The organism is Pseudoalteromonas sp. CNAT2-18.1 (assembly GCF_022347865.1).
GTDB lineage: Bacteria > Pseudomonadota > Gammaproteobacteria > Enterobacterales > Alteromonadaceae > Pseudoalteromonas > Pseudoalteromonas ruthenica.
This window is the reverse complement of record NZ_JAKRFR010000003.1, coordinates 115,344-230,686: the sequence shown is the minus strand read 5'-3', so window position 1 is coordinate 230,686 and position 115,343 is coordinate 115,344. Positions and strand designations below refer to the sequence as shown.

The 115,343-nt window shown below is 45.5% G+C and carries 108 protein-coding genes, 2 tRNA genes and 2 pseudogenes (2 of these 112 cut by a window edge); 65 read left to right on the top strand and 47 right to left on the bottom strand.

Going from position 1 to position 115,343, the window contains the following annotated elements:
- The 15 genes from MHM94_RS07905 to MHM94_RS07835 all read left to right on the top strand — a co-directional run.
- Positions 1-1,295: the 3' portion of a 2Fe-2S iron-sulfur cluster-binding protein gene (locus tag MHM94_RS07905; RefSeq protein ID WP_045979604.1), read on the top strand. The gene continues 538 nt to the left of window position 1, outside the view; the window shows 1,295 of its 1,833 coding nt (coding positions 539-1,833); its start codon lies beyond the left edge, outside the window; it ends in the stop codon at positions 1,293-1,295.
- Between the two features lie 24 nt (positions 1,296-1,319).
- Complete coding sequence (locus MHM94_RS07900; protein WP_016708251.1) at positions 1,320-1,667, top strand: copper resistance CopC family protein; 348 nt, start codon at positions 1,320-1,322, stop codon at positions 1,665-1,667.
- 18 nt (positions 1,668-1,685) lie between these two features.
- Positions 1,686-2,573 carry a CopD family protein gene (locus MHM94_RS07895; protein ID WP_045979603.1) on the top strand — a complete coding sequence of 296 codons (888 nt, stop codon included), beginning with the start codon at positions 1,686-1,688 and terminating at the stop codon, positions 2,571-2,573.
- A 15-nt stretch (positions 2,574-2,588) separates the two neighbouring features.
- Entirely contained in the window at positions 2,589-3,059 is a 471-nt protein-coding gene (locus tag MHM94_RS07890) for a nuclear transport factor 2 family protein (protein WP_008467847.1), read from the top strand.
- A gap of 27 nt (positions 3,060-3,086) precedes the next feature.
- Positions 3,087-4,910, top strand: coding sequence for a copper resistance system multicopper oxidase (locus tag MHM94_RS07885; RefSeq protein ID WP_045979602.1), 1,824 nt, complete (start codon positions 3,087-3,089; stop codon positions 4,908-4,910).
- Complete coding sequence (locus MHM94_RS07880) at positions 4,907-5,767, top strand: copper resistance protein B (protein WP_235419341.1); 861 nt, start codon at positions 4,907-4,909, stop codon at positions 5,765-5,767. The genes MHM94_RS07885 and MHM94_RS07880 overlap by 4 nt, the downstream gene beginning before the upstream one ends.
- A gap of 609 nt (positions 5,768-6,376) precedes the next feature.
- Positions 6,377-6,799, top strand: coding sequence for a hypothetical protein (locus MHM94_RS07875; RefSeq protein WP_045979600.1), 423 nt, complete (start codon positions 6,377-6,379; stop codon positions 6,797-6,799).
- 297 nt (positions 6,800-7,096) lie between these two features.
- Positions 7,097-7,510: a MerR family transcriptional regulator gene (locus MHM94_RS07870; RefSeq protein ID WP_045979599.1), complete on the top strand. Its 414-nt coding sequence runs from the start codon at positions 7,097-7,099 to the stop codon at positions 7,508-7,510.
- 101 nt (positions 7,511-7,611) lie between these two features.
- Positions 7,612-9,855 (top strand): heavy metal translocating P-type ATPase, encoded by a 2,244-nt coding sequence (locus MHM94_RS07865; RefSeq protein WP_045979598.1) that lies wholly within the window; start codon positions 7,612-7,614, stop codon positions 9,853-9,855.
- An 11-nt stretch (positions 9,856-9,866) separates the two neighbouring features.
- Positions 9,867-10,220: a cupredoxin domain-containing protein gene (locus MHM94_RS07860; RefSeq protein ID WP_045979597.1), complete on the top strand. Its 354-nt coding sequence runs from the start codon at positions 9,867-9,869 to the stop codon at positions 10,218-10,220.
- A 9-nt stretch (positions 10,221-10,229) separates the two neighbouring features.
- Entirely contained in the window at positions 10,230-10,565 is a 336-nt protein-coding gene (locus MHM94_RS07855) for a DUF2933 domain-containing protein (protein WP_016708242.1), read from the top strand.
- The gene (locus tag MHM94_RS07850) at positions 10,558-11,223 is read left to right on the top strand and encodes an isoprenylcysteine carboxylmethyltransferase family protein (protein WP_016708241.1); all 666 of its coding nucleotides are present in this window, start codon (positions 10,558-10,560) and stop codon (positions 11,221-11,223) included. Before MHM94_RS07855 ends, MHM94_RS07850 begins: the two co-directional genes overlap by 8 nt.
- Entirely contained in the window at positions 11,207-11,629 is a 423-nt protein-coding gene (locus MHM94_RS07845) for a hypothetical protein (RefSeq protein WP_062566152.1), read from the top strand. Before MHM94_RS07850 ends, MHM94_RS07845 begins: the two co-directional genes overlap by 17 nt.
- Positions 11,630-11,639: 10 nt before the next feature.
- A complete protein-coding gene (locus MHM94_RS07840; RefSeq protein ID WP_019677951.1) occupies positions 11,640-12,011 on the top strand; it encodes a hypothetical protein in 372 nt (123 codons plus the stop codon).
- A gap of 50 nt (positions 12,012-12,061) precedes the next feature.
- Positions 12,062-12,412 carry a hypothetical protein gene (locus MHM94_RS07835; RefSeq protein WP_062566151.1) on the top strand — a complete coding sequence of 117 codons (351 nt, stop codon included), beginning with the start codon at positions 12,062-12,064 and terminating at the stop codon, positions 12,410-12,412.
- A 216-nt stretch (positions 12,413-12,628) separates the two neighbouring features.
- On the opposite strand, the gene MHM94_RS07830 is transcribed toward MHM94_RS07835, so the two are convergent.
- Both MHM94_RS07830 and MHM94_RS07825 read right to left on the bottom strand, forming a co-directional pair.
- The gene (locus MHM94_RS07830; protein WP_016708238.1) at positions 12,629-13,360 is read right to left on the bottom strand and encodes a glutaredoxin; all 732 of its coding nucleotides are present in this window, start codon (positions 13,358-13,360) and stop codon (positions 12,629-12,631) included.
- Between the two features lies 1 nt (position 13,361).
- Positions 13,362-13,883, bottom strand: a complete 522-nt coding sequence (locus MHM94_RS07825) for a DUF305 domain-containing protein (protein WP_008109672.1) — start codon at positions 13,881-13,883, stop codon at positions 13,362-13,364.
- A gap of 823 nt (positions 13,884-14,706) precedes the next feature.
- On the opposite strand from MHM94_RS07825, the gene MHM94_RS07820 reads away from it, so the two are divergent.
- Positions 14,707-14,898, top strand: a complete 192-nt coding sequence (locus MHM94_RS07820; protein WP_227006812.1) for a cupredoxin domain-containing protein — start codon at positions 14,707-14,709, stop codon at positions 14,896-14,898.
- Between the two features lie 91 nt (positions 14,899-14,989).
- Here the strand turns inward: MHM94_RS07820 and MHM94_RS07815 are convergent, their stop codons facing one another.
- From MHM94_RS07815 to MHM94_RS07785, 7 genes are all read right to left on the bottom strand, one after another.
- The gene (locus MHM94_RS07815; RefSeq protein ID WP_016708236.1) at positions 14,990-18,100 is read right to left on the bottom strand and encodes a CusA/CzcA family heavy metal efflux RND transporter; all 3,111 of its coding nucleotides are present in this window, start codon (positions 18,098-18,100) and stop codon (positions 14,990-14,992) included.
- Positions 18,101-18,154: 54 nt separating this feature from the next.
- A complete protein-coding gene (locus MHM94_RS07810) occupies positions 18,155-19,069 on the bottom strand; it encodes an efflux RND transporter periplasmic adaptor subunit (protein ID WP_016708235.1) in 915 nt (304 codons plus the stop codon).
- A 2-nt stretch (positions 19,070-19,071) separates the two neighbouring features.
- The gene (locus MHM94_RS07805) at positions 19,072-20,400 is read right to left on the bottom strand and encodes a TolC family protein (RefSeq protein ID WP_029216105.1); all 1,329 of its coding nucleotides are present in this window, start codon (positions 20,398-20,400) and stop codon (positions 19,072-19,074) included.
- A gap of 69 nt (positions 20,401-20,469) precedes the next feature.
- Positions 20,470-20,832 (bottom strand): hypothetical protein, encoded by a 363-nt coding sequence (locus tag MHM94_RS07800; protein WP_016708233.1) that lies wholly within the window; start codon positions 20,830-20,832, stop codon positions 20,470-20,472.
- A 45-nt stretch (positions 20,833-20,877) separates the two neighbouring features.
- Positions 20,878-21,777 (bottom strand): cation diffusion facilitator family transporter, encoded by a 900-nt coding sequence (locus MHM94_RS07795; RefSeq protein WP_016708232.1) that lies wholly within the window; start codon positions 21,775-21,777, stop codon positions 20,878-20,880.
- Positions 21,770-22,498 (bottom strand): transglutaminase family protein, encoded by a 729-nt coding sequence (locus MHM94_RS07790; protein ID WP_235419342.1) that lies wholly within the window; start codon positions 22,496-22,498, stop codon positions 21,770-21,772. Before MHM94_RS07790 ends, MHM94_RS07795 begins: the two co-directional genes overlap by 8 nt.
- Positions 22,499-22,510: 12 nt before the next feature.
- On the bottom strand, positions 22,511-23,164 hold the full coding sequence (locus MHM94_RS07785; protein WP_016708230.1) for a cation transporter: 654 nt from the start codon (positions 23,162-23,164) through the stop codon (positions 22,511-22,513).
- 82 nt (positions 23,165-23,246) lie between these two features.
- On the opposite strand from MHM94_RS07785, the gene cadR reads away from it, so the two are divergent.
- The 7 genes and pseudogenes from cadR (at position 23,247) to MHM94_RS07750 (ending at position 29,672) form a co-directional block, all read left to right on the top strand.
- Entirely contained in the window at positions 23,247-23,636 is a 390-nt protein-coding gene (gene cadR / locus MHM94_RS07780) for a Cd(II)/Pb(II)-responsive transcriptional regulator (protein ID WP_016708229.1), read from the top strand.
- A gap of 131 nt (positions 23,637-23,767) precedes the next feature.
- Complete coding sequence (locus MHM94_RS07775) at positions 23,768-24,343, top strand: recombinase family protein (RefSeq protein ID WP_062566150.1); 576 nt, start codon at positions 23,768-23,770, stop codon at positions 24,341-24,343.
- Positions 24,344-24,354: 11 nt separating this feature from the next.
- Positions 24,355-26,115, top strand: a complete 1,761-nt coding sequence (locus MHM94_RS07770) for a P-loop NTPase fold protein (protein ID WP_082079326.1) — start codon at positions 24,355-24,357, stop codon at positions 26,113-26,115.
- A 1-nt stretch (position 26,116) separates the two neighbouring features.
- Positions 26,117-27,004: a hypothetical protein gene (locus MHM94_RS07765; protein WP_016708226.1), complete on the top strand. Its 888-nt coding sequence runs from the start codon at positions 26,117-26,119 to the stop codon at positions 27,002-27,004.
- Entirely contained in the window at positions 26,997-28,331 is a 1,335-nt protein-coding gene (gene qatC, locus MHM94_RS07760; RefSeq protein WP_063702034.1) for a Qat anti-phage system QueC-like protein QatC, read from the top strand. The genes MHM94_RS07765 and qatC overlap by 8 nt, the downstream gene beginning before the upstream one ends.
- Positions 28,328-29,059: a Qat anti-phage system TatD family nuclease QatD gene (qatD, locus tag MHM94_RS07755; RefSeq protein ID WP_062566148.1), complete on the top strand. Its 732-nt coding sequence runs from the start codon at positions 28,328-28,330 to the stop codon at positions 29,057-29,059. Before qatC ends, qatD begins: the two co-directional genes overlap by 4 nt.
- A 51-nt stretch (positions 29,060-29,110) precedes the next feature.
- A pseudogene (locus MHM94_RS07750) lies at positions 29,111-29,672 on the top strand (manganese efflux pump MntP family protein).
- A 1-nt stretch (position 29,673) separates the two neighbouring features.
- On the opposite strand, the gene MHM94_RS07745 reads toward MHM94_RS07750, so the two are convergent.
- The 7 genes from MHM94_RS07745 to MHM94_RS07715 all read right to left on the bottom strand — a co-directional run bounded on the left by MHM94_RS07745 (position 29,674) and on the right by MHM94_RS07715 (position 37,717).
- A complete protein-coding gene (locus MHM94_RS07745) occupies positions 29,674-29,892 on the bottom strand; it encodes a GDCCVxC domain-containing (seleno)protein (protein ID WP_062566147.1) in 219 nt (72 codons plus the stop codon).
- Positions 29,880-30,269, bottom strand: a complete 390-nt coding sequence (gene merC / locus MHM94_RS07740; RefSeq protein ID WP_016708222.1) for an organomercurial transporter MerC — start codon at positions 30,267-30,269, stop codon at positions 29,880-29,882. The genes MHM94_RS07745 and merC overlap by 13 nt, the downstream gene beginning before the upstream one ends.
- 60 nt (positions 30,270-30,329) lie before the next feature.
- Positions 30,330-30,707 carry a MerR family transcriptional regulator gene (locus MHM94_RS07735; protein ID WP_016708221.1) on the bottom strand — a complete coding sequence of 126 codons (378 nt, stop codon included), beginning with the start codon at positions 30,705-30,707 and terminating at the stop codon, positions 30,330-30,332.
- Positions 30,708-30,929: 222 nt separating this feature from the next.
- Positions 30,930-31,394: a hypothetical protein gene (locus MHM94_RS07730; RefSeq protein ID WP_016708220.1), complete on the bottom strand. Its 465-nt coding sequence runs from the start codon at positions 31,392-31,394 to the stop codon at positions 30,930-30,932.
- Positions 31,391-33,475 carry a hypothetical protein gene (locus MHM94_RS07725; protein WP_045979590.1) on the bottom strand — a complete coding sequence of 695 codons (2,085 nt, stop codon included), beginning with the start codon at positions 33,473-33,475 and terminating at the stop codon, positions 31,391-31,393. Before MHM94_RS07725 ends, MHM94_RS07730 begins: the two co-directional genes overlap by 4 nt.
- Positions 33,472-36,243: a hypothetical protein gene (locus MHM94_RS07720; RefSeq protein ID WP_062566146.1), complete on the bottom strand. Its 2,772-nt coding sequence runs from the start codon at positions 36,241-36,243 to the stop codon at positions 33,472-33,474. The genes MHM94_RS07725 and MHM94_RS07720 overlap by 4 nt, the downstream gene beginning before the upstream one ends.
- Entirely contained in the window at positions 36,227-37,717 is a 1,491-nt protein-coding gene (locus MHM94_RS07715; RefSeq protein WP_045979589.1) for a site-specific integrase, read from the bottom strand. The genes MHM94_RS07720 and MHM94_RS07715 overlap by 17 nt, the downstream gene beginning before the upstream one ends.
- A gap of 85 nt (positions 37,718-37,802) precedes the next feature.
- Between MHM94_RS07715 and MHM94_RS07710 the strand changes: the two are divergent.
- Both MHM94_RS07710 and MHM94_RS07705 read left to right on the top strand, forming a co-directional pair.
- Positions 37,803-38,060 (top strand): annotated as a pseudogene (locus MHM94_RS07710) (PhoH family protein); the annotation flags it as partial.
- A gap of 170 nt (positions 38,061-38,230) precedes the next feature.
- Entirely contained in the window at positions 38,231-39,133 is a 903-nt protein-coding gene (locus tag MHM94_RS07705; RefSeq protein ID WP_152440317.1) for a diguanylate cyclase, read from the top strand.
- Between the two features lie 28 nt (positions 39,134-39,161).
- Here the strand turns inward: MHM94_RS07705 and MHM94_RS07700 are convergent, their stop codons facing one another.
- Positions 39,162-39,539, bottom strand: a complete 378-nt coding sequence (locus MHM94_RS07700; RefSeq protein WP_235419343.1) for a DUF3192 domain-containing protein — start codon at positions 39,537-39,539, stop codon at positions 39,162-39,164.
- A gap of 139 nt (positions 39,540-39,678) precedes the next feature.
- Positions 39,679-40,623: a D-2-hydroxyacid dehydrogenase gene (locus tag MHM94_RS07695; protein ID WP_235419344.1), complete on the bottom strand. Its 945-nt coding sequence runs from the start codon at positions 40,621-40,623 to the stop codon at positions 39,679-39,681.
- 163 nt (positions 40,624-40,786) lie between these two features.
- Between MHM94_RS07695 and zntR the strand changes: the two genes are divergently transcribed.
- From zntR to MHM94_RS07675, 4 genes are all read left to right on the top strand, one after another.
- Entirely contained in the window at positions 40,787-41,200 is a 414-nt protein-coding gene (zntR, locus tag MHM94_RS07690) for a Zn(2+)-responsive transcriptional regulator (protein ID WP_045979585.1), read from the top strand.
- Complete coding sequence (locus MHM94_RS07685) at positions 41,184-42,350, top strand: SO_0444 family Cu/Zn efflux transporter (protein WP_235419345.1); 1,167 nt, start codon at positions 41,184-41,186, stop codon at positions 42,348-42,350. Before zntR ends, MHM94_RS07685 begins: the two co-directional genes overlap by 17 nt.
- Positions 42,351-42,453: 103 nt before the next feature.
- A complete protein-coding gene (locus MHM94_RS07680) occupies positions 42,454-43,566 on the top strand; it encodes a 1-acyl-sn-glycerol-3-phosphate acyltransferase (RefSeq protein WP_022946335.1) in 1,113 nt (370 codons plus the stop codon).
- Positions 43,567-43,720: 154 nt separating this feature from the next.
- Positions 43,721-43,969 carry a DUF1289 domain-containing protein gene (locus tag MHM94_RS07675; protein WP_138590315.1) on the top strand — a complete coding sequence of 83 codons (249 nt, stop codon included), beginning with the start codon at positions 43,721-43,723 and terminating at the stop codon, positions 43,967-43,969.
- On the opposite strand, the gene MHM94_RS07670 is transcribed toward MHM94_RS07675, so the two are convergent.
- A complete protein-coding gene (locus MHM94_RS07670; protein ID WP_162197075.1) occupies positions 43,964-44,671 on the bottom strand; it encodes a transporter substrate-binding domain-containing protein in 708 nt (235 codons plus the stop codon). The two genes, MHM94_RS07675 and MHM94_RS07670, sit on opposite strands and share 6 nt — an antisense overlap.
- A gap of 218 nt (positions 44,672-44,889) precedes the next feature.
- Here MHM94_RS07670 and MHM94_RS07665 point away from each other — a divergent pair, with 218 nt between their 5' ends.
- From MHM94_RS07665 to MHM94_RS18505, 3 genes are read left to right on the top strand one after another with little or no spacing between them, the layout of a single operon-like run.
- Positions 44,890-45,099: a DUF3283 family protein gene (locus MHM94_RS07665; RefSeq protein WP_026111308.1), complete on the top strand. Its 210-nt coding sequence runs from the start codon at positions 44,890-44,892 to the stop codon at positions 45,097-45,099.
- Entirely contained in the window at positions 45,096-45,524 is a 429-nt protein-coding gene (locus MHM94_RS07660; protein ID WP_045979581.1) for a GNAT family N-acetyltransferase, read from the top strand. Before MHM94_RS07665 ends, MHM94_RS07660 begins: the two co-directional genes overlap by 4 nt.
- A gap of 37 nt (positions 45,525-45,561) precedes the next feature.
- The gene (locus MHM94_RS18505; protein WP_235419346.1) at positions 45,562-49,974 is read left to right on the top strand and encodes an EAL domain-containing protein; all 4,413 of its coding nucleotides are present in this window, start codon (positions 45,562-45,564) and stop codon (positions 49,972-49,974) included.
- 6 nt (positions 49,975-49,980) lie between these two features.
- On the opposite strand, the gene MHM94_RS07650 is transcribed toward MHM94_RS18505, so the two are convergent.
- Both MHM94_RS07650 and MHM94_RS07645 read right to left on the bottom strand, forming a co-directional pair.
- Positions 49,981-50,928: an ion transporter gene (locus tag MHM94_RS07650; RefSeq protein ID WP_045979579.1), complete on the bottom strand. Its 948-nt coding sequence runs from the start codon at positions 50,926-50,928 to the stop codon at positions 49,981-49,983.
- A 6-nt stretch (positions 50,929-50,934) separates the two neighbouring features.
- Positions 50,935-53,610, bottom strand: coding sequence for a bifunctional acetate--CoA ligase family protein/GNAT family N-acetyltransferase (locus tag MHM94_RS07645; RefSeq protein WP_235419347.1), 2,676 nt, complete (start codon positions 53,608-53,610; stop codon positions 50,935-50,937).
- Positions 53,611-53,678: 68 nt separating this feature from the next.
- Here MHM94_RS07645 and MHM94_RS07640 point away from each other — a divergent pair, with 68 nt between their 5' ends.
- Positions 53,679-54,395 (top strand): SIMPL domain-containing protein, encoded by a 717-nt coding sequence (locus tag MHM94_RS07640; protein WP_235419348.1) that lies wholly within the window; start codon positions 53,679-53,681, stop codon positions 54,393-54,395.
- 80 nt (positions 54,396-54,475) lie between these two features.
- Here MHM94_RS07640 and MHM94_RS07635 read toward each other — a convergent pair whose 3' ends face one another.
- The 8 genes from MHM94_RS07635 to MHM94_RS07600 all read right to left on the bottom strand — a co-directional run bounded on the left by MHM94_RS07635 (position 54,476) and on the right by MHM94_RS07600 (position 61,372).
- A complete protein-coding gene (locus MHM94_RS07635) occupies positions 54,476-56,314 on the bottom strand; it encodes a DUF885 domain-containing protein (protein ID WP_138547971.1) in 1,839 nt (612 codons plus the stop codon).
- Positions 56,315-56,415: 101 nt separating this feature from the next.
- Entirely contained in the window at positions 56,416-56,934 is a 519-nt protein-coding gene (locus MHM94_RS07630; RefSeq protein ID WP_235419349.1) for a DsrE family protein, read from the bottom strand.
- A gap of 44 nt (positions 56,935-56,978) precedes the next feature.
- Positions 56,979-58,124 (bottom strand): radical SAM family heme chaperone HemW, encoded by a 1,146-nt coding sequence (gene hemW, locus MHM94_RS07625; RefSeq protein ID WP_045979574.1) that lies wholly within the window; start codon positions 58,122-58,124, stop codon positions 56,979-56,981.
- Between the two features lie 3 nt (positions 58,125-58,127).
- Complete coding sequence (locus MHM94_RS07620; RefSeq protein ID WP_235419350.1) at positions 58,128-58,712, bottom strand: XTP/dITP diphosphatase; 585 nt, start codon at positions 58,710-58,712, stop codon at positions 58,128-58,130.
- 10 nt (positions 58,713-58,722) lie between these two features.
- Positions 58,723-59,160, bottom strand: coding sequence for a DUF4426 domain-containing protein (locus MHM94_RS07615; protein ID WP_053910609.1), 438 nt, complete (start codon positions 59,158-59,160; stop codon positions 58,723-58,725).
- A gap of 104 nt (positions 59,161-59,264) precedes the next feature.
- Positions 59,265-59,798, bottom strand: coding sequence for a YggT family protein (locus MHM94_RS07610; protein WP_022946320.1), 534 nt, complete (start codon positions 59,796-59,798; stop codon positions 59,265-59,267).
- A 20-nt stretch (positions 59,799-59,818) separates the two neighbouring features.
- Positions 59,819-60,640 carry a pyrroline-5-carboxylate reductase gene (proC, locus tag MHM94_RS07605; protein WP_022946319.1) on the bottom strand — a complete coding sequence of 274 codons (822 nt, stop codon included), beginning with the start codon at positions 60,638-60,640 and terminating at the stop codon, positions 59,819-59,821.
- Between the two features lie 45 nt (positions 60,641-60,685).
- Positions 60,686-61,372 carry a YggS family pyridoxal phosphate-dependent enzyme gene (locus tag MHM94_RS07600; protein WP_138588410.1) on the bottom strand — a complete coding sequence of 229 codons (687 nt, stop codon included), beginning with the start codon at positions 61,370-61,372 and terminating at the stop codon, positions 60,686-60,688.
- A 30-nt stretch (positions 61,373-61,402) separates the two neighbouring features.
- Between MHM94_RS07600 and MHM94_RS07595 the strand changes: the two genes are divergently transcribed.
- Genes MHM94_RS07595 through MHM94_RS07585 form a run of 3 tightly spaced genes read left to right on the top strand, consistent with a single transcriptional unit; the run spans position 61,403 to position 64,500 of the window.
- On the top strand, positions 61,403-62,452 hold the full coding sequence (locus tag MHM94_RS07595; RefSeq protein WP_022946317.1) for a type IV pilus twitching motility protein PilT: 1,050 nt from the start codon (positions 61,403-61,405) through the stop codon (positions 62,450-62,452).
- A 13-nt stretch (positions 62,453-62,465) separates the two neighbouring features.
- Complete coding sequence (locus tag MHM94_RS07590) at positions 62,466-63,599, top strand: PilT/PilU family type 4a pilus ATPase (protein ID WP_022946316.1); 1,134 nt, start codon at positions 62,466-62,468, stop codon at positions 63,597-63,599.
- Complete coding sequence (locus MHM94_RS07585; RefSeq protein WP_235419351.1) at positions 63,577-64,500, top strand: hypothetical protein; 924 nt, start codon at positions 63,577-63,579, stop codon at positions 64,498-64,500. Before MHM94_RS07590 ends, MHM94_RS07585 begins: the two co-directional genes overlap by 23 nt.
- Here the strand turns inward: MHM94_RS07585 and ruvX are convergent.
- Genes ruvX through MHM94_RS07555 form a run of 6 tightly spaced genes read right to left on the bottom strand, consistent with a single transcriptional unit; the run spans position 64,460 to position 68,595 of the window.
- Complete coding sequence (gene ruvX / locus MHM94_RS07580; RefSeq protein WP_022946314.1) at positions 64,460-64,909, bottom strand: Holliday junction resolvase RuvX; 450 nt, start codon at positions 64,907-64,909, stop codon at positions 64,460-64,462. The two genes, MHM94_RS07585 and ruvX, sit on opposite strands and share 41 nt — an antisense overlap.
- Positions 64,906-65,463: a YqgE/AlgH family protein gene (locus MHM94_RS07575; RefSeq protein ID WP_022946313.1), complete on the bottom strand. Its 558-nt coding sequence runs from the start codon at positions 65,461-65,463 to the stop codon at positions 64,906-64,908. Before MHM94_RS07575 ends, ruvX begins: the two co-directional genes overlap by 4 nt.
- Positions 65,464-65,477: 14 nt before the next feature.
- Positions 65,478-66,431, bottom strand: coding sequence for a glutathione synthase (gene gshB / locus MHM94_RS07570; RefSeq protein ID WP_045979570.1), 954 nt, complete (start codon positions 66,429-66,431; stop codon positions 65,478-65,480).
- Positions 66,432-66,485: 54 nt separating this feature from the next.
- Positions 66,486-67,220 carry a 16S rRNA (uracil(1498)-N(3))-methyltransferase gene (gene rsmE, locus MHM94_RS07565; RefSeq protein WP_026111304.1) on the bottom strand — a complete coding sequence of 245 codons (735 nt, stop codon included), beginning with the start codon at positions 67,218-67,220 and terminating at the stop codon, positions 66,486-66,488.
- 37 nt (positions 67,221-67,257) lie between these two features.
- On the bottom strand, positions 67,258-67,686 hold the full coding sequence (locus MHM94_RS07560) for a hypothetical protein (RefSeq protein ID WP_053910604.1): 429 nt from the start codon (positions 67,684-67,686) through the stop codon (positions 67,258-67,260).
- A gap of 18 nt (positions 67,687-67,704) precedes the next feature.
- On the bottom strand, positions 67,705-68,595 hold the full coding sequence (locus MHM94_RS07555; protein WP_022946309.1) for a hypothetical protein: 891 nt from the start codon (positions 68,593-68,595) through the stop codon (positions 67,705-67,707).
- A 71-nt stretch (positions 68,596-68,666) separates the two neighbouring features.
- On the opposite strand from MHM94_RS07555, the gene glnE reads away from it, so the two are divergent.
- Positions 68,667-71,480 carry a bifunctional [glutamate--ammonia ligase]-adenylyl-L-tyrosine phosphorylase/[glutamate--ammonia-ligase] adenylyltransferase gene (gene glnE, locus MHM94_RS07550; protein WP_235419352.1) on the top strand — a complete coding sequence of 938 codons (2,814 nt, stop codon included), beginning with the start codon at positions 68,667-68,669 and terminating at the stop codon, positions 71,478-71,480.
- A gap of 6 nt (positions 71,481-71,486) precedes the next feature.
- Here the strand turns inward: glnE and MHM94_RS07545 are convergent, their stop codons facing one another.
- The 3 genes from MHM94_RS07545 to tolC all read right to left on the bottom strand — a co-directional run bounded on the left by MHM94_RS07545 (position 71,487) and on the right by tolC (position 74,503).
- A complete protein-coding gene (locus MHM94_RS07545) occupies positions 71,487-72,062 on the bottom strand; it encodes a TcpQ domain-containing protein (protein ID WP_022946307.1) in 576 nt (191 codons plus the stop codon).
- 56 nt (positions 72,063-72,118) lie between these two features.
- On the bottom strand, positions 72,119-73,045 hold the full coding sequence (gene lpxL, locus MHM94_RS07540; protein ID WP_151173142.1) for an LpxL/LpxP family Kdo(2)-lipid IV(A) lauroyl/palmitoleoyl acyltransferase: 927 nt from the start codon (positions 73,043-73,045) through the stop codon (positions 72,119-72,121).
- Between the two features lie 90 nt (positions 73,046-73,135).
- The gene (gene tolC, locus MHM94_RS07535) at positions 73,136-74,503 is read right to left on the bottom strand and encodes an outer membrane channel protein TolC (protein ID WP_235419353.1); all 1,368 of its coding nucleotides are present in this window, start codon (positions 74,501-74,503) and stop codon (positions 73,136-73,138) included.
- Between the two features lie 182 nt (positions 74,504-74,685).
- On the opposite strand from tolC, the gene MHM94_RS07530 reads away from it, so the two are divergent.
- The 8 genes from MHM94_RS07530 to parC all read left to right on the top strand — a co-directional run bounded on the left by MHM94_RS07530 (position 74,686) and on the right by parC (position 84,383).
- Entirely contained in the window at positions 74,686-75,312 is a 627-nt protein-coding gene (locus MHM94_RS07530; protein WP_151173140.1) for an NUDIX domain-containing protein, read from the top strand.
- A gap of 77 nt (positions 75,313-75,389) precedes the next feature.
- A complete protein-coding gene (locus MHM94_RS07525; protein WP_081604455.1) occupies positions 75,390-75,764 on the top strand; it encodes a DUF1249 domain-containing protein in 375 nt (124 codons plus the stop codon).
- A complete protein-coding gene (locus tag MHM94_RS07520) occupies positions 75,751-76,530 on the top strand; it encodes a metallophosphoesterase (RefSeq protein WP_235419354.1) in 780 nt (259 codons plus the stop codon). Before MHM94_RS07525 ends, MHM94_RS07520 begins: the two co-directional genes overlap by 14 nt.
- Positions 76,515-77,099: a YqiA/YcfP family alpha/beta fold hydrolase gene (locus MHM94_RS07515; RefSeq protein WP_151173138.1), complete on the top strand. Its 585-nt coding sequence runs from the start codon at positions 76,515-76,517 to the stop codon at positions 77,097-77,099. The genes MHM94_RS07520 and MHM94_RS07515 overlap by 16 nt, the downstream gene beginning before the upstream one ends.
- Positions 77,100-77,103: 4 nt before the next feature.
- Entirely contained in the window at positions 77,104-78,999 is a 1,896-nt protein-coding gene (parE, locus tag MHM94_RS07510) for a DNA topoisomerase IV subunit B (protein WP_053910599.1), read from the top strand.
- 108 nt (positions 79,000-79,107) lie between these two features.
- Positions 79,108-80,979 (top strand): GGDEF domain-containing protein, encoded by a 1,872-nt coding sequence (locus MHM94_RS07505; protein ID WP_235419355.1) that lies wholly within the window; start codon positions 79,108-79,110, stop codon positions 80,977-80,979.
- Entirely contained in the window at positions 80,972-82,066 is a 1,095-nt protein-coding gene (locus MHM94_RS07500; RefSeq protein ID WP_235419356.1) for a PQQ-dependent sugar dehydrogenase, read from the top strand. The genes MHM94_RS07505 and MHM94_RS07500 overlap by 8 nt, the downstream gene beginning before the upstream one ends.
- 16 nt (positions 82,067-82,082) lie before the next feature.
- Positions 82,083-84,383: a DNA topoisomerase IV subunit A gene (parC, locus tag MHM94_RS07495; protein WP_235419357.1), complete on the top strand. Its 2,301-nt coding sequence runs from the start codon at positions 82,083-82,085 to the stop codon at positions 84,381-84,383.
- A gap of 45 nt (positions 84,384-84,428) precedes the next feature.
- Here parC and katG read toward each other — a convergent pair whose 3' ends face one another.
- The gene (gene katG / locus MHM94_RS07490; protein WP_235419358.1) at positions 84,429-86,591 is read right to left on the bottom strand and encodes a catalase/peroxidase HPI; all 2,163 of its coding nucleotides are present in this window, start codon (positions 86,589-86,591) and stop codon (positions 84,429-84,431) included.
- 260 nt (positions 86,592-86,851) lie between these two features.
- Here katG and MHM94_RS07485 point away from each other — a divergent pair, with 260 nt between their 5' ends.
- The 3 genes from MHM94_RS07485 (at position 86,852) to MHM94_RS07475 (ending at position 89,220) form a co-directional block, all read left to right on the top strand.
- Positions 86,852-87,556 (top strand): 1-acylglycerol-3-phosphate O-acyltransferase, encoded by a 705-nt coding sequence (locus MHM94_RS07485; RefSeq protein WP_026111301.1) that lies wholly within the window; start codon positions 86,852-86,854, stop codon positions 87,554-87,556.
- Positions 87,556-87,891: a ribonuclease E inhibitor RraB gene (gene rraB / locus MHM94_RS07480; protein ID WP_022946294.1), complete on the top strand. Its 336-nt coding sequence runs from the start codon at positions 87,556-87,558 to the stop codon at positions 87,889-87,891. The genes MHM94_RS07485 and rraB overlap by 1 nt, the downstream gene beginning before the upstream one ends.
- 87 nt (positions 87,892-87,978) lie before the next feature.
- Positions 87,979-89,220, top strand: a complete 1,242-nt coding sequence (locus MHM94_RS07475; RefSeq protein ID WP_235419359.1) for an HD-GYP domain-containing protein — start codon at positions 87,979-87,981, stop codon at positions 89,218-89,220.
- Here MHM94_RS07475 and MHM94_RS07470 read toward each other — a convergent pair.
- Positions 89,180-89,509, bottom strand: a complete 330-nt coding sequence (locus MHM94_RS07470; protein ID WP_235419360.1) for a hypothetical protein — start codon at positions 89,507-89,509, stop codon at positions 89,180-89,182. The two genes, MHM94_RS07475 and MHM94_RS07470, sit on opposite strands and share 41 nt — an antisense overlap.
- Positions 89,510-89,740: 231 nt before the next feature.
- Between MHM94_RS07470 and MHM94_RS07465 the strand changes: the two genes are divergently transcribed.
- The gene (locus MHM94_RS07465; RefSeq protein ID WP_130148491.1) at positions 89,741-91,000 is read left to right on the top strand and encodes an outer membrane protein transport protein; all 1,260 of its coding nucleotides are present in this window, start codon (positions 89,741-89,743) and stop codon (positions 90,998-91,000) included.
- 117 nt (positions 91,001-91,117) lie between these two features.
- On the opposite strand, the gene MHM94_RS07460 is transcribed toward MHM94_RS07465, so the two are convergent.
- The 3 genes from MHM94_RS07460 to pepA form a co-directional block, all read right to left on the bottom strand.
- Positions 91,118-93,964, bottom strand: coding sequence for a valine--tRNA ligase (locus tag MHM94_RS07460; RefSeq protein WP_152440339.1), 2,847 nt, complete (start codon positions 93,962-93,964; stop codon positions 91,118-91,120).
- Positions 93,965-93,980: 16 nt separating this feature from the next.
- Positions 93,981-94,415 carry a DNA polymerase III subunit chi gene (locus tag MHM94_RS07455; protein ID WP_026111300.1) on the bottom strand — a complete coding sequence of 145 codons (435 nt, stop codon included), beginning with the start codon at positions 94,413-94,415 and terminating at the stop codon, positions 93,981-93,983.
- Between the two features lie 105 nt (positions 94,416-94,520).
- The gene (gene pepA, locus MHM94_RS07450; protein WP_045979554.1) at positions 94,521-96,035 is read right to left on the bottom strand and encodes a leucyl aminopeptidase; all 1,515 of its coding nucleotides are present in this window, start codon (positions 96,033-96,035) and stop codon (positions 94,521-94,523) included.
- Positions 96,036-96,278: 243 nt separating this feature from the next.
- Between pepA and lptF the strand changes: the two genes are divergently transcribed.
- Together lptF and lptG are read left to right on the top strand one after the other, a co-directional pair.
- Positions 96,279-97,391 carry an LPS export ABC transporter permease LptF gene (gene lptF, locus MHM94_RS07445; protein ID WP_022946286.1) on the top strand — a complete coding sequence of 371 codons (1,113 nt, stop codon included), beginning with the start codon at positions 96,279-96,281 and terminating at the stop codon, positions 97,389-97,391.
- Positions 97,388-98,452 (top strand): LPS export ABC transporter permease LptG, encoded by a 1,065-nt coding sequence (gene lptG, locus MHM94_RS07440; protein ID WP_022946285.1) that lies wholly within the window; start codon positions 97,388-97,390, stop codon positions 98,450-98,452. The genes lptF and lptG overlap by 4 nt, the downstream gene beginning before the upstream one ends.
- 16 nt (positions 98,453-98,468) lie before the next feature.
- Here the strand turns inward: lptG and MHM94_RS07435 are convergent, their stop codons facing one another.
- Entirely contained in the window at positions 98,469-98,969 is a 501-nt protein-coding gene (locus MHM94_RS07435) for an RDD family protein (protein WP_045979552.1), read from the bottom strand.
- A 144-nt stretch (positions 98,970-99,113) separates the two neighbouring features.
- On the opposite strand from MHM94_RS07435, the gene MHM94_RS07430 reads away from it, so the two are divergent.
- The 4 genes from MHM94_RS07430 to MHM94_RS07415 all read left to right on the top strand — a co-directional run bounded on the left by MHM94_RS07430 (position 99,114) and on the right by MHM94_RS07415 (position 102,191).
- Entirely contained in the window at positions 99,114-100,766 is a 1,653-nt protein-coding gene (locus MHM94_RS07430) for an acyl-CoA dehydrogenase family protein (RefSeq protein WP_235419362.1), read from the top strand.
- 189 nt (positions 100,767-100,955) lie between these two features.
- Positions 100,956-101,040 (top strand) — tRNA-Leu (locus MHM94_RS07425).
- A 353-nt stretch (positions 101,041-101,393) separates the two neighbouring features.
- Complete coding sequence (locus MHM94_RS07420) at positions 101,394-101,927, top strand: hypothetical protein (protein ID WP_235419363.1); 534 nt, start codon at positions 101,394-101,396, stop codon at positions 101,925-101,927.
- Between the two features lie 15 nt (positions 101,928-101,942).
- Positions 101,943-102,191 carry a hypothetical protein gene (locus tag MHM94_RS07415; RefSeq protein WP_022946281.1) on the top strand — a complete coding sequence of 83 codons (249 nt, stop codon included), beginning with the start codon at positions 101,943-101,945 and terminating at the stop codon, positions 102,189-102,191.
- A gap of 35 nt (positions 102,192-102,226) precedes the next feature.
- On the opposite strand, the gene MHM94_RS07410 is transcribed toward MHM94_RS07415, so the two are convergent.
- Entirely contained in the window at positions 102,227-102,547 is a 321-nt protein-coding gene (locus MHM94_RS07410; protein WP_045979544.1) for an Mpo1-like protein, read from the bottom strand.
- 190 nt (positions 102,548-102,737) lie between these two features.
- Between MHM94_RS07410 and cysE the strand changes: the two genes are divergently transcribed.
- Both cysE and MHM94_RS07400 read left to right on the top strand, forming a co-directional pair.
- Positions 102,738-103,553 (top strand): serine O-acetyltransferase, encoded by an 816-nt coding sequence (gene cysE, locus MHM94_RS07405; protein ID WP_045979543.1) that lies wholly within the window; start codon positions 102,738-102,740, stop codon positions 103,551-103,553.
- Positions 103,554-103,573: 20 nt separating this feature from the next.
- Positions 103,574-104,248 (top strand): hypothetical protein, encoded by a 675-nt coding sequence (locus MHM94_RS07400; protein ID WP_235419365.1) that lies wholly within the window; start codon positions 103,574-103,576, stop codon positions 104,246-104,248.
- On the opposite strand, the gene xseA is transcribed toward MHM94_RS07400, so the two are convergent.
- Positions 104,211-105,569 carry an exodeoxyribonuclease VII large subunit gene (xseA, locus tag MHM94_RS07395; RefSeq protein ID WP_235419366.1) on the bottom strand — a complete coding sequence of 453 codons (1,359 nt, stop codon included), beginning with the start codon at positions 105,567-105,569 and terminating at the stop codon, positions 104,211-104,213. The genes MHM94_RS07400 and xseA overlap by 38 nt on opposite strands.
- Positions 105,570-105,704: 135 nt before the next feature.
- Between xseA and guaB the strand changes: the two genes are divergently transcribed.
- The 6 genes from guaB to MHM94_RS07365 all read left to right on the top strand — a co-directional run bounded on the left by guaB (position 105,705) and on the right by MHM94_RS07365 (position 110,265).
- The gene (gene guaB / locus MHM94_RS07390; protein ID WP_022944336.1) at positions 105,705-107,174 is read left to right on the top strand and encodes an IMP dehydrogenase; all 1,470 of its coding nucleotides are present in this window, start codon (positions 105,705-105,707) and stop codon (positions 107,172-107,174) included.
- A gap of 112 nt (positions 107,175-107,286) precedes the next feature.
- Complete coding sequence (gene guaA, locus MHM94_RS07385) at positions 107,287-108,864, top strand: glutamine-hydrolyzing GMP synthase (RefSeq protein ID WP_022944337.1); 1,578 nt, start codon at positions 107,287-107,289, stop codon at positions 108,862-108,864.
- Positions 108,865-109,013: 149 nt separating this feature from the next.
- Positions 109,014-109,090, top strand: a tRNA-Trp gene (locus MHM94_RS07380).
- Between the two features lie 60 nt (positions 109,091-109,150).
- Positions 109,151-109,453, top strand: coding sequence for a hypothetical protein (locus MHM94_RS07375; RefSeq protein ID WP_235419368.1), 303 nt, complete (start codon positions 109,151-109,153; stop codon positions 109,451-109,453).
- A complete protein-coding gene (rimI, locus tag MHM94_RS07370) occupies positions 109,440-109,883 on the top strand; it encodes a ribosomal protein S18-alanine N-acetyltransferase (RefSeq protein ID WP_235419369.1) in 444 nt (147 codons plus the stop codon). The genes MHM94_RS07375 and rimI overlap by 14 nt, the downstream gene beginning before the upstream one ends.
- A gap of 241 nt (positions 109,884-110,124) precedes the next feature.
- Positions 110,125-110,265: a hypothetical protein gene (locus MHM94_RS07365; protein ID WP_157576374.1), complete on the top strand. Its 141-nt coding sequence runs from the start codon at positions 110,125-110,127 to the stop codon at positions 110,263-110,265.
- On the opposite strand, the gene MHM94_RS07360 is transcribed toward MHM94_RS07365, so the two are convergent.
- Positions 110,266-112,932 (bottom strand): ATP-binding protein, encoded by a 2,667-nt coding sequence (locus tag MHM94_RS07360; RefSeq protein ID WP_235419370.1) that lies wholly within the window; start codon positions 112,930-112,932, stop codon positions 110,266-110,268.
- 222 nt (positions 112,933-113,154) lie between these two features.
- Here MHM94_RS07360 and prfC point away from each other — a divergent pair, with 222 nt between their 5' ends.
- Together prfC and argS are read left to right on the top strand one after the other, a co-directional pair.
- Complete coding sequence (prfC, locus tag MHM94_RS07355) at positions 113,155-114,753, top strand: peptide chain release factor 3 (protein ID WP_026111022.1); 1,599 nt, start codon at positions 113,155-113,157, stop codon at positions 114,751-114,753.
- Positions 114,754-114,822: 69 nt separating this feature from the next.
- Positions 114,823-115,343, top strand: the beginning of a protein-coding gene (gene argS, locus MHM94_RS07350) for an arginine--tRNA ligase (RefSeq protein ID WP_235419371.1). The gene runs 1,222 nt beyond the window's last position; 521 of the gene's 1,743 nt are visible here — the first part of the coding sequence; it begins with the start codon at positions 114,823-114,825; its stop codon lies off the right edge, out of view.

Sequence of the window (115,343 nt, the reverse complement as noted above, 5' to 3'; positions counted from 1 at the left end):
ATGATGATTTCAGATTGAAAGATCTGATGATGAAGCTTCACTTTATGGACTATGGCAATTCTGGAGGATTTAACCATTGGTTGATCATTGCATTTGCTTTTGCAACGCTATTCCTTTCAATTACTGGTGTTACTTGGCTGATACAACAGTATAGAAGTGGTTTACTGAAGCTAGGTTGGGGCACTAACAGGCAAAAAGTGGCAGTGACGTTTTCCAATGAAAATACTATTACTGACATCTCAGCAGTTGGTCGCTCAACTGTATTAGAAGGGCTAGCTAGTTCACATGTATACCTTCCTTCAGGTTGCGGTGGTGGCGGTACTTGTGGCAAATGCGTGTTCTTAAGTTCAACTAAATTACCTATCACACTATCTGAACAGGAACATTTATCTCAGGAGCAACTTAAGGAAGGTTATCGGCTTGGATGTCAGCATAGGTTCTCTGAAATTAGTTCGATTGAAGTTAATACTGATCGCAATATTGAAAATCATGAGCTAGTTGTGGTTGCGACTAATTTCATTACTCCTTTTATCAAGGAAGTGAAATTTAAGCTGAAATCAGGCAAACAGTTGGCATTTAAAGCTGGTGCATATATGCAATTTGATGTGCCAGCAGGGATGAATAGCTTACGTCCAGATGATATGCCAGAGTGCTATGAAAAATACTGGGATAGCTACTATCATGGAAAATTTTCTCATAACGGTGTAACTCGCCACTACTCATTAGTTAACTTTGACGAGGAGTCTGATGAGTTAATGTTTAATATCCGTTGGCAGACCGCAAAGAATGGTTTTAAAGCAGGAATAGGTTCAAGTTATTTAGGTTCACTCCAAGTAGGTGAAACGATAACTGCAAGAGGCCCTTTTTCTGATTTTTATGCCACTTCAAATAAAAAAGTTAGTCGCGTGTTTATAGGTGCGGGTTCAGGACTTGCACCACTGAGGTCTATTATTTTTGAACAGTTGAAAAAGCATAAAGATAAAAGTGGTTTGACTCTTATCTATGGTGCGCGAACTGAAGATGACTTGCTATACCATAATGAATTGAAGTCACTGAGTGAGAAGCATAAAAACTTCTCTTATATTCCTACTCTTTCTAATCCTTCAGAAGAATGGCAAGGGCACTCAGGCTATGTTCAAAAAGTACTTCTGCCGTATATGAACCAAAAAGCAGAACTGCATTTGGCTGAGTTTTACTTGTGCGGTCCAGAAGCAATGATGAGTGAAGTGGAAAAAATAATTACAGATGCTGGGATTCCAAGTAATCAAATTTTCAAAGATAAATTTAGTCGTTAATCCATTAAATAAATAGAGGTATATATGAAAACATTAATTAAACTTTTAACCATAATCAGTGTTGTTTTTAGTAGTGCAGTATTTGCACATGTGCATCTTGAAAAAAGCGTGCCTGCTGATAATGCAATGCTAATGAATACTCCAGAAAAATTGACATTGGGATTTAGCAAAGAGGTACGTGTAGTTAAAGTTACGTTGAAAAATAAAAAAGGTGAAAATATTAAATTTGACTTTAAACCATCAAAAGAAGCTTCCAGAGAGTTTTCATGGGAACTACCTAAATTAGCTCCAACAAACTATATCGTTGATGTGACCTATTTAGGTAAAGATGGACATAAAATGAAAGATAGCTTCGGCTTTATGGTTCATTAGTAAGGCTGTGTGATTGATATGGAAATGTATATCTGGAATACAGTCATTGTACTGTCAAAAATTGTATTTTACGTCGGCTTTGCCTGTATTGCCGGCTATACATTTTTCAGACAAATTTTTGAGCATAATGAATCTCATAGTAATGCTGTAATAGCGAATTTAACGTGGACAAGAACTTATATAGTTATGGCTTTGATCGCTAATATTACTTGGTTCTTTGCCAGTACTGGTGCAATGGCAGAAGAGGGAATTCAGGGGGCGATAGACGCTGATATATTGGCTATTATGTGGGACTCCTCTGTCGGCACTGGAGCTTTGCTTCGAGCGCTTGGGCTAGTTACCGCAATAATCGCTTTAGCTTTAAGGTTCAAACTCGCTGTGAACTCGTACTTAAAACAAAGCGCTTTAATGTTGAGTTTATTAATCCTTGCATACTCATTCACGTTACTGGGTCATATTTCTGAGTTAGGCACAATTGAAAAAGGCTTGCTTATTTTGCATGTGCTCGTTATGGCATGGTGGTTTGGGGCGTTATTGCCACTAAAACAGGCTTGCCATCAGCTAAGTTATGCAGAACTTCATTTGCTGATGGAAAGCTTTGGCAAACAAGCAAGTTTTACATTGAGCCTATTGTTGGTAGCAGGCCTCTGGCTCGTGATTCAATTGGTCGGAAGTCTTGATGCACTAATAAGCTCAAGTTACGGACAAACACTGTTGTTTAAATTGGCCCTTGTAGTGTCTATTTTGGCACTTGCTGCTAAACATAAACTAATACTCGTTCCACAACTTAAAAATAGTCAAGGCAGAGAGGCTTTATCTAAATCTATCTCGATAGAAATGGTAGTAGCTTTTGCCATTTTATCTGTAACGGCTGGGCTTACTAGTGTTGTTGGCCCTGCAAATTAAAACCTAAAAGAGAGAATGAAAATGAAAACAATAAATATATTACTCGTTTTATTAATGACGTTTAGTTTCGCAGCAAACGCTCATGGTGATAAGAACAAAGACAAAGGTTTGTTTAAAGGTATAGATACCCCAGCCGCAAAAGTTGTTTTGGCATTTCATCAAGCACTTGAAACTGGCAATCAAAAACAGGCTAGAGCGCAGTTAGCGGATGATGTCACCATTTTCGAGGGAGGCCGCGTTGAAAGGAGCGCTGATGAATATGCTCATCATCATATGTTGTCGGATATGAAGTATTTAGCAGCGATGAAGAGCGACACACTTGAACATCAAGTGACGATACTTGGAAATACCGCTATCTCTGCGTCGCGCAGTCAAACTACAGGTACTCATAAAGGTGTTGAACGCGATTATCAAGGCATGGAAACGATGGTGCTGGAAAAACAAAATGGTGAATGGAAGATTAAGCACATTCATTGGTCACATTAATTTATTGTTCAAACAACGGAGAGTAAAATGAGAAATAACAATCCATTACATCAAGTTTCTACGCCACGTAGACGCTTTGTACAAGGATTAGCTGCTGGCGGTGTATTAGCTGCTTTTCCAAGTGTTCTTCATGCAGCTTCATCTTTGCTTGCTGGAACTTCAACAGGTACTGCGCCCGAACTAAGTGGGGAAGTCATAGATCTGGTGATAGATGAGTCACCAGTAAACTTCACAGGTGTTGTAAGAATGGCTACAACAATCAATGGCTCAATACCAGCTCCTACCTTGCGCCTCAGAGAAGGTGATGACGTTACTATCAGGGTAACGAATAAATTATCAGTGCCGAGTTCAATTCATTGGCATGGGATCATTCTTCCGTATCAAATGGATGGCGTACCGGGTATTAGCTTTAAAGGTATAATGCCGGGTGAAACCTTTGTTTATAAATTTAAGCTGCAACAAAGCGGCACATATTGGTATCACTCACACAGTGGTTTTCAAGAAATGACAGGTATGTACGGCGCATTAATTATTGAGCCAAGAGAAAAGGATATTATTAGTGCTGACAATGAGCATGTCATCCAATTGTCTGATTGGACTGATGATGACCCAATGGATTTGTTTCGCAAGTTAAAAGTACAGAGCGATGTATTTAACTTTAATCAACCTACTGTTCCAGAGTTTTTTGATGACATTTCAAATAGCAGCGTTTCAAATGCGCTACAACGCCGGGAAATGTGGAATAAAATGAGAATGAACCCTACAGATCTTGCAGACTTATCAGCATCTGCAATGACTTTTTTAATGAATGGTTGTGCGCCTTTGACAAATTGGCGTGGAATGTTTAAAGCTGGCGAAAAGGTTAGGCTTAGATTTATTAACGGTTCTAGCAATACGTTTTTTGATGTAAGAATACCTGAGCTGAAGTTAACAGTTGTACAAGCTGATGGACAAAATGTTGAACCTGTGACAGTAGATGAATTTAGATTTGGTCCCGGTGAAACTTATGATGTACTTGTCGAGCCAAAAAATGACGCATATACGATTTTTGCACAAAGCATGGATCGCTCAGGTTATGCTAAAGGTACTTTATCAATGGCACCTAACGTTGATGCACCAGTACCTTCTTTAGACCCCGTTGAGTGGTTAACGATGACAGATATGATGGGCAATATGACCCATGATAGTGTGCATTCTACAATGGCTGATACGGCAGGTATGTCGGGCATGAATTCTAATAAAATGGATCATAGTGCAATGGGTCATGGAGCGATGGCAATGGATCATAGTAAACATGGAATGACTAAAAACCCATTAGCTGTTGCTAGCACTAAAGTGCGTCATGCAAAAACAGAGTATGGAGCTTCTGTTGATATGCGTGTTGATATGCCTAGAACAAACCTTGATGATCCCGGTATAGGTTTACGTAAAAATGGACGCCGTGTTTTAACACTTGCAGATTTACATTCTCTTGAGGGAATTACAAGCCAGCAAGAGCCTGAGGCTGAAATTGAATTACATTTAACTGGAAACATGGAGCGTTATAGCTGGTCATTTGATGGCTTGGAATTTGGAAAAAGCACGCCAGTTCACATGAAGCATAATCAACGTTTAAGAGTTATTTTACAAAACGATACAATGATGACACATCCAATGCACCTGCATGGTATGTGGAGCGATTTGGAGAATGAAAAAGGTGATGTACAGGTTCGTCGCCATACTATCCCTGTACAACCAGCGCAAAGAATTAGTTTTTTAACAACACCTCATGACGTAGGTCGCTGGGCATGGCATTGCCATTTATTATTCCACATGGATGCAGGTATGTTTAGAGAGGTAGTTGTATCATGAGAAAATTAATACTAACCAATACGTTAAAACTATTATTAATAGGTTTGCCCCTTATAAGTGTATCTGTATCTGCAAAAGATGAGATGACTGAGGTGGGTGATTCTAAAATGCAAGCACAAGGTGGAGATGCACCTAAAGATGCTAGAGACCCTCATGCTTATGCCGCAGGTACAACATTGACTGAAGGTCCTTATGCACTCAATAGCGACAAACGACTGACTTTGGCAGATGAGCATTCATTTTACGCGCTACTAGGGGATCGTCTTGAATATAATGAGCAAACAAACGCAGGTGTTTTTGACTTTCAGGCATGGTATGGCACTACTTTTGATAGATTAGTCATCAAAACTGAGGGAGATTTTAGCGAAGGTAATTTAGAGGAGAACCAAACAGATTTTCTATGGGGCCACGCAATATCTGCTTATTGGGATACACAAGTCGGTATTCGACTTGATTACAATAACGAAGGTGAAAACCGCAAATGGCTAGCTTTTGGTTTACAAGGTCTAGCCCCTTACTGGTTTGAAATTGATATGACTGCGTATTTAGGAGAGCAAGGTAATAGTGCATTTTCGATCGAAGCTGAGTATGAGCTATTACTTACTCAAAAGTTAATTGTTCAACCACGAGCAGAGTTGACGCTTTACGGTAAGGATGACGTCCAAAATAACCTTGGTAGTGGCTTATCTAGCAGTGCTATTGGTTTTCGGGTTCGTTATGAGTTTACCCGCCAGTTTGCTCCCTATGTTGGCGTTGAGTGGACAAATAAATTTGGTAATACAGCCGAATTTGCGAAGTTAAATGGGCAAAGTACTCGTGATACTGCTTTTGTTGCAGGTATCAAGTTCTGGCTCTGATGTGAAGAAATACTATATTGACTTGATGAGAGCTACCGCAACTATATTGATGGTAGCTTTTGTTTTTTGGGATTTAAACCATTTTAGTTATGTTAGGAAAGGCCTAGCTAATAGTTTTTTTGGAAAGAACTAAGAGCAGTAATAGTAAGCTACTTCTTGTTTTCAGTCTGTGCCAGTCTGGTGTATACCTATCAAGGTGGAATATCAGCTAAGAAGTAAAGTTGGCGAATGGTAAAGGTTAAAGAGTCAAGCCAAAAAACATCGCCATTGAAAGACGTACAATAGACTATTTTATCACTTTTGATGAACGGGAATTGGGTGTGCTCGGGATAGAACCGATTGTTGCAAAGTACTGCGCTTAAAGCTGAACAATTGGAAAAATGATCCCTTACTCAATACCTAGTTATGAGCGTAGGGTTTTTATTTTTTTTATGGTGCTCATGCTTGGCTTCAATCTCATGAGTATAAATCAGACACCCCTTTTATACTTGTTAAGTTTAAGCTGTTTAAAAAAGTAAAAAGTTTAGGTTTTAGTTCAAAGGTTGATCAAGATCATAAAATTATTTTTATAAAGTGGCTAATATTGTAGGAGCTAAAGAAGGAATGATAATGTTTGGACTTTTCAGGTGGTTTAAAATAGTGATAATAACTGTGTTGCTTACGCAGCATAGTTTTGCTACAGCTAAGCCAATGAATTGTGAAGAACATCAAAATGGATCTTCCGACACGCATATTATGCAACGAAGCAAAAATATTCACCATCAATCAATGAATGACAATAGTCACTATCACACTGTAAACTCGCAAGACTCTAAACACCGTCATGGTGATGAAGTCTGTGAAAAATGTAAAGCTAGTGATTGTGTTTGTTGTGAGGGGGGATTTTGTTCAAGCTTTCATTTAAATCCCTATCTTGTGCAAGCGCAAGAGGAAGGTATTTGCAATATTTACTCTGAGCTATTTCTACAGCGTACACCTCTACCAAAATCTGGTATCCATCTCTTACTTTATCGTCCACCAATTATTGGCTAATCACGGGATCAGTGCGTCTTTTTTTCGCCACTCCCATCAAAAATAGAATGACTTATTCATTGATTTAAATAATCAATTGTTTTGAACGATTAGTACGATATTTTGAAGGCACTATGAAAATTCTCAAACTATTGCCATTTACAGTACTTAATGCTGTCGATTTTGGCCGAGATTTCTCTTTTACCAAAAAATTATTTTTTAGCTTATTCACTAGAATTAGTACTTGACCTGTGTCTTAGACACAGGTCTAAGCTGTAGGTGAGAGTACAAACTTAGGTGAAAAACTAAGGAGTAAATATGAAAGTAGCAGAACTGTCAAAAAGCCTTGGAACGACTGCTGATACGGTGCGCTATTACACGCGATTGGGACTGTTAAAACCTGCTAAGTCAGTGAACGGCTACAAGTCATACTCGAATAAAGAAGTATCGAGACTTAAGTTCATTTTAAGTGCCAGAAATCTTGGTTTTTCCGTTGCTGATATCAAGCAAATTCTTAATGAATCTGAAGATGGTACAAGTGCGTGCCCATTAGTCAGAAGCCTCATCAAAGAGCGGCTTGAAGAAACAGAAAAACAGTTTCAAGCAATGTTGGCACTTCGAGGGAAAATGTCTTCAGCGCTTTCTCAATGGGAAGAAATGGAAGACAAAGCGCCGACTGCAAACATGGTTTGTCATCTCATCGAAAACTTTGAACAAATTAAAAAGGCATAGGAGGAAAAATGGTAACTACTAATACAAATATAGAAACCGAATCAGGCTGTTGCTGTCAGGCAAAAACTCAATCCTCTTCGTGTAAAAGTAAGGAGAATACGTTGGAAAAAACATCACAAAGCCAACAGCTCATCATTGAAGGCGCTGGGTGTGCTAGCTGTGTAGGCAAAATTGAAGGGGCGTTAAAGGCAACTCATGGAGTCGTCAGTGCAGAAATGAATTTTGCTGATAGGACTGTAACAGTTTCTGGGACAGCTAAGACAGAAGAATTGATCAAAGCTGTTGAGTCAGTGGGGTATAACGCGAAGCCAATTGATGATAGCTCAGCAACAGATGCGCTTGACGAGAAAGAGGCGGCGGATTGGGCATATTACAAAAAGCTAATGCGCGATACGTTTATTGCCCTTTCACTCGGCGTTCCTTTGATGATCTACAGCATTGTAGTTGGAGAAATGACAGTTGAAACAAACCTTGAACGCATGTCTTGGCTGGTTGTCGGTATTTTAACTTTTGGTGTTATGTATTTTTCAGGTAAGCATTTTTATGTTGGCGCTTGGAAAAGCTTTAAAAACCACTCCGCTAATATGGACACACTAATAGCTTTGGGAACAGGTACAGCTTGGGTGTACTCAATGGTTGTTGTGTTTGCACCTGACGCCGTTCCATTGATGGCACGACATGTCTATTTTGAAGCTACCGCCATGATCATTGGCTTAATTGATTTAGGTCTAGCATTAGAAATAAAAGCCAGAGGTAAAACCTCTGAGGCCATTAAACGTCTTATCGGCTTGCAGGCCAAAACGGCAACTGTAGTTCGTGATAATAAAGAGGTTCAGATAGGTATCGAACAGGTTTTGCTTCATGATGTTGTGAAAGTAAAGCCGGGTGAAAAAATTCCCGTAGATGGCGTTGTATTGGAAGGACACACCTCTATTGATGAGTCCATGCTGACAGGCGAACCTATGCCTGTTGAAAAAGCCGAAGAAGATGAGGTTGTCGCTGGTACTTTGAACAAATCAGGCATGATTTTATTTAGAGCGACACGCGTTGGTAAAGACACGGCGCTTGCACAGATCATCAATATGGTGAAACGAGCGCAAAATTCAAAACCGCCGATTGGCCGCTTGGCCGATGTTATTTCCGCCTATTTCGTTCCTGTAGTCATGATCATCTCGGTGTTAAGTGCGTTAGCATGGCTTAACTTTGGCCCTGAGCCAGCAATTGCTTTTGCTATCGTATCAGCAACTACTGTGCTTATTATTGCCTGCCCGTGTGCTTTAGGCTTGGCAACGCCTATGTCTGTCATGGTGGGAGTAGGAAAAGCAGCAGAAGCCGGAGTACTTATTCGCAACGGTGAGGCACTGCAAACCGCCTCTAAAATCACTGCCATGATTTTAGATAAAACGGGCACTATTACTGAAGGGGCACCTAAGGTAACCGATATTGTTTTAGCAAAAGCTACTGACGAAAAAGACGTACTACAGCTTGCAGCAAGTTTAGAAAGCGGCTCAGAGCACCCTTTAGCGCAAGCGATTGTTGAAAGTGCTTTAGATAAGGATATTGAGTTACTAAAAATTGAATCGTTTAATGCTATTACGGGTTTTGGTGTAGAAGCAAACTGTAACAATAAAGTCCTGCTTTTTGGTAACGATAAACTAATGAAGTTAAAAGGCATAGACCTCACAGGCTTTGTTGGAAAAGCCCAGTCTTTAGCCAAAGAAGCCAAAACACCTATGTACTTTGCTGTAGATGGTGAACTTGCCGCAATCATTGCTGTCGCAGATCCCATTAAGTCAGACTCAATCTCTGCTATCAAACGGCTTCAGGCTAATGGTATACGCGTCATCATGTTAACAGGTGATAACAAGGAAACCGCTGCCGCTGTTGCCAAAAAAGCAGGTATTAGCGAATTTCTTGCTGAGGTGCTGCCAGAAGATAAAGCCAACAAGGTGAAAGAGCTACAAGGCAGTGGCGAAATTGTTGGTATGACAGGAGATGGCATCAACGATGCTCCTGCGCTAGCGTTAGCCGATGTTGGCTTCGCCATAGGCACAGGGACTGATGTAGCTATCGAAAGTGCTGACATTACCCTAATGCGTGGTTCACTTCATGGCCTTGCCGATGCCATAGCGGTAAGCAAAGCTACTTTACGAAATATCAAACAAAACTTGTTTGGCGCGTTTGTCTATAACGTAGCTGGGATTCCTTTTGCTGCGGGGGTTCTATATCCCTTCTTTGGCATTCTGCTTAGCCCTGTAATTGCAGGTGCTGCAATGGCGTTTTCGTCATTGACTGTGGTGTCAAATGCAAATCGACTTCGCTTTTTTAAAGCAAAAGAGCATTAAGGAGAAGAGCGATGATGTTAATTAACTTATTAGGCTTAATGTTAATCGCGCTGATTGTTTGGTGGTTTTGGCTATATAAACCCAATAAAACAATCGTTCAAGGTAATGAAGTACTCATTGAAGTGAGGGATGGCGTGTATTCCCCATCCTCAATTCAGGTGTCTGCTAGCCAACCTGTTACCTTGAAGTTTATACGCAAAGATCAATCCCCCTGCGCTGAAACAATGCTTATTCCTTCATTGGATATAAGCGAACAGCTTAAGTTAAATGAAATTACTCAAATTACCTTATTAAACTTGTCACCGGGAGAGCATGAGTTTCACTGTCAGATGCAAATGTATCGCGGTGTCTTAAAAGTCGTTTAGGAGGGCAATATGAAAAATCAACACCCTAATTTTTGGTCAACACCTACAGGCTGGGCTGCACTGGCACTTATTGCCGCAGTGACCTACTTCTTAGTGCTTGAGCATGGTCAACATACGCTGCAATTTCTTCCCTACTTGATTTTATTGCTATGCCCCTTGATGCACGTATTTATGCATGGCAGTCATGGTAAACATGGTCACGATCATTCACATGCGCCTGATGAAAAAAAGGAAGAGAGCTTTCAAGAACTCACGGATAAAAATGCAGCCTATCGCGATGGCTACATACAAGGCTTAGAAAAGGCACGTAAGGAATCACATAAAAAGGAGAGCAGTGATGAATGAAACATATGATTATGGCTTATGGTCAATGGTGATACTGAACTCAGCAATTTTTATCTTTTTTGCCTTTAGTTTTGTCAAACCAAAAACATCAACTGATTGGAGAAGTCTAAGCGCGTTCTCTGCCTTTATTGTTGCCCTATTTACTGAAATGTATGGCTTTCCTTTAACTATCTATTTTCTGTCGGGGTGGCTGACGGAGACCTATCCAGAAGTAAATTTCTTTGCGCATGAAAATGGGCATTTATTACATACTTTCTTTGGATTTCAAGGTGATGCCCATTGGGACCCATTTCATATAGTGAGTATGGTGTTTATTGTTGCAGGTTTCTTTATGTTGTCTTCAGCATGGAATGTATTGCATCACGCGCAAAAACATCATCAATTGGCTACAACTGGATGGTATGCAAGATGTCGCCACCCACAGTATGTAGCTTTCATTCTAATCATGTTCGGCTTTTTATTGCAGTGGCCGACAATCCCAACACTTGCGATGTTTCCGATCTTAGTCGTTGTTTACGTCAAGCTAGCGAAACGCGAAGAAGCACAGGCGATTGCTGAATTTGGTTCGGAGTACCACAGGTATATGGAATCGACACCAAGTTGGATCCCAAGTTTTAATAAAAGTGTAGAAGGTAAAAATCATGAAAACGTTAACTAAATCAATTTTATTTATTAGTTCACTACTGATAACCACTAGCTCATTTGCCCAAAACAATGAGCATAAACATGAAGGTGCGAACAAAGCTGATATGCATCAAGGCATGACAATACCACATGAGAACATGGGAGAAATGCATAAAAAAATGATGGAAATGAAAAAGGAAGTCCATGCCATTAAAACTGAAAAAGATCCTGACAAGCAACAGCAGATGATGGTTGAACATCACCGTTCAATGATGAAGATGATGCAATCCATGCACAAAAATATGGAAGAAATGCCAATGCATCAACAAATCAAGATGACTGAACATCATTTAGAAATGATGGAGAACATGATGCCGCAGATGAACCGGAAAATGGAAGAAATGAAAGATAGCAATCAACAGCATTCACACAAACATTAGGAGAAAAATTATGAGCGATTTAGATCATAGAGTTGGCGTTAGAGAGCAAAATTTAGTTGTTCGAAATCTAAAGCTTAGCAATGTCACAGAAGAAAGCTGTGACGAGTTAGTAAAAGAAATAGATCAGCTTTTTGGTATAGATGAAGTTAGTTACAACATCAAAGAAGGTGAAATACACCTTGCCTATGATGCCGCAAACGTAAGCCTTGATGGGATTGAGGAGGTAATCCGTAAGTATGGCGCAGATGTTCATGATGATTGGTGGACACATACTAAAGAAAGTTACTATAAATTTGTTGATCAGAACATCAAAGATAACTCTGTTCATAAGCCTTGGAGTTGTCATCAAGCACCTTCGGGGGCTGGCCGGAAAAACAAATGAATTCATAAAAAAGTGTATAGATAATTAGTTAGTCAAATGAGGTAACAGTGATGAAAACACCCTATATAAAAGCTCTTTTATTGCTTACATTCGGTTTATATTTAGTGGGTTGTTCTAATACCACTTTTTATCATAAATACATGATGAGAGGTCAGGTAGTAGAAAGTTCTGATAATCGAACTCTAATCTGTATTGGTGCTAAGCATGGCGCAGAGGTTGGGCAAAAATACAGTGTTATTAGATTCCATGAAAGAATAGTATTGAGTGAAGGTGACGATCCCTACACTATCGAAAAGGTAGGAACGGTACAAATTACTAAAATTGTGAATGATCATTTCGCAACTGTAAAGCTAGTGTCTGGTGACATTGCAGCGAAAGATATGGTGGAACTTGAAAACTAATAAAGTGGTGGCGAAAGCCACCACAAGAGCATAACAATAAAACTTAATGAAAAAGCTTTAGTGTTATTTTGTACAACCTTTGAGATTGTTTGCTCAGTTCTGGTTATCTTGATGCCAGTACGACAGAAAAAATGTTACATATGGATTAGAAAGGTGTGGGCTGGCATCCTAGGTCTAATCTTAACAGTTAAGGAGCCGCCGAATAGAGCTATACCTTTACATCAGCAGCATAATCAATGCTCCCGCGATCATAAATAAGTTTTCAGATAGCGATACAAATCCAAGTGGCACACTACTATCGCCGCCTACACAGGCACACTTTAACTGGCGTTTGTCAATGTAAACGGCTTTGAAAACTGAAATTGCTCCAACTGTGCCGATAAACAATGAAAATGGTGCCACTGCGAGAGGCTGTAGTTGGGCAACCATACCAATACCTGCATATGCTTCAATGAAGGGATAAATATAACCATATCTTATCCATCTCATCGCTAGTAAATCATAAGTAATAAACGAATTTGTGAAACTGTATAGGTCTTTCAGTTTTTGCACCGCTAAGAGCGTCATTGAAAAAGCTATAAATAGCATCAGTGTTCTGATGGAGATAAATGAGCCGGAAGCAAAATGTTGAGATGCGACAGCAAGAAGTGCAGCTATCGAGAAAATGGCTACAACTGGCGTGTAGGTTGTGCCAGTTTGACCTGCTTCATCTTTACCAAAATACTCTCTTAAGTCATCGTATCCTCCGACACGCTTTCCTTCAATAAAGGTTTGTGGCGTAGTTTTGACATCATGCTTATCTTTGAAGTCATCAGCTTGTTGTCTTGACGTGAGCTTATGATCTTCTACATCATACCCTTGCCTCTCCAGCAAATCTTTCGACCTTAAACCATAGGGGCAGATATGTTCGTCAGTGACCATTCTGTACAGGGTAGCTGTCTTAGTCATCTTAGTCTCCTTTGTTCAGTGTGCCTTCAAACTTTGGGAGCGGTCGTTGCTCAGCCTGAGCTTGTGAGCTGACCTTTCCATTTTCAGAAATATCCTTAATCAGCCATTCCATTTCTTTTATTTCTTTTCGTTGGGCTTTAATAATACCATTTGCCAATTCACGCACGCGTACATCCTCCAAAGTTGAATGCTCACTAGTAAGAATAGCAATGGAGTGATGAGGAATCATCGCTTTCATGTAGGCAGTGTCAGAAATTGTGCTTTGAGAGCGAACAAGATAAAGACATATGGCGAACAGTATTGTCGCCAATAGAAAAATAGCCATGTTGAGCTTCTTGTTACTGTACATGCCAAGCATAAAGGCCAGCATGATCATTGCCATACCTGCTCCCATATACAACGCCATATAGATACGCGTTTCACTAAACCATATATGTGATACTGCGTAAGTGTTGAGATACATCATGACAAACATAGCAATGGTTGAGGTGATGATCATTGCAGCAAATCTTGAGTATTTCATAAGTAATCCTTACATTGATAGTGTAAATATTTCCCACTGTTAGCCTATTATTCTCTACATGTGGTCATGTTCTCGAAAAATTGCAAGTAATGAGCCAGTATCAATAAGAGTATTTGTAATACGATTGACTCAATTTCAGCGCAATTATTGTGAATCAGTACTAATCTACACATTTCGGTGTAAGAGTTTATGGGCAAAAAATCTTCTTTGAAGGAGATCAAATCAGCTTATATTTAGAGTTTGAGTTTTGAACTTGTGATAGACACAGGCGGAATTGGCTTTAGTTAACAATCTAATGTGGGAACTCAAAGTACTACAAGCTGAGCTTCAACAAATGTAAGCTCGTGTACAAGTGAAGACACAGTTAAAGCATGTGGAAGAATTAATCTTGATAGTTAGAGTTGTCATTTATTTCACTTTTTAAATGAACGAATATTGATCTTTTATCTCGTTCATGTCCGAAAGCTAAAAGTTTCCTACACATGAAAGTGGTTTTGCAAGAGTATCTACTAGAGAACAAGATTTGAATGCTCAACTGTTCAGTTGGGCTATTATGGTTGTAAAAAAATATTATAAGGCAATGTGTCTGGTACTTCGGTTAGAAATGAAAAAAGTTAAAGAAGCTAATCGATTTCATCAGGTAGGGTGATGAGGTAATAGTTACTCGCCTTGATCGGCTAGGCCGATCATTAAAGTCTATTCTTGAGGACATTGAAAGTACTCACAAACGGGGCGATTGTTCAAAGATTATTAATGGTTCTGTCAGTACAAAAAATGATAATCCGTTTACCAGTTTCATTCATAATCTGCGCAATTAGCAATAATGACGTGCGTTCATAACGGTCATAAAGAGCAATCCCCCTGCGCTGAAATAATGCTTATTCCTTCATTGGATATAAGCGAACAGCTTAAGTTAAATGAAATTACTCAAATTACCTTATTAAACTTGTCACAGGGAGAGCATGAGTTTCATTGTCAGATACAAATGTATCGCGGCGTCTTAAAAGTAATTTAGTTTTAAATAGGTCTTTTTACACACCTGAACGAGCAAAAGTAACTTAACAAAAGGCTTCTCGAAAACATTACGAGAAGCCTCTAAATTAAAGTTAAGATTTGTATTTACTGTAAACAATTCTATATAGAACAGGCAAAACAACTAAAGTAAGTAAAGTAGAGGAAATAATCCCTCCAATTACCACCGTTGCTAATGGCCTCTGAACTTCAGCCCCAGTTCCGACGTTTAATGCCATAGGAATGAAACCTAAGCTAGCAACCAAAGCGGTCATTAATACAGGGCGAAGCCTGATAGTTGCACCTTCGATAATTGAGTTTATTAGCTCTCCTGTTTCAAGTAATCGCTGTTTAATGAATGACAGCATCACCAGTCCATTTAATACAGCTATCCCTGAAAGAGCGATAAATCCAACAGCAGCAGAAATTGAAAGAGGCATGTCTCTTAACCACAAAGCCAATACGCCGCCTGTAAGTGCTAAAGGCACACCACTAAATATGATCAGGGCATCTTTTATTGAACTAAATGCTATGACAAGCAGTGTCAAAATTACAAACAATGTGGCAGGTACTACGATGGATAATCTTTGCGTTGCACTCTCAAGTTGCTCAAATGTTCCGCCGTACTCAAGCCAATAACCAGCAGGCAATTCAACATTTTGTTGAATTTTTTGCTGTGCCTCTTGTACGAATGAGCCTAGATCTCGGTTTCTAACATTTGCTGTAATTACAATTCGTCGCTTACCATTTTCTCGGCTTATTTGACTTGGAACTGTCGTATAATTTAACTCTGCAACTTCGCTTACAGGTACAAACTCACCACTTTCTGTCGCGATTGGCAAATTACCTAGCTGATCAAGGTTGGCTCTCAACAGCTCAGGATATCTAACTACAATTTCAAATCGACGATCACCTTCGAATATTAACCCTGCGCCTTCACCTGACACGACTGTTTTTAACCAAGACTGTAAGTCGCTTGCATCCAACCCGTATAGCGCTAATGCTTCAGGCTTGGGGTTAACGGTAAAGATAGGCACGTCATCAACTTGTTCGAGCCGCGCATCAGCAACACCTGAAATTGTATTGAGTGTAGCCAAAACTTCTTGTGCAGAAATGACAAGTTGGGATAGATCATCACCGTAGAGCTTAATCCCTAAATCAGCTCTTACTCCGCTAATTAATTCGTTAAATCGCATCTGAATTGGTTGAGTAAACTCATAATTATTGCCGGGAATAGAGCTGAGATCTTTTTCCAGCCTTTCAACAAAATCCTCTTTCGTTAAATTAGGGTCGGGCCATTGCTCTCTCGGCTTTAATATCAGAAAAGTATCAGTCACATTTGGCGGCATCGCGTCTGTCGCAACTTCTGCTGTGCCCGTTTTTGAAAACACCGTAACAACTTCATCATATTTCATAATTTGTTGTTCAAGTACCTTCTGCATTTCTACAGCTTGGTCAATACCCGTGCCCGGAATACGCATCGCGTGCAGTGCAATGTCACCTTCATTAAGTTGAGGAACAAATTCAGATCCTAATTTACTACCAAGTAATATGCTAAATGTCACAAGTAAAGCAGCGCCGCAAACAACTAGCCAACGTAGTTTTAAAGCCCACTTCAAAACAGGACTATAAACTGACTTAGCGCCGACAATTACTGGACTTTCTTTTTCGCTGATTTTGCCTTTCAAGAATAAAGCAACCGCAGCGGGGACTAGCGTGAAGGTAAATACCATTGCAGACAATAGAGCGATTATCACCGTTGCGGCCATCGGATGAAACATTTTGCCCTCGACACCCGATAAGGTAAACAAAGGTAAATAGACAATCGTTATGATCAATACGCCAAAAACACTAGGTCGTATAACCTCATTGGTAGCAGAATAAACAATGTCTAGGCGTTCTTTCAGGGAAATGACAGAACTATTTCGTTTTTGGCTTTCTGCTAACCGCCTAATGCAGTTCTCAACGATTATTACCGCGCCATCGACAATCAATCCAAAATCTAAGGCTCCCAGACTCATTAAATTCGCAGAGACTTTGCTTTGAACCATGCCCGTGATTGTTGCCAACATTGCCAAAGGAATTACTGCGGCGGTAATCAAAGCGGCGCGTATGTTACCCAGTAATAGGAACAATACGAAGATAACCAGTAATGCACCTTCAATAAGATTTTTCTGTACGGTGCTAATTGCTTTATCAACCAGAGTTGTCCTGTCATATAAGGGAACTATGGACACGCCTTGAGGTAAACTGTTTTGGATTTCACTAAGCTTGTCACCAACAGCCAATGCCACCGAGCGTGAATTTTCTCCTACCAGCATCATTGCGGTGCCAATCACACTTTCCTTGCCTTCCAGTGATGCAGCTCCTGTCCTTAGCTCTTTTCCTATCGCAACTTCGGCGACATCTTTAACTTTTACAAGTGTGCCGTCGTCGCTTTTTATAATGACGTTTTGGATGTCTTGAATAGATTGCAACTGAGCTTGTGAACGAACAAGAATTTGCTGTCCGCTTCTTTCGATGAATCCAGCCCCTTGATTTGCATTATTTCGCATTATTGCATTTGATAGTGCTTCACTGGTAATACCGAAGTGCAACATCCTTAACGGATCGGGATTGATATGGTATTGCTTTTTATAGCCACCAATTGCATTGATTTCCGTAATCCCTTTAACCAATGCAAGTTGTGGTTTCACTACCCAGTCATGGATCTCCCTTAACGCCATCGCATCATAGGGTAAGCCATTATTCTGCTTTGCACTTTCGTCGGCAGTTATACTGTACATGTATATTTCACCGAGGCCCGTAGCAATTGGTCCCATTTCTGGTTCAATGCCAAACGGTAGTTGCTCCTTAATTGCGCTAAGTCGCTCATTGATTAGGTTTCTGGCAAAATACAAATCTGTGCCTTCTTCAAACACAACAGTCACTTGCGACAGGCCATATCGAGAAAGTGAACGGGTATAATCCAGCTTAGGTAAACCTGCCAAGCCCGTTTCGACGATAAACGTAATCCGTTGCTCTGTTTCCAAAGGTGAATAACCTTGAGCCTGCGTGTTTATTTGTACCTGTACATTGGTTATATCTGGCACAGCGTCAATAGGTAGCTTCTGATAGTTCCATATTCCTAAAGCGATGATAAACAAGGCCATAAGCAACATAGTACCACGTCTACGGATAGATAATTCTAGTATCCAAGCGATCATATTTTCACCTCGATAATACTGAAGCCAATATGTAGAGGACAAAAAGGTCGGAGATTAGTGTTCATGTCCAGCCTCCGATTTTTTTAGATCAGCAACTAGCAGATAACTGTTCTTTACAACCACACTTTCGCCGACGTTCAAACCGTCGATGATAGCAATATTGATAGCGTCTGAAGCGCCAGTTTTTACGGCGCTAGGGTGGTATTCATTGCCTTCTTTAATAAAAACAACATCTTTGCCTTCAAACTCTTGAATGGCTCCTTTTGGCACAACAACTGGAGCAGAGTGTTGACTGGTCGTAACCGCACCTTTAATTACAGTGCCAAGCGGCCACTTGTTGGTTTTGTTATCCAATTTTACAAATGCCAATGAGTATGGCTTGTCGTTTAGTGATGGTGTTAAATAGCTAATTTGCGCACTTTGATTAAATTCAGTGCTATGAATTAGCACCTGCTGGTTAGCGTTAACCTTACTTAGCTGAGTAGGAAACACTGATAGTTGTGCCCAAACCACGTCAAAATTGGCTATTGTCAGCAAGTTTTCACCATTTGTAAGCTCGCCAATATTGGCTTGCCTAGCGACTATACGCCCAGACATTGGTGCTTTTATCGAATATTGATTTAAGCTCTCATTGGATTCAATCACTACCAACGTTTCACCTTTTTTGACCTCTTCGCCGAGATTGACTTTTACTTCCTTAATAACACCATCGAATCTAGCGTTAACGTGCGCAAGTGAGGCAGGATCGGCAACGATTTTTCCATATACAACTTCTTCGTTATGAATAACACCGCTAGTTGCTGCTACTGTTTCAATGCTGTTTTGTTTAGCCATCTCAACAGACATAGAGACTATTTCATCTTTGTGTTCTTCACTGGCTGAGGTCGTGATGGAGGTGAAACCAATTACAGCAACAAGCATTAATTTGAAAAGGCTGATTGGTGAATTTAATATATTTTTCTTTTTCATGATTAATTCTCAATAAAGCTTGAAAGTTGGCTTTCTGTATTGCCGGAAGAAATTAATGGAATGCCTGATAAGGACTCAATGGAGGCGCTTTGTTTGTGAACCTCACTTGCGGCAAAAATAAGCGCATATTGCATCTCAATAAGCTCTTTTTGAACTGAAACTAGCTCTAAATAACTAAAGCGCCCGTCCGAATAGGCTTTTTGCACTAATGACAAAGCACTTTCTTGAGGCGGAATAATACTGGTTTGTAAGGTTTCAACCGTAAGGCGAGCCTCTTCCTGAGCCGCATAAAATGTCGCTAATTGGCTGTAAATTGCTCGCTCACTGGCTTTCCGTTGCTGCTCAACTTCATCGAGTTTTGCTTTTTGAGATTGATAGCTGCCTCTATTTCTATCACTCGTAAACAGAGGGACGCTAATTCCTGCAACCAACGCAGTCTCATTGCTACCTTCAAGTCTTTTCACACCTGCGCTCCACGTTATATTAGCGTGGCTTTGTGCGTTGATTGATTGTAATTGAGCTTGCTGAATTCTCGATTGCTCTGCATAAGCTAATATATGAGGACTTTGAGAAAGTTGAGCCATGATGTATTCGAGTGATATTGTTTTGGGAAGTGCAAATAAATCGCCTGATACACGAGAGAATTGCGGTGATTGTTCTCCCCACATAATAGCTAACTTACGAACACTGGCCTCTAACTGCTTGGAAATGGTTAGCGTCTTTAGTCGAGCTGTTGCTAAAGCTGCATCAGCTCGTTTTTGCTCTGATGACGGTGCCGAACCAACACGAACTTTTTTGGAGACAGTTTGATAGGTTTCTCGTGCTAGCTTTTCTGCATTTTCATTGACGAGCATGATTTGCTGTAACGTCAAAACATCGATATAGCGAGCTGCTACTTCACCCAAAATATCGAGTGTTTGTATTCTTTTTTCAACAGCTATTGCTTGCTGTTGGGCATTAACATAAAGCTTTCTGCTATTTACCTTATCTCCCAATTCCACCACGGAAGATATTGATAAGGTAAGTTCAGCGTCGCTGAATCCAGATACATCACCTGTACCTGCAAAGTTTTCCAATTCAGCGCTGACGTTATATTCAGGTTTTAACCCTGCGGTAGCTAACTCGCCGTCTAAACGCTTTTGTTTGTATTTAAAAGCTGTTAGCTGTGGGTTGTTTGCAAGTGTTCGTTGTATTGCCTCTGACAATGAAACTGAATCAACAGTTAAGTCATTTGCAAATACATTATTAGTTGTCACTAAAAACGACAACAGAAGCAACCGTTTTACTTTCTTCCAAGCAAGTACGGGGGCCTTAAAATAAGACATATTCATATTTTGTCCTGTTTATTTTATGAAACGAGCGTTGGCTTCACCGCCTAACGCGCCAATTAAATAAAAGGACTAACTTTTGGGAGGTCGAAGTAATCTGGAAGGGGGAGCTTCAATGACTACTTTTAAATAATCAAATACCTGACTTGATTTGAAATCAATGTCTCTACTGATGTAAACATGCGTAGCAAACTGTACATGCGAGCCATTGCAGTGTCCGCAATGATGACAATCAGCGGGGTTGTGTTGGTCATTATCTGCTGATGATTGTATTAATTTTTCAGAAGAAATGTGGTCATCTAAAGCATGAACATGCTCGGTTTTTATATGCTCGGAATCAACAATATGAACATCAGCAACTTTTGCCACAGCAGAAAATGACTGAAGTAATATCAGCACTATCATGATGTATGCAGGGAATTGTTTAATATTCATTTCGTTTCAACTATCTCTTAGTTATGCCAATGTTAACACTATCGTTTAGCTTGCGTCACGACATTGCTCGTCTATGAACTCTATTTCAATTGTTGTATGAGCAAAATCAAACTCTTTAAGCTCCTGTCGCAACTCTAGCTTGTACGATTTCAGCTCTTCGTTAGATATTTCAGTGTTTAAAACAATATGGGCGGTTAAAACGTTGTGTTCACCATCAAGTGACCAGATGTGTAAGTGATGTACTTCACCCACAATGGCTTTAGAAACTATTTTCGATTTAATATTTTCAATAAGATCAATATCTGGTGTCGCTTGCAAGAAGAGCATAAGTGTCGTTTTCAGTGTTCTTACAACATTAAATAAAATAAAAAGGGTAAACCCAATTGATAAAATAGGATCGAGTATGGGCCATTCAACAAACATCAATACGATTGATACAATAAATATAGCTATCCAACCTAAAACGTCTTCAAGCAAGTGCCAGTTTAAAACTCGTTCATTTAAGGTCTTTCCATGACTTAGCTTATAGGCAGCGTAACCGTTTACCACCATGCCAAAAATAGCTAATAAAAGCATTCCTTCGACTTGAGGCATTTCGGGGTTAGCTAATCTTGGTATGGCCTCAATTAGTATAAAAACAGAACCAACAGTTAATACCAAACCGTTAATCAATGCGCCAAGCAATGAAAAGCGCTTGTAACCATATGAAAACTGGCTAGAGGCAGGCTTGTTACTGAGCTTATTTAATCCCCATGCGGTGCCTATGGAGATGCTATCTCCTAAATCATGGATAGCATCTGCCATGATTGCCGTACTATTGGTTAACCAACCTCCGATAAATTCGATGATGGTAAACGTGAGGTTTAGAAAAAAAGCCCAGCCAATGCGTCTCGAAGCGTCCTCATCATTGTGAGGGTGATCATGACCGTGAGAGTGGTTATGCATGTTGAGCCTCGGCGGTTACATTTTTTCTTCTAAGCCTTTGTACATTCCAATTAATGATATGACGGATAAAGTTTTGGTACGCCCAACGTTTAATACCCGTTAGATTGGTTCCCTGCTCAGCATAGAATTCATCGGGTGAGTCATAAAAGCCAAAGTCGTCGTGTATGCCTTCTTTTTGAATATAAGTATCTTTACCAACCCAGTTCGTCTCTGGGTTACTTATGCAGGTAGTAGCTATTCCATAACCACAAAAATTATCTTTAGCTTGACTGAATTTGGATTGAATTGAACTTAGGTAAGCTTCGTCGAGAATGAAGCTTTCTAAATTGATCCACTTACCTTCATAGAGCACTTCTACCCAGCTATGGATAATGGATTTTGGGGCAAGCCAAAATACATAAGAAGGAATAGCGCCTTTCTGAAGCTGTTGGTCAATCGTGAAACCATGAAATCGGCACTGAATACCAAGCGCTCGGAATAGAGCCATTAACAAGTTTCCCTTGGTATTGCACTGTCCATAGCCATCCGCTAAAACTTCACTCGCAGATATATCATCGCTGCGGTTGTAACCAAACTGAATCTCATCTTTAACAAAGGTGTAAGCAGCTCCTATTGTGTTGTATTCATCCATTGTATTCCAATTCCGATCTGCTATTAGAGATTGGATGCTGTGATCATCTAAGTCTAATATTTGTGTTTTCTCTAAATAATTAGCACTCATTATCCATCTCCTTTAAGAACATGATTTTGATTTACTTCCACTACAGCTATTGTTTTCGCTTGTTAACTCTGCGTTGCTCAGCTCTTTCTTCGCATCAGTAATAATCAGGTAAGCCCCTCTTAAAATTAGGGTTGCAATCACACTACCAATCACAATGTCAGGCCAGCGAGAATCAAGTAGCATCACTAAAACACCAGCAGCAATGACCCCCAAGTTTGCGATCACATCGTTGGCTGAAAATATCCAGCTTGCACGCATATGGACTTCACCATTGCTTTGCATTCTGATTAAAACTAAACAAATGACGTTTGCTATTAATGCTACAAAACCAAAGCCGATCATGAACCAAGAGTGAGGCTCACCTTCTCCGAGTCTTCTTACTATGTCAAAGATTACCAGTATTCCGAGTGTCAGCTGAAAGTAACCGCTGATAAGGGCTGCATTGGCTTTATGCTTTAAAGATCGGCTCACGGCATATAGAGCAATACCATAGACAATTGCGTCAGCCAGCATATCCATTGAATCTGCTATCAAAGCCGTTGAGTTTGCATATAGGCCCACAGTAATCTCAACGCAGAACATAACCGCATTAATACCTAGCAACCAATACAGCACATGTTTTTGTTTCGCATCTTTTAGTTCGACTTCGCAACCACAACCACTCATTGCACGGCCTTAGTTATTTGCTTGATAACTTAACTATAAAGTCTATAGTGACTATAGAGTCAAGATTTAGGACTAAAGTTTTATGAAGATAGGTGAACTTTCAAAAACGACAGGGTGTTCGATACAAACAATTCGGTATTACGAGAAAGAAGGGTTGCTTTCAACTCCTGAACGTACTGAAGGGAATTACAGGTTATACGGTGAACGGGCTTTAAAAGAATTAGAGTTTATAAAGCATTGCCGAAGTTTGGATATCCCTCTAACAGATGTTAAACGCCTTATGGAACTGAAAAATAAGCCAGAAGAAAGCTGTGCAAGTGTTAATAAGCTCATTGCTCAACAATTGGCCTTAGTTAACAATCGAATGAGAGAACTCAAAGCACTAAAAGCTGAGCTTCAACAAATGGCAAGTTTGTGTACAACTGAAAACACCATTGAAGCGTGTGGAATAATTAAGTCACTTGATAGTTAGAATTGTCATTCATTTTCTATCCGTGTTGTGTACGAATAACTATATTTTATTACGTTCATGTACGAAATTTATTTAATGTACTTTCGTTCACTTGATTGTTAAGATGTACGAAAGTTACAGGTTTCGTACATATGAAAGTTGGTTTTGCAAGAGTCTCAACTAAAGAGCAAGATTTAAATATTCAACTGTCCAAGTTGGACGCTCATGGCTGTGAAAAAATATTTCAAGGAAAACAGTCAGGTGCTTCCATTAGAAATGAAGAAAAGCTAAAGGAACTCATCGATTTTATCAGGGAGGGTGATGAGGTAATTGTTACTCGCCTTGATCGGCTAGGCCGATCATTAAAGTCTATTCTTGAGGCTATTGAAAGTATCCACAAAAAGGGGGCTTGTTTAAATATTATCGACGGCTCTCTCAATACTAAAAATGATAATCCGTTTGCCACCGCCATGATCAACCTATGTGGAGTATTCGCTCAACTTGAGCGGGATCTTATAAAAGCCAGAACCGCAGAAGGTCGCGAAGAAGCGAAGGCTAAAGGCAAACATATGGGTAGGTTGCCTGCTTTATCAGACAAACAAGCGAAAGAATTATATAAAGATAAATTAAATGGTGAATCGATCTCTGCATTAGCGAAGAAATATTCTGTTAGCCGCCCGACGGTTCATCGAACTATTGAAAGAATGGAACAAAAAAATAATAAATAAAAGGAGATGTTATGTGGTCTGATAAAGAGTCAAAAATTGACTTCTTAAACTTTAATGAAACGGCTGAGTCGATTAAAGATCTTATCACTGAAAAGGAATTAATGCCTATTAGTATAGGTGTCTTTGGTGATTGGGGCGCTGGAAAATCCACGATTCTTGAACTTACCAAAGCATCTTTGGAAACTGATGAACAAGAATATATACAAGTGCATTTCGATGCATGGACTTTCCAAGGATACGATGACGCTAAAGCAGCGCTATTAGAAACAATTGCATCTACTTTAGTAAAAAAAGCAGCAGACGATAAAAATCTAAGTGCAAAAGCAATAGAGTTTGCTGGACGAATAGATAAGATCAGACTGATGGGACTGCTAATGGATGGTGGTGCAGCATTAGCTGGTATACCGACTATGGGTGGTATACAGAAGATCATGGGACTATTCAGTGGTGGTGACGATGGTGAACTTGATGTTGATGATGTAAAAGGTGCTGTCGATGGCGCTAAGGATGTTGCGAAGAAAAACAAAGGTTTGATCAAAGATAAGAAATCATTCTCACCTCCTAAAGAAATTAAAGAATTCCGAAAAGCATATTCTGATCTGTTAAAGGAGTTTGATAAGCCACTTATTGTCTATGTCGATAATTTAGATCGCTGCTCTCCATTTAATGCCATTTCAACACTTGAGGCGATCAGATTATTTCTATTTTTACCAAATACCGCATTTGTCATTGCCGCCGATGAAGACATGATCCGTTTGGCAGTACCTGAATATCACAAAGGTGCATCTCAACGACATCAAACTGATTATTTAGACAAGCTTATTCAAATTCCTGTGCATGTACCAAGGCCCGGTGTTCTTGAGATAAGGGCATATTTAATGATGCTCACCGCTCAAGACCACGGAGTGACAGATGCTCAGTTAGAAGCGATAAGATGTGCCCTTGAAGAATCATTAAGGCTTTCTTGGAAACAACCACAAATTACCGTTGATGAGCTTCTTCAGGATCACGATATCGAAAAGCATTCAGGACTCAGAAGCAAATTTGTAGTTGCTGAACAGTTAGCTCCACTATTAGCTGAATCCACAAACATTAACGGTAACCCTCGCATAGTTAAGCGATTACTCAATCAAGTTAAGATGAGAAAGAAAACGGCTCACCGTCGAGGAATGCAGCTTGACGAGAAAACTATCACTAAGCTGGTAATTTTTGAGAGGTGCTTAGGCACTCAGGCTACTAACAAGCTTTATGAATTAATTGATAAGGAAAACGGATATCCAAAAGTTTTAGCGGATCTCGAAAATTCAGAAGTTGAATTTGATGAAATAAAGTTACCTGAAGAGTGGAAACTCGACCTAGCTTTTATTGATAAATGGTCAAAATTACCTCCAATGTTTACTGAGATGGATTTGACCCCAGCGGCATACCTTAGCCGAGAAAGCATTCCAATGGGTGCTGTTAATGCGGTAATGTCGGGAGCTGCTCAAAAACTTGTAGAAGAATTAATGAAGCAAAAGGTAAGGGTCAGTGGCGTTAACTCTACTGCGATTACCACAACTCCGAAGGAAGAGTACATGTCAGTCATGGATGGTTTGATTGAAAACTTTAAGTTGATTGGTGATTGGACCGAAAAACCAACAGGCATCTATGGAGCCGTGTTACTTGCCAAGCAGGATGATAAATGTTGCTTAAGTCTTCTTACATTCTTAAAAAGCTTGCCTCGTCAAAGGTGGCTCAATCCAATCTTAAAAGAACTAGAGGGAATTAAGTAATATGGGTACGTCCGCATCGTCTACAGGACCGAATAACAAGAGTCCGCTAATTCCATCTTGGGCAGAGCAAGGAGATCCCGTCACAATAGAGCCTGCATCAGGTACTGATGGGGATGATCAAACTGGTTCTGATAACAATCAATCTGATGATCAGAATGACCATACCAACGATATTGACAATGACAAGGTTCAACAAGAAATCGGTGGTTCGCCAACAGCAACGCCACCTCCAAATAGGTTTGCCAGCGCCAGAAGAGCATTTGGTAAATATGCACAAACAGGTGGCTCAACCTCAGATCTAAGGCGTTCATTAAAAAGTTACTCTAGAAAAGGCTCTGGCGGAGGTAAAAGCACAAGCCGGAGACTAGCAAGCGGTATAACGGCTGGTTCTGGATTGCTTGGTGTCATGCGTGGCGACACCGTAACGGTTAATAATCAAAGCTTATCATTAGGTGATCTAACTGGGTTATCGACTGACCAAGCAATTGACAAAATTGCTAGTCATTTGGCACCTGATAATGCCGATTCGGATGCTGTAAGAGTTGCGTTGGATTACGCACTAGAGGAAGCATTACCCGATACAGAAGAATTTGACCCAAACAGTTTTACTGACGAAGTTATTCAAGAAGCCATAGGCTGTTATTTAACAGATCTTATTTTTCAGGATGTGGTTGAAGGCATGGGCAGAGCTTGGTTTCATGTTGAGCCTGCAAGTAAGCATCATCAAATGGAAGTAGAATTAAGGGAATTAATAAAAGTGATCACACAAGAGCAGTTAGACAAAGTAACTAATGGCAACCCTAGTACTATTAGCAAGGAAAATATTACTAAAATTCAAGCTGATGCAATTGCAATGACAGTGGATGAATGGGAGAGTTTTGATGACTAATTTTTATTTTAACCATGACCCAGCTAACTTGCCTGATTTTTCTGAAGACTGTCATCCTGTCCAAATGTTTCACACGCATCAAAATGACATCACTAAGCACAGCTTAGTGTCAAAACAACTACTACAAACAGTTCGTGATTTAGGATTGCATGTAGATGCTGATGCAATAGATCTGATAACAATTGCAACCGCCGTTACCGCCGCTGATACATTTGAATTGAGGGATAATGCAGAAAATGCATGGGCTAGAAAAATGCACTTGCATGTTCCTGTTACCGATGAGGATATGTGGAATACTGTTGAGCCTGAACTAAGTTCTTTGCTCAACTTTCTAACGGGCGATCAATGGCAGTTTACTTTTGAAAAAACAACTATGCCGATGCCGACTCCTAAAACAAGTGAGCAAGCGAAAGCAAAAGCAAAATCATTAATTGGACTCAACTCAGTCTGCCTTTTTTCAGGAGGTCTTGATAGCGCAGTTGGTGCAATTGACATTTTAAACGGAGAGTCAGCCTTAAAACCGCTTTTGGTTAGTCACGCTTATCGTGGTGATGGCGCAAAACAGGAAGATATTAAGCAATTATTGTCCCCGCCATTCGGCGAATTGTCCTATTCAATGTCTCCTCATATTATCAAGCAGTTAGAAGGTAAAACTGACATTAGCATGAGGGGAAGAAGCTTCAACTTCCTAGCTATGGCGGTACTTGGTATATCAGCCTTAAGAAATGCTAATTGCGATAGCAGTATTGAAACTATTGTCGTCCCTGAGAATGGCTATATTTCTATAAATCCACCGCTTACCAGAAGACGGATTGGTAGCCATAGTACTAGAACTACTCATCCTAATTTTCTAAGCAGGCTTGAATCTTTGCTTAGAGACACTGGGTTTCATGTCAAATTTGTAAACCCCTATCAATTCAAAACTAAAGGTGAAATGTTAGCGGAATGTGTTGATCAAGACGCAATTAGAAAAGCAGTTCCTCTGAGTGTTTCTTGTAGTCATTGGCACAGAGAGCATAAACAGTGTGGGCATTGTGTACCTTGCCTTATTCGAAGAGCGTCAGTTTTTCATGCTGGTTTTACACAAGATGCGCCATACAAGACAAAGCGGTTGAGAGGTCTTATTAAAGAAAAAGATACTCGCGATGATCTCCAAGCGGTTCAAACTGCCATTATTAGATTGAAACAATCCGATAACTATCGTTCTTGGCTTCGAAAGTCAGGACCAATACCACAAGAAAAAGATATACGAGAAAAATTAGAATCAACTATTAAGCGAGGATTGGCAGAGGTTGAATTATTTCTCCAAGCGGATAAATCATCATGATGGATCTTCATTGCCATGTTGATTTATATCCAGATTATCAAGAGGTATTGAACGACATAAAAAGCAGTAATTATTACGTGCTATCAGTAACTACGGTGCCGTCAGCTTTTGAAGGTACTGTCCAGTTAACAAGTGACATAAAACACTGTAAAACGGCTTTGGGTCTGCACCCTCAACTTGCTCATTTAAGGAAAAATGAACTACCTCTATTCGATAAGCTAGTTGATAGAACTAGATATATTGGAGAAATTGGGCTGGATGGCTCAAAAGGTTATGCTGATTACTTTGATGATCAATTAGAGGTTTTTACGCATATTTTGAAAAAATGTGAAGGCTTTGATAACAAAATATTAACTATCCATAGTCTTAATGCGACAGGTGAAGTACTTGAACAACTTAAGTTATACCCCGATGCTGGTACTTCTATTCTTCATTGGTTTTTAGGTACTAAGAAGCAAGTTCTAGAAGCCGTCGAGCTAGGCTGTTTCTTTTCTATTGGGCCAGCCATGCTTACTTCAGCCAGAGCTAAAAAAGTAATATCGTGGATACCTCAAGATAGGATTTTACTCGAAACTGATGGCCCTTTCGCCAAAGTGGCGGGGAATATTCTGTTTCCTTCAAGTGTTGGCACTGTTACTGAATATCTGGCTGAAATTTGGTGTAAAAATAAGGCTTCGATAATTGAGCAACTGTCAGCAAACCTTAGGTGTTTAACATCAGTCAAGTAACTAATTATACGTCACGTAATCTTATAACAATTTTATTCAGGTTTAATCGATTTGTTTGAAGTATTTGTATTAGCTATAGCACTCAGTATGGACGTGTTTGCAGTATCCATAGGCTTAGGTTCTAAAAAAGTAGCAAATGCTGAAAAACTCTTTATTAAAGCCGTTGCTTATTTTGGATTTTTCCAAGGCTTTATACCTCTTTTAGGCTATTACAGCGGTAAAGGATGATCATCTTGGATTGAAGATTATGCACCTTGGATAGCTTTTATTTTGCTATTATTTATCGGTGGCAAAAATGATTTATGAGTCCCAATCTGAAGGAATTGAAGAAGATATTGCTAATGTTACTCATCGTGTGCTATTTGTTCTTGCTATTGCCGCCAGTATTGATGCAATGGCGGCAGGTTATGCAATCACATTGCTTGAGGTAGACATAGCCGTAGCTTGCTTGATAATAGGCGTCACGACGTTTGCCTTTAGCTAGATTGGTGTGAATATCGGCGAAAGAAGTGGCGTATGGCTGGAGTCTAAAGCTGAACTATTTGGTGGTTTAGTGTTAATCGCAATCGCATTTAAGATATTACTTGGTTGGCACAGAACCACCGAATACTAGGCTACTTACCTGAGCAACATGCATTGCCTTCTTGAATAGGAGGACACTTAACTGTTCCATAAGAGCAGTAAACGCAACAATCACCTTTGAACGGTTTAAGTAGTGCTTTACAGCTTTCGCATTCGTAATACCATTGGCAAGCGTTTGTAGGCATGGTTTCAACTTTGCTAAATCCACATTCAGGGCAAGTTATCTTAGATTTTAATTCTATACCTTGCATACTGGTTCCTTAATGGGCTTAACAATATCTAAAATAGACATTACGACCATCCAAATGATCCCAAAGTAAAATAAGTAAGTGCTCCAGTCGTATTGCCATAAAGGATAAAGGGTCAGCAATACTGCAATTGGGCCAATGACACTTAAAATGCCTCTTAATGACTCTCGATGTTGATACCAATTATAGAAATTAACTAACAACGCTAGTGAAGCAAATAATGGCAATAAGGTGTTCACCGCTATCCCTTCAAAATGTGAAAGAAAACCTAACCCAAGCGCAGATGCCAATGAGCCGAGCGCAGGAAAACATGCTGTGCAACTAAGGGCGGCTAGCCAAACGCCACCAGAACCTACTTTATCTAGAATTTTATTGATCATAACTATCTACCTCAATTTTTAAGGTAGTATAAACTCCGTACATAAGTACGGGGTCAATAGCTATTTAAGTGAATTTATTACCGGGCAGGATTGAGGGTCTTGATTGGCCTTGCAAGAATCTGTCATATCTTGAATTACTTTCTCTAACCGCTGTAAATCAGCAATTTTATTACGGATGAGATTAAGTTTTTGCAATCCCATCGATTCTATATCAGCGCAACTGCTACTTAGTGACATCAGTGATTCAATTTCTTTCAGCGTAAACCCTAATGCTTTAGCTTTCAGAATAAATTTGAGTTGATTAGCGTGTGTCTCGTCATACTTTCGATAACCTGATTCGGGTTTTGGAGGCTGCTCTATTAAACCTTGGCGCTCATAAAAGCGGATCGTTTCAACATTGATATCTAAATCTTTTGCCAGTTTTCCAATGGTTCTCATAAACATACTCTTTAGAAGCAGAGACATCATTATACAATTAATGCGGATTGCCTAAACTCAATTTTATTGCATGAACGGGGTCGCTAAGCGTCCGCTTTGTAGAATTAAGTTCACATATCCAGATCACTCTGACCGTCTCTTGTTCGCTCTTGCTGCCTGTCAGGTGAAGTCTAAACCTAATCAACAAAACTGTAAGATGAGATATGAGCTACTACATCTAATCTATTGTTTCGTTGAAACTAATTCAATAATTTCACCAGTAGACGTATCCACTCTTATTTCTGTATGTTGCCCTGAGTGCTGAAGTTGATTTTTTAAATCAGCATTAATCAGTTTGAGCTTATCTATTTCAGCGTACATTTCTTGTAATCGCACCAGTAGCTTTTCAAAATCCTTATCGATTTCCTTAGGGTCAATCTCGTTTTTTTGCTTTTCTTTAGCAAGCTTGCTTTTTAGTTCGGCTACCTTTGTTCTGAGTTGTTTTATTAAATTATCTTTATTTTTTTCTTCCCAAGTTAATTGAGCTTTTTCAATATTTTCTCGTAACTTTACCCATTTTTCTTCTTCTTTAGATAGATTTGCAATATTTCTTTTAGCTCTCGTTGCTACTGCATTTTTGGTTATCTTGCTGCCATCAGATTTCATCTCTTCAAAAGCACGTTTTATATCATCGTATGCGCTACTCATGCTTGTTCTCCTTGGTTTGTATGCGCTTTGCCTTCATCTAATACATAGTCAGCTGCTGCTATATTATTTTTCCAGTGAATAGCAAATAGCTCGTAATCTTCTTGCTCTTCTTTGGTTAATGCCGCATATGCCTCTAGTTTCTGCGTTGCTTCTTTTTTTATTATTTGCCAATTGACCTTGTGGCGTTTGGTAATGATTTTACTACCACAATACACACAGCCACTAGGGATTCCTGCTCCTTTTATCTTGCAAGCTTCTCCCGCAGTGCAGTACCCCGTAGGTAAGCCACGTATGTTTTTAATATTTTTGACGAGAAATTTTTTCAGTTCTTCAATTGAACTGAAATGGATCTGCTTAATCACAGTCGAATCTTTACTTTGACTATCAGTAATACCTATTATCAGATCTTTAGATGTTTTATTAATTTGCTCACCAGCACCACCTTTAAGTGATTGTGACTCGGCTTCATCTATTAACTCTTCTGCAACACGGTCAATTAAAATCTCATTAAACTCTTCAGTAGTTTTAATTAAAGTTGTTGAGGCCAAAAATGCTCTTCGAGTATAAACAAACGTCATTAGGCTAGTTAAATGTTTAAATTGATATCTAATATCATCAAGCTCACCTAATTTATTGGCAATGACAAAGTAGGCCAACGTATGTCGAAACATGTGAGCGGTTAATCTAAACGTATCGCCTTCTTCGTATGGGACACCTCTATTCTCTCCTCTAACTTCTTTGTAGTTAGATTCAAGGCGTTCAAGCTCTGCTATATCATCATCGTCTAGAGTTAAGTCAAAAAGCTCAATGTTTTCACTGTTTTTAACCTCAAATTTTGTGAATCGCCCAGCATCGCTAAAACTAACACTACAGCTACTATGTGAAACCCCGAAAAGACGGTTTCTTTCTAACCCTTCTTTCAAATTGTGTGCTTGACTACTTGTTATATTGGCTCTGCATGAAGAAAGTACAGCTTTTGCCCTTTCTTGCATACCGATCACATATTTTTCGTAAATACCAACACACTCATGTACTTCAGCGTTTGAAAACCATTCCATCTCAACCTTACTGTTGTCGGTTTTGGTCATAATTGCCGTAATGTAATAAATATCATCTTTGTAATTGGCACAGCCAACCTTGCATGTAAGTACTTCGTTATATCTCATACCTGTATAGGCCAAGATATTAATGTATGTGGCTAATTTTAAATCTTCTAATTCTTCGGATAATTGAATGAATTCCTCTTCATTGGGTAAGTTTCTTACATGTTTTGCTATTAGCTCACCTGTATTCATTTTGGGCGGTGGTTCAATGGAGCCTTCATGTAAACTATCTATTAAGCGTGCATTTAATTCTAGCCATCGTTCTATCTTATCCTTAGAGTTTTCAACTATTTTTTCTGCAAACTTCAGAATTTTTTTCATTACTTTAGTAGGAATGACAGGGTGCGAATAAGTGACTGGTCTCGGATGGTGTAACTCGTTTAGTTGGTTAAGCACATTAATAAAAACACTACACACCTTAGGGCCAAAAAGACGAAAGCTTCGTTGCACGTCAAATAGTTTAGTAAATGAGTGTGATTGTCTGTAAATAGCTATTTTCCCGACTTCATATAAATAGTCTTTTATGAGATTCCTAATAACTAAGTCAGATTTGAACTCCAACTCATGAAATGAGTGATAACCTCTTTGTCTTAAGAAGGCTGCAATTAAATTTAGATACGTTACATCATTTTGAAGTGTAGAGATTTTTAGAGGTTTACCGCCTACAACATCACCATGTGTGAGTTTAATTAGTGAATAAATTCGAATTTGATATGCTAATTCATCAACACCTTTAAAATTCACATTTCTTTGCGTTTCTTCATAGCTTATCCAAGTGTCATCGCCAAAGTGAATAGTGCCATGTTTAGCAATATTCAATGCTCTGTTTTCCCACAAAGCAATCGAATTAAAAGCGCTAGTATCATCAACTTTAAAATCTTCTAACACCTGAACCAAAGGTTTTATAGTGATTTGACCTGTATGTGTTTTTACAACAGCGATATCAAGTAGTTTTGTTTTAGTTATCTCTTTGGTCATAGCAAACCTGTGTTTTTCCAATGAGGATGAATACCCTCTGTTCTCAATAATTCTTTTCCATCAATCACAGCTTGAGCATTAAGCTTGGCAATATCAGTTAATATTTCGTTAACTCTATTTTTCAACTGCTCTATGTTTTCCAGTTGCTCTGTTACAGAGTCAAATGTTGCGGCTGAGTTTTCCATATCAGCAACAACAAAATCCCGGTATGACAAAAGTTTCCAAACATGCAATGCGTCAGCAACACAGCGATAGAACGGACACCACAAGCATGCGTTAAAGTCGGCACATGCATGCTCGTTTGTATCTCGCTGGTCTAATAATTTCCTGTTTTGAGATTCGAATGCCACTACTGCGGATTTATCTTTTGAGTTAATGCATGTGCCATTCGGGACTTTTTTACCGTCTTCTGGTGGAGTCTGCAAAATGATTACTTTGTCGGTAACATCGCGAACAAAATAGTCTGCCATTGTTTTTGTCGCTCTGTTGATTGTCATTGCAACATCTTTGTTATCTTGCATTAAATAATGACGCAAGAACGTTTCATAAGAGTGCTTGCCAGCTTTTTGATACCACTTAAATTCTTTGGCAACTTTTCGGTAAATGTAGTTAAGCCCTGATTTTCTGATCTTTTGCGAATTAAATACGATATCACACCCAAGCTCAGTCAATATCCTATCTATAGTGGTCTTGAAACGTGATGCTGTTAATAATTGAATCTTTACTTCTCCAATACTATTTACTTTGGGAAAAACAAAAATTCTTTTTGATAGGTTCTCAATAGAAGGGCGGTAAATAGACGTAAGTCTAGTCGCAGCCTTAATATCAAATATTACTGGTTCGACAACGTCGCCGTATAAGACGCCTTCTTTTTCTAGATCTTCGGCTTTAATTTCAAATTTATGCCATTGAGTTTGATAATTAGCTCGGCGTTTAAATAAACGAAGAGCAGGAGTTTTACTTGAATGTAATGGCGTGTTAAAGAAAAATAAGTCGTCAGTATCAAGCTCTAGCGTAGGAGTTGAATTCCAACCAGTTTTCAATATGACTTTTGCTGCATAAAGTGTAACTTTGTCTTTAATTGTGAGTAAGGTCTCAGAAAGCCCTTTTTCTATGTAATATGCTAATTCTACTACTTCTCTATATGAGTAGAGTTTATCTTGATTCTGAGATAGTTGCTCTTGATGTTGTGCAGTTAATTCGGTGTTGACCGGAAAGCTTTTAATAGTATCTAGACCATAAAACGATAGTAATTTGTCGATAGCGCTCTGATATTGATTACCAACAAAAACCGACAAATCGCCTTGTTTTGATTTTAGTTGAATTGCCTCTCTTATAGCCTTTAGTATCTCACAGTTATTTTCAACAAAAGCATGAACCCCATGACTGGCAATAAGCTTCATTTGTTCATCTGTTAATGATGATGCATTTTCTTTCAATGCTCTAGCCATACTACCTATGTAACCTTTGAGAGTGACGATACCTATGCTCTCGCCATCAATTCGCTTTGTAAAAACTTTATGGTATTCGACTAGGTTTTGATAAAATTTATAGGCATTGTCATATACCCACTCATGCTTCTGCCATTCGGTAGTGTCACTTTCTTTAAGGTAATAGCCCAATGAGTAGGGTAATAAACTTTCCTTTGCGATTTTTTCACCCGTAACAAAGTGGTAAAGGTCCAATGCAGCGTTTAGTAGCAGTAAAAACTGCTGGTTATTTTGAGTTTCTTCTTGGTAATGCTTATAAAGGTATTTAAATCCCTGAAGGCCATTTTCTGCAAACCCTTGAATTCCACGCTCACTAAGCAGCTTAATTATTGGTGATGCTACGCTACCAGCACTATTCAACCACCTTGGAAATGATAAAGTTGAGGATCTAACTCTTGTTGTATTAGCTTCCGAAGCGCTTGCTATCTGATTTTTCAAAAAAGCATCAACTTCATTGCCAAATTTGGATGATATGCTTTGTGCATACCCTATTACTTCGGCTTCAGTTTTAAATTGATTGACTCTAGCTTTACCCCACACATCGGGTAGTATAAATTTTAAAAAAGTACGGAAGTTGTGATTGCATATAAATGATGAAACGAATTCCCTATCCTGTAATGTTGCCAATAATGGCAGTTTGACGCGTTCAGTATTCTTAAAAGTATCATGTAGACAAAGATTTATAATAGCTGTCGCAGTTTTGAGGATATTGTCCCCAATAGAAGAATCTTTGAGGCTTAATTCTGGAAGGACGAGATAGTCCAGATATTTATTTAGTAATTTACGAATCTCTTTTACTTGATGGAATTCAAGTTCGAATAATTTAGTTATGTCGATTGAAGTAGCCCCATTTACTAGCCTAAAAGGAGCGTTGATAGCGTTATCATAAAAATGAAACTTAGCTAAGTTTTCTAAGGCTTCTTCTATACGAGTAGCATAACTAGGTAGCTTGACATCATTTATTTCATTAATGCAAAAGTATTCCAGTTCTTGCCAAATTTCAAAGTCTGATAGAGCATTTAATCCCGAAGTTTGAATTGATGTCGCAGTATCTGTACTAACCTTATTAAGGGCTAGAGGAAGAGTGTGTTGTAAACTGACACAAGCATTCCGCAAGCGACTCATTGAAATAGCAGTGTCGTCATCTGCGCTAATATTGTTTTCTTTGTCATATGCCCTGTTAAATAAAACGTCTAACTGTTTGGCTAGAACAATTGAATGAGGTTTAAATCTAGCAGGAATACGATTGGACTTCCGCGTTTTAACTTGCTGCTGCATCTTCAGCCTCACGCATCAGTAATTCGTCAACATCACCGTAGATATCTTTCACCCACTCTGACATTGCTCCGTATGCATCCACTGCTACACTTTTGGCAAAGTCGATGTAACGTTTGGTTGTTTTAAAACTTTCGTGACTCATCAAGGTCATTAGTGTCTGTCTGATGGAACTCTCCGATTCACCTTTGTCAATTAGGTATTTAGCGACATAAGTAGCAAAGGTAGCGCGTAAGTCATGGAATGTGCGTAATAGTATTTCTAATCCCTGCTTCCTTTGTTCTTTTCTAACTATGGAAATAGTATTCCCCGGTGTATCTTCGCTTATCCGCGATCCTGAACTATTCATAAACAAAGGAAGCGGATGTTCACTATTGTCCATACCATGATTAGTCTCATGTTTGGTACGTCGCTTCATATTTTGAATTGTCAAAGTGTGATTGTACAAAAGCTTCATTAGAACTCGCGCTATTGTTAATCTCACTGGCTTATGTCCTTTTCGTACAATGTTCAATTTTGGAATACGTTTCTCGTTTTCTTTTTCATCAGGATCAAAAAGGTCTTTCTGGTCGATGGCTGAAATCTCAAAAGAACGAAGTCCACCTAGCAAAGCACATTGCAAATAAAGCTTATAAGTCTCTTTTTGAGCCGTATCCGTCTCCAGCAACTGTTTAAGTTCTTTTGGAGAATATGGTTGTAGATCTTTTTCGGGTGAGTCTTCCTTTTGTTTCAATGTATTTGGAATGCTCAAATTACTAACCCACTTCCATAAGCCTCCAGAACGTGTGTTGCTAGTAGGTAATTGAAACAATGAACTTACACTTGATTTAGCTTTCGATTTAATACGTACCTGTTTGTATTCAAGTGAGAAGGGGAGGCTATCTATAGCCCCGCGCTTATGGCTCCATATATAGAATGCTTTAACAGCTCTAATTCGTTCTTGAGCGCTGTTAAAGCTTATGCGTTTAGACTTATCTTTGGTTTCGACTCTTTCACATAAATGTTTGTGATATCTCCACACAGGTAACCTAGAAATATCATCATCTACAGATTGTTTTGAAAGTGGTGCAGTTATTACTTCAAAATAGGATGCATCATCTTTATCCAACCAATCTAAGAAAGCTTTTAAGTGCTTAGCTATACTGCAAACAGACTTAACATCTAATGGCTTTCCCGGTTGGCTGGCATGATAAGCGTCACTAAAAGCCTCATTGTCTATTTGATTCTTTTTGAGACTGAAATGACCTTCAAAGCGGTGCATTAAAAATAAGTTCATTTCTTGGCATTCGGTGAAGCGAGTCGGGTGATATAGCACTGGAAAATTAGGTTCTATTTTATCGTGCCTATATGAGTGAGTTCTGATGCCTTTTTCAGTCTTAATAGGTTGCCCTGATTTATCGAGGTGAAAAGACATTCCTTTTCCAAAGTTGACTGATGCTTTAATTATTTTAGTTTTTGTTGTATTTCGAAGTATCATTTTCGTTCACCTTTGATTCTTAGCTAGAGTATGTGTGTAAAAACTTTTTTGTTCAAGTTTATTAAGGGTATGATAGTATTATATCAATTCGGGGGTGTTGCTTGATGAGAGTCAGAATTTAACAGCCTCACAGTTGAAAACGATCATCACGCGCTGCGGGGCGGGCACTAAATTGATTTGTTCGGGGAATCTGGCGCAAATAGACAGTAACTATCTGACCCCAGTGACATCGGGTTTGACCTATATCGTTGAGCGCTTTAAGCATTTTGAGGGCAGTGCCACGGTAAATCTAAACGGTGTGGTGCGCAGTCGCCTTGCTTCATTTGCTGAAGAAAACCTCTAAGCATACAAGCTAATTCACTGTGTATGTGGCTAATTTCTGCCATATATTCAGTGAATTGTTAGGTATTTATGTCTAAACTGGGTAAATACGTTAAATAGCGGGTAAATTGCAGCCTAATTCATTCTTTTGTATTGGTTCTGCAAGCAGTTAAGACAAACTAGGGCAAATAAATGAGGTCAGCACGTATTCTTGTTGTCGATGATGACGAGTTAAATCGGGTGGTTTTGGAGAAAACGCTGAGCCCCAAGCACAAAGTGTTTGGTGTCGAAAGTGCTGAGGCCATGTTTGAGTGGTTAGCGACTAACAGTGTTGATCTGATCTTGCTGGACATCGTCATGCCCGGTATGGATGGTTACGAAGCGCTGCGTAAGCTTAAGCATGATGAGCGCACACAGCCTATTCCTGTCATTATCATTTCCGCCAATGATTCTCTCGTTGATGAAGCCAAAGGCCTTGAGCTCGGAGCCATGGACTACATAACCAAACCCTTTGGTAGTGCCATAGTGCGCGCGCGCGTTAAAAATCAGCTGACTATCAAGCAAAAGAACGACCTGTTAGAGATGCTGGCCAGTATCGATGGCTTAACCGAAATCCCCAACCGCCGCTATTTTGATGAACAGCTTTCGCGGGAGTGGCGGCGTAGTGTCCGCGCTGGGCTGCCGTTGTCTGTGGTGCTCATTGATATTGACTTTTTTAAACGCTACAACGATCACTATGGCCACCAACGCGGTGATGAGTGTTTGAAGAAAGTGGCTTCAACCTTGGTGGCCAATTGTCAACGTGGTAGTGACTTCGTCGCTCGCTATGGCGGTGAAGAATTTGCTGCTGTGCTGCCAGGGAGTGAAGAGGGGACAGCCATGGCGTTGGCACAAAAGCTAAAACGCGTTATAGAAGAGCTTAACGTGGCACATATAGACTCACCTGTTGCTGACCATGTCACTATCAGTATGGGGGTATCCACCTATCCTGGTTTTGGTGATGCGCAATCGGAATCACAGCTTATTGAGCGCGCTGACAGGGGTCTTTACAAAGCGAAGCAACAAGGGCGTAACACCATTGTATTTTTCGCATAAAAAAGCCACCCTGTGGGTGGCTGAACGTTTATAGCTTATTGATAAGCGCTTGGTAGGCGCTGTCACCTACACTGACTAAGGCGCCGTCAGCAAAAACCAAAGGAGTGCATTCGTCCTTTGAGATTTTGCCATCAGACTTTTTACTTTGCGTGGCGTAAAATAACACTTGGTAGTTGTCTTGTTGATGACGGAACGATTCACTGAAATCTGGCGTTCCCAAAGAATTTTTCACCTGCGCAAACCCCGTACCTAGCTGTAAGTCAGCAATATATATGCGGTTGTCTTTTTGTTGCTGCTGCCAATCACTGCCAGCCCTACGAGCATCAGCATCGCCATCATTCACTGAAACAACACAGCCTCCCAGTAAAGGAAGGGCGACTAAAGCGGCAATAAGTGTTTTTTTCATTGTTATATCCGTTATTAAGTATTGTTAACACCTGGGTAAGATAACAAATTTAATGCCAATATTTATTTGTCTTTATTATCATTAGGTTATTAAATTATCAAGGTGTCTCTTAGGCCTAGAAACCCATAGTTTAGTGAATCTAACTAACCTGATTGCGGATTTCACCATTGGCAAACCCAATAATATTCTTCGCCAATTGTTCAATGAGGCGGTCGCGGGCTTGGCGAGAGGCCCAAGCAATGTGTGGCGTTAACAATAAGTTATGGCCTTGATATGCAATTAATGGATTATCTGCGGTGGCAGGCTCACGTGTAAGCACATCTAACGCCGCACCGGCTATATCACCTTGCTCTAGGGCCGCAACGAGCGCTTGTTCATCAATAATAGGGCCACGAGCTGTATTGATGAGCACTGCACTTGGTTTCATTAAAGCGAATGCGTCGGCGTTAAATAGTTGCTGAGTCTGTGGCGTTAAAGGGCTATGAATAGAGACCACATCAGCGTTTTGCAGTGCTTGTTCAAAGCTAACCCGTCCTTCTCGTACTGGCTGTCCTTTACGCTCCGCAACAATGACCTTCATAGCGAAGGCTTCTGCAACGCGCGCCACCGCCTGACCTAACTCGCCATAGCCGATGATAGCAAGGGTTTTATCGGCAAGCTCCTCAATGGCATAATCCAAGCGACAAAACATATCACTTTGTTGCCACGCACCGTGATGGCAGTCATTAATGTAGCGATGAATGTTACCTAATAAGGCGTTGAGTAGGGCGAAGGTGTGTTGCACCACTGAGGCGGTAGAGTAGCCAGCAACATTACATACTGTGATGCCTTGCTTGGCAGCGGCTTGTAAGTCGATATTGTTGGTGCCGGTGGCAGCAACGCAAATCAGTTTAAGCTTGGGTAGCGATTGCATGTGCTCAGCATTTATCACTACTTTGTTGCTAACAATAACCTCGGCATCTTGGCAACGAGTAACAACGGACTGTGGCTCAGTTAGCTCATAAGAATGGAAGTCTCCGAGTTGCTCCAGTGGGGCTAAGCTATTGTCACCTAAAGTTTTTGCATCAAGTAGTACTATGTTCATAACTCTCTTCTCTCGTTTCGCCAGTGAGACAAAGTAGGCGTTAAAATAAGGTGGTTTAGCACTAGTCTTTCATGGTGACTTAGCGGACGCAAAAAAATATTGACCTTGGAGTTAACACTAAGGTCTACAATCAGTGACAGTTAAATAACTGCGAGAAAAACTAATGCGAATTTCAGAGTTAGCAAAAAAGGTGGACATGAGTCCCGATACGCTTCGTTACTACGAACAGCAAGGGCTATTACAGCCGCCTAATCGCACTGCAGCAGGATACCGGGATTATACGCACGCCCATTTAGCGCAATTAAACTTTATTCGTCGTGCTAAAGACGTCGGCTTTAGTTTGCAAGAAATCTCTGAGTTATTGAAGATTAACTTTGAGAAACAGCAGCATAGCTGTCATGAAGTGAAGCAACTTACGCTGCGAAAAAAGGCACTTGTGGCAGAGCGTATCGCTGAGTTGCAACGCTTTTATGCCTCTCTTTCACAATTGGCGGAGCAGTGTTGTGGCACAGAGTTACCGGCAGAGCATTGTTCAATTTTGACCGCATTGGAGGACGTTGATGGACTTACTAACTAATTTTTGGCAATTGTTTGTGCTATCTGCACCTTGGCTGATGCTGGGGCTGTTTTTAGCTGGGCTCATCAATGTATACCTTCCAGCTAACTTTTTGCAACGCCACCTTGGTAAAGAAGGCTTTTGGACAACTGTGAAAGCGGCTTTTATTGGCGCTCCCATGCCATTATGTTCTTGTGGCGTGATCCCTGCAGCCGTTGGGCTCAGACGGGCAGGCGCTTCGAAAAGTGCGACTACGTCCTTTTTAGTCTCCACGCCTGAAACTGGTGTCGACTCAGTGTCCGTATCCTATGTCTTACTGGGCCCTTTTATGGCTATTATTCGTCCTATTGCCGCAATTACCAGTGCCATTACCGCAGGTGTGCTAGTAGGTAAAGAGTCTAAGCCCGAGGCAACCCCAACACAGACATCGTCGCCGAGTTGCTGCGCCGAAAGAACGCCACAGCCGAGCACTTCATGTTGCACCAATAAGCAACAAGCGCCAGCACCCCAAGCTCCCACGCAGGCACAACAGGCTGATAATACAGCGCCGGCCTCATGCTGCAGTAGCCGCTCTAAAGCTACAAAAGAGTCCAGTTTCATGGCTAAGTTTAAGCAAGCGGTGCACTTTAGTACCACGAAACTGTTAAATGATACCGCCATGTGGTTAATGATTGGTCTGTTTTTCGCGGCGTTAGTGCAAACTTATGTGCCCGCTTCTTACTTAAGCCAGTGGGGCAGCGGATTATTGGCGATGACGGTGATGGTGCTTATCAGTATTCCAATGTACATTTGTGCCACGGCATCTACGCCAGTTGCCGCTGGACTGCTCATTGCTGGAGTATCGCCAGGCGCGGTATTGGTATTTATGCTAGCAGGACCTGCGACTAACATTGCCACACTCGGTGTTGTTGGTAAGGAGTTAGGCAAGCGCGCGATTGTTGCCTATCTCAGTGCTGTCATTGGTGTAGCCTTAGCATTTGGGTATTTAACGGATTGGCTGGTGGTACGGTTCGGCTTTGCAGTGAGCCCTTTAGTTGGGCATCAGCACGAGCTTATGGCACCGTGGTTATCGCAAAGCTTAGCCGTGATTTTACTGCTGTTGTTATTACGCTTGGTATGGCTTAAGTTGCGCGCCTGGCAAGCACCTGCGCAGCACCATGATAATACATAAAGGGTTGTATCCCTTACTGGTAAGAGTTGATAAACTTAGCGAATACGTAAATGGCGCGATACAATAAGCGCCGTTTTTTTGCCTGTGGTAATAAGGTGTAATCGTGGATAAGTATGCAGATATAAGACCCTATAATGACGACGAAGTAGCAGATGCTGTTGCCCGGTTGGTAGCAGATAATGACTTTGTTGATTTGATAGCGAAGCATAATTTGCCCGGTTGGCTTGCCGGTATGCGCTTTCTATCTCGCCCGCTGGTGCGTGCGAGCCTGAAACGTAAATGGGGCCAAGTAAACTCAGTGCGCCAGGTCCAGCTTGAAGTTGTGCATTATCTCGAGCGCATCATCCACAACACCACCTCAGAGGTCACCTATTCAGGGTTAGACAAGCTCGATAAAAACCAAGCATATCTGTTTATCTCCAATCACCGTGATATCGTGCTTGATCCCGCGTTGGTGAATTTTGGCTTGCACCAACATGATATGAATACCGTGCGTATTGCCATTGGAGATAATCTGTTACAGATCCCATACATCACTGAGCTGATGCGCTTAAACAAAAGTTTTATTGTAAAACGCTCGGCAAAAGCACCCAAAGAAATGCTTAAAGCGTTATCACAGCTCTCAGCCTATATTTATGACTCGTTGCAGGATGGCCACAGTATTTGGATAGCCCAGCGCGAAGGGCGTACCAAAGACGGTTTTGATCAAACCGATCCGGCGTTATTAAAAATGTTGCAATTGAATGGGCGCAAGCAAAAGAAAGAGTTTGCTGAGTATGTACGCGAGCTAAAAATTGTGCCGGTGTCCATTTCTTATCAATATGAACCGTGTGCGATATCCAAAGCGAAGGAGCTCTATCATAAAAAGCACCACGGCGAGTATATAAAATCTGCCGGTGAGGATATCAGCAGTATAGTAGAGGGCTTTACGACCAATAAAGGCCATGTCCACCTCGCTTTTGGTCAACCGGTGCAAAGTGGCTGTGATACCCCAGAGGATCTTGCAAAAACCATCGATAAGCAGATTGTTGAATCTTTTTATTTGCACCCAGGCAATTACATTGCCGCTAAGCACGGTGATGCGGTTGTTGATTCCGAGTCCGTTGATGTGAAGGAGTTTGATGAGCGTATGCGTGCGATTCCCGAAGAGCTACGCGATCTCGTTACGGCCCTGTATGCGCGCCCAGTACTGCGCAAGGAAGAAATGGATACCTAGGCTGGTAATTCAGAGTCTTTGGCATTAACGTTATACCTAGGGTTGGTTTTTAATACACACCAAGGGTAACAAAGGTTAGGGTAGTCAATGCGCTCGGCGTTATGCGCTGCAAGCAGCATTGAACCTTGGCCTAATCACACTGGGTAGAGCGTACATGCAGCAGCTGGAAATCTTTTCTATTGATAGCCCCTGCAAAGGGGTATGTCAGGTCAATAACCGTGGTTATTGCCTAGGCTGCTTTCGTTCTCGTGATGAGCGTTTTATGTGGAACCAACTCAGTGATGAGCAAAAACGTCACGTTAACCTACTTTGTCATCAGCGCTATAAGCGAGCAATGCAGCGCAAGCAAAAACAGGGTGACATCAACACACCTGATGCGGGGCAGGGAGAGCTTGATTTATAAGCCGTGCTTTTGTTTTAGGTAGTCAACAACGCCATTCTGTTTAAGGGTGTTTAACACCTCAAGTAACTCAGGGATCAACGCCTCATGGCGTTTATGCACGTAGTGGTAGCTGTAGTAATCATTAAGATGCTGGCGATGATAGCTGGGGTTGCTATGGCTGTCGAAAGCCTGTTTGAGGTGAAAGTCTAAGATGGCAATGCCATCAACTTGTCGCTGAGCTAAGAGATTTAATTGCGCCGACACGCTTTTTAGGCTGAGCCGCCGGCCTTGGTAATTTTGGCTGTCGAGATATTGTTCGGCTACCGGGTAACCGCTGCGCAGCACCACGCTGTTAAGATCGTTCAGTTGGCACTCGGCGCAGCGCGTAAGCATGATTAACTCAAACTTAAACAATGGAAAATCAACACGAACCAAATTAGCGTAACGAGATTCAATTGCAGCAATGCGCCCTAATTGCCCGTCTAAAGTTCCTTCGTCGGCAGCGCGTAATGCTTGTGGCTGGTCAAACTCTATCAACTCAAGCTGATATCCAAGCTGATCATAGGCTAAATCCATAAGTTCAATAACATAACGAGCTTGTGGTGTATCAACAGGCTTGTTAAAGGTCATGTTAGACGATGCATAGGCGCCAACAGACGCACTCAGCAGCCATAGCGAAGTAACATAGAGGATGGTGCGTTGTAACAAGGTTGAGTTAAGCATGCTATACCATAGTTTATGCGTGGCACTTCCTTGTTTCGCAATTGGGCTTACTCCGTTACCCATGTAAAATACGCGTTAAATTTCGCCACCATTCTAGGGAAGTTAGTTAGGTTTTTCTAGCACTTGTCGCAACTAAGCAACAAACTATCTACTTTTGCCCTAGGTCGGATTTGGTATAGTATAGTCAGGATATGAACACCAACCTGAGTGTAACTGCGATGAGTTTCAATTTGTGCCTACTGCCTCGCGAAGAAAAGTACCGTATTCAGCTAGACTACGAGGCCTCATTTTGGGCTTACCAAATAGTGCGCGGTAAAAATGCCCGCGACAAAGTTTATGAGGCGATTAATATTCGTCCTGTCTCTGAGCAAAATTATCTCAAGCAACAGTTTGAACATTATTTGGCATTGATGAGTGCATCGCGATGAGCGACGTTGATGTGCAGCGCCTTGCTGACATCGCCACCCCATTAGTTAACAAGTTTTATCAGGCTTATGGGGCTCGAGGTCGTGCCTCTAAGGCAGACCAGGTTTGGGTAGCCAGAGCCGATAGTGGCATCATTGGTGCAGCACGGTTGCTGCACTTGTCGGAGAACTTGCTACTAGCCGGCGTGTTTATTGCCCCACCGTGGCGGCAACAAGGGGTTGCTCGGGAGTTAATCAGTACTGTGTGCAAACACCAAAAGCAGCCCGTTTTTAGTTTTATTTATGCTCATTTAGCCGCTTTTTACCTCAGCTTAGGGTTTCAGCCCGAGCCCGATTTGCCCGACGAATTACAACAGCGATTTAATGCCTATCAGCGCCAAGGACGCGATATCTTGGCATATTGCCTGAATCGAGGAAACCATGCTTAGGGCTTTGCTAGTGTGTTGCTGCTTCTTAGCGTGTGCAGTGAGTGCCAAAGTACAACGACTGTCGCCGAATGAAGGACTGTCGCAAAGCTATGTCAGTAATATGTTGATCGATAAATACGGCTATTTGTGGTTGGGCACCGAAAGCGGTCTGAATCGCTACGATGGTTATCAGGTCATTGCTGTGGCCGGAGACAACGGCGAGCTTGATGAGGCGATGATCGACGCTCTCTATCAAGACCAACAAGGTCATATTTGGATAGCCTCATTACTCGCTGGCTTACATCGTTTTGACCCTGATACCGGGCGCACCGAGCAAGTGCTGGGGCCGCCACAGAGCGACGACGTTACGTTCGCTAAAGCGGTATTTACTATGCTGGCTATTGGCCCCAATGAGCTTTGGCTTGGTCGTGGTGAGGATGTGGCGAGCCTGAATATAGAGACCGGCGAAGTTACCTCATTGTTCACGCTGGAGAGTAAAGATGAGCGCTCTTTAGTAAGGCAGATGTTTAAATTCGGCGAGCAGGTCTATGTCGGTACTAGCTCGGGTGCCTATATCTACGATTTGCAGGCTAAGAAGGTCCGCTCTTTGGCACACCTTCCCGCAGGCATCAGTGGGATTCACCGTAATAATGTGAAGTCTTTCGCGGTGATAGACGCTGAACATTTGTTGGTTGGCTCGGTAAAAGGTCTGTATCAGCTTGATATTAACGCCGATGGTTCGCTCGCCGCTGATGCACATTCGCCTGCTAGCGAAATGTTAATAGCTGACTTGAACATATGGCAAATGCAGGTGTTAGGCGAAGACACCGTACTGTTGGCCACTGATAAAGGCTTATTTGAATTTAATATTTCCACCCGAGCTCTGCGTAAACGTCGCCAACTTATCGACAGCGAGTACAGTTTGTCAGACGCCAGTATTATCGCTATGCAAGAGACGCCGCAAGGGGATTTGTGGGTGGGAACCAAAAGTGATGGCGCCTTCTTTTTACCGAAAAAGCATTTTCAATTTGATAATCTAACAGCACAGAATTTACGTGGCGAGGGCCTGTCGCACCACAATATTTGGGCATCCACCGTGGTCGATAATACCCTTTATTTGGGGACTCACAATGGCCTTACTATTGTCGATACACAGCACAATAGCAGCCAAATTTTGTACAAAAACTATTTGAGCGATCAGCTTGATAATGCCTTTAGTATTTACAGGCTCATTCCTTTTGCTGATCAGTTACTGTTAAATACTACACGAGGCTTATTCTATTTCGATATTGATAGTACTGAGCTACATCGTGTTATTGCTACCAACAATGATCAGCAACAGTATTTGCAAGGCTGGTTACATGGCCTATACAAAACCCCAGATAACCGCGTATATGGAGTGAACCAAGACCAAGGATTCTTCTATTTCGACTTAGATACGAAAGTGCTCACGCCGCTGCACGGCGACCTTGATGAGTTTGATCCCTTCCTTGCGCTTGGCTTCAACAAACCACTGCCTGATAAGCCGAATCAACCCTTATTTTACAGTGGTGGTCAGTTGTTACGCCTTGATAGCGAGCAGCAAAAATTACAGTTGCTCTACGAAGTACCTCAGTCCCATGAAAACTTGGCGGTGAATCTCAACAGCTATGTCGTCGACCATCAAAATGTTTTGTGGCTATCGTTTTCTAACTTTGGACTAGTGGCGCTGGATGCGCGCACATTCGAGCTGATTAAACGCATCGATTTACAGAAACTAGGGCTGGGGACCTTAATGTATGATTTGGTGCTGGATGAGCATGGCATGATTTGGATGAGTAGCCACAAAGGTGTTTGGCGTTTTAATCCATTGACTGAGCACTTTCAGCAATATACCACCGAAGAAGGGTTGGCCACGAATGAGTTTAATGGCGGCTCTTTTAGCCGTTTTGATGATGGTCGAGTAGTGTATGGTTCCGTTAAAGGCGCAACACTTTTTTACCCACAGCAGAACCAGCCGCAGCGAGCGTTACTTAAGCGCGTCAATATTACTTCCGCGCAGCTCGCCTATCGGGAGTTAGATAAACAACTTAGCCCGTTAGAGCAAGTGCATCTAGAGCATGATGATATCGGCTTAGAGGTGTCTTTTGCGGCAATGATATATAACTATCAAGACCGTATTATTTTTCAATATCAGCTTGGCGACAGTCCCAAAGCACATACCAAAGATAATAACCGGGTGGTATTTTCAAAGCTTAACCCAGGTTTGCATACTCTCAAGGTGTGGGCACAGGACCCATTCACAGGCGAATTTACTGATCCCGCGCAGCTGCAAATCAAGGTCGATTATCCGCCTTGGAGCTCACCTTTTTACCTGACTTTATATGTACTGCTGGGGGCGACCCTGGTGGGCTTATGGCTGTACCGCCGTAATCAGATTCAGCGCATGATTATTGCTGCCCACAATGAGAGTAAAGAATCAGAAGCTCGGCTGAAACTAGCCTTGGACGGCAGTCACTCTGGGGTATGGGATTGGCGACAAGAGGGGAGCCAAATATACCAACCGCGCCTGCGCGAGGAACTGGGTTATGACTACGATAGCTGCCACTTAGATGATTATCTGGCGCTTATTCATCCTGATGAGCGGCAAAAGTTCCGTATTGAGTGGTTAGAGTTCTTGTCCACAGATAAGGGTTACTTCAACTGTGTGTATCGCCTGCGTCACAGCAACGGTTTATGGCGCTGGTATAAGGACTTTGGCAAAGTCATGGCGTGGCAAGACGATTTGCCTATGCAAGTTGCTGGTACCTATACCAATATGACCCGGGAGTTGGTATTTGAAGAAAATGCACGGCTATTTGGTGCAGCGTTTGAGCAAACCAGTGATTGGGTGATTATTCTTGATCATAAATTGCGTATCCGTGCCACTAACCAAGCGTTACGGGAGCATTTTAACTATTCACCAAGTACACGCTCAAGTCGACACCTCACTCTTGGGTTGAGCAAAAATACCCGTATTAACTACTTACGTATCTTGAATGACCTCAATGTGGGTGAGCATTATCAGAGTGAGGAAGTTGTCATTATTAAAAATGGTGAGCAGGTACCGGTACTATTGAAAATGAGTGCGGTGGCAGATGCTGAGCATCACCTCACCAGCTATATCATTATCCTTACCGATATCAGCGCGCCTAAAAACGCTCTCGCCAGTAAGCGTGAGCATGCCCATTACGATAGTTTAACGGGCTTGCCTAATCGGGCTCTTTTTATGGACCGAGTGGAACATGCGCTGGAGCAATCAGCACGGCAACAAAACCAGTGTGCATTAGTGCTGATTAATATTGCCAATCTTAATAAAATCAATAGTGCGCGTGGCTTCGAAAGTGGCGATCAGCTGTTACTTAGCCTCGCTTATAGGCTACAGCGTACGGTGCGTTCGCAAGACAGTCTAGGGCGTGTGAGTGGCGATGAGTTTGCATTGCTGTTGGAGAATATGGACGATGTCGAACATATCGTCACTGTGTGTAAAAAAGTACGCGATGTATTAACTCAGCCGTTCAAGCAGCGGGTAATGGAACCGCTGGTTGAGGTTAGTCTTGGGATCGCGCTTTTCCCACAAGACGCACAACGCAGTGACGAGTTATTAAAGTGTGCTGATTTGGCGATGTATCAGGCAAAGCGTCTAACCGGGAGCCACTGTCAGTTCTTTAAGCCGGAAATGAACGCTTATGTGCAACGGCGTATAGACACCGAAAAAGCAGTGGCATCTGCTTATGAGCAGTGTGAGTTCGTCAATCAGTATCAAGCTATTTTTGCAGCGCAGAGTCAGCAAGTTATCGGCTTTGAGGTGTTATTACGCTGGCAAAAGCAGCAGCAATTACTTGCTCCTGACGAATTTTTAGTTCATGTGCGCAAGCCCGAACTATGGTCTAGGTTATTTTTACAAACCCTAGAGCGAGCGATACTAGAGAGCCAGCTTTGGTTGCGCCAGCGTCACGATTTGACTATAAACATGAACCTGTCCGGGCGCGAGTTTAGCCAACCTGGGTGTACCGGCGATATTACTCACCTGCTGCGCAGTTTTAACTTTCCCCTCGCGCAGCTGATGTTGGAGATACATGTGAATGATTGGCTGCAGTTAGACGAGCAAGCCAAACAAGCATTGCAAATGCTTCAGCAAGAGGGTGTAAAAATAGCTCTGCAGGTCAATCGTGGTGATGACTTTTGTGTCCCTGAACTGTGTGGTGATACGCTCAGCGCAGTGAAGTTAGGTCCGCAGTTAGTTGCTGAAATTTGTATGGATATGTCGGTGCAAGCTAAAGTCACTCGTTTTCTCAAGGTGGTTAACGCCTTGGAGCTGACCGTGATTGCCGTTGGCGTGGAAACTGAGCGCCAAGCACAGCTGATGCGCGACATCGGCTGTGCCGCGATACAAGGATTTCACATGCAGCGCCCAGCCTTGGGCGACAGCATTGCTAGTTTGCTTAAGTAACCGCAGCTAATTTAGGTGATGCCCACAATGTGGGCAAAAGCGCTTTAAAGGATGTTTTTCCCGTACTTGTTGCTCTATTTGCGCGCACTCTTGCTTGCTCAGACCCAGCTCTACTCTTAATTCATCGAGATGTTCACGATCATCAACACAAATCACTCCGTCTTCCATCAGTTGGTAAGCTGTTTCGCTGTATCTATCACGACGTTGGCGCAGTTGGTCGGAGAAGCTAGATGCCAATAAGCCAGTGGGAATGGCCACCATCCCCATACTTAAAATGGTAATGATGCCACCGAATACCTTGCCTAACCCGGTGATCGGCACGACATCGCCATACCCTACGGTCGTCAGGGTGATCAATGCCCACCACATGGCCTTGGGAATAGAGCCAAACTTATCGGGTTGGACATCATGTTCCAGTAAGTAAATGCCACTGGCGGCGACGATTAAAATCACCGCCATAATAGAGAAGGCCGCAAACAAAGAGCCACTTTCTTCTCGAATGGTTTGCAGCAGCAACTGCATGGCCCGCGAGTAGCGTGTGAGTTTGAAGATACGCAGCAGTCGTAAGACCCGCAAAAAGCGCAAGTCGAAGGACACAAAGAACACCAGTAGAGAGGGCAGAATAGCCAACAAATCGATAATCGCCATGGGCGAGCAAAGGTAGCGCAGGCGCCGTTGCGTATCACTCAAAGTGCTGTTCTCAAAGCGCTCCAAATCAACACTGGTCCACAACCGAGCTAAATACTCAAGGGTAAAAATGCTCACCGATATAAGCTCAAAATAAGCGAAAAAGCCAATGTGCTGTTTAGCAACACTGGGCACCGACTCAATAACGATAGCAATGACATTGGCGAGGATCAGTGCCACTAAAATAGCGTCAAAGGCGTAGCCGTAATGGCGCACCCGGCCTCGTGATTCAAATACTTGTGCTAGGGTGTTTCTTATTCTTATCATCGTTTCTCATTCATTATTCAGCGGCAAGATCATCTCTATCGTGCCTTCTTCAAAGTCGCGACGCACGGTAAATCCGAGTTTGCGAGCCAGCTCAATCATCCCGGTGTTCTCCCACAAGGTGGTCCCTTGAACGCTGGCAACTCCTTGCTCTTTGCAGTAATCAATGGCCGCTTGCAGGAGCAGCCGGCCTAGGCCCAAACCTTGATACTGTGAGCCAATGACAATGGCAAATTCCGCTATGGCGTTATCTGGGTCCATAAGTACCCGTGATACACCTAAGGTGCAGTCTTTAGCATGGTGTTTACGGGTAACAATAAACGCCATTTCTCTGTCGTAGTCTATCTGAGTCATTTTCGCTAATTGTTCATGGCTAAAATGGGGCATTTCGCCAAAAAAGCGACGATAGCGATCCTCTTTCGACAAAGATTCATCAAACTCACGGTGTGCTTGCTCATCTTCGGGGCGGATAGGGCGTAGTAAGGCTTGAGAGCCGTCTTTGAGCGTTACCGGGCGCTCCCATTCTTTAGGGTAGGGGCGAATGGCCAAGCGCTTACGATGTGCTAGGCGTTGATAGTGACTGATTTCAATACAAGCATCAAGCACCAAAAACTGGCCTTGGGTGGCAAGCAGTGGGTTTAGCTCCAAGTGATGAATATCCGGTTGATCGATTATCAGTTGTGACACCCGGGTCAGTAGTGCGCAGAGTCGGTACTTATCCACTTTTTCTGGTAGCGTCCGCTCCTTGAGTACGCCCTTATCTTGGGCGCTGGCAATCAGGTATTTGGCCAAATTCATGTTTAACGGCGGCAGGGCGACCGCCGCTTGTGAAAAATCAAGGGCGCTCCCGGCCTCACCCAGCAGGATCACTGGCCCAAATTGGGGATCGGTTTTAATGGCAATGCGCAGCTCATGAGTACCGGCGCGCGGCACCATAGGTTGGATGGAAAAGCCATGAATATTTGCCTGTGGGTAGGTTTGCTTGATACGCAGCAAGATAGCAAACGCGGCTTGCTCTACCTCATGTGCATCATTGAGATTGAGCAATACGCCTCCGACCTCAGATTTGCTAGCAATGTCAGGGCTAATCAGCTTTAACACCACCGGAAAGCCACATTCGCTGGCCACCTCAGCAGCTTCGCTGGGAGTGGTCGCGATATGGGTAGTCACCGTATCAATACCATAATAGGCCAACAAGGGGGCCGCTTGATGAGTACTGAGGTAGGTTTCACCGCGACTTAAATGAGCATCAATAGCACTTTGGGTATCTTGGGCGTTAATTGCTAACTCATCAACGATGGATTCAGGGGTTTGCGTTAAGTGCTTTTGGTTACGGCGATAGTTAATTAGGTGCATATATGCGCCCACTGCGCCCTCTGGTGTGCGGTAGGTGGGAATGCCCCCTTGAGCGCATATCTTGCGCGCTTCATAGGCGGCATTTTCACCCATAAAATTGGTCATCACAAAAGGACGACGACGGCTATCGACTTGGGCCACGGTATCGACAATGATTTTCGCATACTCGGTACTCGGCGCCAGTGCAGAAGGAGTGTGAATAATTAATAAGTTCTCCACTTCTTTGGCTTCGAGCAATATTTTCAAGGCTTGTTGATAGCGTCCCGGGTCGGAGTCGCCGAAAATATCCACCGGGTTAGCGGCTGCTTCTGATTGTGGGATCACCGCATTGAGCGCCGCCAAGGTTTGGTCACTGAGCTCACAGAGTTTACCGGAGCTCTGTAGCAGGCTGTCCACAGCCATCACCGCCGGGCCGCCGCCATTGGTAAGAATACACAGCGGTTCGACTTTAAGCAGTTTAGGGTGCAGCGCCAGAGTTTGCGTGGCGGCAAATAGCTCGCGTAAATCAGCAACTCTGAGCATACCGGCGCGCTGAATAAGAGCATCGTATACCGCATCTGAGCTAGTGTTGCCGCCGGTGTGAGCGAAAGCAGCTTGGGCGCCGGCCTCGGTACGTCCGGTTTTGATAACAATCACCGGTTTACTAAAGGCAGCAGCACGCGCCGCAGAAATAAAGCCACGAATGTCTTTGAGGTTATCAATGTAAAGTAATACCGCTTTAGTGCGCGCGTCGCGACCGAGAAAATCAAGTAGCTCGCCAAAATCGATATCGAGGCAATCCCCGACAGAGACAAAGTAAGAAAAGCCAATATCTTTATGTTCGGCCCAGTCTAAAATGGTTGAGCACACCGCTGCCGATTGGGAGATAAAAGCGAGCTTCCCCGGACGGGTGACAGTGTGTGAAAAGCTGGCGTTAACGCCTAAATGGGGGATCATCAACCCCAAGCAATTGGGCCCCAGTAAATTCATTCCCAGCGCCTTACAATGCTGCGTGAGGCTGTGCTTTTGCTCGCTGCTAAGCCCGGCGGCGATAACAATAACGTTGCGGCATTGGCGCGCGGCTAATTCACTAATTAAGCTCGCAATGGTCTGCTTATTGGTGCAAATCACCGCGAGACTAGGAATCTGCGGCAGACTGGCAATATCGGCATAGGCCAGTACCCCATGTACCGCTTCATATTTCGGTGTGACTGGCATTATGGGGCCATTGAAGCCCCCTTGTAGCAAGTTACGCATCACGATGTAACCAGGGCGCGAAGGGTTATTAGAGGCGCCAATAACGGCAATCGATTGGGGGTTGAAGAACTGACTAATGCGTTTTACGCTCATAGCTCACTCTTTTTGGTACACTGATCACTGAAATATACTCTCACACTTGCTGCAAAAGGAAAGCACCAATGCACAAAAGTATAACGCACATCAATATATTACCGGCATTTTTGTTGGCTTTGGGGCTGGCCTCAATTGGTTTTTTGCTACACAGCGCCATAGTGCAATTTAAAGCCATGGACAGAACGGTCACGGTTAAAGGTTTGGCCGAGCAGCAAGTGCCTGCAGATACCGCCATTTGGCCCATTGCCTTTACCGAGGCGGGGGATAAACTCGATGATGTGATGGCGGCGGTGGAGAAAAAGCAAGCTGCTGTGGTGGCCTTTTTAAAACTGCACGGTTTCAGTGATGAAGAAATGTCCCTCGGCCAGGTTGCGGTGGTAGATAAGAAAGCTCAGCAATATGGTCCAGAGCAAGTGGGGTTAAGGTACCTGGTGACCGCGAATATGTCGGTGTACAGCCAAGACCCCGAAAAAGTTCGTCATGCGAGCAGTCAGATCAGTGAACTGGCGAAGCAAGGAATTGCTGTCAGTGGCGATAGCTACAGCAATCGTATTGAGTATTTATTCACGAGCTTGAATGACTTAAAACCGCAGATGATTGAACAGGCAACTCATAATGCCCGTGAAGTGGCGACTAAATTTGCCCATGATTCGCAATCAACGCTCGGCAAAATTAAGTCGGCGCGCCAAGGCCAATTTAGCATTAGCAGCCGCGATTCCAACTCGCCGCATTTAAAAAAGGTCAGGGTGGTGAGCACCATTGAGTATTACTTGGTGGATTAGCCCCAAGGCAGCGGACTTTAGTGCGAACATAAAAAGCCGTAACAAACATTTTGCTTGTTACGGCTGCTGTTTCTCTTGCCTTATGCCTGCTTGCTAGCGACCCAGTCGGCAACCATTTCTTCAAGTAGGTTCAGTGGTACTGGGCCATTCTTAAGCACGATATTGTGGTATTCACGAATATCGAATTTATCACCTAGCGCCTTTTTAGCTTGCTCGCGCAGCTCAACGATTTTCAGCATACCAATCTTATAAGCGGTGGCTTGTGATGGCATAACGATATGACGCTCAACCATTTTCACTGCGTCCGAAGTTGCATTAGGGGTGTTATTGACGTAGTAGTCGATACCCTGTTGACGCGTCCAACGTTTAGCATGGATACCGGTATCTACAACCAAACGGCATGCGCGCCAAAGTTCCATCGCTAAACGGCCAAAGTCAGAGTAAGGGTCTTGATACAGCCCCATTTCTTTTGGCAGCAGCTCTGAGTACAGTCCCCAGCCTTCGGTGTAAGCGGTAAAACGCCCGTATTTGCGGAAGTTAGGCACGCCTTCGAGCTCTTGGGCAATGGCGATTTGCATGTGGTGGCCTGGGATCCCCTCGTGATAAGCCAAGGCTTCCAATTGATAGGTAGGCATGGCTTCCATGTCATACAAGTTAGCGTAGTAGACACCTGGGCGTGAGCCATCGGGAGCCGGCTGTTGATAGAAGGCTTTACCCGCTGACTTTTCGCGGAATGCTTCAACACGTTTTACTTTTAGTCCGGCTTCAGGTTTTACTAAGAACAGCTCATCGAGGCGTCCCTTCATGTCATCAATCACACGGATAGCTTCATTTAGGTATGCTTCGCGACCGGCTTCGGTATCGGGGTAATAGAATTGCTCATCGGTTTTCATAAACTCCATGAACGCTTTTAAATCGCCCTCGAAACCGACTTTTTCTTTAATAGCGCGCATTTCATCATGAATACGCTGTACTTCCGCAAGACCGATAGCGTGGATTTGTTCCGCGCTTAAATCGGTGGTGGTGGTACGCTCCAGCATAGTGTTATAAAAGGCTTTACCATCAGGGAATTTCCAAGCACCGTCACGGTTATCGGCGCGTTTTTCAAGTTGCTGTAGGTAGCTGATTAAGCCGTTATATGCTGGCTTGACTGAGACTTGTAGCGCTTCGGTGGCTTCGGCAATTAAGGCGCTCTTATCGCCATTGTCGATATCTAGCTTGTCGACTTTGCGTTTAAAGTCGGCCAATAAAGTAGAGTCTTTATCACCACCGAAGGGGGCACCTTTTATGATGTTTTGACTGGCTTCAATGACGTGTGGGAATACAAATTTCGGGGCAATGATGCCTTTGTCTGCGCGAGTTTGTAAATTGGTTTGTAGCTGTGTAAATAGCTTAGGCACCCCATTTAAACGAGCAATATAGGCTTTGGCATCCTCGACAGTGCTGATTTGGTGTTGGTTGATAAGGAACGCCGCCACCATAGAGTGGGTGCCAAACATTTGGTTAACTGGGTAGTTATGGTAGCGCCATTGGTAATCAGCGATGCTTTGCTCTAAGTTTTGTTGCATTAGGTCATAGCTGATCTGGGTATTCGCATCGAGCTTAGCGCGATCTATGGTCGCCAGCGTGGCGAGATCTTTTTTCGCTAACGCTAAATCTTCTTTAGCGCGTGCTTCGCTTTCATCGTCCCATTTGTCATAGTCTTTTTTAATGCCCATGTAGGTTTGGTATACAGGGCTGCGCATCACATTACGGTTAAAGACCTCTTCGAAAAATGCATTGGCCTTTGCTACTTCCGATTGCACCACTTGCTGCTGTACTGGCGCACTGTTAGCAGTGCTGTTATTTGCTGGGGTGCCTTGGCAGCCAGCCAGTAGTGCGGCACTGACAGTGGCCGCGATTAGAGTGAGCTTACGCATAGTTAGATACCTATTTCACTTGTTGTTTTAATATTGCACATAGCGCCAAGTATCACAGTCGTTAGGCTAAATGCAGGACTGCGCTATTGGCTGCTATATCGCTAAAATGGATTCAGTGTATACCCTTGTTGTTGTAATTTTGCATGGGCGGTCATGGCAGAAAGGGCCATGCGGACCCCAGGCAACAACTGCTTAGCATTGATGTTGTTGTGCTTTGCCGATTGGCCGCACACATACACTTGGGTATTATTTGCGAGCAGTTGGCGAATTAACGAAGCGTTGGCATTATCAGCGGCAAATCGCGCTTGGTATTCACTGCTTTTGAGTACATCTTGGGTCGCATCGCCATGAACCACCAGTGCCAATGCTATATTTTTTGGGTTCACGCCATGGGCCACATGCATGTTTATAAATCGGGCTAATGAGTTGATGTGGTTATTTTGCTCACCAACCGGTGCCCCAGAGGCCACGTCAAAGGCAATTTTAAAGCGCACGTCCTGGCCAATAGGGTCACTGTCGGGTACCGGATAAAAGAGCCCAAAGTCTTTAATGACCGGCTCATTAGTGGCGCTGTGCGCCGTACCAGCCAACAGTGTTATTAGCAAAAACACCCACCTCATTGTGCTTATCCTTCTGTGTTTGTGGCTACTCTATAAGCCGAAGTTTAATCGTCAACAAAGAGCGCAAGTAACTCATTAAGGTAACGATGACCCTGAGCTGTGACTGTTAGTTGGGTATTATCTAATGCGATTAACCCTAGTTGCTGCGCTCGTTGCAGCTGCGGCTCAATATGCGATAACGCCAAGCCGGTCAGCTGGGCAAATTCAGCGATAGGGCAAGACTCCATCAACCGCAAGCGATTCATCATAAACTCAAATGGCCGCTCTTGTTCGCTGACTGACCAGTCGCGATACAAATATGGCTTGGTTAAATCCATATAGCCGCGCGGGTGCTTGACCTTCTCGGTGCGCACAATCTGCCCATCGGGCTTAGTTATTTTGCCATGAGCACCACAGCCTATGCCTAAATAATCGCCGAATCGCCAATAATTTAAGTTGTGTTGGCACTGATGTCCCGGCTTTGCGTAGCCAGAAATTTCATACTGCTGGTAGCCCGCTTCGGCCAACAGTGCTTGCCCCCTTTCTTGGATTTGCCATAAGGTGTCATCCTCTGGCAGGGTCGGGGGCTTGGAGTAAAATTGCGTGTTAGGCTCAATAGTAAGCTGATACCAAGAAATATGCGGGGGTTGCAGCGCGATGATTTGTGTTAAGTCTGCCAATGCATCATCAATAGACTGGCCGGGGAGGCCGTGCATCAAATCGAGGTTAAAGCTGCGAAGGCCAACATCATGGGCTTGTTTTGCCGCATTGATGGCTTCTTCTTGGCTATGAATACGGCCCAAGGCTTTCAGCTTATCTTGTTGCATTGATTGCACCCCGATGGAGATGCGATTGACGCCGGCTTGGACATACTCACTGAAACGCCCCGCCTCAACTGTGCCTGGGTTTGCCTCCAAGGTCACTTCGGCATTTTCCTGTAAAGGAATGAGCGCTCTTACACCGTCAAGCAATTGTTGCATAGCCTGACCGGAGAGCAAGCTTGGCGTACCACCGCCAATGAAAATACTGTGAATAGGGCGTCCGCAGGCGAGCGGCGCGTCATTGCGCAGGTCGCCAAGCAGATGCTGGACATATTCTTGCTCAGGGATTTGTTGGCCTTTTTGCGCATGGCTATTAAAGTCGCAATAAGGGCATTTTTGGACACACCATGGGATGTGAATATATAAGCTCAAAGGTGGAAGGTGTTGCACTGCTTAGCCTTTTAACGCGCTGAGTAAGTGGCGTAATGCTTGTCCACGATGGCTCAGACGATTTTTTTCTTCCTTGCTTAGCTCGGCGCTGGTTTTTTCCAAACCATTTACTTTGAATACCGGGTCATAGCCAAAACCTTGGGCACCGCTGCGCGCTGAGGTGATTTCTCCTTCCCAAGTGGCCTGGCAGATTAATGGCAATGGGTCGTGTTGGTGGCGTACCAGCACTAACACACAGCAAAAGCGGGCACTGCGTTGGTTTTTACCTTGCATGGCCGCGAGTAATTTATCTATGTTGTCGTCATCGTTGGCATTGGCCCCAGCATAGCGAGCGCTATACACGCCGGGAGCACCATCAAGGGCATCAACAATCAATCCAGAGTCATCGGCGATTGCAGGGAGACCCGTTTCGGCGCTGGCGTGGCGAGCCTTAATAATGGCGTTTTCAACGAAGGTAGTGCCAGTTTCTGCAACATCGCTTATCTGGAACTCACTTTGTGGTCTTATTTCAATATTTAGCTCGCTTAACAGCGCACTGAGCTCAGCAACTTTGCCTTTGTTACCTGTGGCTAGCACCCAAGTGGTCATGCATTCTCTCTTAGTGTTCGTACAATTTTTGATGGAAACGCAGCACTTCAACTGTGTTTCCTTGCGTTAAGGTTATTTCAAAGCGATAAACTTCTTCGTTATCAAAGCGCATTTGGGCTATGTAATAGATGCTCTCGCCTTCTTTAATTTCTTTAAAGGTTAACTGTTCTGTTTGACCAATGAGGTTTTTGGCGCTGCCTTGAATGTCGACGGCTTGGGCTTGATTATTTTGTAATACCGAAATATTGATTAGGGCTCTATCGCCAGCCCGTTCTAAGTCATAGTTACGCGCAACTTCTGCGGGAACGGATGTTGAGGGAAAGGCAATATAGTGTACTTGCCAGTGACCCAAGTTTTTAAATTGGCCCCCTTGAACTTCGGCTTGCTCGCCATAGCTGGGGGAGATGCTGAGTATGCATAACAGCAATGCAGTGAACAGGGTTTTCATAATATGACTCCTGTGGTTAGGCGTTGGCCTTAGCTCGACCAACGCACTCTTTACCCTTAAGTGTACCAGAGATCAGCAAAGCCGGGGCTTGCTGCGAGTTCAGGTTAGCCGATAAAGTCCATAAACAAAATTTGTAAGAACTGTAAGGCGATAATCAAGACAAGGATAGAAAGATCCAAGCCACCAAGAGGTGGGATCACCTTGCGTATCGGTCTTAGCATGGGTTCAGTAAGTTGATGGAAAATCGCTTCTATGGGATTGTAACCTTGGCTGACCCAGCTCAAAATGGCGCGAATAATGAGTACCCAGAACAGTAAGTTAAGACCTTCTTTAACTACCGTTAGAGCGCCGGAGATAAGCACCGTAGGGGCACTCCAGCCGCCGTGGAACATCATCAGAAGCACACTGACCTTGGCAAAGGCAACAATGAATGCCAGCACCAGTGAAGCGATATCCAAACCGCCAAAACCGGGGATGATTTTACGTAATGGGTTCACTGCAAAACTGGTGGCCTTCACCACAAATTGACTCAGCGGATTATAGAAATCCGCTCGCACAGCCTGCAGCCAAAAGCGCAACAGCACCACCATTAAAAATAGATCGAATACGATCCCAACAAGAAATTGCATGGCATTCATGAGCTTAGTCTCTTCGCAAGTTAAATTTCTTTTTCCATCTCTTGGGCACGGGCAATACAGGCATCCATGGCTCCGGCAACAGTCTGTACTAGGCCTTGATCTTTTAGGTGCTCAACGGCAGCGTGGGTGGTACCGCCTTTAGAGGTGACGTTAGCGCGCAGTTGCGAAATGCTAATATCGTCCTGCGACAAGGCCATCTCCGCTGCACCCAAAGCTGTTTGTTGTACTAGTGCACGAGCTTGTTGCTCATCAAAGCCTAGTGCCTTAGCTTTTTCTTCAATGGCTTCCATAAACAAGAAGAAGTATGCAGGTGAAGAGCCAGTAACGGCAATAATGTTGTTAATTTGTGCTTCTTCATCAACCCATACAGCGATACCGGTGCATTCAAATACACTTTGAATAAAGTCGCGTTCTTGCTCATTGATACCTTCGGCGTACAGGCCTGATACACCACGGCCCAATAATGAAGGTGTGTTCGGCATGCAGCGCACCATTTTCACTGGTTGGCCGAGCATTTCTTGTAAGCGCGCAACAGTAATGCCCGCCGCCACGGAAATAAACACTTTGCCACTAAAATCAACACCAGCATCAATAAAACTTTGTGCTAAATCCGCCATCATTTGTGGCTTAACCGACAACACGATGACATCGGCCTTTTTAATCGCTTCAACGTTATCCGAGGTGGTTTGTACACCAAAGTCAGCGGCGACCTTCGCGAGTTTTTCCTGATTACGGTTGGTAGCAATAATGCGTTCTTTCGCAAAACCGTTTTTCACCATGCCGCCAATAATGGCGTAGCTCATGTTTCCAGTACCAATAAACGCGATGGTTTTTTGTGACATATAAACCTCAACTTGTTGTGTTATTAGAATATACGATTCAACGTCCTAGCTGCGCTCTCCAAATATAGCAGTGCCCACTCGGACCATGGTTGAACCGGCGGCGATGGCCGCATCCACATCAGCACTCATGCCCATGGACAAGGTATCTAGCTGTGGATATTGGGTCTGTAGTTTATCAAAGCAAGCCTTTAATTTCTCGAAAGATTGCAGTTGCGCATCGAAACTGTCGGTTTTTGCTGGGATTGCCATTAATCCACGCAGGTGCAGCTGTCGACTATTGTCAACGAGTTCAGCCAACTGCGGCAATTGTGCTACTGCACAGCCAGACTTATTGTCGTCGTTATCAATATTCACTTGAATGAGAATATTGAGCGGTTTCATATTCGTGGGGCGCTGCTCATTTAAACGCCGAGCAATTTTTTCCCTATCAACGCTTTGCACCCAGTGGAAGTGCTCGGCAATCGCTTTGGTTTTATTACTCTGAATGGGGCCTATAAAATGCCATACTATTGTCTTATGGTCGTTAAGTGCCTGCACCTTCTCAACACCTTCTTGGACATAGGATTCAGCAAATTCTCGGTGACCATGATCAAAAGCCGCTAAAATATCTTCTAAGGGTTTTTTCTTAGAAACGGCGATTAAAGTGATGTCTTTTTCATCGCGATTGCATTTTTTTGCCGCCGTAGCGATTCGGGCGTAGGCGGCATCGAGTCGTTCTGCTATTGTAACCATAAAGTTATCAGTTAGTTGTGGAGTCCTGTTATGGATATTACTGAATTATTGGCCTTTAGTGTGCAACACAAGGCCTCGGATTTACACCTTTCAGCCGGTGTATCGCCGATGATTCGTGTCGACGGCGACGTGCGCCGTATTAACATTCCCGTGCTTGAGGCCAAGGAAGTCAGCGGCCTTGTCTACGACATTATGAACGATAAACAGCGCAAAGAATACGAAGAAAACCTAGAAGTGGATTTCTCGTTCGAGGTTCCTGACTTAGCGCGTTTTCGTGTTAACGCCTTTAATTCTAACCGAGGCCCAGCAGCGGTGTTTCGTACCATCCCCAATGAGGTGCTGACCTTGGATGATTTGGGCGCGCCGGAGATATTTAAAACCATCTCGGAAAACCCACGTGGTCTGGTGTTGGTGACTGGGCCAACAGGTTCGGGTAAATCAACCACCTTGGCGGCGATGATTGATTACATCAATAAATCACGCCACGACCATATCCTCACCATTGAGGACCCGATAGAATTCGTACACCAAAACAAGCTTAGCTTGATTAACCAGCGGGAAGTTCACCGTGATACGCACAGCTTTAACAATGCCTTGCGCAGTGCGTTGCGTGAAGACCCCGACGTTATCTTGGTCGGTGAGCTGCGGGACTTAGAAACCATTCGCCTAGCGATGACCGCAGCAGAAACAGGTCACTTAGTGTTTGGCACCTTGCACACCACCTCAGCACCAAAGACCATTGACCGTATCATCGACGTCTTCCCCGGTGAAGAAAAAGACATGGTGCGTTCGATGCTTTCAGAATCACTGCGCGCGGTTATCTCGCAAACACTGTTGAAGAAAGTGTCGGGCGGGCGAATTGCGGCACACGAGATTATGATAGGTATCCCAGCGATACGAAACCTTATTCGTGAAGATAAAATCGCGCAGATGTACTCGTCGATTCAAACTGGCGCTGCGCATGGTATGCAGACCATGGACCAGTGCTTACAAAACTTGCTAAACCGTGGCCTTATCAGCACACAGGCAGCACAGGCGAAAGCCCATGATAAGACCCAATTCGGCATGTCGGGTCAGTAGTAGGATTAACACCATGATACAACCTTTAGCGCATTATTTGCAGAAGATGATCGCCTTGCAGGCATCGGATTTATTTGTTTCTACGCATTTGCCGGTGAGTGCCAAAGTGAATGGCGAGCTCACCCCCCTTGATGACTATGTGCTCAGTGATGATGAGGCATTGACCTTGGTAGAGTCGGCAATGTCCGATAAACAAATCAATGAGTTTCATAACTCTAAAGAATGTAACTTTGCCATTGCCACCGATGAGGGACGTTTCCGTATTTCGGCATTTTGGCAACGTGATCAGGCGGGGATGGTTATTCGTCGTATCGTTACCACCATACCCGATGTTAATGAACTCGGTCTGCCTTCAGTGCTTACCGATGTGATCATGAAAAAACGTGGTCTAGTGTTATTCGTCGGTGGTACCGGCACTGGTAAGTCGACCTCATTGGCGGCACTACTGGGTTATCGTAACCGCAACCAAAAAGGCCATATCCTTACCATTGAGGATCCAATTGAATTCGTACACGAGCATAACAAAAGTATCATTACCCAACGTGAGGTTGGACTTGATACCGAGAGTTTTGAGGCTGCACTGAAGAGCTCGCTGCGTCAGGCGCCGGATGTAATTCTCATTGGTGAGATCCGCTCGCAAGAAACCATGGAATATGCGTTAAGCTTCGCTGAGACTGGCCACCTGTGTGTTGCTACCTTGCACGCCAACAACGCCAACCAAGCCATTGACCGTATTATGCACTTGGTGCCTAAGGAAAAGCACGACAAGCTCAAATATGATTTGGCCCTTAACTTGCGCGCTATTATTGCTCAGCAGCTGATCCCTACCACAGATGGTAATGGTCGTGTGGCAGCGATTGAGGTGTTACTAAACTCACCGATGATTGCCGAGCTGATCAAAAAAGGCGAAATCGGCTCCATCAAAGAGGTGATGGCCAAGTCCAAAGAAATGGGCATGCAAACCTTCGACCAAGCGCTGTTTGATCTGTACAAGCAAAACCTCATCAACTACGCCGATGCGCTGCACCACGCTGACTCACCGAACGATCTTCGTTTGATGATTAAGCTTCGTAACAACGAACAACAAGGTGCAGGCTTCCTACAAGGGGTAACGGTGGACGGCCTTGGCGACGATAGCGATAGCTAAACGCTCAAGCGTAAGAAGTATCAGGGCGTTCTTTTACGCGCTGATACTCACCGTGCTACTGCCTGCTCAGGGCAGGGAGCAAAGCATTGACATCTATTTGCGTGATGATGTTTATACCGATTATGTGGCCTTTCTGGCTGGGCGCTCGCCCTTAGCCGTTAGCGACTTTAGCGGTAAGCGTGTGCGTCGAGATGTGGTCGATATGATAGTGGCACAGCAAGCGCTGCGTCTAGGCGGCTTCGAGTACACCTTTAACTACCGTGTCGGCAAGATTAATTTTCGTAATACGCGGTTGTTGGAACAAGGTAAATTATTAATTAGCTTTGATACCTATTGGCGTGCTGATGCGCTGATACTCAGTGAGGCGGTTTTTGTCAGCGATGCGGTGATACGTCAAGGTGAGTATTATGCGGGAATTTATAGTCACCCAGATAACACGCGGGTGCAGAGTATAACATCGCTGGCCGATATGACCGCACTCACCGCTGTATCCACGCCGCGCTGGCGCAGTGATTGGCGCACCTTGCAGGCACTGCCGTTGAAACGCATCATTAAAGAAGATGAATGGTTATCGCAAGCGCGCATGGTGTCGATGCAGTGGGTCGACTTTATGTTGATGCCACTGATGCCTCAGTATAATAACCATTACCAACTGGATAACATATCACTGAAGGCGCATCCGCACTTTGTTGTGCAAATAAAAGACAGTCGCCACTTTGTAGTGTCTCGTAATCACCCCCAAGGTCAGCAGGCCTTTAAAGCACTCCAAAAAGGACTGGCCAAACTACGCGAGCAGGGCCGAATTCGATCAGCTTACGAGCAAGCGGGGTTTATTCCTGATTTAACGCAGATGGCCGTGCTTAATAGCCCCCTTGAGCGGCAAAAAAACTCTCCAGAATAAGCACCGCAGAGGCATTATCAATATTGCCTTTACTTAGGTTTCGGTAGCCGCCCTCGGCGAATAGCTGCTCCTTGGCGGCGGCCGTGGTTAGTCGTTCATCTTGGGTTTGTACTGGCAACCCCGTTTGATTGTGCAGGCGATTGGCAAACTTACGTGCCCGGCGCGTGAGCTCTTGCTCGCTGCCATCCATATTCAGTGGTAAGCCTACCACTAACAAGTCTGGCTGCCATTCATCGACCAGGGTACGAACATCATCCCAATTAGGAATACCATCACGAGCCTTGATAGCGCGCAGGCCATTAGCAGTACCTGTTAACTCTTGGCCGATGGCGGCGCCAATACTCTTGGTACCAAAATCAAAGCCCATTACACTGCGCTGGCCCATTTTAGAGCTTGAGGACTCACTCATGCGTGACCCGCCTCCAAACTAAGCTTATTAGCATCAATACCCATAAGTTCTAAGGCTTTATGCCAGCGCTCGTTGATGGGGGTATTGAAAATAACCTCGGGGTCGGCTTCCATAATTAGCCACGAGTTTTCCAACAGCTCTTGCTCTAACTGACCCTCAGACCAACCGGCATAACCTAAGGTGATGATAAATTGCTCCGGCGCATCCTCGGTGGTGAGACTCGCAAGCACGTCTTTGGAGGTGGTGATCATTATCTCGGAGCTTAAACTTTGCGATGACGCGTAGCCCGGCTTGGGCGTGTGCAATACAAAGCCTCGGTCCGTTTTCACCGGCCCACCAGCAAACACCTGGCGCCCAGCGGCTTGTTGGTTTTTATCGTTGTCGATGTCTATTTTGTCTAATAACTCACCCACCGTGACATCAATAGGTTGGTTAATCACCAAACCCATGGCACCTTCGTCGTTATGCTCGCAAATATAGGCCACTGCGTGTTTGAAAAATGGCTCTTGTAACGAGGGCATGGCGACCAAAAAGTGGTTGGTTAATGACTGCATAGACATCTCCACGATTAAGAGGTTGTTAAATTGCGCTCAAGCGCGTCAAAAAACAATGCGGTGACAGAAAAGTTGCTCTCAGCCTCTATTTCTTTAACGCATGTTGGCGCGGTAACGTTCACTTCAGTGAGTTTGTCACCAATAATATCCAGACCCACGAATAATAGTCCCTTGGCCTTTAGCGTTGGCGCCAGTGTCTCAGCGATACGGCGCTCATCATCGGTAAGAGGGCGCACCTCACCGCGACCACCAGCGGCGAGATTGCCTCGCGTTTCGCCTTTTTGAGGAATACGCGCTAAGCAGTAGGGAACTACTTCGCCATCAACGACTAAGACTCGTTTGTCGCCGTCTTTAATGGCAGGAATATAGTTTTGGATCATAGCATAACGCTTGCCATGCTCAGTCAGGGTCTCGATGATCACACCGATATTGGCGTCGTCTTCTTTGACTCGAAAAATAGAGGCGCCGCCCATGCCATCGAGTGGCTTCATAATGATGTCACCATGTTCAGCCAAAAAGGCGCGGATCTGCTTCGCCGAGCGGGTCACTAAGGTGTCTGGGGTAAATTCGCTAAACCAGGCGGTATAAAGCTTTTCGTTGGCATCACGCAGACTTTGCGGTTTATTAACGACTAAGGCGCCGGCCAGCTCTGCGCGCTCTAAGATATAGGTGGCGTAGATGTATTCGGTATCAAAAGGTGGGTCTTTGCGCATTAAAATAATATCGAGATCGCCTAAAGCAATGTCCTGTTGCGGCGCTAAGTCATACCACTTCTCGGCATTATCAAACACATGGGCGCGAGCAGCGTGAGCAAAAGCTTCACCTTGGCGCAGAAACAGATCGTCCATTTCCATATAATACAATTCATAGCCGCGCTTTTCGGCTTCCAGCATCATTGCAAAGCCGGTGTCTTTTTTAATATTAAACCCAGAAATTGGGTCGCTGATAATGCCCAGTTTAATTGCCATTGCTCTACTCGTTTAATCAATCTAATTATTTTATGGGGTTGGCGCGCAGTAAATTCAATTCGCTAAATCACCAAACTGCATCTGTAACGCACTTAAGACCGTTAAAGCCGCCGTTTCTGTGCGCAAGACGCGTGGACCTATGCGAATATCCATAAAGCCATGCTCATGACTGCTGTGGATCTCTGCATCGGTAAAGCCGCCTTCAGGGCCAACTAAAAAGCGCACCCCCGCACTTGGCGCCGGCATAGTTTTAATGCTGTGCTGCGCGCGAGGATGTAACGTAAGCTTAGTGGCGTCGCTCGGCTGGGTTAGCCATTGCTCCAGAGCGATTGGCGGGTGAATGGTGGTAATACGATTACGACCACATTGCTCGGCTGCGGCGATAGCGATTTTCTGCCACTGTTGATGCTTCTTTGCTAAGCGTTCGCCATTGAGCTTAACCCCACAGCGCTCACTAAATAGCGGGGTAATTTCGCTCACCCCGAGCTCCACCGACTTTTGAATGGTAAAGTCCATCTTATCGCCACGGGAGATCACTTGCCCAAGATGGATAGCAAGGGGAGATTCACATTCACTATCGATAAACTCTATACAGCGAACGGTCACGTATTTTTTGCTGCTATCAACGATTTCACAGTGATACTCACCACCGTGGCCGTTAAACAGCCGCAGTTGATCGCCAACTTGCATGCGCAACACACGGCCTACGTGCCCAGCTGCATCATCACTTAAATTAAAGTCTGTACCTAAAGCGCCTATGGTCGGCTCGAAAATATGCGGAATTCTCATTACGCTGTCCATCATCAGGATTTTGCGACAGTCTAAACTAGTCGCCTAAATGCGCAAGTATATCAGGATCCTGATTACAGCTGAGGTGATTTTGGTGATAGGGCGTAGTCAGCGGTGTAAGGTGGTAATCAGCGCCTTGCTTATTAATTAATAACCGGTTTTCATGTAACGAATCAATGACCCATTTAAAGGAATTGCTAGCACTTTCATAGGCGCAAGCAAATACCAGCACGCCAGCAACGCTATGGTGTCGCGAGGCGTAACTTGATAATTCAGCTACACTGATTTCGTTATCAAAGTCACAATAACAATAATCCTTTACCTGCTGGTCAAACATAAGCTTAACCATATGACGGGTGTTCGCTCCAGCAACTATCACTCCGTGCGCATCGGGATTGGCGCAAAAGGCTCGGCTCAACAGCGGATCGCTGTCGATGAGTAAATAGTTGCTAAGATCCTTATCCATTCATTCTCTCCGTTGCCACTAGGCGAAAAACTGAATCAGCAAATAGCCCATGGCACAGTATACAGAAAACACCACTGCAGCAATGCCAACATTGTCTTGGTGATCAACCTCGACCCCGGTGTCGACACGATAAAGTACGATCAACAACACGGCGCGAGCCATGGCATTGACCAATAACCACATCAGACCGCAGTGCACAGCCAATGTAAAGACATTTTCTACCATCTTGCCGCTGTAGTAATTGGCGCTGGCTAGACCTGCGTAAAGGGCCAGAGCCATACCTACAGATTTGCCTGCGTAACGAATACCGATTGAGGTATTTTCCAAGTTAAAGTTACTTTGCAGCGATGCGCCTTGGTTTACCTTAGCAAAGCGAGCTTCGCGCACTTTGCTATCTAGGGCAAATAAGCCCTGCAAAAATAAGAAGTTTACAAACACCACAAGCAAAGAATACATGCTGTTAGTTTGAGACCAACTGACCAAACCTATAACCACAATGCTATTGCCTAATAACATTCCCGAGTCGACTAAGGCAGCGCACACGTTCTGCTTTAAAATAGCCTTCTCTTCATTAAAACGACTGAGAATCCATTTTCGATGAATAGCTTGACCAACTTTTGTAAAAAGTAGCATCAGTATTAGCAAAAGCGGCACTTTCCACGGCTCTTCGCGCATCACCGTCAGTGAAAAGTCATCCACTAGGTAGCCGATAATCAGCACTAACGAGAGCAGGTAACTGGCATAGCTAATTCCCAGCGCAAAGTTATCACGCTGGGCGAGCTCTTCTTTTAAGGCCTGCCGCGCTCTGACTTGGGTGTAAATACGCAGTGCAAACAGCACCGCAGCAATAGCTACGAAGCTAATAGCAAAGGTATATAAGGACTCGTTTGACAAAGAAAAATACGTCATACTGGCAGCCGAAAAGGAACTTTGTTTTCATTCTAGTACGGTTGGCCCTAACTTAAAAGAGAGCGGTATCTATGACTGCACCTTCTGGTTTTAATTCGCAATTACAGCAACTTGGTAAAGATCGCTATGAACAGATATATGGCGACACGGAAATAGATAACGATTTGTTGCAACTGCTAGCGCTTAGCGACTTTGCCTACGATGTACTCAGTACCCATAAACAGTGGGGAGCGTGGCTTGTTGATCCCGAGCAACAGCAGTGTCGTGCGGTGCCGGATCCTTTGCCACAGCAGTTAGGCGATGTGTCAGAAACTCAGGCATTAACCATGTTGCGTCGTTACCGCCAGCAGTATTGGCTAAAGGTTGCTTATCTCGATTTGGTATGCGGCAACGACATCGCTGACTCCATGGCTTATGTGTCTGCTTTAAGTGATACGCTGATAGACGCAGCCAATCGATGGGCCTTCGCTCAGGTAGCTAAAGTTAATGGCGCGCCTGTGGACGAACACGGCCACCCGATCGCCATGATGATTTTAGGTATGGGCAAGTTGGGCGGAAAGGAGCTTAATTACTCGTCCGATATCGACCTTATCTTCACTTACCCCCTTAACACCCCCACCCAAGGCGGGCGGCGCAGTATTGAAGCGCAGGTGTTTTACACTAAGGTGGCGCAAAAAGTGATTGCTGCCTTAGACCAACACACCGTAGATGGGCGAGTTTTCCGCGTCGATATGCGTCTGCGTCCCTTTGGTGACAGTGGTCCTTTAGTCATGAGCTTTTCGGCTATGGAGGCGTACTACCAAGAGCAAGGCCGAGAGTGGGAGCGCTACGCTATGCTCAAAGGCCGACTCATTCACGCGCCATGTAATTATGTGCATGAGTTTAACGAGATGCTAAGACCGTTCGTTTATCGCCGATATATTGATTTCTCAGTGATTGAGTCATTGCGCAAGATGAAATCACTGATTGCCCAAGAGGTGCGCCGTAAAGGCTTACAAGACAATATTAAGTTGGGCGCTGGTGGTATTCGAGAAGTGGAATTTATTGTTCAGGCACTGCAGCTGATCAGAGGAGGTCGAGAGCCGCAACTACAAACTCAAAGCTTAGCTACAGCGTTGGCAGCACTGACAGAGCTCGGGGTCTTTACTGACGAGCAACAGCAGCAACTATGGCAAGACTATGCGTTGCTGCGCCAGGTAGAACAATATCTGCAAGCCTTTAATGATGAGCAGACCCAGCAATTACCGCAGTCACAACGTGATTGGCTGCGATTAAATACATTGCTCAATCAAGCTAATGAAGAACACAGTCGTGCAGTTATTGAGGCGGCGATGGGGCGCATACGCGATGAATTTGAACAAGTCATTGGCTTTGAGCCAGAGCAGGGTGATGACTTGGATGACAGCTATACCCTGGCGTGGGAGCATAACGATACCGAGGCCCTCAGTGATGTGATTGCCAATGCCCAGCAGCGTATGAGCTGGCAGGGACCCCTGAATCACTTTCATGAGCGCGTAAGCAAACAGCCTATAGGTAAACGTGGCAGAGACACACTGGATAAATTAATGCCCCATGTGTTGCAACAGCTGCAGCATGCTCACGCATGTGGTGAGGTCGTGGCCTTGGTCACCAATGTGCTCGATAAAATTATGTCGCGCACCGCCTATTTAGAGTTACTACTTGAAAATCCAGGGGCTCTCCAGCAATTAGTACGCTTGTGTGCGCACAGTCGTTGGATTGGCGAACATATTGCTCATTATCCGATTCTGTTGGATGAGCTTATTGACCCTGCGGAGCTTTATAACCCTTTCCCTTTGGATGCCTATAGTAGCGAGATCCGCCAATATTTTTTACGCATTGATGAGCATGACTTAGAAATGCAGATGGAGGCGCTCAGGCAGTTTAAGCAAACCCAGCAATTACGTATCGCTGCGGCGGATGCGACCGGTGCGTTGCCAGTAATGAAGGTCAGCGACCACCTCAGCGCGTTAGCGGAGGCGATTATAGAGCAGGCAGTTAACCTTGCCTGGCAGCAAATGGTGGCGCGCTTTGGCAAAGTCCCCGGCACCGATGAGCAACATAAAGGCTTTGCCGTAATCGCCTACGGTAAGGCGGGCGGATTGGAGTTAGGTTATGACTCTGACCTCGATTTAGTTTTTGTTCACAACCACGATGGCGACAGCAGCACCGACGGTGATAAGTCGATTTCCGCACGGCAGTTTTATTTAAAACTAGCGCAGCGCTTGATGCACCTGTTTAACACGCGCACCAGCTCCGGCATTTTATATGAACTCGATACTCGCTTGCGCCCTGAAGGGTCATCAGGCTTGTTAGCCATCAATATCGAGAGCTTTCTTCACTACCAGCAAACTCAAGCTTGGACTTGGGAGCATCAGGCCTTGGTGCGTGCCCGCATGGTCTATGGAATCAGCGCGCTACGCCAACGATTTAGTGAAATCCGTATAGAGATATTAGCGCAAGCGCGGCAGATAGCACCGCTTCGCGACGACGTGATCGCCATGCGGGAAAAAATGCGGCGGCATTTAAACCGAGAAAACGAGTTTATGCTTGATTTGAAGCAGGGTGTTGGTGGGATGACCGATATTGAATTCATCACTCAATTTTTGGTTTTGGCCCATGCGCACCACCATCCAGCATTACTCGAGTATTCAGATAATATCCGCATTTTAGAAGCGGCGGCGCACTGTGGCTGTATCAGCGAACGTCAGACGCAGCAGCTTATACACGCTTATTGCCATTATCGAGGCTTATATCATGTACTGAGTTTACGCAATCAAGAGAAAATGGTTGCCAAAATAGAGCTGCAAGATGAAATCGCCTCGGTCAGCCAAATCTGGGAGCAACTTTTTGCTGCTCCCAAATGAGGGGCATTAAGCGCGAGACATCTTTTTACAGTTTTCGCGAATATAAGGTGAGGGGCGCTCGGTGATCACGGCCGCGCGCTCGCGGTGGCAATAGAAGGTCTGTACCTCGTATTCAAAATCACTGTCAATCGCTTTGCCCACTTGGTAGAGCGTTGATACAAAAGTGTCGTCTACGCGAAAAGGGTGCTTCACCACGTAGTCTTTATTTAAGTACCAGTAAAAGGCGATACCTTCTTCCTTGGCGAAGTCAGACATCACCTTGCGCAGTGTAGCCCCAGCGGCAAAGCGACGACTTTTAACTTGCCCTTGCCAGCGAATATCGGTGGGTTGCACCACACCGACACGTTGCTCCAGCATGCGCGTGATGTCGTCTTTAGGCTCGCCCAGCTCGATAACATACTTTTCACGCTCAGTGGCATTGCGCACGGTGTTTTTGATGTTAGCGTAAAATTGTGACAACCCCTTGGCGGCTGGGTTGCTGTCTTCCCTTACTTGAAATACAGGGCCATCGCCGAGTAAAAAATAGGCGGCGGCTAAAATAAGAATAAAAGCCAGTGATAAATGTTTAATCCAAAACCACATAGCTACTCCTGATGATGTTGTTATTGTTAAGCATAGTTGGTCATTGTTGTTATTGACTAGCGATAATAAGACGGTGCATGCTCGTCAGGGCGCGTCTTAAAGCGCCGGTGTAGCCACATATATTGCTCAGGTGCATTATTAATGGCTTGCTCCATACGCTGGTTTACTTGCGTGACATCATGCACATCATCGCCACTGGGGAAGTTCTCTAGCGGAGGTTGCACCGCGAGGTGATATTTTCCCTGTGCGTCTCGGTGAGTCATAATGCTCAGTGTTCGGCAATGGCGACTATTTGCAAATAATAGTGTACCTGTGGTGGTTGCTGCCTCTTTGACGGCAAAAAAAGGCGCAAAAACACTGCGATTGCGGCCATAATCTTGGTCCGGCAGGTAGTAGCAAAACTTTTTATCTTTTAGAGCTTTAAGTAAAGACTTAACATCACGCTTTCCAACCAAATACTCGTTCGAACGCAAACGTCCCTTGGCGGTAAAGTAATCCATTAAGGCATTGTTATGGGGGCGATAAAAAGCCACGCCTTGGCGCTCTAATCCCATTACGCGAGAGGCCATTTCTAAATGCAGAATATGAGGCACCAATAACAGCACACCTTTACCGTCTTTATTGGCTTGATCTACATGCTCTAATCCGGTGATGGACCCCATCACTCGTTTTACTCGCCATGCGGGCCACCACCATGCCATGGCACTTTCAAAAATGGCCATGCCGGTGTTTTCCATATTCTTAAGCACCAACTCGGCGCGCTCGGCTTCTGTTAACTCTGGGTAGCATAAGGCAATGTTGACTTCAGCAATTTTTCGGCGTTTTTTTACAAACCGATGCACTAAACGACCTAATGCACGCCCTAAGGCTAATTGCCAGGATTGTGGTAGCCAGCTAAGGGTGTAAAGTAAAAAAATGGAGAGCCAGCTTGGCCAATACTTGGGGGTTAAGAAGGCAAGTTGGAAAGTTGCTTTGTTGACCACTGTAGTTGTTATTCACCGTTGTAGATGGCGGACAGTATACGTTATTCATATAACAAAGCCAGTGCTGGGCACTGGCTTTATCTTGACGCGTTAGCTTTGTGGCTTCAGGCCTTGGTTTATTGCCTGTAGGTCCTCAGCGGTAAGCGTGCCCGCAGCTTGTTTCAGTGCCAGAGTCGATACCACATAGCGGTAACGCACATCGGCTAAGTTACGTTTGGCATTGTAAAGGTTCTGGGTGCTAATCAATACATCCACAATGGTTCGCGTACCCACTTCGAAACCAGCTTCCGTAGCCTGTAAGGCGCTTTCTGCGGAAACCACAGCTTGCTCTAATGCTCTGTAGGTAGCGATATCAGACACCACTTGGTTATACGAGGTAATCGTGGTTCGCGTTACCCCGCGCAGGGTCGCTTCTAAGTCTTCACTGGCAACAACATAAAGGGCACGTGCTTGGTCAGTTGAAGCCACTGTTGCTCCACCAGAGTAAAGTGGAAGTTCGAAGTTTAAGCCCACTGACGCTGTGTCGCCACGCGGAACATGGTCATTAACAACGGTTTGGCCCATGATAGTGCGCTCACTATTAACTAATGAATCGCCGTAGGCTGCATTGAGAGTCAGCTTCGGATAGTGACCTGTTTGCGCCAAATCGATTTGTTGTTTGGCGATATCAACCGATGCTTTAGCAACTTGCAGCTCTAAGTTGTTCGCTTTAGCCAGAGTAACAAAGTCCTCGGTGGCTTTATTCGGCTTCACCGTAGAGAAAGTTTCAGTATCAAGCTGGTCAAGTTTGGCGTGGTACTTACCGGTGATTTCACGGAGTTTTTCGCGCGCTGTTTCAACATCGTTTTTAGCGACGATTTCGCGAGCGACTGAGTTATCGAATTGCGCTTGCGCTTCGTGTACATCGGTAATGGCAGTTAGGCCTACCGCGAAACGCTGCTTGGTTTGCTCGAGCTGGCGTTCGATAGCGCGTTTTTCTGCTTGCACAAATTCTAAGGTATCAATGGCAGCTAATACTTCAAAATAGCCCTGTGCGACACGCACAATCAGCGCTTGTTGCGCTTGGTCGTATACGGTCTTTTGTTGCAGAGCTTGCTTCTCGGCAATATCCAATGAGCGCCATGCGTTAAGGTCGAATATGGCTTGGCTTAAGCCAATCTCACGAGAAAAGGTATCGCGCTCGCTGTCAACCTTGACCAGTTGTAGCAAGTCGTCATCAAACTCGTAGCTATCACTTTCTGATTTGGTGTAGCCCATGCTGAAACCAAGCTGAGGCAACAACGCGCTCAGTGCACGGTCTGTGTTATGCTCTTGTGCTTCGGCGTTAGCTTTAGCTTTTAAAACAACGGGATCGTTCTCAAGTGCAATTTCGTACACCTGCATTAGGTCTTCAGCATGACTGTAAGTGCTAAAGCTGCAGCTCAATGCAATCAGCGTGGTCAGTAGTGTCTTTTTCATTATCAGTACAGTCCTTAGAATATTCAGCGAATTAGGAGCATGTTATCGTGTTTCTCGCGATTTGCGAAAAGCAAAAACGTAAATTGACTGCGCTTAAGTGTAACAGAATATAATTTTCGCGGAAGGGTAAACGCGACCGTTGACTTATAAACTTTTTGGCCAAGTGGGGTGGCGAGTATAAAATGAATAAAATCAATCAGTTCGATAAAGGCGACGTGACCATAGAGAGCACCGAAGAAGTGTTTAAAGGTTTTTTCAAAATCGATAAGTACCGTTTCAAACACGCATTATTTGCCGGTGGCACCAGTGCAATCATTGAGCGTGAAATATTTGAACGCGGTCATGCTGTGGCCGTGTTGCCTTATGATCCAGCAACGCGCTCGGTGTTACTCGTCGAGCAAATTCGCATAGGCGCCTTGGCAACCAAAGACAACCCCTGGCTATTAGAATGTATTGCTGGCATGGCTGATGGCAGTGAAGATTACCCGGCGGTAGTGCGTAAAGAAGCGCAAGAAGAAGCGGGTTTGGAATTGCAGCAATTGGACTTCATGCTGTCATACCTTTCGAGCCCCGGCGGGACAACAGAGCGGTTGTATTTGTATTTAGCGCAAACTGATTTATCAGGAATCGGTGGCACGGTGCACGGACTGGATGATGAAGGTGAAGATATTAAAGTACATGTGATGGCTGTTGATGAGGCAATGGCGCGCCTAAACAACGGGGAAATTGATAACGCCGCAACAGTGATTAGTCTACAATGGTTAGCACTCAATGAGCAGCGAATTCAACAGCAATGGGGCGGTGAGTGACAGTACAAAGAAAAGCAGGGTACATTCAATCCCTGCCTAAATACCTCACTTTGTGTGAGCGCAACTATGCCAACGTGATGCGCATTTTGCCAAGCGCTGGCACAACGGGCGCATCGCAGCTACTCACTATCGCCAACGAGCAATATGAGGTTGTGATTGAGCAGGCTGCCAAATACACCACTGATATTTGTATTACTCAAGTGCAAGGAGCGGTGGAGGGCCTATTCACACCGCCAATGAATGTTCGCATTTATCACGATGCCAAGGTCGCAGAGGTAGTGCATCCAAACTACCATACGCGAATTAAGCCATCTTATGGTTACCCGAACCCGAAAATGCATCATAAAGACGAAAAATACCAAGTTAATGCGTTTTTGCATGACTGGTTGAGTTTTTGTATGTCACATGGCGAAGCGGTTTTAGATTGGGATTGTAACAGTGGCTTGGTTTGAATCCCCTTATTTTTGCCCTGCCAGTACTGAGCTAAACTTCGCGCACTTTACCGATGCGCATTTATTTGCGCAGCCGCAAGAGCAGTACTTTGGTGTGCGTACAGCGCAGCATTTACAACAAACGCTGGCGGCCATGGCCGCTGAGGCATTTGATTTTGTGGTTTTCGGTGGCGATCTTACCCAAGACCATAGCCCTGAATCTTATCAACTATTTGCTGAGCTGGTGGCCAACAGTGCGCTACAGTGCCCGGTATTTTGGGTACCGGGGAATCATGATGAGCTTAGCCAGCTCAGTGCCATAACTGGAGGGCAAATTCGTCCTGAAAAACGCATTGAGCATGCTTGTGGCCAAGTTTTACTGATTAATAGCAAAGGCGATACACCGGCAGGGTGGGTGGCAGAGAATCATTTGGCTGAGCTTGGTGATGCCATTGATACAGCCGCTTCTCAGCAGGTGTTTATTACCCATCACCACCCATTGCCTATTCACGGTTATTTAGATAAGCATATTCTTGAAAATGGTGATGCGTTATTGCAATGCATCGAGACGCGTAGTCGCAGCGCAACCGTGCTACATGGCCATACACATCATGATTACCACCATGATTACCAAGGTGTTGAGGTGTTCGGCACCCCTGCCACCTCGGTACAATTTGTAAAAAATGCAGCGAGTTGGCAGCAAGAAAATCTCGGCCCAGGGTATCGTCGCGTGCGTCTTGTGGCCAATAAAGCCCCCATCACAGAGGTCGAATGGCTCGCAAATTAATTTATATTCATGGCTTCAATAGTTCTGAGCGCTCCCACAAAGCAGTGCAGCTTGGTGAGCACTTACGTACTTGGCAGGGGCAATATATTGTGCCACGTCTCAGCCATGACCCAGAGCAGGCGATCGCCCACTTGAGCGCGTTGGTGGATGAAGACACCGCCTTAATCGGCAGTTCGCTTGGTGGCTTTTATGCTACGTATTTATCGCAGCGTTATCATTTACCGAGCGTGGTGATAAACCCTGCCGTACGCCCTTTTGAGCTGCTCGATGAGTATCGCGGGGTGCAGTACAACCCCTATCAAAATTATAGCTATGAGCTGAATCACACTCACATGCAGGCCTTGCAGGGGCTTTATTTACAGCAATTAACTTCCCCCGAGCTGCTGTTTTTGTTACAACAAGAAGGTGACGAAGTGCTACCCTATGAGCAGGCTGTCGCTTACTATCAAGGTTGTAAACAACGAGTAGAAGCGGGTGGCAACCACAGTTTTATTGGGTTTGAGCGCTACTTTACCCATATAATGCAATTTCTGAATATCTCTCTAACCACTAAGGCCGTTAACGAATAAAAATATGAGCCAGCAGAATTACAACGCCGAAGCAATTGAAGTATTAAATGGTCTCGAGCCGGTGCAACGCCGCCCGGGGATGTACACCGACACCACGCGCCCTAACCACCTCAGTCAAGAAGTGATCGATAACAGTGTTGATGAGGCGCTGGCCGGACATGCCAGTAAGGTAGATGTCATTTTACATGAGGATAACTCGTTAGAGGTCATTGATGATGGTCGTGGTATGCCGGTGGATATTCACCCTGAAGAGGGGATCCCAGGGGTTGAACTGATTTTAACTAAGCTTCACGCCGGTGGTAAGTTCTCTAACAAAAGCTACCAGTTCTCTGGTGGTTTGCACGGCGTGGGTATTTCAGTGGTCAATGCGCTGTCAACACGTGTTGAAGTGACTGTGCGTCGCGACGGGCAAGTGTATGAGATTGCCTTCGCCGATGGCGATAAGGTGAAAGACTTAGAAGTCACCGGGACTGTGGGTAAGCGTAATACCGGTACGTCCGTTCGCTTTTGGCCCGACCCAAAGTATTTCGATTCTGCGAATTTTTCGCTTTCTAAACTCAATCATATTCTCAAAGCCAAGGCGGTACTGTGTCCTGGCTTGCGTATACGCTTTATCAACAAGCAAAACAAAGAAACCCAGGAGTGGTACTACGAGGCGGGCCTACAAGATTACATTAAAGACGCAACCAAAGACTTTGAAGCACTGCCTAAACAGCCATTTACCGGTGAGTTTAGTGGTGCCACGGAAGGAGTGGATTGGGCCTTGTTGTGGCTGCCAGAGGGCGGTGAATCGATCACCGAAAGCTACGTTAACCTCATTCCTACCGCACAAGGCGGCACCCATGTTAATGGCTTGCGTCAAGGCTTGCTCGAGGCAATGCGAGAGTTCTGCGAATTCCGCAACTTGTTGCCCCGTGGTGTACGTCTGACGCCAGAAGATATCTGGGAAAAGTGCTCCTATGTATTATCGGTAAAAATGCAAGACCCACAATTCGCCGGACAAACTAAAGAAAAGCTGTCGTCACGTTCGTGCTCAGCGTTTGTTTCTGGGGTGGTTAAAGACTCCTTTAGCCTGTGGCTAAATGAGCACACCGATATTGCCGAGCTCCTTGCTGAGTTATGTATTAGTAACGCTCAAAAACGTATGCGCGCCGCCAAAAAAGTGGTGCGTAAAAAGGTTACGCAAGGCCCCGCTTTGCCCGGTAAGTTGACCGATTGCAGCAGTAACGAAAGTGAGCGCACTGAATTATTTTTAGTGGAAGGGGACTCAGCAGGCGGCTCAGCCAAACAAGCCCGGGATAGAGACTTCCAGGCGATTATGCCGCTACGAGGGAAAATTCTGAATACCTGGGAAGTGGAATCCGGACAAATTTTAGCATCGCAAGAAGTGCATGATATCTCCGTTGCATTAGGCATAGACCCCGACAGCGACGATTTAAGTGGCTTGCGTTACGGCAAAATTTGTATTCTCGCCGATGCTGACTCCGATGGACTGCATATTGCCACCTTGTTATGTGCTTTGTTTGTTAAACACTTCCCCACCTTGGTGCGCCAGGGTCATGTTTATGTTGCCATGCCGCCTCTGTATCGCATTGATGTGGGTAAAGAGGTTTTCTATGCCCTAGATGAGGGCGAAAAAACCGGTATTTTGGATCGCATCGAAGCAGAAAAGAAACGCGGCAAGGTCAATGTGCAACGATTCAAGGGTCTGGGGGAAATGAACCCGTTGCAACTGCGTGAAACAACCATGGATCCGAATACTCGCCGTTTGGTGCAGCTTACCCTTGAAGAGATGGAGCACACCGTTGAGGTGATGGATATGCTGCTGGCGAAAAAACGCTCTGGCGATCGCCGCCAATGGCTTGAGAATCACGGCGATAAAGCGCAAGTTGAGGTGTAACTAGAATCAATATCACGGCTAACATTACACTCGAGTGTTAGCCGTTCACCTTCCCTTTACTTGCGGTGTGGTCTATTTAAACGAGACCATATTAAATTAAGGATAGCTATGAAACGCGTATTACTGCTTTGCCAGCATATACTATTGCTTGTGTTTGTCGGCTCGGCGCTGGCAAGCGAGCCAGAGCAGTATTCCGACGCGTGGCTGAATCAGCAGCTCAAGGAATTGGATGAATACAGCGTTCAAGACCCTGTAGAAGCTGTTAACTTTACCGAACAATTACTAGATAACCACAGCGGGCTCAGTGCATTGCAACGCGCAGCGTTTGAACTTGAGCTGGTCAGCAACTACTTACTTGTAGGGCGCGATAGTGACGCACAGCGTTTAACCGATAAGCTCATCGCCACAGCAGATGAACTTAGGCCGTCACAACAAGTACTCCTGTTGCTTGCCCGTGCGCAACTATTTGACCGCCAAGGCAAGCTAGACGCTGCTACCGAACTCTACAGCCAAGCCGAGCAGCAAGTCCAAGACCTAGCCCCTCTTCTACAAGCTGAAGTGTACAGCGCCATCGGCACTTTTTACGTTTACAACGACCAAGAAATCAAAGCATTAGGCTATTTCTCTCGGGCTTATCGGTTGTTACTCGAGCACGGCTCAGAGTTACAAATCGCGTATCTTGAATCAAGTATGGCGAAAACCCATGAGTACTTGTTCGATTACGACCAAGCATTGGCTATGCAAACTAAAGCGCTTAATTATTTTAGCGAGCACGGTTTGTACTTCGATCAAATGGTGTCGCTGTTTAATATTGGTTCTATTTACATCGAACTCAATGACCCCCAAACAGCATTGGAATACTTTCAAGCAATGTTGCCACTTGGGGCTAAGCGCGACGACCCACAAGGTAAATACTTTACCTACTTTGGGTTGGCGCTTGCTTATGCGCAGATGGGGAAAACCGAACAAGCAGACCAAGCATTAGATAAAAGTGAGCACTGGGTTTGGGTGGTTGAAGATGCAGCTAATGAGCGTGCCCATCAATTTTTGCAAGCGCGTATTCGCTTGCAACAAAACCGCCTTGAAGAGGCTCAGCATATATTGCGCAATATCGAACAACAGCGGCAATCACAAGCAGAGCAAGGCAGTATCCATCGCAATTTGGAGTTGCTGGAATTAAAAGCGCAGTTGGCTAAGCGCCAGCAAGATTACCCAAGAGCGGTGGATTTGTTAGAGCAGTATATACAGGCCAGTGAACAACATTACGACAGTGTTGGAGCCGTGGCCAAAGCGCGCCATAAAGTGCAGTTTGATACCGAGCAAATAGAACTTAATAACCGTATTTTGGCGCAGCAGCAGTCGCTGCAAGAGCTTGAACTCGAGGCCTCCGAGCGACAACACCGACTACAGCAAGGAATCATTTTTCTCGGAAGTTTAGTGCTTATCACCGTGCTTGCTTTTTCTTGGCGACAATATCGTTTGCGACAGCGCTTTCGCGCGCTTGCAGTTACCGATAGTCTTACGGCGGTGGCAAATCGTCGCCATATCATGGATAAAGTCGATAGCTTGTGGCAAGACAATCAGCCTTTTTCTGTGATCGCCTGCGATATTGATCATTTTAAACGTATTAACGATGAGTTTGGGCATAGCGTTGGCGACGATGTATTAATCTGTGTGACCAAACGTTTTAGCTACATGGTACGCCAGAGCGATATGCTCGGGCGCACAGGGGGGGAAGAGTTTTTGGTGGTGTTGCCAGACACCGACCTTGAGCAAGCTGTTGAGATCGCAGAGCGTTTGCGCAATAGTTTGTGCTCGGATACAGTAAAAAGCAATAATCATGAGTTACGAGTAACGGCGAGTTTTGGGGTACTGCAGCGCAGTAATGATTATGACTCTGCCAAAGCGCTGCTCAGCGCCGTGGACAAACTACTCTATCAAGCAAAGAACAGCGGTCGAAATAAGGTGATTTATGAATAACAAACTTGTTAGTGCATTACTTGGGTTAACTTTCGCCAGCAGTGCGATGGCAACAGATATCACCGACAGGCTGTCGGTTCCCGCAGGCTTCACCATCGAGCCGTACGCGCTAAATGTTGATAACGCGCGGCAACTAGCCATTTCCGAAAATGGTGTGGTCTATGCCGGTTCGCGTAAAGCGGGTAATGTTTACGCCTTAATTGATAAAGACCAAGACGGCCGCGCCGATAAACAGGTGCTGATTGCTGAAGGTCTTAACATGCCTTCGGGCATAGCCTATAAAGACGGAGCACTGTACGTTGCTGAAGTTGAGCGCATTATTCGCTTTGATGATATCGACAACAAGCTTGATAAAGCCAAACTAGAAGTGGTGTATGACAAGTTTCCCGATAAGCGCCACCACGGTTGGAAGTTTATTCGCTTCGCTCCCAGCGGTGAGCTTATTGTGCCTGTCGGTGTGCCTTGTAACGTCTGCGCAGAAGACCCTGAATTTGGCCGTATTTTCTCCCTGAATTTAGAGAGCAAAGAGCTTACCACCCTCGCAGAGGGGGTGCGTAATTCAGTTGGTTTCGATTTCCATCCAGACAGTGGCAAACTGTGGTTCAGCGATAACGGCCGTGACATGATGGGTGATGATATTCCGCCGTGTGAAATTAACCGTATCGATGAAGTAGGGCAACATTTTGGCTTTCCATACTTCCACGGTGGTACAATCCCGGATCCGGAGTTCGGCAAAGGCAAAAACGCTGCCGATTACACTCAGCCAGCGCTAAATTTAGGTGCTCACGTGGCGCCACTAGGTATTCATTTTTACACTGGTGAGCAATTTCCAAGTGACTATGACAAACAGCTTTTTGTGGCTGAGCATGGTTCGTGGAACCGCAGTAAAAAAGCGGGCTACCGGGTTATGATGGCTAAGATAGAAGATGGCCAAGTGACTGGCTACGAGCCATTTATAAGCGGTTTTATGGAAAACGAAGAAACCTTTGGCCGACCTGTTGCCATGGTGCAAATGGCCGATGGCAGCTTGCTGGTCTCCGATGATTACGCTAACGCGATTTACCGCGTGCACTATAACAAGAAGTAAGTTTGGGTAAGTATCAATGACACAAACAACGACCTTGTCACAACAAGGCATAGAGCAACTTACCATGGGGCGCTTCACCGAAGACGCCTACCTCAATTATTCCATGTATGTGATCATGGACCGGGCCTTACCTCATATTGGTGATGGTCTGAAGCCCGTGCAACGGCGCATTGTCTACGCAATGAGTGAGTTGGGGCTCTCTGCAGCGGCGAAATATAAAAAGTCCGCTCGTACTGTGGGTGATGTGCTCGGTAAGTACCACCCCCATGGTGATAGTGCTTGCTATGAAGCTATGGTACTGATGGCACAGCCTTTTTCATATCGTTACCCGTTAGTTGATGGTCAAGGTAACTGGGGGGCCGCAGACGATCCTAAGTCTTTTGCTGCGATGCGTTATACCGAAGCGCGGTTGTCAAAATTCTCTGAGGTACTACTAAAAGAGTTAGGCCAGGGCACCGCTGATTGGATCCCCAACTTCGATGGCACCATGAAGGAGCCTGAGGTACTGCCTGCGCGCTTACCGCACATTTTACTCAATGGGGTAACGGGTATTGCTGTGGGCATGGCAACCGATATTCCACCGCACAATGTGCGCGAATTGGCTAATGCCTGTTGTCTGTTATTGGATAAACCCAAGACCGAACTGGCGGAGTTACTGGAGCTGGTTAAGGCACCCGATTACCCCACCGAAGCGGAAATTATTACTCCTAAGGCGGACATTGAAAAGCTCTACACCAGTGGCCGTGGCTCACTGAAAATGCGGGCTAAATACCATATTGAGCAGGGTGAAGTAGTGATCACTGCATTGCCACATCAGTGTTCAGGCGCCAAGGTGTTAGAGCAAATCGCCAACCAAATGACGGCAAAGAAACTGCCGATGGTGGCCGATTTACGCGACGAGTCGGATCATGAAAACCCGACCCGCATCGTTGTGGTGCCACGCTCTAACCGGGTAAAAGTCGAGCCGCTGATGGCGCATTTATTTGCCACCACGGATTTGGAAAAGAACTACCGCGTTAACCTCAATATGATCGGTCTTGATGGTCGACCGCAAGTGAAAGACTTACGCAGTATTCTTAGCGAATGGCTGACTTTCCGCCGTGATACGGTGCGTCGACGGTTGCAGTACCGCCTAGATAAAGTGCTCGCGCGACTGCATATTCTCGAAGGCTTGATGATTGCCTACCTCAATATTGATGAAGTCATTGCTATTATTCGCAGCGAGGACGAGCCGAAGCCGGTATTGATGGAGCGCTATGGCCTCAGTGAAAAACAAGCCGAAGCAATTCTCGATTTGAAACTTCGCCACCTTGCTAAGCTTGAAGAAATGAAAATTCGCGGCGAGCAAGACGAGTTGGAACAAGAGCGTGACAAACTGCAGCTGATCTTAGGTTCAGAGCGCCGTATGTCGACGCTAATGAAAAAAGAAATTCAAGAAGCGGCTGAGTTATACGGTGATGACCGCCGCTCGCCTGTAGTTGAACGTGAAGAAGCCAAAGCTCTGAGCGAAAAAGACCTGATCCCTTCAGAGTCGGTCACTGTGGTGCTTTCCGAAAAAGGCTGGGCGCGGGTGGCCAAAGGCCATGAAGTGGATGCTGAGGGCTTAAACTATCGCGCAGGCGATAAGTTTAAAGCCAGCGCCAAAGGCAAGAGCAATCAGCCGGCGGTATTCCTCGACTCCAGTGGCCGCGCCTTTGCCACCGACGCACACAGTCTGCCCTCAGCGCGCAGCCAGGGTGAACCGATGTCGGGGCGCTTTAATATCGCTGCGGGTGCCACACTTGAACACGCGGTGATGGCAGAGAATGAGCAACTGTTACTGATGGCCAGTGATGCCGGTTACGGCTTCGTTGCTGAATTTGCCGATTTGGTCAGTAAGAACAAAAATGGTAAGGCACTGGTAAGCTTGCCTAAAGGCGGGTTATTGCTCCAGCCCATTGCTGTGAACGATGTTAGTAAAGACTACTGCATGGCTATTTCCAGTGAAGGTCGCATGTTACTGTTCCCATTACGAGACTTGCCTAAGCTCGCCAAAGGGAAAGGGAATAAAATTATCTCTATACCCAGTGCCAAGGTACAGGCGCGCGAAGAGTATGTGAAGTTGCTCACCGTAGTTCCCGAGGGTGCGAGCGTGACCTTGCATGCAGGCAAGCGCAAACTAACGCTTAAGCCCGCAGACCTTGAACACTATTATGGAGAGCGCGGACGCCGAGGCAATAAGCTTCCGCGTGGTCTACAGCGTGTGGATGGCTGTGATATAGAGCTGAGCACCAAAGCCAGTGAAGCGCCCGATGAGGAAACGCTTAGCGAAGATTAAAAAAGAGGGCCTTGGCCCTCTTTTTACTTTAACGGCTTTTGTCACTTACAAGTCGAAGCGATCGGCGTCCATTACTTTAACCCAGGCTTTGATAAAGTCGTGGACAAAGCGTTCTTTGTTATCGTCTTGAGCGTAAAACTCAGCATAACTGCGCAGGATAGAGTTTGAGCCAAACACCAGATCAACGCGGGTGGCGGTCCACTTCACTTTGCCTGTGCTGCGCTCAACAATGTCATAAAGACCATTCTCTTTAGGCTGCCACTGGTATGCCATGTCGGTGAGGTTGACGAAGAAGTCATTGCTCAGCACCCCTTCACGGTCGGTAAACACACCGTGCTTGGAGCCACCATGATTAGTGCCTAACATACGCATTCCGCCTAATAACACGGTCATCTCCGGTGCCGTTAAGCCCATCAACTGCGTGCGTTCAAGTAACAACTCTTCCGCTGGAACGGCGTAGTCTTGTTTTAACCAATTGCGATAGCCATCATGAATAGGTTCCAGTGGCTCGAATGACTCACCATCGGTCATCTCATCGGTCGCATCGCCGCGCCCTGCGCTAAAGGGCACATTGATATCTACGCCCCCGGCTTTTGCCGCTTGCTCAATGGCTGCAGTGCCACCGAGAACAATGAGGTCGGCCATGCTAATGGGTTTGTCTAAGGTGCTTTGCAATTGCGCCAAGGCATCAAGTACTCGATTTAAGCGTTCAGGTTCGTTGCCAAGCCAATCCTTTTGTGGTGCCAGACGGATGCGCGCGCCATTGGCGCCGCCACGATAGTCTGAGCTACGAAAGGTGCGAGCACTATCCCATGCGGTGCAGATAAGGTCGGCGGCACTCACTGGGCATGCCAGTATTTGCTGTTTAAGTTCAGCCTGCTCGGAACTACTAAGTACGTAATCGACACTAGGAATAGGGTCTTGCCAAATTAAATCTTCATTTGGCACATCGGCGCCGAGGTAACGAGATTTAGGGCCTAAATCACGATGGGTTAGTTTAAACCAAGCGCGGGCGAAGACATCGCTAAAGTAATCAAAGTCGTTGTGAAAGCGCTCGATGATTTTGCGATAGCTGGGGTCAAGCTTCATCGCCATATCGGCGTCGGTCATGATCGGATTGCAGCGAATGGATGGGTCTTCAACATCAACGGGCTTATCTTCCTCTTTCATATCAATAGGCTCCCACTGCCAAGCGCCCGCAGGGCTTTTCTTGAGCTGCCATTCGTAGTTAAGCAGTAGGTGGCAATACCCGTTATCCCATTTTGTTGGGTAGGTGGTCCATGCTCCTTCTAATCCTGAAGTGACCGTATCGCGACCGATCCCGCGCTGGTGGTGGTTATTCCAACCCAGCCCTTGTTCGAAAACATCGGCGGCTTCGGGCTCGGGGCCAAGTATTTCGGCATCGCCATTACCGTGGGTTTTGCCTACAGTATGACCACCGACGGTCAAGGCTGCAGTTTCTTCGTCATCCATGGCCATGCGGGCAAATGTCTCTCTGACTTGCGCAGCGGTCTTGAGCGGGTCTGGTTCGCCATTAACCCCCTCAGGGTTGACGTAGATAAGCCCCATTTGCACGGCGGCGAGAGGGTTTTCCATACTTTGCGGCTTCTCAACATTGTCGTAGCGCTCATCGCTCGGTGCTAGCCACTCTTTTTCCGCACCCCAATACACATCTTTTTCTGGGTGCCAAATATCTTCGCGGCCACCGGCGAAACCAAAGGTTTTCAATCCCATAGACTCATAGGCCATGTTGCCGGCAAGGATCATTAAATCGGCCCACGAGAGTTTGTTACCGTACTTTTTCTTGATAGGCCACAGTAATCGCCGTGCTTTATCCAAATTGGCATTATCAGGCCATGAATTAAGCGGAGCAAAGCGTTGGTTACCAGTACCACCCCCACCGCGACCATCAGCAAGGCGATATGAACCTGCGGAGTGCCAAGCCATACGAATCATCAACCCACCATAATGGCCCCAGTCGGCAGGCCACCATGCCTGGCTGTCAGTCATCAGTGTTTTAAGATCGTTTTTCACCGCCTCTAGGTCGAGCTTTTTGAACTCCTCAGCGTAATTAAAATGCTCGCCGTAGGGGCTTGTTTTGCTATCGTGCTGATGCAAAATATCGAGGTTGAGTGCGTTGGGCCACCAATCAGTATTAGGTTTTGCTTGCGTGGTTTGGCTGCCGTGCATCACTGGACACTTACCCATATCGTCCTCCTTAAGGAATCTAACGGTAATAAATTCATTCACTTACTATAGAGCTGTGGAGATGAACTAAGATTAAACAAGTGTAGTCTATAAGGCCTTAATGACAGCGAAATTGGAAACGATAAAAACCGATGCGTGGCATCGCTTTTTTCCAACACGTATAGCGCACTTAGTGAGAAAGCAATAACAGCGTACAAGTGTTCGCTTAAAATTATTCGCCTATGTATAATGCCGACAATTCAGGTTATGTGGAGTTTATCGTGCTGGCTTTATTGCGTTTGTTAGCCATGGCTGTGTTTGTCCCCTTAAGCTTTATCGCGGGGTTTATCTTGTGCTTGGTACGCCCGTTTCACGGTGACAACGTGCGGGTGATTGGTAGCTGGTATGCAAAGATGCCTAAGTTGCTGGGGGTGAATGTTGTTATTGAGAAAGACCCAGCCATTGTGACTGGTTCGCCTGCGGTCTATGTTGCTAACCATCAGAATAACTATGATTTATTTTTACTCCCCGGTGCTCTGCAGCGTAATACCGTAAGTTTGGGTAAAAAAAGCTTAAAATGGATCCCATTTTTTGGCCAAATTTATTGGTTGTCGGGCAATATTCTTATCGATCGTGCAAATCGTTCGCGGGCGATGGCCACCATTGCTAAAACCACCGAAAAGCTCAAAAAAGGCGGGTTATCACTGTGGATGTTTCCAGAGGGTACCCGTAGTTATGGTCGTGGCTTGTTGCCATTTAAAACCGGCGCGTTTCACACCGCACTCAATGCCAAGGTCCCTGTGGTGCCGGTAGTAATGAGCGATACCCACAAAACCATCAAGCTAAATCGCTGGGATAATGGTACTATTTACATCAAAATGCTGGCGCCACAATTATTGGATGCCTCGATGAGCCCGCGCGAATATGCGGATCATTTCCATGCCTTGATGGCTCAGACACTGGCGCAATTGAATGAGAGAACATAATGGAAAACTGGCGCGAAATTAGCGAAGAAATTGTCGAATCCCTACTTGAAGATGGCTCTAATCCGGAAATTTTATATGAGGTAGAACATCACTTTGTGTGTGAAGATTTCAATGCCCTAGAAAACGCCGCGTTAGCTGCTTTTAAGGCGGGCTTTGATGTGGAAGAACCGGCTGAGTTGGAACTCGAAGAAGGGGGAACTATCTGGGGCTTTGATGTGGTGGTTGAGTCTGAGCTCGATGCCGACGTTATTATGGAAGATGTTGATAAGCTGGTAGCCATTGCCGCTGATAACGGCGTGGAATACGATGGCTGGGGCACTTACTTCCAAGACTAAAGGGTGGTTTTAACCACCTTTTATGGACTTTATTTACCATTTAGTGGTAATTTTATCTGAGTTTATTCAGCTTTCGTACAGTCCCCTATGTTGATCTCCTTACCTATTAGCGAGCTAAAACCCGGCATGTTTGTTGACCGGGTAAATAAGCAGGCCCAAGGTGCGTCAATAAAGATAAAGACCCGGGGCATGGTCAGAGATGCTTCCATAATTAAGCGCCTGCTGAGTGAGGGAGTGGAAGAGCTGACCATCGATTTCGCACAAAGCGATATCCCCATTCCCACGCATTTAAAACCCAAGTCTAAGAAAGAACGCACTGGCGAGTCGCAAGATATCGCAAGCCAGGCAGAAAAGCCGAAGCTTAGTGACCGTGATCACAGTCAGGCGACGTTAGAGCAAGAGTTCCTCATTGCTAGCACTTGCTATGATCAAAGCTTGGGTAAACTGCGTGCCATGTACAACGAGCTGACCTCAGGCATGCAAGTCAATATGGCACTACTCAGTGGTATCGCTGATGATATTGTTGACTCAGTTTTTCGTAATCCAGACGCTATGGCCGCGCTGACACTGCTGCGCGATAGAAATAGCTACACTTGGCGTCATATGATGAATTGCGCCATTTTGACCGCTATTTTTGCCAAATATTTAGGTTTCGAAATTAATAAAGTGCGGCAAATGGCGTTAGCGGCCTTGTTGCATGACATTGGTCTTGCCAAAGTACCGCAAGGAATTCTATCAAAGCCAGGTAAACTCACTGAGCTCGAAACCAAGGCGGTACGTAAACACGTGGCGCTGAGCCTAACCATGCTTAAAGGGCAAAAGCACATCTCCAGCATGATGTTAGAAATGGTTGTTAACCATCATGAGCGGTTAGACGGCAGCGGCTACCCGCGTGGTATCAAAGCCGATAAATTATCTCGTGAAGCACGTATTTTAGCGCTGGTGGATGTGTATGCGGCGATGGTGGCAGATAAGCCCTATAAAAAAGGTGAGGAGCCGCTAACGGCACTGCGTTTCTTATTAGCGCAAAAGGCGATGTTTGACCAAGCCCTAGTACAGCGCTTTATAAAATGTGTCGGGATCCATCCTGTGGGAACCTTGGTCAAACTTACCAATGAGCGTCTGGCACTAGTAGTGCAGGGCAACGAGGCTAATCCTATCAAACCTAAGGTACGGGTGTTTTATAACACTCAGCACCGTCACCACATTACCGCCAAAGACGTCGATTTGAGTATCAGCAAAGACGACATCAAAATCTTGGGTAGCACCTCTCCCTTAGAGTTTGACCTTAATTTGTCTCGTTTGTTAAAGGAGCACTTGCTGCCTTAGCACGCTCACACTGTTTTTTTCCTTGGCGCTTAGCGGCGATTAATGCGCCACTAAAACAACTTCCCGTTAGTATAAACCATACCATGGTGCCTTGTGTCGTATGCAGGGCAATACAACACAGTCCAAAACTTACCAGCGAGGCCAGCATTGAAGCGAGCCAATATTGGCTTACGGGGTTGTCGCACTCGCCTTGATGGTGGCAGGCGCAGTAGTTCGCACGTAAAAATGCAAATACACTGATAGCGCAAAACACCAGCGCAACCAAAATAAGCATTATAACGAGCACCATAGGACATTCCTGTTCACTTTTTTAATACCCGCAGTGTAGCGATATTAGATAAATAGTCAATGATAATGAGAATTTATATCATTTGAGTGTTTGAGGTCTAATCAGTCTTTAAAATCGTAAAATTATGTAAATATTGCCCTTAAATTACGCTATGTTAACCATATTTAACAGTTTTTTTGCATGAAATACGCTAGTGTATGCCAGTTAAAATGACAACAATGAGAAAGAAGTATGCAATTCAAAAAGACAATTTTAGCGGCTTCATTGGCGCTATTATCAACAGAATCTTTCGCTGCCGCTTTTCAGCTGGCAGAGCAAAATGCGTCAGGCTTAGGCCGTGCCTACGCTGGTGAAGCAGCCATTGCTGATGATGCATCTGTGGTTGCCCGTAACCCCGCACTGATGTCGCAATTTGAAACGGCACAGTTGAGCGTGGCGGCAATTTATGTCGAGCCAGACGTGAGCCTTGAAGGCGAAAGCACCAACAATGGCCTAAACCCTAATGTGTTAAACGACGATAGCATCGCCCCTAGCGCGGTGATCCCTGCCGGTTACTTTGTGCTCCCGGTAAACGATAAGGTGGCAGTAGGCTTTGGTGCCTTCTCTAACTTTGGTTTAGCTACTGAGTTTGCCAGTGATTATGCGGCAGGCCAGCTAGCTGGTGAAACTGAAATCGTCACCATTAACTCTAATGTATCGGTTTCTTATAAGGTGGACGAAGCTCTTACCTTGGCACTGGGTGTTAACCACGTGTACGCCGATGCAAAGATTGTCCGTAACCTTGGCGCAAACCCGTTAGGTGCACCGGCAAGCTTAGAAGCGGTTCACCTTGAGGGCGATGACTATGGCTTTGGCTGGAATGTAGGCCTGGCCTATGACCTGGATAGTGACAACCGCCTTGGCTTCCACTATCGCAGCGAAACAGACCTCACATTTGAGGGTGACTACACCAATCAGCTTCCGGCAGCATTGGGTGGCCTTAATGGGCAAACTTTACCAGGTACGGTTGATTTAACCCTGCCAGCGATCGCTGAATTCTCAGGCTCACACCAGTTAAACCAAGATTATGGCCTACACTACAGTGTGCTTTGGACAGGCTGGAGTAGCTTTGACAAGCTTGAAGCCTATGTGCCAGTGAGTGAGGGACCGGTATTTAGCAAAAACGAAGACTTCTCGGATTCAATTCGTGTGTCAATCGGTGGTGACTACCAGCTAACAAACGATATTAAATTGCGTGCTGGTTTAGCCTTTGATGAATCGCCAGTGGCGCAGAAGCATCTGTCTATCTCTATCCCAGATACCGACCGCTTCTGGCTCTCTTTTGGTGCGGAATGGTTTATCGATGAAGCGTCTAGCGTTGATTTAGGTGCCAGTATTTTACGCGGTAAAACCCAAAACTTTGTTGAAGGTGACAACCTAGGGCAGCAGTGGGGCTTTGAGTCGGAAGGCCATGCTTACCTGGTTGGTGCACAGTACAACTACAGCTTCTAAGCAATGCTGAGATGAAAAAGCCAAGCAACTGCTTGGCTTTTTTTATGCTTGTTTGTATGGGACGCGGACATAAAAAACGCGAGCCTGAGCTCGCGTTATGATTATTGCCTAATAGTTTTACAGGCTTTCGATTTTTGCTTTTTGCTCGAGCAATTTCGCCTTGGCTTCGCTGTACTCTGCCAGCTTCGACTTTTCTTTTTCAAGTACGGCTTCAGGCGCGTTGTTGACAAACTTCTCATTAGCGAGCTTTTTCTCAACTTGAGCCAGACCTTTTTCAGCTTTTTCCAATTGCTTAGCAATACGCGCTAACTCAGCGTCTACATCAATCAGCCCGGCCATGGGGATCATGATCTCGAGTTGACCCACGTAGGCGGTCGCACACGCTGGCGCGTCGTCGACGTTATCAAGCACGGTCACATCTTCTAGCTTGGCTAGGGCGGCTAGGAACGTCTGATTTTCTTGTAAGCGACGAGTATCCTCGGCAGAAGCCTGAGCAAGCAACACGTTCAGTGGTTTGCTTGGGCTAATGTCCATTTCACCGCGAATATTACGAATGGCGACAATAAATTGTTTCATCCACTCCAAATCGGCCATCGCGGTGCTATCGACTTTATCTTGCTCAAACGCAGGGAACGCTTGGGTCATTATGGTATCGGCATGGATACCTGCAAGCGGAGCCACACGCTGCCAAATGGTTTCGGTGATATATGGCATTAACGGGTGCATCAAACGCAGTAGCCCTTCAAGCACAGTGATCAGCGTATGGCGGGTGCCGCGTTGCTGGGTCTCGGTGCCTTTAAATAACACGGGTTTAGTTAGCTCAAGGTACCAGTCACAGAACTGGTTCCAGGTGAACTCGTAAATCGTGTTAGCAGCAAGGTCAAAACGGTAGTTGTCCAAGTGCTCAGTGAAGGTTTTCACGGTTTGTTGGAACTGTCCTTGAATCCAACGATCCGCCAGCGAGTACTCGCGCTGTGCGTCGTTGAAGCCACAATCTTGCTCTTCGGTGTTCATAAGCACGTAACGACTAGCGTTCCACAGCTTATTACAGAAGTTACGGTAACCTTCTAGGCGGTTCATATCCCAGTTGATATCACGACCGGTTGACGCCATGGCTGCAAGAGTGAAACGCAAGGCATCGGTGCCATGCGGCTCAATACCTTCAGCGAAGGTTTTACGGGTGTTCTTTTCGATTTTCTTCGCCAGTTGTGGCTGCATCATGTTGCCGGTGCGCTTAGTCACTAGGCTTTCCAAATCGATGCCGTCAATCATGTCCAGTGGGTCAAGCACGTTACCCTTAGACTTCGACATTTTATCGCCATTCTCATCGCGAATCAGGCCAGTCACATAAACGGTTTTAAATGGTACCTGAGGCTTGCCGTTGTCATCTTTGATGAAATGCAGAGTCATCATAATCATACGGGCAACCCAGAAGAAAATGATGTCGAAACCAGTGACCAACACGTTAGACGGATGGAATACTTTTAAGTCTTCAACGTTGTTCGGCCAACCAAGGGTTGAGAAGGTCCACAATGCTGATGAGAACCAAGTATCGAGTACGTCGTCATCTTGGCTGAGCGTGACATCGTCATCGAGGTTATGCTCGCGGCGTACTTCTGCTTCATCGCGTCCAACATACACGTTGCCGTCATTGTCGTACCACGCTGGAATACGGTGGCCCCACCATAGCTGACGCGAAATACACCAGTCTTGAATGTCGCGCATCCAAGAAAAGTACATGTTTTCGTATTGCTTTGGTACGAACTCAATATCACCGTCTTCAACGGCTTTGATAGCTGGCTCGGCCAGTGGCGCAACGCGCACATACCATTGGTCGGTAAGTAGGGGCTCAATCACCACCCCAGAGCGATCGCCGTAGGGCACGGTTAAGCTGTGATCATCAATCTTTTCTAATAACCCAGCCTGCTCGAACTCAGCAACCACTTGCTTACGCGCATCAAAACGGTCTAAGCCGTGGAAACGCTCAGGGATAGGGGCGTCTAACTGCAGTGGTTTGCCATCAAAGGTAAAGGTTTCGCCTTCGCTTAGAATCGCCGCATCTTTGTTGAATACGTTAATCATCGGCAACTGGTGGCGTTTACCGACTTCATTATCGTTGAAGTCATGCGCTGGGGTGATTTTCACACAGCCGGTGCCTTTTTCCATATCGGCATGCTCATCGGCAACGATAGGAATACGGCGGTTCACGATAGGCAGCAAGACTTCTTTGCCAATGAGGTTTTGGTAACGCTCGTCATCAGGGTTTACGGCCACACCAGTATCGCCGAGCATGGTTTCTGGGCGAGTGGTGGCGACGACGATGTAATCTTTGCCATCCTGAGTTTTGACGCCATCGGCCAACGGATAGCGCATATTCCACATATGCCCTTGTTTGTCTTTGTTTTCAACTTCAAGGTCAGAAATCGCGGTGTGTAGTTTTGGATCCCAGTTAACCAGACGCTTACCACGGTAAATTAAGTCGTCTTTATACAGGCGCACAAAGACTTCTTTAACCGCTTCAGATAGGCCGTCATCCATAGTGAAGCGTTCACGGTCCCAATCCACCGAGGCGCCTAAACGACGTAGCTGCTTGGTGATGGTGCCGCCAGATTCATTCTTCCATTGCCAGATTTTATCGATAAAGGCATCACGACCTAGGTCATGGCGTGTTTTATCCTCTTCGGCGGCGAGTTTACGCTCGACCACCATTTGTGTCGCGATCCCAGCATGGTCGGTACCAACCTGCCACAATGTGTTATTCCCTTGCATCCGCTTGAAACGGATTAAGGTATCCATGATGGTGTCCTGGAAGGCGTGGCCCATATGTAGGCTGCCGGTGACATTTGGTGGTGGGATCATAATTGAGTATGAGTCGCCCTCACCACTTGGCTTAAAGTAGCCGTTTTCTTCCCACTTCTGATAGAGGGATTGTTCAATATCTTGCGGATTATAGGTTTTATCCATTGCCCAGAACCTTAACTTAAACTTTTTGTGTTGCCAGCTGCGCGCCTAAGTCGCGTAACTGCTTATATCTTGCTCGTGCTTGGTGTTTGCGTGTGTCATCGGCTGGCACAAAGTCAAACACCGTATCAAAGCGACGTATAAAATCGGGCACGCTTGATGCTAAGTTGATCAGTACACTGCGCCGTGACACAGGCGGGGTTTGCCCTATCTCCACAGCGGCACCAGCGCGAGGCCCTTCTCCTTGGAGGTTGTGGGGCACAAAGCTATCGGCGTCAAATGCCCATAGGTGCTGATCAACAAGATGAGCATCGTCGCGATTATCAACAAAGATAAATACCCGTTGTCCTTGGCGATATTGCTCGCACGCCAAGCGAGCGCCAAGATCAAAATGAGCCGGTACGTCGCTGCCCGGCTCATCGGCATGTTCTAGCAGGTAAAATAACGCGTGCATTGCGCCCTCTACGCGGCTCGTTAATCCGCCAATTTTGACACAATCACGCCCCTGCATCAATGAATAAGCCCCTTAAAAAAGGGGCTTGAAGTGATATCGCAGTGATTAATCTTGCGGGTTATCCAATACCCCAGCGCGGTTAATCAAATATTGCGTTAGCATTGGCACAGGACGCCCCGTGGCGCCTTTGGTTTTGCCGCCGCTGCGCCATGCCGTACCGGCAATATCTAAGTGCGCCCAGTTATACTTTTTGGTGAACTTAGATAAGAAGCAAGCAGCGGTAATAGTGCCTGCGGCACGACCGCCTAAGTTAGTGAAATCAGCAAACGGGCTTTCTAACTGCTCATGATAGTCATCCCATAGCGGCAGCTGCCAAGCACGATCGCCACTTTGCTCAGAGGCTTTTAAAAGGTCATGTGCCAAAGGATTATGGTTAGAGAGCATGCCGGTTGCATGAGCACCCAGGGCGATGATGCACGCGCCAGTAAGGGTGGCTACGTCAATCACGGTATCGGGGTCGAATGCCTCCACATAGGTGAGGGCATCACACAGTACCAAGCGTCCCTCGGCGTCAGTATTAAGGACTTCGACGGTTTGCCCCGACATCGTGGTTAGAATATCACCCGGGCGATAGGCATTGGAGCTGGGCATGTTTTCACAGCCTGCAAGCACACCAATCACATTAATGGGCAGTTGCATTTTGGCAATGGAGCGCATGGTGCCGATAACCCCAGCTGCGCCGCCCATGTCGTATTTCATCTCGTCCATGGCTTCGCCTGGCTTAATTGAAATACCGCCGGAGTCGAAAGTCAGGCCTTTGCCTACCAGTACTATCGGTGCCGCGCCTTCTGCGCCGCCATTGTAGTGAATCACCGACATCACTGACTCGTTGGCACTGCCACGGCCTACGGCAAGGTACGAGTGCATACCAAGTTCTTCCATTTCTTGCTCGCCGACCAAGTTAACGGTGACGTTCTCGAACTCTTCTTCTAAGCCTTTCGCTTGCTCGCCTAAGTAACGCGGGTTACAGATATTTGGCGGCATATTGGCGACATCTTTACAGAGCTTGGCTCCTGAAGCGATAGCTAAACCATGCTCAATGGCACTTTCGCCAATCGGCAATTCGCGGCGCGTTGGTACGTTGAAAACAATTTTCCGCAGTGGTCGGCGTGGATCGCTTTTTTTACTTTTCAGCTGGTTAAAGGTGTATAAGCAATCTTGTGTGGTCTCAACAGCTTGGCGTACTTTCCAATACGTATCGCGGCTTTTTACATGCTGCTCTGTTAAAAAGCACACCGCTTCCATGGCCCCAGTCTCGTTCAGGGTATTAATGGTTTTGGAAATGATTTGTTTATACTGTTTGTCGTCTAGCTCGCGCTCTTTACCACAACCTACAAGTAGTACGCGCTCACTTAGCACATTCGGTACATGGTGTAATAATAGCGTTTGCCCCGGCTTACCTTCTAAGTCGCCGCGACGTAAAAGGTTAGAGATGTAGCCTTCACTGATTTGGTCCAGTTGCTCGCCGATAGGGGATAAGCGGCGTGGCTCGTAAACACCCACTACAATACAGGCGCTGCGTTGCTTCTCTGGGCTACCACTTTTTACGCTAAATTCCATTGTGACTCCTAATTAGAGGAAAAGTCAGCCCTTGGGGCGTTTGCCAGCCAAGGCGCTGTTCACCTACTTACTATTGTCGTGAACTATTTACGCATTTATCAATCCACTAACTAAAGTGTAGACAATTACATGCCTTAGGTATGATATTTAATGCGCTTGACATATAATAAAGTGACTAAAACAACTAGTTTACTCAAATTTTCCTACTATGCCAGTGAAACACGACGTTTTTAGGGGCGGACATTGCTGATTTTTCGATACTTAACCGCTGAAGTTTTCAAGTCTCAGGTTGCTGTTTTCTTGACCTTAATGACCATTTTTATCAGCCAAAAATTCGTCGTAATTCTAGGCGATGCATCTGAGGGCAGTATTCCTGCAAAATTAGTGCTTTCTATGGTGGCACTAAAGCTGCCGCAATTAGCCTCGTTGATTCTGCCGCTAAGTATCTTTTTAGGTATTATCCTCGCTTATAGCCGCGTGTATGCTGACAGCGAAATGACGGTCCTTAAAGCCTGTGGCGTCAGTGAATGGTATGTGGTGCGTATTACCCTAATCTCAAGCACCGCTTTGGCGATTTTAGCCGGTGCCATGACCTTGTATTTAGCCCCTTGGGCCAGTGAAAAGGAATACCAGTTAAAGGAGCGGGCACAAGCCGATGCCGGCCTTTCTGCCTTGCGTGCCGGGCGCTTTCAGGAAACAGGGAATGAAAAAGCCGTGGTCTTTATTCATGATATGGACGATGGCGGACGCGTTTTAAATAAGGTGTTTGTGGCGCAGTTGCCTCGTGGTGAAGGCCAGCAACAGTCTCAGGTCGTGTATGCCGAGCAAGGGCAGGTGATCGAACGTGATAACGGCGAACAACAGTTGATCCTGCGTCAGGGGCAGCGCTACGAAACTCAGGCCCGCGCACTGAACATGCAACATACCGAGTTTGATAGCTATCAGGTGCAGATCCGCGAGCAAGCCATTGAACACCAGCGTCGTAAGCTGGAAGCCGTGCCCACCGCCAAGTTGTTAGAGCAAGATAGCAATGAAGCTATCTCGCAGTTTCAATGGCGCTTAGCCATTCCACTGTCTATTCCGCTATTAACGCTTATCGCCGTGCCTTTGAGCGTGGTGAACCCGCGCCAAGGTAAATTTGCCAAGCTAGTGCCGGCAATCAGCCTGTATCTAGGGTATTTTATTTTATTGAATGCCGCTAAATTTGCCTTGGAAGATGGCAAAATTCCGCCTTCGATTGGCCTATGGTGGGTGCATCTTAGTGCGCTGTTTATTGGTGCATTTCTTATTATCAAAGGGCGACCGCTCGGCGTGTGGCTGCGCTCCATCCTAACTAAGCGAGAGGCCGCAGTATGAAAACACTCGATTGGTATTTAGGGCGCAGCATTATGCAAACCACGGGGTTCGCCCTATTGGTTCTGGTGGGGATCAGTACCCTCATTAAGTTTATTGAGCAGCTTAAATCAGTGGGGCGTGGCAGCTACGACATTATGGATGCGCTGTTATATACCTTGTATACGGTGCCTGGCGATGTAGTGGTATTTTTCCCTATGGCGGCGTTGATAGGCGGACTCACCGGGCTCGGTGCTTTGGCTTCAAACAGCGAGTTGGTCGTGATGCAGGCAGCGGGTATGTCACGCTTGCAGGTCATTGCCTCGGTGATGAAAACGGCGGTGGTATTAGCCTTATTGATGATGGCCATGGCCGAGTGGGGTGTACCCAAGGCCGAGCAAACCGCCAAACAACTGCGTTCGCATGCTATATACGGCGGCGATGTATACAGCGCCAAGCAAGGCGTGTGGGCCAAAGATGGTGATGTTTTCGTCAACATTGAGGATGTTGACCAACAAGGGCAACTCAACGGCGTGCGTATGTATCACTTTGATAAAGACTTAGAGCTGGAAAAGATCACCTTTGCTGATCGAGCGCTTTATCGCGAAGGTGGCTGGATGCTACGTAAAGTCAAAGAGTTACATGTTGATGCTGCACAAATTAGAGAAAGCTTCGCCGAAGAACAATTTTACGACTCACAGCTCACCGCTGAAAAATTGGGAGTGGTATCGGTGAAGCCCGAAACCTTGTCATTCAAAGGGCTGTGGTCTTACTTGCAGTATTTGCAGCACAACGACCAAGACACCACCGCTTACGAGTTGGCATTGTGGCGCAAGATTATGCAGCCCGTGTCTTTGGCAGTGATGCTGCTTGTTGCGCTGTCATTTATTTTTGGGCCGCTGCGCACCGTAACCATGGGCGCGCGTATCGTGATGGGGGTGGTCACAGGTATTGCTTTCCACCTGACTGACCGTATCTTCGGCCCTATTGTGACGGTGTATCAGATCCCCGCATTTGTGGGGGCGGTGCTACCGAGCATGTTGTTTATTATCTTCTCAAGCTATCTACTGAAGCGGCGCAATTAAACGCCGCTTGCTGTGCTTAATCTAGAGCTTGGTAAATTTTCTTGTTGTCTTCTTTGCTTAAGGTAACCACTTCACAGCCCGATAAGTAGTCCTGCAGGGCGCGTTTGTTCTTTATATCAACCAAGACCAGGATGTTGCCTAAGCCAAGTAACGCGCACAGGCTACGCCATGCGCTTTGCCAAAAGCCTGGAAGGCTGCCATCGAGCCGGCGCACTTGCATACGCCATGCTCGCATACCGATTGTTTGCCCACTCTTACTCCAGAAGTAGCCAAAAAAGCTTAGGCTTACTAAGACTAAAAGCACATCACGGAGCACATAGAGAAGGGTATTTTGTTGAATCAACGCCGCCACATCTTCCGCCTCACCTAAGCTTAACCAACCTAGCGAGATAGCGCCTTGTACAACAAGCAAGTACACCACCGTGGTCAGCATGGCAAATGCGATAACCACAAGGCCATCATAAATTAATGAGGCGATACGTCGGGCAAACCCAGTGCGTGCATAATCAGCAGACATGACAACATTTCCTAAGCGATAAAATCGGCGACAGTGTAGCAAACCCCCTGCACAAAGGCGACGCTCTTCGTGCTCGCTCGACAAGGTGGTCAGACCTGCTATAGTCAGTGACATAACTCCACTGCCGCACTGTGAGAAAAATAAATGAATAACAACAGCCTAGCAGATACACACTCGGTATTTAATCAACCCAAGCCATTAGCGAATTATAATGCCTTTAGCGCCGATGAGGTGTTGCAATACTGGTTAACGCGGTTCGGTGGCAGTTGGGGCGCGCCCATGCTTTGCAACTTTGGTGAAGGCATAGGTGGGTCACTATTAGAGGCCGGCTTCCTTGCTAATAAGCACCTTCCCGAATTTGTTAGTCATAGCCGTTTTGGTGAGCGCATTGATCAAGTCGATTATCACCCCGCTTATCATCAACTGATGCGCCATGCAGTGCAAAGTGGTCACTGTGCGCTACCTTGGTTGGAAAGCAAAGGCGGGGCGCATGTGGTGCGCGGGGCACTGGCTTTTTTACACAGCCACGCCGACCCAGGCTCGGGCTGCCCGTTAACCATGACTTTCGCCAGCGTTCCGGCAATCGCGGTACAACAAGAGGTGGCCGATCGGTGGCTGCCCAAGATTTTGTCGCGTCACTATGATGAAAGCAATAAGCCTTGGTATGAAAAGCAAGGCGTGACCATAGGGATGGCAATGACCGAAAAACAAGGTGGCAGTGATGTGCGAGCAAACACCACCTATGCCACCCCTGTAGCTGCGATCGGGCCGGGGCAATTGTATGAAATAGTGGGTCATAAGTGGTTTTGCTCGGCGCCGATGTGCGATGGCTTTTTGGTGTTAGCCCAGGTAGAGCAACAGCTTTCATGCTTTTTAGTTCCCCGTTGGCGCGAGGATGGCAGCAAGAACCCAATGCATATCCAGCGCCTTAAAAATAAATTAGGGAATCAATCTAACGCCAGCTCCGAGGTGGAATTTCGCGGTGCTCATGGGTGGTTATTGGGTGAGCCCGGGCGCGGCATTGCTACTATCATTCAAATGGTGGCTTTAACGCGCTACGACTGCATGCTGGGCTCTTCGGCACTGATGGCGCAAGCAGCGAAAGAAGCGATTTGGCATACCCATGAACGCCAGGCCTTTGGCAAAGGTCTACACCAGCAACCGCTTATGCGCAACGTATTAGCCGATTTAGCCATTGAGGCCGAGGCTGCTTTGGCTATCTCTATGCGTATCGCCAATGCATTAGATAACCAAGATGATCACCACCATCGAGCGTTAGTACGCAGCGCCACCGCAATCGGCAAGTATTGGATTTGTAAACGCGCCGTACAACATACCTATGAGGCCATGGAGTGTGTCGGTGGGGTGGGGTATGTAAACGACAATGTGCTCAGCCGTTTGTATAAAGAGGCCCCGGTGAACGCCATTTGGGAGGGCTCGGGCAATGTGCAGTGTTTAGACTTATTGCGGGTGCTGAATAAAGAGCCGGATACGCTAAAGGCCTTACTGCGGGAATTAGAGCAGGCAAAGGGCCAGTATGCGCAGTTCGATGAACGGTTAGAACAGTTACAGGCCCAGCTTGGTGATAAAGCGGCGATTGAAATACACGCGCGGCAAATCATGGAGAGCTTGGCCCTACTGTGGCAGGGTGCAACCTTGCTTATTTACGGCGACCCCTTAATTGCCGATGCCTTTGTGCGCTCGCGCTTAGCGCCACAAAGCCACCATCAATATGGCACACTCAATGAAAATATTGATATGCAGGCAATTATTAAACGCTTTATGCCTAAGTGCTGATATTGTTAAACATCGATGCTCATGCTTGGTTGTTTATTCAGCAGTTGACACATTAATAACATAAAACGCTTGCCGCGCTTTTCATTCTTTGTATAATGCACGGCATAGAGATGAAGGCAGATAAACAAAGCCTTTGCTCTGAAGTGGTTTTTCTTTATCTTCTCGTTGAGAAGGTCAAAGAAAAAAGATGCCAGTGTGATGGAATTGGTAGACATGACGGATTCAAAATCCGTTGCCTTCGGGCGTGGCGGTTCAAGTCCGCCCACTGGTACCACTTTTGATAACCCTAGCCGATTGGCTAGGGTTTTTTTATGCCTGAAATTTGAAAATTACGTTGATAACTCCGGTATAGATCTAGCGCACTTCCTCTCTCGCAACTCTCCTTTTAAGATGGGTATTAAAACCTGACCAATGCGTCTACCTTCCCAATTGGTGGTTCACCCTAAATAAAGGGCTTTGTGCGGTAGTTAATTCAGCACGGGCTATGAAAAAACATATCCTCAGCGCCGCAATAAGCACTGCTACACAGTGGTGCACTTAACTCAAATAGGGTGATTAAAGGTGGCAATTCATCCGAACTAAGTTACTCTATTAGCGGGACAAATAATAAAAAAGGAAGCAATAACAATGACTCGGGTGTTTAGCGCGGTGGTATTGGCGACGGTCATTCTCGGTGGCTGTACTAGCGTTCCACAACAGGCGATAACCGCAAATCAGCAAGTCTCGAAAGGCATCGCCGCGATTGGAGACAATGGTTTGGCCATGGTGGATGCGTGGGAGCACTCTGCTTATGCGATGCTTGATGAGCGCTGGCATAAGGTATATACCAAAGCGGAGCAAAGTTATCGTAGCAAACGACAGCTGGCTGATAATGATAATCTTAACTCACAGCAACGTGAAGATGTGGCTGGTTTGGCGGCCCTTATCCGCACGCAAGTGCGAGGCAGCATTCACGATGAAGCCGATAGGATGCGTCGCACTATTCATGGCAATGTGCAAGCAACCCTTGAAGCGAATGAAAGCATCACCGAGTTACTTATTAGCGCTAATTCGGTATTGAGTTTGCAGCAAAGCGCCATAAAGGAGGTGGGTGATTTACTGCCGATCCCGCCAACAATTAGCACCTTTATTGATAAATCATTACAAAGCGCAGGCCTTTAACAACAGGATAGAATAATGAGCCTAAACGATTTAAGAGGCGAGTTCGCCGACGATATCACCCAGATTGCCGCTGATTTAAGCAATTCCTTACCCATGTCGAAGCCACAACTTCGTAGTGCCTTTAGTGATGATGAACTAAAAGAGCTGCACGAGATGATTGCGGCTGTGCATCAGGCGACTTCAGAGCATGATAAGCAGTTGGCATTAGCAGATAATGCTAAAAGTGTGTTGGCGTTGTTAAAAACCCTTGGTGTGGGGGTGTAGCGTCCTATTAGAGCTCTTAGTGGCAAAGCTTGGGGCTACCAAGGCACTTTGCCAATGAGCATATCTTTAAACATGACCCAGTCGCCAATCAAGCTGTAAACTGGATGGCGAAAGGTAGCAGGGCGATTTTTCTCGAAAAAGAAATGACCCACCCATGCAAAGCCGTAACCGGCCACAGGCATCGCCCACAACCAAATGTAGCTGCCGCTGAACACAGCAAAGCCTAATATCGCCAGCACCACTAAACTGCCGATAAAATGTAAACGTCGGCACACAGGGTTTTCGTGCTCTTGTAAGTAATAAGGGTAAAACGTTTTAAAGCTATTAAAGTTCTTTTTATCAATTGCTTGGGGCATATTCTTCTCCAATGCGGCTATGACTTTAGCCTAGCTTTATTTTTGCATTAATGACAACAGTTCTTTCCTTAGTTGTTTTAGTTATATCTGATAACGACCCTAATTTGCCCCCGGGATGGCGTGATAGTGGGCAGATCCGTTACACTTAGTCTATTACAAGTCCGTTGTTCGTAAGTTGGTGGATATGCCCATGCGTCATGAAATCTGGCAGCAGCTCAGAGAAGAAGCAAATCAAGTTGTAACTAAAGAGCCATTATTGGCCTCGCACGTATACTCGTGTGTGCTTAATCATGAATGCCTTGGCTCGGCGCTAAGCTTTATCGTGGCCAACAAACTCGCCGATGCGGTGGTGTCAGCGTTTACCATTCGCGAGCTATTTGACCAAGCGTTTGTGGACTGCGATACCATGCTTACTCATGTAGCAAACGATATTAAAGCCGTTCGCGATCGTGACCCAGCGGTGGATACTTATTTAACGGTGATCTTAAACCTTAAAGGCTTTCACGCCATTCAAGCGCACAGGTTGGCTCATTGCTTGTGGCGTCAAGGGCGCATCGAGCTGGCTCGGTTTATACAAAGCCGTTGCTCAGAGGTGTTTGGTGTTGACATTCATCCCGCGTGCCGTGTTGGTCACGGCATCATGTTTGATCATGCGACAGGCATTGTTATTGGTGAGACAGCGGTGATTGAAGACAATGTGTCTATTTTGCAGTCGGTCACTTTAGGCGGTACAGGTAACGAGTCTGGCGATCGCCACCCTAAAATTCGTGCCGGGGTGCTGATTGGCGCCGGGGCGAAAGTTCTGGGCAATATTGAAGTGGGTGAGGGTGCGCGTATTGGTGCCGGCTCGGTAGTATTGAGCTCAGTGCCGCCGCATATGACCGCCGTTGGCGTTCCCGCTAAATTGGTGGGCAAACCGGATTGTCCTTGTCCAGCGGAAAGCATGAATCAAAACTTTTTAGATGACGAACAAGAGAATCAATCGCATACTAGTGCCATGTTGTAGTGGCACTAGAGTGAAAAGGGATGAATAAACAACTTGTTATAACTGCACTGGGGGCATTCTCGTTGGGCTTCGGAGGCGGTTATATGGTGTTCTTCGAGCCATCACCCGAGCCAGCAACGCAGCCCGCACCATCAAGTGATGCTCAACTTGTAACTCATCCCCCTCAGCTCGCGGCGCTGCCTGAATCACCTCAAACAGCATTAAAAAAACAGCAGCCGCCACCTGCTCCCGATATGCTAGAGGTCGCCCCCGAACAACCCCAGGGTGCCGCTAACAGTGCCAGCGACATTGATACTTTACGCCGTGAATTAGCGGCCGCTAAGCAAACCATTGCTACCTACAAGCATATTCTGGATGCACCCAGTGACATGGAGGCCGAACTGAAGGAGCGATTTACCAATCAAGAGCGAGACGAAGCTTGGGCCTATGAAGTTGAGACCAAAGTGAGTGACTTTGTTTACAGCCAAGGGTTGGCGTACAAGATTAAACTCGATACCGCCCAATGTAAGCAAACGGTGTGTCGCCTGCAGTTCTCAGCCCAAGAAGACGTTGAACTCGACCCGCGTGACGATTGGCACAATATTCAAAATACTCTAATGGAACAGCCGTGGTGGCAGCAGTTTCACCGCACCAATTCGCGCAGCTCTGAAGCGGGTCTTAATCTTTGGGTTGAACGCCTACCACCGTCGTCGTAACCTCACCATCGGCCACGCGCGTATGCAGTGTTTGGCCCGGTTGTACTTGCTGTACTGACTTAATAATTCCCGAGTCGGCGCGCGTAATGCTGTAGCCGCGCCCAAGTACGGCCAAAGGGCTGATGCTATCAAGGCGAGTAGCGAGGTGGCTCAGTTCGCTTTGGGCGCGATAGAGTTGTTCTTTTTGGCTTGCCACGAGACGGCTCGACAGTTGCTGCAATTGATATTTGGCGCTGGCTACCCGTTGTCCTGGGTTGGCGCGTTGCAAACGCATACTAAGCTCGCCAAGGTGCTGTTGCTGGTGGTTAAAACGCTGCTCCATGGCGCGGTGTAGACGCATTTGCAACTCATCTAAACGCTGCTGCTGTTGCATCAACTGATTAGCTGGATGCTGGTGTGATAAACGGCTTTGTAGTTGCTGCAATTGCTGTTGATAGGCCGCTAAGCGGTGTCGCCATGCGCTGTGTAGCTGCTGCTTTTTATGCGCTAAAAACTGCTTAATTTGTTCGCTATCGGGACTCACTAACTCGGCCGCCGCCGAGGGGGTCGCCGCACGTATATCAGCAACAAAGTCGCTGATAGTGGTATCTATTTCATGACCCACGGCACTGATCACAGGTAATTCACTGGCAAAAATAGCGCGAGCCAATTGCTCGTGATTAAAGCACCACAAGTCTTCTAAGCTGCCGCCACCGCGCCCGACAATTAATACATCAACCTCTTTGCGGGCATTGGCTAGAGCAATTTTATCGATGATCCCTTGATGGGCACTATCACCTTGCACTTGGCAAGGGTAAATAACCACTTCAAGCTGCGGTGCGCGGCGCTTTAATACGGTTAAAATATCCTTTATAGCGGCCCCAGTGCTGGACGTGACAACACCGACTTTATTGATGCTGCTAGGCAATGGCTTTTTGTAACTAGAGTTAAAGAGCCCTTCACTAGCCAAGCGCATTTTTAAGGCTTCGAACTGTTGTTTAAGCAGCCCCTCGCCAGCGGCTTCCATGCGCTCGACGATGGCTTGGTAGTCACCGCGCGGTTCATACAATGAGACTCGTGCATGTACTTGCACCTGATCGCCATTCTTTGGGCGAATTTGTGCATAGCGGTTGTTGCCGCGCCACATCGCTGCGCGTACTTGGGATTTATCGTCTTTTAAGGAGAAGTACCAATGTCCAGAAGCGGGGGCAACAAAGTTAGAAATTTCACCATTGAGTACTATACTGGCAAAGCCACGTTCTAACACGGTTCGGATTTCGCGGTTTAGGCGCGATACGGTGTATACGGCAGCTGGCGTATTAGCGTGGGGTTGTGAATACATAGAACGACCCAAGAGAGCGAAAAAGTTGTCGCCACTTTATCATAAATAAACGGCGAATTTTATTTACTCGCCCTATTATCGCTGATAAAATGCCGCCGCAACTCCATCCAATCACCAATTCGTGAGAAGTTGCCAATGCTTAGGATCGCTAAAGAAGCTCTTACCTTTGACGACGTACTTTTAGTACCTGGTCATTCTACTGTTCTACCGCACACAGCGGACCTTACCACTCGCCTTACTCGCGGCATTAAGCTGAACCTCCCGCTTGTTTCTGCATCTATGGATACAGTGACTGAAGCGCGTTTAGCCATTGCTCTAGCGCAAGAAGGTGGACTGGGCTTTATTCACAAAAACATGACCATCGCCGAACAGGCGGCCAATGTACGTAAAGTAAAAACGTACGAGGCAGGGGTTGTGTCGCAACCTGTGACCGTACCAGCGGACCTGACTATCGCTGATGCACAAGCACTGGCGATTGAGAAAGGCTTCTCTGGTTTCCCGGTGACCGACAAAGACAATAACCTTCAGGGTATTGTTACCAGCCGTGATATGCGTTTTGAAACTCAGCTGAGCAAGCCTGTTTCTAGCGTGATGACCAAAAAAGAAGACCTTGTTACGGTAAGCGAAAATGCTGATCGTGACCAGATCCTCGGGCTGATGCACGAGCACCGCATTGAGAAAATCCTAGTTGTTGATGACGCTTTTAAACTGAAAGGCATGATCACAGTGAAGGATTACCAAAAAGCCATGGACAAACCAAACGCCTGTAAAGATGAGCAAGGTCGCTTACGCGTCGGTGCTGCAGTGGGTGTGGGTGCTGGTACTGACGAGCGCATCGCTGCATTGGTTGAAGCCGGTGTTGATGTGCTACTCATCGATACCTCACATGGCCACTCGCAAGGGGTCATTGACCGCGTCAAAGAAACGCGTGCAGCTTACCCAGATTTACAAATCGTTGCTGGTAACGTAGCAACAGCTGAAGGCGCTATTGCCCTTGCTGATGCTGGCGTGGATGCCGTGAAAGTGGGCATCGGCCCAGGCTCTATCTGTACTACGCGTATCGTTACTGGTTGTGGCGTACCCCAAATTACCGCTATTTCAGATGCTGTTGAGGGCCTTAAAGGACGTGATATTCCTGTTATTGCCGATGGGGGTATTCGCTTCTCAGGCGATATTGCTAAAGCGCTGGTTGCCGGTGCATCGTGCGTCATGGTGGGGTCAATGCTTGCCGGTACTGAAGAGTCGCCAGGCGAGGTTGAGCTGTATCAAGGACGCTACTATAAATCTTACCGTGGCATGGGCTCATTAGGTGCGATGGACCAAAAAGAAGGGTCGTCAGATCGCTATTTCCAAACTTCGAAAGAAGCCGAGAAATTGGTACCAGAAGGCATCGAAGGCCGCGTGGCTTACAAAGGCCCGATTGGCAATATCATCCACCAACAAATGGGTGGTCTGCGCAGCTCCATGGGCCTAACTGGCTCGGCCTCCATTGAAGAGATGAACACTAAGCCACAGTTTGTACGCGTTACCTCGGCCGGTATGGGCGAGTCGCACGTACATGATGTGCAAATTACTAAAGAAGCGCCCAACTACCGCCTAGGCTAGGCGCGAAAACGGTGCACTCAGGGCTAGCAACTGCTAGCCCTGCTTAATTTCGGTTAGCGTAAAGGGCCTGGTTGCACTGGGTCCGCCATCATTTAATTTAGATGAGACAGCAATGAGCAAAGACATCCATGATTCCCGTATATTGATCCTCGACTTTGGTTCGCAGTACACCCAGCTGATCGCCCGCCGCGTGCGTGAAATAGGCGTTTACTGTGAATTATGGGCGTGGGATGTAACGGAAGAGCAAATTCGTGAATTTAACCCGCAAGGCATCATTTTATCTGGTGGCCCTGAATCTACAGTCGAAGAGGGCAGCCCGCGTGCGCCTGACTACGTATTTGAAGCGGGTGTTCCGGTTTTGGGTGTGTGTTATGGCATGCAAACCATGGCGGCGCAGCTTGGCGGTAAAGTACACGGCTCTGATAAGAAAGAGTTTGGCTATGCGCAAGTGGAAAAAGTAGGTAATTGTGCCTTGTTTGAAGCCATTGAAGATCACCTTGGCGACAACGGTAACGGTCTGCTTGATGTATGGATGAGCCACGGCGATAAAGTAGAAGAAATTCCCCCTCAGTTTGCTACCACAGCTAGAACAGACACCTGTCCCCATGCAGCGATGTCATGGGAAGAAAAACGTTTTTATGGCGTGCAGTTCCACCCAGAAGTGACTCATACACTTCAAGGTCTGCGTCTGTTAGAGCGCTTTGTGGTTGATATCTGTGGCTGTGAAAAGCTTTGGACACCCGCGCAAATCATCGAAGATGCTGTTGAGCGTATTCGTGAAAAAGTCGGTGACGAAGAAGTGATCTTAGGCCTATCCGGTGGGGTAGACTCGTCTGTCGTGGCGATGCTTATTCATAAAGCCATTGGCGATAAACTAACTTGTGTGTTTGTTGATAACGGCCTGTTACGCTTGAACGAAGGCGAGCAGGTGATGGATATGTTCGGCGATCACTTTGGCCTCAATATCATCAAAATAGATGCCGAAGAGCGCTTTTTGAAAGCCTTAGAAGGGATTGATGAGCCAGAAGCTAAACGTAAAGCCATTGGTTACACCTTTGTTGATGTATTCAATGAAGAAGCGGGCAAACGTGTGAATGCGCAGTGGTTGGCGCAAGGAACTATCTACCCAGATGTAATTGAATCAGCCGCCTCGGCGACCGGTAAAGCCCATGTCATCAAGTCACACCACAATGTTGGTGGTTTGCCAGAAGACATGAAGCTGGGCCTTGTTGAGCCGCTGCGTGAATTGTTCAAAGACGAAGTACGCAAGATAGGCCTTGAGCTGGGTCTTCCTTATGACATGTTGTATCGCCACCCATTCCCAGGCCCAGGCCTAGGTGTACGGGTACTGGGTGAAATTAAGAAAGAGTATTGCGACTTGCTCCGTCGCGCTGATGCTATTTTCATCGAAGAGCTGCACAAGGCGGAGCTTTATCACAAAGTAAGCCAAGCCTTTACGGTGTTCTTGCCAGTGCGCTCGGTCGGGGTGATGGGTGATGCCCGTAAATATGACTGGGTCGTAAGCCTACGTTGTGTTGAAACCATCGACTTTATGACCGCGCGTTGGTCACACTTACCCTATGAATTCCTTGGTAAGGTGTCTAACCGTATTATTAACGAAATCGACGGTATTTCTCGCGTGGTATATGACATCTCAGGTAAGCCGCCAGCGACTATCGAGTGGGAATAGTGGTTTAGCCTCACGGCGAAAGAACAACCATATTAAAGCGGCATGCAAGCAATTGCATGCCGTTTGTTTATTTTAAAAGCAGTTAAACCGGGTAAGCGTGATTTTTTCTTTACCTTTTTAAAAACCTCATTATAATGCGTCGACATTGCAGGGGCGTAGTTCCAATTGGTAGAACAGCGGTCTCCAAAACCGACGGTTGGGAGTTCGAATCTCTCCGCCCCTGCCACTTCTTTCTTTTCTAGCTTTGCGCTACACTGGCTCTCGCCAAAACGACTTAATCATTACTATGCACCCAGATATTGCCGATATACTTGCGATTCAACCTGTGCGTTTACGCAGCAGCGACGCAACAGCGTCCGTTGCACATGTCACTTCGGCCAATGCAGAGCCACTAAACAACGCAGTGGCACAAGATATTTTACGCTGCTTGCCACAAGGCGCTGCCGTTTATATTAGTGATGTACCAAGCCCACAAGTGCAGGGGCTGAGCATCTACTTGCCCGCAGCAACGCTGGCGGTCACTCAAAAGCAGGCGTTGTGGCAGCAGTTATCGAATGTGATTGACGAGTACAGCCATGCAAGTGAGTGAGCTGTCGTTGGATCATATCCAGGCGGTATGCGTTATTGAAAATGCCTGTCACAGCCACCCGTGGAGCGAAAAGCTGATACGCTCATGCCTAGGTGGGCGTTATTTCAACGCCGGGCTCTATGATGAGGCTGAGCTGGTAGGCTTTTATATAGCCGAGCAAGCGGGCCCAGATTGCACGCTGATGGACATTTGTATTGTTCCAAATAAGCAAGGGCAGGGGCTCAGTAAAGCGCTAATGAACCATCTTATAAACCAAGCAACAGCGCGCCAATGCGAGGCCATCTTTTTAGAAGTCCGGGCGAGTAATGATGCTGCCAGCGGCCTTTATCAGCGCAGTGGCTTTGTGATTAATGGTCGACGCAAAAAGTATTACCCAGACGGCGAAGATGCACTGTTAATGATGCGCGAGCTAGATGTAGCGCAGTCTTAAGCGCAGCCCCTTCAAGCATATATCTCTTGTTATTTTAAGCTACCTGCTTTGAATTTAAGCTAGTGCAACCAGATAATTTGTTACAACTTAGATAAGGTGTCGATCTCAACACCTTGATAGTATTAGCTAAAAATGACACTTACCGAACACGATGAGAACGACGTGTCGCTATTGTAGCTGCTGCGCAGGGCGCCTATTTTTTAGCAACGCATTGCCTTCGCTTGTTGGGTTAAGTGATGATGTGTCAAAGGCCGAGGACCACCGTATTTGGATTGCTCCTCATGTGCCGGTGACACTGTCATCAAAGCAGTACTTTAATGCTCATGACCCGGCCATGGCAGCCATTCATGGAATTATTGGCGCGCATAAACACGCGCAGTGATTAGCTCGGCTCGACATCTTGCTCGAGCACATAGCGAATGGCGTGTTCGAGCTTAAGTACGCTGTAGTCATGGCTGTCATGGTGGCCTTGACGTAAAACCTGCTCGAGCTCGCCCGCTGCTTCGGCAATGGCGAAGAAACCAAAACAGCTGGCGCTGCCTTTGATGCTGTGAGCCAGTGACTGCAACTGTTCCCAATCCCCGTCATGGTGGTGGCCAAGCACCTCATCAAGGTACTCTGGCAGCTTTTCTTTATAATTGGCATTAATTTGCAAAAAACGCTCGCTTTGCAAAATATCGTCCCACTGTGAGGCTGCTTCTTGTTGAATGCTCAAGTAGGTGGCTAACGTATGCTCAAGCTCCTGCTTATCAATAGGTTTTCCTAAAGTCTTATCACAGCCAGCACCGAGGTAGCGCTCAATATCATGTTTCATCACGTTGGCAGTTAAGGCGATAATAGGGCCATCATAAGCGGCATGGCGGAGCATTTTGGTGGCCTCTTCTCCGCCCATAACGGGCATTTGCATATCCATAAGAATCAACTGGTAGTCTTTGACCAAGGCCTTTTCCACCGCCTCTGCGCCGTTGTTAGCAAAGTCAGGCTCAATCCCCCAGCGCTCAAGTAGCAGTGATATTAACGCCTGGTTATCTTTGTTGTCTTCCGCCACAAGAATATCGCCATCAAAGCGCTGCTCGCTCAGGGCCGGACGTTCGCTGTAAACTGGCTGCATTTGTGCGTGGTCGTAGTAATAATCCTGTTCGGTATATTGTTGATAGCAAGCAACATGAATAGTGAATTGACTGCCGACCCCTTGTTGGCTTTGTGCCCAAATATCACCGCCGAGTAGCTGCGCCAAGTTTTTAGCAATACAGAGGCCAAGGCCGCTGCCGCCAAAACGTCGTGTAGTGGTAGCATCAGCTTGTTCAAAGGGCTTAAATATACGGTCCAGTTCTTTATCTGAAATACCAATACCCGTGTCGGTAACAACAAACTCCAGCATGCCACTTTGATAGCGAATGCTCATATGCACGCCACCTTGGGTGGTGAACTTCACCGCATTAGTGAGAATGTTTAAAAGGATTTGCTTTAATCGCGTTTGATCGCTGCTTAAATATTTGGGCAGCGGGAAGTGATAGTCGATATCGAATTGCAGTTGTTTTTGCTGCGCTTGAGGCTCGACGATGGACTCAAGATCATGCAGTAATTCATATAGCGACACCGGTTCATGATTCATATCCAATTTCTCAGCTTCGATTTTCGATAAGTCGAGAATGTTATTAATCAGTTCCAGCAGGTGGCGTGAATTGCGCAGTACCGTAGCGAGCTGGGTGTGCACTTTTTCTTCTTTTATCTTGTTGTTATCAAGCAGCTGCTCGGTGAAGCCCATAATTGCCGTTAGCGGAGTGCGGATCTCATGACTCATATTGGCTAGGAAGCGACTTTTAAGTTGGTTGGCTTGCTCGGCTTGTTCAATGGCGAGCTCTAACGCCTTATTGGTTTTTTCCAGCTCCAAGGTGCGCGCTTCTACCTTTTGTTCCAAGGTGTTTTTGTATTCTTCGAGCTCTCCCTGGGTGTGGTAAATTTTATTAACCATGTGATTGAAATCACTAAAGAGTTGGCCTACCTCGTCTTTGCGATCATCGGGTAGGCGTACGGCAAGGTCATTCTCGCCAACGCGGTGACTGGCCGCCCCCAGCTGTTCGATAGGGTTTAACAGCAAGTTACGTACAACAATAAAAATGAGTATTGGCAGAGTGATAACAGAGATCATCACAATTAAGGCGGTGATCAAGCTAATGACTTTGCCAGATTCGTACAGTAATTCCTTCGGAATACTGGTAATGAAATAGTGGCCTCCGGCCATTTGCACCGCATACACCAAGCGTTGTGTGTGATCAATACTGTGTAAGGCGAGCTCGTTGAGGCGACCATTATCGGCCCATAAGCTAATTTTACGCATCTCTTCGCTGGCGATACTCTGGCCTCGCAGGGCGTGGTTAGAGCTAAATAGAACTTTCCCTTGCTCAGTGAGCATCAAGTTGAGGGTATTGTTGTACGGAGACTCTAAAATCGCTGTATTAAGTACTGTTGGCTGCACGCGCATGATTACATAGCCCAATAAAATAGGGCGCTCTAAGTGGTAATCTGGGGTAAATACCTTTTGCACGAAGTACAGTGTGGTTTCGCCGCGTTCATTTTGCACCATAAATTGCTGGCGGCGCAGGGAACTGGCGCTGAGTTTCTCAAAAAATGGGTATGCCTGCGGTGCGGACTCTAATTTCGTTGAAAAGTAAGCGTAACTTTTTTGCTGTGGCGAGACTAAGTTAATACTGAGTATATCTGGGTAAGCTTGGGTGTAGCTGCCAAACACATCCATTAGCGCCGCTAAACGTTCGGTGTAGCGGTCGCTGCTCTGATGTATTTCCGGCACAAAGTCTTGCAGTACGGGTGAGCTTGTTAACAGCTCGGTGGTTGAGTGATAGACATTGAGGGAGTGAAACACCTTATTTTGCTGCTGTTCGACAAAGCGGCTTACAATGAGCTGTGTTTGCTGTTGTGAGCTTGAAGTTACGTTGGTCAAGGTAAAGCCACCTAAAAACAGCAAGGGCAAAATCACCACCGGAGTGATATACCATAGTAATCGTATACTTAACTTACTGGTTTTCATGGTATGGGTGCGGCTCCTTGCAACGTAAAAAACAGCTTACTAACTCAAACGAACGAAAAATTATACAAAATTGCTTAGCAATAATACACATGGCAATGCGTAGAAGTCACTTTTGTCGGTATTAGGCGCTTTTGTGTGCATGCTAAAGTCGGTATAATCACGCGTAATAATCTCTAAATTAATTCCCGGCTTGGTTCGCGTTTAGTGCCGGGTCGACTATTCATAAGTGACCGCATGTCAGAGTTAACACAACAAATTAGTAAACGTCGTACTTTTGCGATTATTTCACACCCCGATGCGGGTAAAACCACCATTACCGAAAAAGTTCTATTATTCGGACAAGCCATTCAAAAAGCGGGCACAGTTAAAGGCCGAGGGTCAAACCAACACGCTAAGTCAGACTGGATGGAAATGGAAAAAGAACGTGGCATCTCGGTGACCACCTCGGTAATGCAGTTCCCTTATAACGAGCGTTTAGTTAACCTGCTAGACACCCCAGGGCACGAAGACTTCTCTGAGGATACCTACCGTACTCTGACCGCCGTGGATTCGTGTTTGATGGTGATTGATGCCGCTAAGGGTGTTGAGGATCGAACTCGTAAGTTAATGGAAGTCACCCGTTTACGTGACACCCCCATCGTCACCTTTATGAACAAACTGGACCGTGATATTCGCGATCCAATGGAGTTATTGGATGAGGTGGAAACTGAGCTCAATATGATGTGTGCCCCCGTAACCTGGCCCATTGGCTGTGGTAAGGAATTCAAAGGGGTTTATCATTTGCACCGTGACGAGACGATTTTGTATCAAAGCGGTCAAGGCCACACCATTCAAGAGTTGCGCATCGTCAAAGGGCTGGATAACAGTGAATTAGATGAAGCGGTGGGTGAGAGCTTAGCGCAACAACTGCGCGAAGAAATTGAGCTGGTGCAAGGAGCGTCCAACGAATTCGATTTAGAGTTATTTTTGAGCGGTGAGTTAACCCCAGTTTACTTCGGTACTGCGTTGGGCAACTTTGGCGTTGATCATATGCTTGATGGCTTGACCGAATGGGCTCCGGCCCCCTTACCGCGCGCCACCGATGATGGCAACAAAGTGGGTGCTGAGCACGAAAAGTTCACAGGCTTTGTGTTTAAAATTCAGGCCAACATGGACCCCAAGCACCGTGACCGTATTGCCTTTATGCGCATTGTCTCGGGTAAGTACAGCCAAGGTATGAAGATGAACCACGTGCGTATAGGCAAGCAAATCAGTATTTCTGATGCGGTGACCTTTATGGCCGGTGACCGCGAGCGTGCTGAGCACGCCTATGCCGGTGATATTATTGGCTTGCACAACCACGGCACTATCCAAATTGGTGATACTTTCACCGACGGAGAAAAGCTTAAGTTCAGCGGTATTCCTAACTTTGCTCCAGAGCTATTCCGCCGTATTCGCCTTAAAGATCCACTTAAGCAAAAGCAGTTGCTTAAAGGCCTAGTACAGCTATCGGAAGAGGGCGCGGTGCAGGTGTTTAGACCGCTTGCCAATAACGACTTAATTGTTGGCGCCGTTGGGGTGCTGCAGTTTGATGTTGTGGTTGCACGCTTAAAAGCCGAATACAAAGTGGATGCCATCTATGAAAGTGTCAACGTTAATACGGCGCGTTGGGTAAGCTGTGATGATGTGAAGAAATTTGAAGAGTTCAAGCGCAAGTGTGAGCAAAACCTAGCCTTAGATGGCGGAGATAACCTGACATACATCGCCCCAAGTCGCGTAAACTTGAACTTATCCATGGAGCGTTACCCAGAGGTAACCTTTAGCGAAACGCGCGAGCACTAAAGCGCCACTGAGCAACTGTATTAATCGTGGTCAGCCCTCGCTGGCCCTTATTGCAAGGTAACTGCAACTATGAACATTAAGCAAATTCTGATTGAAAAAGCCAACGCTGCGATGATCGCTGCGGGACTTGAGCAAGGCACGAATCCAGCGGTGACGCAAAGTACGCGCCCGCAATTTGGTGATTACCAAATTAACGGTGCCATGGGCGCCGCGAAAAAGCTAAAAACTAATCCGCGTGAACTAGCGCAAAAAATTATCGATAACCTGGATGTGAGCGATATCGCCGCCGAGGTCGAAATAGCAGGCCCAGGCTTTATTAACATTCACCTCAAACCGGCGTTTTTAGGCGCCGGTGTCGAAGCTGCAAGCCAAGACGATACACTCGGTGTAGCGCAGCACCCGCAAGCAGATACAGTGGTGGTGGATTACTCATCGCCCAACCTTGCCAAGGAAATGCACGTGGGCCATTTACGTTCCACCATTATCGGTGATGCTGTGGTACGTGCCTTGGAGTTTCGTGGTGATAAAGTAATACGGCAAAACCACATGGGCGATTGGGGTACGCAATTTGGTATGCTTATCGCGCATTT

Bases quoted from the DNA above. Each gene is read 5' to 3' on its own strand.
- MHM94_RS07900 (WP_016708251.1), top strand. From the start codon at position 1,320: ATGAAAACATTAATTAAACTTTTAACCATAATCAGTGTTGTTTTTAGT.
- MHM94_RS07895 (WP_045979603.1), top strand. From the start codon at position 1,686: ATGGAAATGTATATCTGGAATACAGTCATTGTACTGTCAAAAATTGTA.
- MHM94_RS07890 (WP_008467847.1), top strand. From the start codon at position 2,589: ATGAAAATGAAAACAATAAATATATTACTCGTTTTATTAATGACGTTT.
- MHM94_RS07885 (WP_045979602.1), top strand. From the start codon at position 3,087: ATGAGAAATAACAATCCATTACATCAAGTTTCTACGCCACGTAGACGC.
- MHM94_RS07880 (WP_235419341.1), top strand. From the start codon at position 4,907: ATGAGAAAATTAATACTAACCAATACGTTAAAACTATTATTAATAGGT.
- MHM94_RS07875 (WP_045979600.1), top strand. From the start codon at position 6,377: ATGTTTGGACTTTTCAGGTGGTTTAAAATAGTGATAATAACTGTGTTG.
- MHM94_RS07870 (WP_045979599.1), top strand. From the start codon at position 7,097: ATGAAAGTAGCAGAACTGTCAAAAAGCCTTGGAACGACTGCTGATACG.
- MHM94_RS07860 (WP_045979597.1), top strand. From the start codon at position 9,867: ATGATGTTAATTAACTTATTAGGCTTAATGTTAATCGCGCTGATTGTT.
- MHM94_RS07855 (WP_016708242.1), top strand. From the start codon at position 10,230: ATGAAAAATCAACACCCTAATTTTTGGTCAACACCTACAGGCTGGGCT.
- MHM94_RS07850 (WP_016708241.1), top strand. From the start codon at position 10,558: ATGAATGAAACATATGATTATGGCTTATGGTCAATGGTGATACTGAAC.
- MHM94_RS07845 (WP_062566152.1), top strand. From the start codon at position 11,207: ATGAAAACGTTAACTAAATCAATTTTATTTATTAGTTCACTACTGATA.
- MHM94_RS07840 (WP_019677951.1), top strand. From the start codon at position 11,640: ATGAGCGATTTAGATCATAGAGTTGGCGTTAGAGAGCAAAATTTAGTT.
- MHM94_RS07835 (WP_062566151.1), top strand. From the start codon at position 12,062: ATGAAAACACCCTATATAAAAGCTCTTTTATTGCTTACATTCGGTTTA.
- MHM94_RS07830 (WP_016708238.1), bottom strand. From the start codon at position 13,360: ATGACTAAGACAGCTACCCTGTACAGAATGGTCACTGACGAACATATC.
- MHM94_RS07825 (WP_008109672.1), bottom strand. From the start codon at position 13,883: ATGAAATACTCAAGATTTGCTGCAATGATCATCACCTCAACCATTGCT.
- MHM94_RS07820 (WP_227006812.1), top strand. From the start codon at position 14,707: ATGACGTGCGTTCATAACGGTCATAAAGAGCAATCCCCCTGCGCTGAA.
- MHM94_RS07815 (WP_016708236.1), bottom strand. From the start codon at position 18,100: ATGATCGCTTGGATACTAGAATTATCTATCCGTAGACGTGGTACTATG.
- MHM94_RS07810 (WP_016708235.1), bottom strand. From the start codon at position 19,069: ATGAAAAAGAAAAATATATTAAATTCACCAATCAGCCTTTTCAAATTA.
- MHM94_RS07805 (WP_029216105.1), bottom strand. From the start codon at position 20,400: ATGAATATGTCTTATTTTAAGGCCCCCGTACTTGCTTGGAAGAAAGTA.
- MHM94_RS07800 (WP_016708233.1), bottom strand. From the start codon at position 20,832: ATGAATATTAAACAATTCCCTGCATACATCATGATAGTGCTGATATTA.
- MHM94_RS07795 (WP_016708232.1), bottom strand. From the start codon at position 21,777: ATGCATAACCACTCTCACGGTCATGATCACCCTCACAATGATGAGGAC.
- MHM94_RS07790 (WP_235419342.1), bottom strand. From the start codon at position 22,498: ATGAGTGCTAATTATTTAGAGAAAACACAAATATTAGACTTAGATGAT.
- MHM94_RS07785 (WP_016708230.1), bottom strand. From the start codon at position 23,164: ATGAGTGGTTGTGGTTGCGAAGTCGAACTAAAAGATGCGAAACAAAAA.
- cadR (WP_016708229.1), top strand. From the start codon at position 23,247: ATGAAGATAGGTGAACTTTCAAAAACGACAGGGTGTTCGATACAAACA.
- MHM94_RS07775 (WP_062566150.1), top strand. From the start codon at position 23,768: ATGAAAGTTGGTTTTGCAAGAGTCTCAACTAAAGAGCAAGATTTAAAT.
- MHM94_RS07770 (WP_082079326.1), top strand. From the start codon at position 24,355: ATGTGGTCTGATAAAGAGTCAAAAATTGACTTCTTAAACTTTAATGAA.
- MHM94_RS07765 (WP_016708226.1), top strand. From the start codon at position 26,117: ATGGGTACGTCCGCATCGTCTACAGGACCGAATAACAAGAGTCCGCTA.
- qatC (WP_063702034.1), top strand. From the start codon at position 26,997: ATGACTAATTTTTATTTTAACCATGACCCAGCTAACTTGCCTGATTTT.
- qatD (WP_062566148.1), top strand. From the start codon at position 28,328: ATGATGGATCTTCATTGCCATGTTGATTTATATCCAGATTATCAAGAG.
- MHM94_RS07745 (WP_062566147.1), bottom strand. From the start codon at position 29,892: ATGCAAGGTATAGAATTAAAATCTAAGATAACTTGCCCTGAATGTGGA.
- merC (WP_016708222.1), bottom strand. From the start codon at position 30,269: ATGATCAATAAAATTCTAGATAAAGTAGGTTCTGGTGGCGTTTGGCTA.
- MHM94_RS07735 (WP_016708221.1), bottom strand. From the start codon at position 30,707: ATGAGAACCATTGGAAAACTGGCAAAAGATTTAGATATCAATGTTGAA.
- MHM94_RS07730 (WP_016708220.1), bottom strand. From the start codon at position 31,394: ATGAGTAGCGCATACGATGATATAAAACGTGCTTTTGAAGAGATGAAA.
- MHM94_RS07725 (WP_045979590.1), bottom strand. From the start codon at position 33,475: ATGACCAAAGAGATAACTAAAACAAAACTACTTGATATCGCTGTTGTA.
- MHM94_RS07720 (WP_062566146.1), bottom strand. From the start codon at position 36,243: ATGCAGCAGCAAGTTAAAACGCGGAAGTCCAATCGTATTCCTGCTAGA.
- MHM94_RS07715 (WP_045979589.1), bottom strand. From the start codon at position 37,717: ATGATACTTCGAAATACAACAAAAACTAAAATAATTAAAGCATCAGTC.
- MHM94_RS07705 (WP_152440317.1), top strand. From the start codon at position 38,231: ATGAGGTCAGCACGTATTCTTGTTGTCGATGATGACGAGTTAAATCGG.
- MHM94_RS07700 (WP_235419343.1), bottom strand. From the start codon at position 39,539: ATGAAAAAAACACTTATTGCCGCTTTAGTCGCCCTTCCTTTACTGGGA.
- MHM94_RS07695 (WP_235419344.1), bottom strand. From the start codon at position 40,623: ATGAACATAGTACTACTTGATGCAAAAACTTTAGGTGACAATAGCTTA.
- zntR (WP_045979585.1), top strand. From the start codon at position 40,787: ATGCGAATTTCAGAGTTAGCAAAAAAGGTGGACATGAGTCCCGATACG.
- MHM94_RS07685 (WP_235419345.1), top strand. From the start codon at position 41,184: ATGGACTTACTAACTAATTTTTGGCAATTGTTTGTGCTATCTGCACCT.
- MHM94_RS07675 (WP_138590315.1), top strand. From the start codon at position 43,721: ATGCAGCAGCTGGAAATCTTTTCTATTGATAGCCCCTGCAAAGGGGTA.
- MHM94_RS07670 (WP_162197075.1), bottom strand. From the start codon at position 44,671: ATGCTTAACTCAACCTTGTTACAACGCACCATCCTCTATGTTACTTCG.
- MHM94_RS07665 (WP_026111308.1), top strand. From the start codon at position 44,890: ATGAGTTTCAATTTGTGCCTACTGCCTCGCGAAGAAAAGTACCGTATT.
- MHM94_RS07660 (WP_045979581.1), top strand. From the start codon at position 45,096: ATGAGCGACGTTGATGTGCAGCGCCTTGCTGACATCGCCACCCCATTA.
- MHM94_RS07650 (WP_045979579.1), bottom strand. From the start codon at position 50,928: ATGATAAGAATAAGAAACACCCTAGCACAAGTATTTGAATCACGAGGC.
- MHM94_RS07645 (WP_235419347.1), bottom strand. From the start codon at position 53,610: ATGAGCGTAAAACGCATTAGTCAGTTCTTCAACCCCCAATCGATTGCC.
- MHM94_RS07640 (WP_235419348.1), top strand. From the start codon at position 53,679: ATGCACAAAAGTATAACGCACATCAATATATTACCGGCATTTTTGTTG.
- MHM94_RS07635 (WP_138547971.1), bottom strand. From the start codon at position 56,314: ATGCGTAAGCTCACTCTAATCGCGGCCACTGTCAGTGCCGCACTACTG.
- MHM94_RS07630 (WP_235419349.1), bottom strand. From the start codon at position 56,934: ATGAGGTGGGTGTTTTTGCTAATAACACTGTTGGCTGGTACGGCGCAC.
- MHM94_RS07620 (WP_235419350.1), bottom strand. From the start codon at position 58,712: ATGACCACTTGGGTGCTAGCCACAGGTAACAAAGGCAAAGTTGCTGAG.
- MHM94_RS07615 (WP_053910609.1), bottom strand. From the start codon at position 59,160: ATGAAAACCCTGTTCACTGCATTGCTGTTATGCATACTCAGCATCTCC.
- MHM94_RS07610 (WP_022946320.1), bottom strand. From the start codon at position 59,798: ATGAATGCCATGCAATTTCTTGTTGGGATCGTATTCGATCTATTTTTA.
- proC (WP_022946319.1), bottom strand. From the start codon at position 60,640: ATGTCACAAAAAACCATCGCGTTTATTGGTACTGGAAACATGAGCTAC.
- MHM94_RS07600 (WP_138588410.1), bottom strand. From the start codon at position 61,372: ATGGTTACAATAGCAGAACGACTCGATGCCGCCTACGCCCGAATCGCT.
- MHM94_RS07595 (WP_022946317.1), top strand. From the start codon at position 61,403: ATGGATATTACTGAATTATTGGCCTTTAGTGTGCAACACAAGGCCTCG.
- MHM94_RS07590 (WP_022946316.1), top strand. From the start codon at position 62,466: ATGATACAACCTTTAGCGCATTATTTGCAGAAGATGATCGCCTTGCAG.
- ruvX (WP_022946314.1), bottom strand. From the start codon at position 64,909: ATGAGTGAGTCCTCAAGCTCTAAAATGGGCCAGCGCAGTGTAATGGGC.
- MHM94_RS07575 (WP_022946313.1), bottom strand. From the start codon at position 65,463: ATGCAGTCATTAACCAACCACTTTTTGGTCGCCATGCCCTCGTTACAA.
- gshB (WP_045979570.1), bottom strand. From the start codon at position 66,431: ATGGCAATTAAACTGGGCATTATCAGCGACCCAATTTCTGGGTTTAAT.
- rsmE (WP_026111304.1), bottom strand. From the start codon at position 67,220: ATGAGAATTCCGCATATTTTCGAGCCGACCATAGGCGCTTTAGGTACA.
- MHM94_RS07560 (WP_053910604.1), bottom strand. From the start codon at position 67,686: ATGGATAAGGATCTTAGCAACTATTTACTCATCGACAGCGATCCGCTG.
- MHM94_RS07555 (WP_022946309.1), bottom strand. From the start codon at position 68,595: ATGACGTATTTTTCTTTGTCAAACGAGTCCTTATATACCTTTGCTATT.
- glnE (WP_235419352.1), top strand. From the start codon at position 68,667: ATGACTGCACCTTCTGGTTTTAATTCGCAATTACAGCAACTTGGTAAA.
- MHM94_RS07545 (WP_022946307.1), bottom strand. From the start codon at position 72,062: ATGTGGTTTTGGATTAAACATTTATCACTGGCTTTTATTCTTATTTTA.
- tolC (WP_235419353.1), bottom strand. From the start codon at position 74,503: ATGAAAAAGACACTACTGACCACGCTGATTGCATTGAGCTGCAGCTTT.
- MHM94_RS07530 (WP_151173140.1), top strand. From the start codon at position 74,686: ATGAATAAAATCAATCAGTTCGATAAAGGCGACGTGACCATAGAGAGC.
- MHM94_RS07525 (WP_081604455.1), top strand. From the start codon at position 75,390: ATGCGCATTTTGCCAAGCGCTGGCACAACGGGCGCATCGCAGCTACTC.
- MHM94_RS07515 (WP_151173138.1), top strand. From the start codon at position 76,515: ATGGCTCGCAAATTAATTTATATTCATGGCTTCAATAGTTCTGAGCGC.
- parE (WP_053910599.1), top strand. From the start codon at position 77,104: ATGAGCCAGCAGAATTACAACGCCGAAGCAATTGAAGTATTAAATGGT.
- MHM94_RS07505 (WP_235419355.1), top strand. From the start codon at position 79,108: ATGAAACGCGTATTACTGCTTTGCCAGCATATACTATTGCTTGTGTTT.
- MHM94_RS07500 (WP_235419356.1), top strand. From the start codon at position 80,972: ATGAATAACAAACTTGTTAGTGCATTACTTGGGTTAACTTTCGCCAGC.
- parC (WP_235419357.1), top strand. From the start codon at position 82,083: ATGACACAAACAACGACCTTGTCACAACAAGGCATAGAGCAACTTACC.
- katG (WP_235419358.1), bottom strand. From the start codon at position 86,591: ATGGGTAAGTGTCCAGTGATGCACGGCAGCCAAACCACGCAAGCAAAA.
- rraB (WP_022946294.1), top strand. From the start codon at position 87,556: ATGGAAAACTGGCGCGAAATTAGCGAAGAAATTGTCGAATCCCTACTT.
- MHM94_RS07475 (WP_235419359.1), top strand. From the start codon at position 87,979: ATGTTGATCTCCTTACCTATTAGCGAGCTAAAACCCGGCATGTTTGTT.
- MHM94_RS07470 (WP_235419360.1), bottom strand. From the start codon at position 89,509: ATGGTGCTCGTTATAATGCTTATTTTGGTTGCGCTGGTGTTTTGCGCT.
- MHM94_RS07465 (WP_130148491.1), top strand. From the start codon at position 89,741: ATGCAATTCAAAAAGACAATTTTAGCGGCTTCATTGGCGCTATTATCA.
- MHM94_RS07460 (WP_152440339.1), bottom strand. From the start codon at position 93,964: ATGGATAAAACCTATAATCCGCAAGATATTGAACAATCCCTCTATCAG.
- MHM94_RS07455 (WP_026111300.1), bottom strand. From the start codon at position 94,415: ATGCACGCGTTATTTTACCTGCTAGAACATGCCGATGAGCCGGGCAGC.
- pepA (WP_045979554.1), bottom strand. From the start codon at position 96,035: ATGGAATTTAGCGTAAAAAGTGGTAGCCCAGAGAAGCAACGCAGCGCC.
- lptG (WP_022946285.1), top strand. From the start codon at position 97,388: ATGAAAACACTCGATTGGTATTTAGGGCGCAGCATTATGCAAACCACG.
- MHM94_RS07435 (WP_045979552.1), bottom strand. From the start codon at position 98,969: ATGTCTGCTGATTATGCACGCACTGGGTTTGCCCGACGTATCGCCTCA.
- MHM94_RS07430 (WP_235419362.1), top strand. From the start codon at position 99,114: ATGAATAACAACAGCCTAGCAGATACACACTCGGTATTTAATCAACCC.
- MHM94_RS07420 (WP_235419363.1), top strand. From the start codon at position 101,394: ATGACTCGGGTGTTTAGCGCGGTGGTATTGGCGACGGTCATTCTCGGT.
- MHM94_RS07415 (WP_022946281.1), top strand. From the start codon at position 101,943: ATGAGCCTAAACGATTTAAGAGGCGAGTTCGCCGACGATATCACCCAG.
- MHM94_RS07410 (WP_045979544.1), bottom strand. From the start codon at position 102,547: ATGCCCCAAGCAATTGATAAAAAGAACTTTAATAGCTTTAAAACGTTT.
- cysE (WP_045979543.1), top strand. From the start codon at position 102,738: ATGCGTCATGAAATCTGGCAGCAGCTCAGAGAAGAAGCAAATCAAGTT.
- MHM94_RS07400 (WP_235419365.1), top strand. From the start codon at position 103,574: ATGAATAAACAACTTGTTATAACTGCACTGGGGGCATTCTCGTTGGGC.
- xseA (WP_235419366.1), bottom strand. From the start codon at position 105,569: ATGTATTCACAACCCCACGCTAATACGCCAGCTGCCGTATACACCGTA.
- guaB (WP_022944336.1), top strand. From the start codon at position 105,705: ATGCTTAGGATCGCTAAAGAAGCTCTTACCTTTGACGACGTACTTTTA.
- guaA (WP_022944337.1), top strand. From the start codon at position 107,287: ATGAGCAAAGACATCCATGATTCCCGTATATTGATCCTCGACTTTGGT.
- MHM94_RS07375 (WP_235419368.1), top strand. From the start codon at position 109,151: ATGCACCCAGATATTGCCGATATACTTGCGATTCAACCTGTGCGTTTA.
- rimI (WP_235419369.1), top strand. From the start codon at position 109,440: ATGCAAGTGAGTGAGCTGTCGTTGGATCATATCCAGGCGGTATGCGTT.
- MHM94_RS07360 (WP_235419370.1), bottom strand. From the start codon at position 112,932: ATGAAAACCAGTAAGTTAAGTATACGATTACTATGGTATATCACTCCG.